At 70.3% G+C, this 111,718-nt stretch carries 117 protein-coding genes, 1 tRNA gene, 1 pseudogene and 2 riboswitches (2 of these 121 running past the window's edge); of the genes and pseudogenes, 71 read left to right on the top strand and 48 right to left on the bottom strand.

The annotated features are described in order from the left end of the window. The 6 genes from AW273_RS01175 to AW273_RS01150 form a co-directional block, all read right to left on the bottom strand. Positions 1-622, bottom strand: the start of a protein-coding gene (locus AW273_RS01175; protein ID WP_083949421.1) for a DUF2079 domain-containing protein. 812 nt of this gene lie to the left of the window's left edge; only the first 622 of its 1,434 coding nucleotides appear in the window; the start codon lies at positions 620-622; its stop codon lies off the left edge, out of view. Then, positions 622-2,283 (bottom strand): glycosyltransferase, encoded by a 1,662-nt coding sequence (locus AW273_RS01170; RefSeq protein ID WP_063909799.1) that lies wholly within the window; start codon positions 2,281-2,283, stop codon positions 622-624. Before AW273_RS01170 ends, AW273_RS01175 begins: the two co-directional genes overlap by 1 nt. Then, entirely contained in the window at positions 2,280-4,106 is a 1,827-nt protein-coding gene (locus tag AW273_RS01165) for a glycosyltransferase family 2 protein (protein WP_157555507.1), read from the bottom strand. The genes AW273_RS01170 and AW273_RS01165 overlap by 4 nt, the downstream gene beginning before the upstream one ends. After that, positions 4,103-5,629: a glycosyltransferase family 2 protein gene (locus AW273_RS01160; protein ID WP_062344303.1), complete on the bottom strand. Its 1,527-nt coding sequence runs from the start codon at positions 5,627-5,629 to the stop codon at positions 4,103-4,105. Before AW273_RS01160 ends, AW273_RS01165 begins: the two co-directional genes overlap by 4 nt. After that, a complete protein-coding gene (locus AW273_RS01155) occupies positions 5,626-6,090 on the bottom strand; it encodes a hypothetical protein (RefSeq protein ID WP_062344301.1) in 465 nt (154 codons plus the stop codon). The genes AW273_RS01160 and AW273_RS01155 overlap by 4 nt, the downstream gene beginning before the upstream one ends. Before the next feature lie 105 nt (positions 6,091-6,195). Beyond that, positions 6,196-7,653, bottom strand: a complete 1,458-nt coding sequence (locus AW273_RS01150; RefSeq protein WP_062344299.1) for a glycosyltransferase family 2 protein — start codon at positions 7,651-7,653, stop codon at positions 6,196-6,198. 218 nt (positions 7,654-7,871) lie between these two features. Between AW273_RS01150 and thrC the strand changes: the two genes are divergently transcribed. The 5 genes from thrC (at position 7,872) to AW273_RS01125 (ending at position 14,466) form a co-directional block, all read left to right on the top strand. Then, entirely contained in the window at positions 7,872-8,915 is a 1,044-nt protein-coding gene (gene thrC / locus AW273_RS01145; protein ID WP_062344297.1) for a threonine synthase, read from the top strand. A gap of 20 nt (positions 8,916-8,935) precedes the next feature. Then, positions 8,936-9,832, top strand: a complete 897-nt coding sequence (thrB, locus tag AW273_RS01140; protein ID WP_157555506.1) for a homoserine kinase — start codon at positions 8,936-8,938, stop codon at positions 9,830-9,832. Positions 9,833-10,230: 398 nt separating this feature from the next. Continuing rightward, positions 10,231-12,204: a transcription termination factor Rho gene (gene rho / locus AW273_RS01135; protein ID WP_062344295.1), complete on the top strand. Its 1,974-nt coding sequence runs from the start codon at positions 10,231-10,233 to the stop codon at positions 12,202-12,204. Between the two features lie 329 nt (positions 12,205-12,533). Further along, on the top strand, positions 12,534-13,817 hold the full coding sequence (locus AW273_RS01130) for a sensor histidine kinase (RefSeq protein WP_062344293.1): 1,284 nt from the start codon (positions 12,534-12,536) through the stop codon (positions 13,815-13,817). A gap of 4 nt (positions 13,818-13,821) precedes the next feature. Further along, positions 13,822-14,466, top strand: a complete 645-nt coding sequence (locus tag AW273_RS01125) for a response regulator transcription factor (protein WP_062344291.1) — start codon at positions 13,822-13,824, stop codon at positions 14,464-14,466. A gap of 224 nt (positions 14,467-14,690) precedes the next feature. Here AW273_RS01125 and AW273_RS01120 read toward each other — a convergent pair whose 3' ends face one another. Beyond that, positions 14,691-15,785: a hypothetical protein gene (locus AW273_RS01120; RefSeq protein ID WP_062344289.1), complete on the bottom strand. Its 1,095-nt coding sequence runs from the start codon at positions 15,783-15,785 to the stop codon at positions 14,691-14,693. Between the two features lie 141 nt (positions 15,786-15,926). Beyond that, a complete protein-coding gene (locus AW273_RS01115; protein ID WP_157555505.1) occupies positions 15,927-17,072 on the bottom strand; it encodes a hypothetical protein in 1,146 nt (381 codons plus the stop codon). 273 nt (positions 17,073-17,345) lie between these two features. Here AW273_RS01115 and rpmE point away from each other — a divergent pair, with 273 nt between their 5' ends. From rpmE to AW273_RS01025, 18 genes are all read left to right on the top strand, one after another. Next, positions 17,346-17,564 carry a 50S ribosomal protein L31 gene (rpmE, locus tag AW273_RS01110; RefSeq protein ID WP_062344285.1) on the top strand — a complete coding sequence of 73 codons (219 nt, stop codon included), beginning with the start codon at positions 17,346-17,348 and terminating at the stop codon, positions 17,562-17,564. Positions 17,565-17,674: 110 nt separating this feature from the next. Next, positions 17,675-18,724, top strand: a complete 1,050-nt coding sequence (gene prfA, locus AW273_RS01105) for a peptide chain release factor 1 (RefSeq protein WP_030451007.1) — start codon at positions 17,675-17,677, stop codon at positions 18,722-18,724. A gap of 4 nt (positions 18,725-18,728) precedes the next feature. After that, positions 18,729-19,583: a peptide chain release factor N(5)-glutamine methyltransferase gene (prmC, locus tag AW273_RS01100; protein WP_062344283.1), complete on the top strand. Its 855-nt coding sequence runs from the start codon at positions 18,729-18,731 to the stop codon at positions 19,581-19,583. A gap of 13 nt (positions 19,584-19,596) precedes the next feature. Beyond that, positions 19,597-20,244 (top strand): L-threonylcarbamoyladenylate synthase, encoded by a 648-nt coding sequence (locus AW273_RS01095; RefSeq protein ID WP_062344280.1) that lies wholly within the window; start codon positions 19,597-19,599, stop codon positions 20,242-20,244. Positions 20,245-20,331: 87 nt separating this feature from the next. Then, a complete protein-coding gene (locus AW273_RS01090; RefSeq protein ID WP_062344278.1) occupies positions 20,332-22,986 on the top strand; it encodes a hypothetical protein in 2,655 nt (884 codons plus the stop codon). 9 nt (positions 22,987-22,995) lie between these two features. Continuing rightward, positions 22,996-23,382, top strand: coding sequence for a hypothetical protein (locus AW273_RS01085; RefSeq protein ID WP_062344276.1), 387 nt, complete (start codon positions 22,996-22,998; stop codon positions 23,380-23,382). Between the two features lie 82 nt (positions 23,383-23,464). Beyond that, a complete protein-coding gene (locus tag AW273_RS01080; RefSeq protein ID WP_062344274.1) occupies positions 23,465-24,628 on the top strand; it encodes a glycosyltransferase family 4 protein in 1,164 nt (387 codons plus the stop codon). Between the two features lie 119 nt (positions 24,629-24,747). Further along, entirely contained in the window at positions 24,748-25,167 is a 420-nt protein-coding gene (locus tag AW273_RS01075; RefSeq protein ID WP_062344273.1) for a Cg1360 family ATP-synthase-associated protein, read from the top strand. 51 nt (positions 25,168-25,218) lie between these two features. Then, the gene (locus AW273_RS01070) at positions 25,219-25,434 is read left to right on the top strand and encodes a hypothetical protein (protein ID WP_051759411.1); all 216 of its coding nucleotides are present in this window, start codon (positions 25,219-25,221) and stop codon (positions 25,432-25,434) included. A 61-nt stretch (positions 25,435-25,495) separates the two neighbouring features. Further along, positions 25,496-26,290, top strand: a complete 795-nt coding sequence (gene atpB / locus AW273_RS01065) for a F0F1 ATP synthase subunit A (RefSeq protein WP_062344272.1) — start codon at positions 25,496-25,498, stop codon at positions 26,288-26,290. Positions 26,291-26,358: 68 nt separating this feature from the next. Then, positions 26,359-26,589, top strand: coding sequence for an ATP synthase F0 subunit C (atpE, locus tag AW273_RS01060; RefSeq protein ID WP_062344271.1), 231 nt, complete (start codon positions 26,359-26,361; stop codon positions 26,587-26,589). A 32-nt stretch (positions 26,590-26,621) separates the two neighbouring features. Beyond that, on the top strand, positions 26,622-27,167 hold the full coding sequence (locus AW273_RS01055; RefSeq protein ID WP_062344270.1) for a F0F1 ATP synthase subunit B: 546 nt from the start codon (positions 26,622-26,624) through the stop codon (positions 27,165-27,167). Further along, positions 27,167-27,970 (top strand): F0F1 ATP synthase subunit delta, encoded by an 804-nt coding sequence (locus AW273_RS01050; RefSeq protein WP_062344269.1) that lies wholly within the window; start codon positions 27,167-27,169, stop codon positions 27,968-27,970. The genes AW273_RS01055 and AW273_RS01050 overlap by 1 nt, the downstream gene beginning before the upstream one ends. A gap of 22 nt (positions 27,971-27,992) precedes the next feature. After that, on the top strand, positions 27,993-29,642 hold the full coding sequence (gene atpA, locus AW273_RS01045; RefSeq protein WP_062344268.1) for a F0F1 ATP synthase subunit alpha: 1,650 nt from the start codon (positions 27,993-27,995) through the stop codon (positions 29,640-29,642). 3 nt (positions 29,643-29,645) lie between these two features. Continuing rightward, entirely contained in the window at positions 29,646-30,548 is a 903-nt protein-coding gene (locus AW273_RS01040; RefSeq protein ID WP_062344266.1) for a F0F1 ATP synthase subunit gamma, read from the top strand. A 1-nt stretch (position 30,549) separates the two neighbouring features. Further along, positions 30,550-31,989: a F0F1 ATP synthase subunit beta gene (gene atpD, locus AW273_RS01035; protein WP_062344258.1), complete on the top strand. Its 1,440-nt coding sequence runs from the start codon at positions 30,550-30,552 to the stop codon at positions 31,987-31,989. Positions 31,990-32,043: 54 nt separating this feature from the next. Beyond that, on the top strand, positions 32,044-32,445 hold the full coding sequence (locus AW273_RS01030; RefSeq protein WP_030450992.1) for a F0F1 ATP synthase subunit epsilon: 402 nt from the start codon (positions 32,044-32,046) through the stop codon (positions 32,443-32,445). Between the two features lie 21 nt (positions 32,446-32,466). After that, on the top strand, positions 32,467-32,844 hold the full coding sequence (locus tag AW273_RS01025) for a DUF2550 domain-containing protein (protein ID WP_062344257.1): 378 nt from the start codon (positions 32,467-32,469) through the stop codon (positions 32,842-32,844). Here the strand turns inward: AW273_RS01025 and AW273_RS01020 are convergent. Next, the gene (locus tag AW273_RS01020) at positions 32,841-33,431 is read right to left on the bottom strand and encodes a cob(I)yrinic acid a,c-diamide adenosyltransferase (protein WP_062344255.1); all 591 of its coding nucleotides are present in this window, start codon (positions 33,429-33,431) and stop codon (positions 32,841-32,843) included. The genes AW273_RS01025 and AW273_RS01020 overlap by 4 nt on opposite strands. Positions 33,432-33,544: 113 nt before the next feature. Between AW273_RS01020 and AW273_RS01015 the strand changes: the two genes are divergently transcribed. Genes AW273_RS01015 through AW273_RS01000 form a run of 4 tightly spaced genes read left to right on the top strand, consistent with a single transcriptional unit; the run spans position 33,545 to position 37,325 of the window. After that, positions 33,545-34,423, top strand: coding sequence for an ABC transporter ATP-binding protein (locus tag AW273_RS01015; protein ID WP_062344253.1), 879 nt, complete (start codon positions 33,545-33,547; stop codon positions 34,421-34,423). Further along, positions 34,420-35,529 (top strand): ABC transporter permease, encoded by a 1,110-nt coding sequence (locus AW273_RS01010; RefSeq protein ID WP_062344251.1) that lies wholly within the window; start codon positions 34,420-34,422, stop codon positions 35,527-35,529. The genes AW273_RS01015 and AW273_RS01010 overlap by 4 nt, the downstream gene beginning before the upstream one ends. Positions 35,530-35,550: 21 nt before the next feature. After that, positions 35,551-36,735, top strand: a complete 1,185-nt coding sequence (locus AW273_RS01005; protein WP_198167954.1) for a sensor histidine kinase — start codon at positions 35,551-35,553, stop codon at positions 36,733-36,735. Then, positions 36,732-37,325 carry a response regulator transcription factor gene (locus AW273_RS01000; protein WP_062344247.1) on the top strand — a complete coding sequence of 198 codons (594 nt, stop codon included), beginning with the start codon at positions 36,732-36,734 and terminating at the stop codon, positions 37,323-37,325. The genes AW273_RS01005 and AW273_RS01000 overlap by 4 nt, the downstream gene beginning before the upstream one ends. Before the next feature lie 164 nt (positions 37,326-37,489). Here the strand turns inward: AW273_RS01000 and AW273_RS00995 are convergent, their stop codons facing one another. The 5 genes from AW273_RS00995 to AW273_RS00975 form a co-directional block, all read right to left on the bottom strand. Further along, the gene (locus AW273_RS00995) at positions 37,490-38,095 is read right to left on the bottom strand and encodes a TetR/AcrR family transcriptional regulator (RefSeq protein ID WP_232327004.1); all 606 of its coding nucleotides are present in this window, start codon (positions 38,093-38,095) and stop codon (positions 37,490-37,492) included. A gap of 113 nt (positions 38,096-38,208) precedes the next feature. Beyond that, positions 38,209-38,826 carry a response regulator gene (locus AW273_RS00990; protein ID WP_062344243.1) on the bottom strand — a complete coding sequence of 206 codons (618 nt, stop codon included), beginning with the start codon at positions 38,824-38,826 and terminating at the stop codon, positions 38,209-38,211. Then, positions 38,823-40,019, bottom strand: coding sequence for a sensor histidine kinase (locus tag AW273_RS00985; RefSeq protein ID WP_062344241.1), 1,197 nt, complete (start codon positions 40,017-40,019; stop codon positions 38,823-38,825). The genes AW273_RS00990 and AW273_RS00985 overlap by 4 nt, the downstream gene beginning before the upstream one ends. 8 nt (positions 40,020-40,027) lie before the next feature. Continuing rightward, positions 40,028-40,825, bottom strand: a complete 798-nt coding sequence (locus AW273_RS00980) for an ABC transporter permease (protein ID WP_062344239.1) — start codon at positions 40,823-40,825, stop codon at positions 40,028-40,030. Beyond that, positions 40,822-41,652 carry an ABC transporter ATP-binding protein gene (locus tag AW273_RS00975; RefSeq protein WP_198167953.1) on the bottom strand — a complete coding sequence of 277 codons (831 nt, stop codon included), beginning with the start codon at positions 41,650-41,652 and terminating at the stop codon, positions 40,822-40,824. Before AW273_RS00975 ends, AW273_RS00980 begins: the two co-directional genes overlap by 4 nt. Positions 41,653-41,707: 55 nt before the next feature. Between AW273_RS00975 and AW273_RS00970 the strand changes: the two genes are divergently transcribed. Further along, positions 41,708-42,373, top strand: coding sequence for a maleylpyruvate isomerase family mycothiol-dependent enzyme (locus AW273_RS00970; protein WP_062344237.1), 666 nt, complete (start codon positions 41,708-41,710; stop codon positions 42,371-42,373). A gap of 6 nt (positions 42,374-42,379) precedes the next feature. Here AW273_RS00970 and nucS read toward each other — a convergent pair whose 3' ends face one another. Continuing rightward, on the bottom strand, positions 42,380-43,042 hold the full coding sequence (nucS, locus tag AW273_RS00965) for an endonuclease NucS (protein ID WP_062344235.1): 663 nt from the start codon (positions 43,040-43,042) through the stop codon (positions 42,380-42,382). A gap of 56 nt (positions 43,043-43,098) precedes the next feature. On the opposite strand from nucS, the gene AW273_RS00960 reads away from it, so the two are divergent. The 5 genes from AW273_RS00960 to AW273_RS00940 are packed head-to-tail and all read left to right on the top strand — an operon-like array spanning position 43,099 to position 46,428. Further along, complete coding sequence (locus tag AW273_RS00960) at positions 43,099-44,142, top strand: 3-hydroxyacyl-CoA dehydrogenase (protein ID WP_062344233.1); 1,044 nt, start codon at positions 43,099-43,101, stop codon at positions 44,140-44,142. 5 nt (positions 44,143-44,147) lie between these two features. After that, on the top strand, positions 44,148-44,441 hold the full coding sequence (locus tag AW273_RS00955) for an Rv1322 family protein (protein WP_062344231.1): 294 nt from the start codon (positions 44,148-44,150) through the stop codon (positions 44,439-44,441). Between the two features lie 16 nt (positions 44,442-44,457). Next, on the top strand, positions 44,458-45,165 hold the full coding sequence (locus AW273_RS00950; RefSeq protein WP_062344229.1) for an alpha/beta hydrolase: 708 nt from the start codon (positions 44,458-44,460) through the stop codon (positions 45,163-45,165). Between the two features lie 4 nt (positions 45,166-45,169). Continuing rightward, positions 45,170-45,931, top strand: coding sequence for an alpha/beta fold hydrolase (locus AW273_RS00945; RefSeq protein ID WP_062344227.1), 762 nt, complete (start codon positions 45,170-45,172; stop codon positions 45,929-45,931). Then, complete coding sequence (locus tag AW273_RS00940; RefSeq protein WP_062344224.1) at positions 45,928-46,428, top strand: hypothetical protein; 501 nt, start codon at positions 45,928-45,930, stop codon at positions 46,426-46,428. The genes AW273_RS00945 and AW273_RS00940 overlap by 4 nt, the downstream gene beginning before the upstream one ends. Here the strand turns inward: AW273_RS00940 and AW273_RS37725 are convergent. The 3 genes and pseudogenes from AW273_RS37725 to AW273_RS39255 all read right to left on the bottom strand — a co-directional run. Beyond that, positions 46,409-46,936, bottom strand: a complete 528-nt coding sequence (locus tag AW273_RS37725; RefSeq protein ID WP_062344222.1) for a GNAT family N-acetyltransferase — start codon at positions 46,934-46,936, stop codon at positions 46,409-46,411. The genes AW273_RS00940 and AW273_RS37725 overlap by 20 nt on opposite strands. Further along, entirely contained in the window at positions 46,933-47,946 is a 1,014-nt protein-coding gene (locus AW273_RS00930) for a hypothetical protein (protein WP_062344220.1), read from the bottom strand. Before AW273_RS00930 ends, AW273_RS37725 begins: the two co-directional genes overlap by 4 nt. 21 nt (positions 47,947-47,967) lie before the next feature. Beyond that, positions 47,968-48,138, bottom strand: a pseudogene (locus AW273_RS39255) (helix-turn-helix domain-containing protein); the annotation flags it as partial. Positions 48,139-48,332: 194 nt separating this feature from the next. Between AW273_RS39255 and AW273_RS00925 the strand changes: the two are divergent. Beyond that, a complete protein-coding gene (locus AW273_RS00925) occupies positions 48,333-48,728 on the top strand; it encodes an ATP-binding protein (protein ID WP_062344218.1) in 396 nt (131 codons plus the stop codon). A 211-nt stretch (positions 48,729-48,939) separates the two neighbouring features. Beyond that, a complete protein-coding gene (locus tag AW273_RS00920; RefSeq protein ID WP_062344216.1) occupies positions 48,940-49,887 on the top strand; it encodes a LuxR C-terminal-related transcriptional regulator in 948 nt (315 codons plus the stop codon). A gap of 225 nt (positions 49,888-50,112) precedes the next feature. On the opposite strand, the gene AW273_RS00915 is transcribed toward AW273_RS00920, so the two are convergent. Both AW273_RS00915 and mce read right to left on the bottom strand, forming a co-directional pair. Beyond that, positions 50,113-51,405 (bottom strand): DivIVA domain-containing protein, encoded by a 1,293-nt coding sequence (locus tag AW273_RS00915; RefSeq protein WP_030455553.1) that lies wholly within the window; start codon positions 51,403-51,405, stop codon positions 50,113-50,115. 189 nt (positions 51,406-51,594) lie between these two features. After that, positions 51,595-52,017: a methylmalonyl-CoA epimerase gene (mce, locus tag AW273_RS00910; protein WP_062344215.1), complete on the bottom strand. Its 423-nt coding sequence runs from the start codon at positions 52,015-52,017 to the stop codon at positions 51,595-51,597. An 82-nt stretch (positions 52,018-52,099) separates the two neighbouring features. Between mce and AW273_RS00905 the strand changes: the two genes are divergently transcribed. From AW273_RS00905 to AW273_RS00895, 3 genes are all read left to right on the top strand, one after another. Further along, positions 52,100-53,269 carry an acetyl-CoA C-acetyltransferase gene (locus AW273_RS00905; protein WP_062344213.1) on the top strand — a complete coding sequence of 390 codons (1,170 nt, stop codon included), beginning with the start codon at positions 52,100-52,102 and terminating at the stop codon, positions 53,267-53,269. Beyond that, entirely contained in the window at positions 53,266-54,192 is a 927-nt protein-coding gene (gene meaB, locus AW273_RS00900; RefSeq protein ID WP_062344212.1) for a methylmalonyl Co-A mutase-associated GTPase MeaB, read from the top strand. Before AW273_RS00905 ends, meaB begins: the two co-directional genes overlap by 4 nt. Before the next feature lie 65 nt (positions 54,193-54,257). Continuing rightward, positions 54,258-55,151 (top strand): sulfotransferase family protein, encoded by an 894-nt coding sequence (locus AW273_RS00895; protein WP_062344210.1) that lies wholly within the window; start codon positions 54,258-54,260, stop codon positions 55,149-55,151. Positions 55,152-55,191: 40 nt separating this feature from the next. Here the strand turns inward: AW273_RS00895 and AW273_RS00890 are convergent, their stop codons facing one another. Together AW273_RS00890 and AW273_RS00885 are read right to left on the bottom strand one after the other, a co-directional pair. Further along, complete coding sequence (locus tag AW273_RS00890) at positions 55,192-55,833, bottom strand: DUF4230 domain-containing protein (RefSeq protein WP_062344208.1); 642 nt, start codon at positions 55,831-55,833, stop codon at positions 55,192-55,194. Between the two features lie 73 nt (positions 55,834-55,906). Next, positions 55,907-57,184: a hypothetical protein gene (locus tag AW273_RS00885; protein WP_062344206.1), complete on the bottom strand. Its 1,278-nt coding sequence runs from the start codon at positions 57,182-57,184 to the stop codon at positions 55,907-55,909. 135 nt (positions 57,185-57,319) lie between these two features. Between AW273_RS00885 and AW273_RS00880 the strand changes: the two genes are divergently transcribed. Continuing rightward, entirely contained in the window at positions 57,320-57,841 is a 522-nt protein-coding gene (locus AW273_RS00880) for a MarR family transcriptional regulator (RefSeq protein ID WP_062344204.1), read from the top strand. 32 nt (positions 57,842-57,873) lie between these two features. On the opposite strand, the gene AW273_RS00875 is transcribed toward AW273_RS00880, so the two are convergent. Then, positions 57,874-59,610 carry a S8 family serine peptidase gene (locus AW273_RS00875; RefSeq protein ID WP_062344202.1) on the bottom strand — a complete coding sequence of 579 codons (1,737 nt, stop codon included), beginning with the start codon at positions 59,608-59,610 and terminating at the stop codon, positions 57,874-57,876. A 165-nt stretch (positions 59,611-59,775) separates the two neighbouring features. On the opposite strand from AW273_RS00875, the gene icmA reads away from it, so the two are divergent. The 3 genes from icmA (at position 59,776) to AW273_RS00860 (ending at position 64,010) form a co-directional block, all read left to right on the top strand. Continuing rightward, a complete protein-coding gene (gene icmA, locus AW273_RS00870; protein WP_062344200.1) occupies positions 59,776-61,437 on the top strand; it encodes a coenzyme B12-dependent isobutyryl-CoA mutase large subunit in 1,662 nt (553 codons plus the stop codon). A 160-nt stretch (positions 61,438-61,597) separates the two neighbouring features. Then, complete coding sequence (locus tag AW273_RS00865) at positions 61,598-62,530, top strand: tetratricopeptide repeat protein (RefSeq protein ID WP_062344198.1); 933 nt, start codon at positions 61,598-61,600, stop codon at positions 62,528-62,530. Between the two features lie 70 nt (positions 62,531-62,600). Next, positions 62,601-64,010 carry an NAD-dependent malic enzyme gene (locus tag AW273_RS00860; protein ID WP_062344196.1) on the top strand — a complete coding sequence of 470 codons (1,410 nt, stop codon included), beginning with the start codon at positions 62,601-62,603 and terminating at the stop codon, positions 64,008-64,010. Between the two features lie 54 nt (positions 64,011-64,064). On the opposite strand, the gene AW273_RS00855 is transcribed toward AW273_RS00860, so the two are convergent. After that, complete coding sequence (locus AW273_RS00855) at positions 64,065-65,096, bottom strand: hypothetical protein (protein ID WP_157555504.1); 1,032 nt, start codon at positions 65,094-65,096, stop codon at positions 64,065-64,067. Positions 65,097-65,218: 122 nt separating this feature from the next. Between AW273_RS00855 and AW273_RS00850 the strand changes: the two genes are divergently transcribed. After that, a complete protein-coding gene (locus AW273_RS00850; protein WP_030455566.1) occupies positions 65,219-65,797 on the top strand; it encodes a YqgE/AlgH family protein in 579 nt (192 codons plus the stop codon). Positions 65,798-65,961: 164 nt separating this feature from the next. Here AW273_RS00850 and AW273_RS00845 read toward each other — a convergent pair whose 3' ends face one another. Continuing rightward, a complete protein-coding gene (locus AW273_RS00845) occupies positions 65,962-66,567 on the bottom strand; it encodes a TetR/AcrR family transcriptional regulator (protein WP_062344191.1) in 606 nt (201 codons plus the stop codon). Positions 66,568-66,701: 134 nt separating this feature from the next. On the opposite strand from AW273_RS00845, the gene AW273_RS00840 reads away from it, so the two are divergent. The 5 genes from AW273_RS00840 to AW273_RS00820 all read left to right on the top strand — a co-directional run bounded on the left by AW273_RS00840 (position 66,702) and on the right by AW273_RS00820 (position 72,397). Then, on the top strand, positions 66,702-68,267 hold the full coding sequence (locus AW273_RS00840; RefSeq protein WP_062344189.1) for a DHA2 family efflux MFS transporter permease subunit: 1,566 nt from the start codon (positions 66,702-66,704) through the stop codon (positions 68,265-68,267). Between the two features lie 70 nt (positions 68,268-68,337). Beyond that, entirely contained in the window at positions 68,338-68,601 is a 264-nt protein-coding gene (locus tag AW273_RS00835; protein ID WP_030455569.1) for a DUF3039 domain-containing protein, read from the top strand. A gap of 81 nt (positions 68,602-68,682) precedes the next feature. Further along, entirely contained in the window at positions 68,683-69,690 is a 1,008-nt protein-coding gene (locus AW273_RS00830) for a zinc metalloprotease (protein ID WP_083949415.1), read from the top strand. 172 nt (positions 69,691-69,862) lie between these two features. Further along, positions 69,863-70,519: a hypothetical protein gene (locus AW273_RS00825; RefSeq protein ID WP_062344186.1), complete on the top strand. Its 657-nt coding sequence runs from the start codon at positions 69,863-69,865 to the stop codon at positions 70,517-70,519. Between the two features lie 129 nt (positions 70,520-70,648). Continuing rightward, a complete protein-coding gene (locus AW273_RS00820) occupies positions 70,649-72,397 on the top strand; it encodes a DEAD/DEAH box helicase (protein ID WP_083949414.1) in 1,749 nt (582 codons plus the stop codon). 188 nt (positions 72,398-72,585) lie between these two features. Here AW273_RS00820 and AW273_RS00815 read toward each other — a convergent pair whose 3' ends face one another. The 4 genes from AW273_RS00815 to AW273_RS00800 all read right to left on the bottom strand — a co-directional run bounded on the left by AW273_RS00815 (position 72,586) and on the right by AW273_RS00800 (position 76,124). Next, positions 72,586-73,380 carry an integrase gene (locus tag AW273_RS00815; protein WP_198167952.1) on the bottom strand — a complete coding sequence of 265 codons (795 nt, stop codon included), beginning with the start codon at positions 73,378-73,380 and terminating at the stop codon, positions 72,586-72,588. Between the two features lie 83 nt (positions 73,381-73,463). After that, positions 73,464-73,961, bottom strand: a complete 498-nt coding sequence (locus tag AW273_RS00810) for a hypothetical protein (RefSeq protein WP_157555503.1) — start codon at positions 73,959-73,961, stop codon at positions 73,464-73,466. Positions 73,962-74,200: 239 nt separating this feature from the next. Next, positions 74,201-74,785, bottom strand: a complete 585-nt coding sequence (locus AW273_RS00805; protein WP_062344182.1) for an isochorismatase family protein — start codon at positions 74,783-74,785, stop codon at positions 74,201-74,203. 61 nt (positions 74,786-74,846) lie between these two features. After that, on the bottom strand, positions 74,847-76,124 hold the full coding sequence (locus AW273_RS00800) for a nicotinate phosphoribosyltransferase (RefSeq protein ID WP_439648614.1): 1,278 nt from the start codon (positions 76,122-76,124) through the stop codon (positions 74,847-74,849). Between the two features lie 39 nt (positions 76,125-76,163). Here AW273_RS00800 and clpS point away from each other — a divergent pair, with 39 nt between their 5' ends. From clpS to AW273_RS00775, 5 genes are all read left to right on the top strand, one after another. Beyond that, positions 76,164-76,451, top strand: a complete 288-nt coding sequence (gene clpS, locus AW273_RS00795) for an ATP-dependent Clp protease adapter ClpS (protein ID WP_034385731.1) — start codon at positions 76,164-76,166, stop codon at positions 76,449-76,451. Beyond that, entirely contained in the window at positions 76,451-76,978 is a 528-nt protein-coding gene (locus tag AW273_RS00790) for a DUF2017 domain-containing protein (RefSeq protein ID WP_062344178.1), read from the top strand. Before clpS ends, AW273_RS00790 begins: the two co-directional genes overlap by 1 nt. Positions 76,979-76,988: 10 nt before the next feature. After that, the gene (locus tag AW273_RS00785; RefSeq protein WP_062344176.1) at positions 76,989-77,390 is read left to right on the top strand and encodes a M67 family metallopeptidase; all 402 of its coding nucleotides are present in this window, start codon (positions 76,989-76,991) and stop codon (positions 77,388-77,390) included. 134 nt (positions 77,391-77,524) lie between these two features. After that, a complete protein-coding gene (locus AW273_RS00780) occupies positions 77,525-77,797 on the top strand; it encodes a MoaD/ThiS family protein (protein WP_030455581.1) in 273 nt (90 codons plus the stop codon). 6 nt (positions 77,798-77,803) lie between these two features. Next, positions 77,804-78,751: a PLP-dependent cysteine synthase family protein gene (locus AW273_RS00775; RefSeq protein ID WP_062344174.1), complete on the top strand. Its 948-nt coding sequence runs from the start codon at positions 77,804-77,806 to the stop codon at positions 78,749-78,751. Positions 78,752-78,821: 70 nt separating this feature from the next. On the opposite strand, the gene AW273_RS00770 is transcribed toward AW273_RS00775, so the two are convergent. Continuing rightward, positions 78,822-80,498: a DUF3352 domain-containing protein gene (locus AW273_RS00770; RefSeq protein ID WP_062344172.1), complete on the bottom strand. Its 1,677-nt coding sequence runs from the start codon at positions 80,496-80,498 to the stop codon at positions 78,822-78,824. 82 nt (positions 80,499-80,580) lie between these two features. Continuing rightward, a complete protein-coding gene (locus AW273_RS00765; protein ID WP_157555502.1) occupies positions 80,581-80,913 on the bottom strand; it encodes a hypothetical protein in 333 nt (110 codons plus the stop codon). A gap of 83 nt (positions 80,914-80,996) precedes the next feature. On the opposite strand from AW273_RS00765, the gene AW273_RS00760 reads away from it, so the two are divergent. From AW273_RS00760 to AW273_RS00725, 8 genes are all read left to right on the top strand, one after another. After that, complete coding sequence (locus AW273_RS00760) at positions 80,997-81,794, top strand: thioesterase family protein (protein WP_369409021.1); 798 nt, start codon at positions 80,997-80,999, stop codon at positions 81,792-81,794. A gap of 55 nt (positions 81,795-81,849) precedes the next feature. After that, a complete protein-coding gene (gene murI / locus AW273_RS00755; RefSeq protein ID WP_232320494.1) occupies positions 81,850-82,671 on the top strand; it encodes a glutamate racemase in 822 nt (273 codons plus the stop codon). Continuing rightward, positions 82,668-83,420, top strand: coding sequence for an MBL fold metallo-hydrolase (locus AW273_RS00750; RefSeq protein ID WP_062344168.1), 753 nt, complete (start codon positions 82,668-82,670; stop codon positions 83,418-83,420). Before murI ends, AW273_RS00750 begins: the two co-directional genes overlap by 4 nt. A gap of 5 nt (positions 83,421-83,425) precedes the next feature. Beyond that, the gene (gene rph, locus AW273_RS00745; RefSeq protein ID WP_062344167.1) at positions 83,426-84,142 is read left to right on the top strand and encodes a ribonuclease PH; all 717 of its coding nucleotides are present in this window, start codon (positions 83,426-83,428) and stop codon (positions 84,140-84,142) included. Further along, the gene (gene rdgB / locus AW273_RS00740) at positions 84,139-84,747 is read left to right on the top strand and encodes an RdgB/HAM1 family non-canonical purine NTP pyrophosphatase (protein ID WP_062344165.1); all 609 of its coding nucleotides are present in this window, start codon (positions 84,139-84,141) and stop codon (positions 84,745-84,747) included. Before rph ends, rdgB begins: the two co-directional genes overlap by 4 nt. Before the next feature lie 46 nt (positions 84,748-84,793). Beyond that, positions 84,794-86,446, top strand: a complete 1,653-nt coding sequence (locus AW273_RS00735; RefSeq protein WP_083949413.1) for a molybdopterin-dependent oxidoreductase — start codon at positions 84,794-84,796, stop codon at positions 86,444-86,446. Positions 86,447-86,524: 78 nt separating this feature from the next. After that, positions 86,525-87,304, top strand: a complete 780-nt coding sequence (locus AW273_RS00730; RefSeq protein WP_062344160.1) for a toxin glutamine deamidase domain-containing protein — start codon at positions 86,525-86,527, stop codon at positions 87,302-87,304. After that, positions 87,301-87,564: an SUKH-4 family immunity protein gene (locus AW273_RS00725; protein WP_062344158.1), complete on the top strand. Its 264-nt coding sequence runs from the start codon at positions 87,301-87,303 to the stop codon at positions 87,562-87,564. The genes AW273_RS00730 and AW273_RS00725 overlap by 4 nt, the downstream gene beginning before the upstream one ends. Here the strand turns inward: AW273_RS00725 and AW273_RS00720 are convergent. The 4 genes from AW273_RS00720 to AW273_RS00705 form a co-directional block, all read right to left on the bottom strand. Then, on the bottom strand, positions 87,561-90,056 hold the full coding sequence (locus AW273_RS00720) for an ABC transporter permease (RefSeq protein WP_062344156.1): 2,496 nt from the start codon (positions 90,054-90,056) through the stop codon (positions 87,561-87,563). The genes AW273_RS00725 and AW273_RS00720 overlap by 4 nt on opposite strands. Positions 90,057-90,059: 3 nt before the next feature. Next, complete coding sequence (locus AW273_RS00715) at positions 90,060-90,803, bottom strand: ABC transporter ATP-binding protein (protein WP_157555501.1); 744 nt, start codon at positions 90,801-90,803, stop codon at positions 90,060-90,062. Between the two features lie 92 nt (positions 90,804-90,895). Next, a complete protein-coding gene (locus AW273_RS00710) occupies positions 90,896-91,573 on the bottom strand; it encodes a response regulator transcription factor (protein ID WP_062344153.1) in 678 nt (225 codons plus the stop codon). Further along, positions 91,570-92,751, bottom strand: coding sequence for a sensor histidine kinase (locus tag AW273_RS00705; RefSeq protein WP_062344151.1), 1,182 nt, complete (start codon positions 92,749-92,751; stop codon positions 91,570-91,572). Before AW273_RS00705 ends, AW273_RS00710 begins: the two co-directional genes overlap by 4 nt. A 722-nt stretch (positions 92,752-93,473) precedes the next feature. Here AW273_RS00705 and AW273_RS00700 point away from each other — a divergent pair. Then, positions 93,474-93,668 carry a hypothetical protein gene (locus AW273_RS00700; RefSeq protein ID WP_062344149.1) on the top strand — a complete coding sequence of 65 codons (195 nt, stop codon included), beginning with the start codon at positions 93,474-93,476 and terminating at the stop codon, positions 93,666-93,668. Between the two features lie 5 nt (positions 93,669-93,673). Here the strand turns inward: AW273_RS00700 and AW273_RS00695 are convergent, their stop codons facing one another. Further along, a complete protein-coding gene (locus tag AW273_RS00695) occupies positions 93,674-94,249 on the bottom strand; it encodes an NADPH-dependent FMN reductase (protein ID WP_062344147.1) in 576 nt (191 codons plus the stop codon). 89 nt (positions 94,250-94,338) lie between these two features. On the opposite strand from AW273_RS00695, the gene AW273_RS00690 reads away from it, so the two are divergent. Both AW273_RS00690 and AW273_RS00685 read left to right on the top strand, forming a co-directional pair. Continuing rightward, positions 94,339-94,815: a MarR family winged helix-turn-helix transcriptional regulator gene (locus tag AW273_RS00690; protein ID WP_062344145.1), complete on the top strand. Its 477-nt coding sequence runs from the start codon at positions 94,339-94,341 to the stop codon at positions 94,813-94,815. A gap of 35 nt (positions 94,816-94,850) precedes the next feature. Further along, on the top strand, positions 94,851-95,423 hold the full coding sequence (locus tag AW273_RS00685; protein ID WP_062344143.1) for a TetR/AcrR family transcriptional regulator: 573 nt from the start codon (positions 94,851-94,853) through the stop codon (positions 95,421-95,423). Here AW273_RS00685 and AW273_RS00680 read toward each other — a convergent pair. Then, complete coding sequence (locus AW273_RS00680; protein ID WP_062344141.1) at positions 95,411-96,100, bottom strand: SDR family oxidoreductase; 690 nt, start codon at positions 96,098-96,100, stop codon at positions 95,411-95,413. The genes AW273_RS00685 and AW273_RS00680 overlap by 13 nt on opposite strands. Positions 96,101-96,586: 486 nt before the next feature. Here AW273_RS00680 and AW273_RS00675 point away from each other — a divergent pair, with 486 nt between their 5' ends. From AW273_RS00675 to AW273_RS00665, 3 genes are read left to right on the top strand one after another with little or no spacing between them, the layout of a single operon-like run. After that, a complete protein-coding gene (locus tag AW273_RS00675) occupies positions 96,587-98,332 on the top strand; it encodes a hypothetical protein (protein WP_062344139.1) in 1,746 nt (581 codons plus the stop codon). 56 nt (positions 98,333-98,388) lie between these two features. Beyond that, on the top strand, positions 98,389-98,589 hold the full coding sequence (locus AW273_RS00670; protein ID WP_062345341.1) for an Arc family DNA-binding protein: 201 nt from the start codon (positions 98,389-98,391) through the stop codon (positions 98,587-98,589). Next, complete coding sequence (locus tag AW273_RS00665) at positions 98,586-98,990, top strand: type II toxin-antitoxin system death-on-curing family toxin (protein ID WP_062344137.1); 405 nt, start codon at positions 98,586-98,588, stop codon at positions 98,988-98,990. Before AW273_RS00670 ends, AW273_RS00665 begins: the two co-directional genes overlap by 4 nt. Before the next feature lie 290 nt (positions 98,991-99,280). On the opposite strand, the gene AW273_RS00660 is transcribed toward AW273_RS00665, so the two are convergent. Continuing rightward, positions 99,281-99,354, bottom strand: a tRNA-Leu gene (locus AW273_RS00660). Between the two features lie 37 nt (positions 99,355-99,391). Then, entirely contained in the window at positions 99,392-99,862 is a 471-nt protein-coding gene (bcp, locus tag AW273_RS00655; RefSeq protein ID WP_062344135.1) for a thioredoxin-dependent thiol peroxidase, read from the bottom strand. 117 nt (positions 99,863-99,979) lie between these two features. Here bcp and AW273_RS00650 point away from each other — a divergent pair, with 117 nt between their 5' ends. Then, the gene (locus AW273_RS00650) at positions 99,980-100,327 is read left to right on the top strand and encodes a DUF3618 domain-containing protein (protein ID WP_062344133.1); all 348 of its coding nucleotides are present in this window, start codon (positions 99,980-99,982) and stop codon (positions 100,325-100,327) included. 93 nt (positions 100,328-100,420) lie between these two features. Here AW273_RS00650 and AW273_RS00645 read toward each other — a convergent pair whose 3' ends face one another. Next, the gene (locus AW273_RS00645; RefSeq protein ID WP_062344131.1) at positions 100,421-101,578 is read right to left on the bottom strand and encodes an amino acid deaminase/aldolase; all 1,158 of its coding nucleotides are present in this window, start codon (positions 101,576-101,578) and stop codon (positions 100,421-100,423) included. A gap of 123 nt (positions 101,579-101,701) precedes the next feature. Between AW273_RS00645 and AW273_RS36860 the strand changes: the two genes are divergently transcribed. Beyond that, positions 101,702-102,289, top strand: a complete 588-nt coding sequence (locus AW273_RS36860) for a DUF6286 domain-containing protein (RefSeq protein WP_157555500.1) — start codon at positions 101,702-101,704, stop codon at positions 102,287-102,289. Then, positions 102,286-102,798 (top strand): hypothetical protein, encoded by a 513-nt coding sequence (locus AW273_RS00635; protein ID WP_157555499.1) that lies wholly within the window; start codon positions 102,286-102,288, stop codon positions 102,796-102,798. The genes AW273_RS36860 and AW273_RS00635 overlap by 4 nt, the downstream gene beginning before the upstream one ends. Here the strand turns inward: AW273_RS00635 and AW273_RS00630 are convergent. The 8 genes from AW273_RS00630 to AW273_RS00595 all read right to left on the bottom strand — a co-directional run bounded on the left by AW273_RS00630 (position 102,724) and on the right by AW273_RS00595 (position 111,433). Then, complete coding sequence (locus AW273_RS00630) at positions 102,724-104,145, bottom strand: hypothetical protein (protein WP_062344125.1); 1,422 nt, start codon at positions 104,143-104,145, stop codon at positions 102,724-102,726. The genes AW273_RS00635 and AW273_RS00630 overlap by 75 nt on opposite strands. Before the next feature lie 54 nt (positions 104,146-104,199). Further along, entirely contained in the window at positions 104,200-105,576 is a 1,377-nt protein-coding gene (locus tag AW273_RS00625) for an L-serine ammonia-lyase (protein ID WP_062344122.1), read from the bottom strand. A 10-nt stretch (positions 105,577-105,586) separates the two neighbouring features. Beyond that, the gene (gcvH, locus tag AW273_RS00620) at positions 105,587-105,976 is read right to left on the bottom strand and encodes a glycine cleavage system protein GcvH (protein ID WP_062344120.1); all 390 of its coding nucleotides are present in this window, start codon (positions 105,974-105,976) and stop codon (positions 105,587-105,589) included. Then, entirely contained in the window at positions 105,973-107,043 is a 1,071-nt protein-coding gene (gcvT, locus tag AW273_RS00615) for a glycine cleavage system aminomethyltransferase GcvT (RefSeq protein WP_062345338.1), read from the bottom strand. Before gcvT ends, gcvH begins: the two co-directional genes overlap by 4 nt. A gap of 33 nt (positions 107,044-107,076) precedes the next feature. Next, a riboswitch (glycine riboswitch) is annotated at positions 107,077-107,171 on the bottom strand. Continuing rightward, positions 107,172-107,269: riboswitch (glycine riboswitch) on the bottom strand. Between the two features lie 16 nt (positions 107,270-107,285). Then, on the bottom strand, positions 107,286-107,978 hold the full coding sequence (locus tag AW273_RS00610) for a gamma-glutamyl-gamma-aminobutyrate hydrolase family protein (RefSeq protein WP_083949410.1): 693 nt from the start codon (positions 107,976-107,978) through the stop codon (positions 107,286-107,288). 5 nt (positions 107,979-107,983) lie between these two features. After that, on the bottom strand, positions 107,984-108,748 hold the full coding sequence (locus tag AW273_RS00605) for a 3-oxoacyl-ACP reductase (RefSeq protein ID WP_062344116.1): 765 nt from the start codon (positions 108,746-108,748) through the stop codon (positions 107,984-107,986). 7 nt (positions 108,749-108,755) lie between these two features. Continuing rightward, positions 108,756-110,093 (bottom strand): aldehyde dehydrogenase family protein, encoded by a 1,338-nt coding sequence (locus AW273_RS00600; RefSeq protein WP_062344113.1) that lies wholly within the window; start codon positions 110,091-110,093, stop codon positions 108,756-108,758. Beyond that, positions 110,090-111,433 (bottom strand): glutamine synthetase family protein, encoded by a 1,344-nt coding sequence (locus AW273_RS00595; RefSeq protein WP_232327059.1) that lies wholly within the window; start codon positions 111,431-111,433, stop codon positions 110,090-110,092. The genes AW273_RS00600 and AW273_RS00595 overlap by 4 nt, the downstream gene beginning before the upstream one ends. Positions 111,434-111,472: 39 nt before the next feature. On the opposite strand from AW273_RS00595, the gene AW273_RS00590 reads away from it, so the two are divergent. Next, positions 111,473-111,718 carry the 5' end (the start) of a FadR/GntR family transcriptional regulator gene (locus AW273_RS00590; RefSeq protein ID WP_062344108.1) on the top strand. Its footprint extends 504 nt past the window's final position, so only the first 246 of its 750 coding nucleotides appear in the window; its start codon is at positions 111,473-111,475; the stop codon falls past the right edge of the window.

Here is a 111,718-nt window from a genome sequence, read left to right as displayed (position 1 = left end):
AGAGCCCGAACCCGGCGACGACCAGGCCCATGTCCTCTTTGGTGAGGAGCAGCAGGCCGCCCATGACCAGCGCGGTACGGTTCCGGCCGGCGTCGTGCCGCTCGACCATCCACGCGATCAGCGGCGGCGCGAACGCCACCTCGTGGAAGTCGAACTCGACGGCCTGGGCGACCGGCCAGCAGACGACGTACGCGACCGACACCAGATAGGCGGCGGCGGCGCCGAGGCGGCGGCGGGTGAACGACCACAGCGGCGGCACGGCCAGCGCGAACAGCACCCCCTGCGCGACGAGCAGCGACAACGGGCCGTCGTTGATCCAGTAGAGCGGCGCGAGCAGCGCCAGGATCGGCGACCAGTGGTCGCCCAGCAGCGAGAACCCCTCGTCGTGGAAGCCGTCGAGATACTCCTTGGTCACCGACTCGGGCAGCCGGAACTCCGAGTAGCCGCGCACGCCCTGGTCGAAGATGGCCAGGTCGAGCACCCCGGCCCGCATGCCGCGCAGCTCCAGGTAGCCGACGAGGCCGTATCCGGCGGCGGCGAGCAGGACGATCAGGGCGACCCAGGGGCCATGACCACGGGCGGCCGCCCGCACCGGGAGGCCGCGACTCAGCGTGAGGGTCATCAGCCCAGCAGCCGCCGGGCCTTGCGCAACGCCCGCTTGAACACCGTGCGCTCGCCGCGCCGTTGCAACCGCACCGTCTGCACCCGCCAGTTCTCTGCTTTCGCCTGCCAGCGCGCCGTGTCGGCGGTGCCCTTGGCGGCCTTCTTCTCCAGGGCGGCGACCTGCCGTTCCAGCGCGTGGACCCGCTTCTCCAGCCGCCCGGCGGCGATCTTACGGTCGATGGCCAGGGCCCGCCAGTGGGCCGCCTCGGTGTTCCGGCTCACGATGGGCGGCTTGACGCCGGTGTCGACCACGGAGAACCCCAGCTCCTCGCCGTCGAGCCATTCGGAGCCGTACAGCTCGTGGACGACGTCGTCGAACTCCTCGCCGTCCTTGATCACGTGGTGGACGCGGGCGACGGCGGACGTGCGTTCGAGCCGGGCGGTGACGATGCCCTCGTGCGTCTCGGTCAGGGCGATGTGCAGCAGCCCGAGGTCGGCCTTGTCGGCCTTCTCGATGAGGGTGACCAGGGTCTCCGCGCCGATCGCCCAGCCGGGCGGGCAGACCAGCCGGAACGGGGCGGGGGCCGAGGTCGGGCCCGGATCCTCGGCGAGACGGACCCGGCCGTCGTGCTGGTAGCCGCCCTTGATCAGCCGGGCGTCGAGCCTCGGGTCGTCGAAAGCGGAACGCCGGCCCTCGTGCAGTTCCGGCCAGTCGCCCACCAGGGTCACCCGCACGTCGGGCAGCGTGCTGACCAGCGCCGCGTCGGCCGTGCCGCGCACGTTCTCGTAGCTCGCGCCCCGGGTGTCGACGACCACGTCGACGTAGGGCACCAGCCACTGGCGGCCGCCCTCGGTGCGCAGGAACCGCCGGTAGGGGATGCGGTCGGCGACGAACGGCGCGTTGTAGCGCTTCACCTCGCTCTGCCGCCGCATCAGCGTCGACCGGCCCAGGTGCCAGGCAGGCGCGCCGAGTTCGGGCACGAACACCGCGCCCGCCTGGGTGAGCCGGTAGCCGAGGTCGGTGTCTTCAGCCAGCACGAGCGAGGTGTCGATGCCGCCGGCCTGCGTCCACAGGGCGTGGTGCTGGGAGACGCTGGCCCCGACGTGGAGTCGGTGCAGCAGCGGGCTGGGGGCCTTCCGGAGGCCGTCGTACTCGTCGACGAGCTTGTGCCACCAGGCGTGGCCCTCGCACTCCTCGAACAGCGTGCCCTCCCGCCCCTCGCGGACGGCCCGGCCGAGCTCGCCGACCGGCGGCAGGTCGGTCTCCGACGTGGTGAACCGGAGCGAGCCCAGAACGACCAGGTAGTCGGCCGCGTGGTGCCACCGCATGTGGGCGCTGACGTGGCCGCGCGAGGGCACCACGTCGGCGTCGAGCCGCAACACGACCTCGCCGGTGGCGTGGCCGAACCCGGTGCGGACCGCCCACGCGATGCCCCAGCCCTCGTTGGGCACCAGCCGCACCCCCGGCGGCACCGAGAGCGGCCCGCCGTCGTCGACGACGATCACCTCCATGAGGTGGGCCGGGTAGTCCTGCGCGGCCAGCGCGGCCAGCGTCAGGTCGAGTTTCGGCTGGCAGGCGCGGGCCGGGATGACGATCGACACGGTCTTGCCGGGTTGCCAGGAGCCGGGACCCGGCGGCACCAGCACGCCGTAGTCGTTGCGGGGCACGCGAGCCGTCATGACCTGCCTCCCGGGAGCTCCATCAGGGCGTTGGGCCGGAACCCGCGCCACTGCCGCTTGTTGCGCTTGAGGAAGGTGCCGATCGGCTCCCGCCAGGTGTGCTCGGTGGCCTTGCCCCGCCGCAGGATGTAGCCGAGGCCGTGACCTCGGTAGATGGTTCCTCCGGCGGCCTGGACCGCGTGCTGGAACTGGGTGTCGACCGATCGGGGCAGCGGGCGGAAGCCGCCCACCGCGTCGAAGGCCGAGCGGGTGGCCAGAATCGTCCCGCCGGCGATGAAGTTGGTCACCTGTTCGGTGATCTGCTGGTGGTGGACGGTCACGTCGATGGCCGCCAGATACACGAACTCCGGCGAGGTGCCCATCACGTCGGCGCCGCTGTAGGAGTGGGCGAGCAGCAGGTCGGCCAGGAAGTCGGGGCCGTACCAGTCGTCGTCGTCCATCTTCAGCAGCATCGACCCGGAGGCCCGTTCGGCGGCGGCGTTCAGCACCGACCCGAAGGCCTGGGCGTGCGGCGCCTGGTAGACGGTGAGCGGCCGGTCGAACTTCTCGATCGCCGCCGCGACGCCGGGGTGCTCGCGGGGCACGCCGTGCAGCGCCAGCACCACTTCGAGGTCGGCCTCGCGCTGCCGGCCGGCCTGTTCGAGCGCGAACGCCACCTGGTCGGGCCGCCGGGTGGCCAGCAGGATCGAGGTGGTCGGCAGATACGACCCGACCGCGCCGAGCCGCGCCCAGCGTTCCTTCACCCCGTGGTCGCGCAGCGCCCGCCGCCGCAGCCGGATGCTGTGCTCCTCGCGGGTCAGGTCGTCGTCGAGCACGCCTTCCGGGGCGTCGCCGAGCAGGGCGACCAGACCGGGGCCGAGCGCTCCCGCCCACGCCGGGACGTGGTCGCACACCAGCGGCACCCCGGCCGCGGCCAGCCCGGCCACCACCCTGACGGTGGTCAGCGGACCCGTGGTGCCAAGCGTGTGGCCGCGCCGCCAGTCGATCGTGACGCCGCGCAGCTTGCGGACCCGGTTGACGTCCATGACGGTCACCGCGCCCGACGCCGCGATCCGGGTGAGGACCGTGCCGTCGAGGCGGATCACCCAGGCGTCGTCGACGACGGTGAGCTCCCCGACCCCCTGCGTCGGCACGCTGACGAACCCGATCGGGTTGACCGACCGGTCGTCGACCGGCGGCATCAGCGCGGGATCGGTCAGCCCGGCCGCCAGCAGCTTCTCGCCGCCGGGACGCCCGATCTCCTCCCAGCTCGGCGACCCCGTCCGGTCGACGACCACGGCGTCGCCCGCCCAGGGGGCCGACGCGTCGGTCCGGACCACCAGGTCGCCCGCGGGCGCCCCGATGCGGATCGGCATCGGGCCCTCCGGGTCGGCGACGGCCGCGTTGGGGTCGCCCGGCCGCCAGTGGGCCGCGCCCGGACCGGCCAGCACCGGCACCGGCGAGGCGATGGCCTCCAGCCGGTTCCCGGCGAACGCGCGGGCCACGGCCGTGACCACCCGGCCCGAGGGCGTCGGGGCGTTGAAGGTGACGTCGACCTGCCAGCCGGCGCCCTTCTTGAACGTGCGGACCTCGGTCAGCGCCCGCCACCGGTGGGCGGGGGTGAGCGACGGGTTCGGCGCGGTGAACCAGTGAGGCGCCTCGGCGACCACCACCGACACCTTCGACGCCTTGGGCAGCGCCGACTGGAGGGTCATCGCCCGGCGCAGGTCGGTGGGGGTCTTGGCGAGCACCGTCACCTCGGCGAGCTCGACCTCCGGATCGAGGGTGAGCTCGCCGTCGAGGTCGCCCTCGCCCTCGTCGAAGCCGATCGTGTACGTCGTCATCGGCCCCTCCATCGCCGCTTGGCCGGCGGCTGGGCGGCGAGCTTCCCGGCCTCCGCCTTCCACCGTTCGGCCTCGGCCCGGTGCTTGCGCGCCTCCGCCTTGTGCTTCTCGGCCAGCGCCCGCCACGTCTGCGCGTCGCCCTTGACCGGCTCGGCCTCCGCCAGCGGGACGACGCCGAACTCGGCCCCGTCGACCCAGTGGGCGCCGAACAACTCGTCGACCACGTCGTCGGGGTCTTCGCCGGGGAACAGCCGGGCCCGGTTGTAGGCGGCCGTCCGCTCCAGCCGGGCCGTCGCCACGCCGTCGTGGGTCTCGGCGAGGGCGGCGCAGACCAGCCCGTAGCCGTGGGTCTCGGCGAGCTTGACCAGCCGGGCGACGCTGTCGGCGCCGAGCGCCCAGCCCGCCGGGAGGGTCAGCCGGTAGGGGGCCCGCACCACGCGGTTGACGCGGGGTTCGCCGGCGTAGAGGTTGCCGAGCAGCCGCAGGTCGAGCATCGGCTCGTCGAGCGAGGCCCGGCGGCCGGTGGGCAGCCGCTGCCAGGGGCCCTCGATGGTGACGGAGAGGTCGTGGATCGTCCCGGCCAGGGCGTTGTCGACGGTCCCCCTGGTCTCCTCGTAGGTGGTGGCGGCGACGACGACCTCGACGTACGGGACCGAGTAGATCCGCCGCGGATGGGTGCGCAACCAGCGGAGATCGGGGATGCGGTCGGCGAACAGGGTCCAGTTGTGCCGGTGCACCTCCTTCTCCCGGAGCATCACGGTCGACTTGCCGACGTGCCAGCTCAACGCCTCGGCGTCGGGGACGAACACGGCCCCGGCCTGGGTCAGCCGATAGCCGAGCTCGGTGTCCTCGCCCATGTTCATCGTCACGTCGACGCCGCCCGCCCGCGCCAGCATGGCCGCCCGCACCGAGGTGGTGGCGCCGGAGTGGAGCCGCGACGGGTTCGACCGCGCGTCGCGCAGGTGCCGCGTCTCGGCGAGCGTCTTCTCCAGCCACACGTGCGGGTGGACGTCCGCGCCGGTGAACAGGTCGGCCGCCCGTCCGGCGGAGACCTGGGCGTAGACCTCGCCGGGAGCGGGCTGCTCGGCGGAGACGAACGTGATCGTGCCGTGCACGACCACGTATTCGGCCAGGTGGTGCCAGCGCATGTGGGCCTCGACGTGCTCGCGGTCGAGCAGCATGTCGGCGTCGAGCCAGTGGATCACGTCGCCGGAGGCGGCCGAGGCCCCGGCCTGCCGGGCGGCGCCGCGCCCCCACGAACCGGCGGGCACCCGGACGATCCTGGTCCGGTGGGGCGCCAGCGGCGGGAGCGCCAGCGCGGGCGTGCTGCCGTCGTCGGCGACGACGACCTCGGTCAGGTCGGCCGGGTAACTCTGCGCCGCGAGCGCGGCGAGGGTGCGGTCAAGGGCGTCCTGACACTGGTAGGCCGGGATGACGACGCTGACGGACAGGCGTGGGGTCCAGGCGCCCAGCGGCGCCGGGCGCAGGGGGCTCCAGTCGTTGTGCCTGATCCGTGCCGTCAACGCTCGCCCGCATCGGTCCTCACCCGGGGCGGCGCCCCGGTGATGCGGCGGATCTCCTTGATTTCTGCCTCGACCTCGTTGCGCAGGAACATCGCGTTGACGCGGTCTTCGCCGAGGGCGGCCAGCACCGCGCGCAGGTCGTCGTCACGGCGGGCCGCTCCTTCGGCCAGCAGCCGGGAGGCGCCGGCCAGCTCACTGGAGACCGTGCCCAGCGTGCCGGTGACGCGGGCGAGGTCGGTCTCGAGCTTCTTCACCCGCGTGTCGATCCGCTGGGCCTTGCCGTCGAGCCGCCGCACGCTGAACAGCAGCAGCGCGAGCGCGGCCAGGCATCCTCCGGAGAGCACCAGCGACAGGGCGTCGGCCACGGGAAGCGCGCCCATCAGGACGAGGGCCGCGAGAGCGGCCAGGACGACCGTTCCGGCTGCCGCGCCGAGCATCGCCAGACGGCGGAGCGTGGGCATCTTTTGTCAGCCTCCGTGTCAACCGGGAATGGATCGGGATTCTATTGGAAGATCTCTCATGATTCGTTGGCGCGAATACCGAAATTTTGCCGTCGAATCGACATGTCATGACGTCAAACGGCGAAACAACCCTAGCCCTCGGCGCTTCTCCTGAGGCATGTCGGAGCCGGGATCGGGGCCCGGCCAGAAGAGCGCGGGGGCGGCCCGCCTGACCCCGTGTGTCTGGCGGATGACATCGTGTGGGGTTTCCCCAGGCCCGGCCAGCAACAGGGCGCGGGAAACCGCTTCGGTGCGTTCCATGACCGCCTCGGTCCCGGCCGGCGACTCGGTCACCAGCACGCCGAGCCGCCCGTCTGTCATCGTGCGTGTCATGCGCTCAAGGGTCTCGGCGGCGAGCGGCGCGTGCACCGATCCCCGGTAGCGGAACGGGACGGGGAAGGCCGTCGCCGGGGCCCGGTCGGCCAGGTGGACGCGTGGATCGCCGCGCATGCTCTCGCTGATCAGGCGCAACTCGAACTCCTGGCCCGCCATGGCCTCGCCGCGCCCCGCCCTGACCGACGACCAGGGGGCGGTGAGCAGCACCCGCACGTCGGCGATCGAGCCGGTCAGCGCCGACTCGACCGCGTCGCGGACCTCCCGCTCGCTCGCCTTCGACACGTCGAACACCACTTCCACGTACGGCGTGTGCCACGTACGCCCACGCTGTTTGCGCAGGTCGCGGCGGAGCGGGATGCGCTGCGCGTGGTAGGGCTCCACGGCCTTCACGGTGGCCGCCCGGTTGCGCTTCTGGGCCGGCACCCCCATGTGGACGGCCTTCGCCGACAGGTCGGGCACGAACACCGCGCCGCCCTGGGCCAGCCGGTAGGCGAACTCGGTGTCCTCGCCCCGGTGCACCTCGGCGTCGAGCCCGCCGACCGACTCCAGCAGGGCGCGGTGCAGCGACAGGGTCGGGCCGGTGACGACGTGGTAGGGGTTGCGGCTCTTCTTCATGCCGTCGAGCCGCAGGATGGTGCGCTCGGTGCTGCTCGGCGTGGCCTTCGACAGGTCGATCAGCTCGTCCAGCCGGTCGGCGGCCACCGCCTCGGCGACCTGCTCGGGGGTGAGCGGGGGAGGTTCGACGAAGACCTTGGCGCCGATCGTGACCAGATAGTCGGTCAGGTGGTGCCAGCGCAGCAGCCGTTCGAGGTGGTCGCGGTAGACGACCATGTCGGCGTCGAGCCGCTGCACGACCGTGCCCTCGGTGACGGCGATCCCGGCGTTCAGCGCGAAGGCGGGCCCCCAGCCGCCGGGCCCCGAGCGGATGACCCGGGTGTTCTCCGGCCGGATCTTCGGCAGCCGCAGCGGCGGCAGGCTCCCGTCGTCGACCACGACGACCTCGGTCAGATGGGCGGGATAGGTCTGCGCCGACAGGGCGGCCAGGGTGAGGTCGACGAGCGGCTGGTTGCCGTGGGCGGGGATGACCACGCTGACCGGGAGGTGCGGCGCCCAGTGACCGGCCTCCGGCGGCGACAGCGGCGAATAGTCGTTGTGGCGGATCCGGGGCCGGGCGGCGGTGCCCGTCACGATGCCTTCTCCTTCACGCGATCGCCGGTCTTCTGCGGAACGGTGATCGACAATAGTCAGCCTCCCTGGCAGATTCCTGAGAGCGTAATAGGCGGACAAATAGGGCTTGCTACCCCGCATTCGGCGGGTCGTCCCACCTGGCGGACGCCGAATCCCGGATCTCGAACGTTTGCCCGTAGACTCGGTGCCCGATAACGCAGGTGACATGGAGGATCCGCATGTCCAGGGTTTGGCGTGGACTCATCGAGGAATACCGCGACCGGCTTCCCGTGAGCGCGACGACGCCCGTGGTCACCCTTCTCGAAGGTGGCACCCCGCTGGTTCCGGCGCCGAAGGTCTCCGCGCTGGTCGGCTGCGACGTGTTCCTCAAGGTCGAGGGCCTCAATCCGACGGGCAGCTTCAAAGACCGCGGCATGACCGTGGCCATCAGCAAGGCCGTCGAAGAGGGCGCCCAGGCGGTCATCTGCGCCTCCACCGGCAACACCTCGGCCTCGGCGGCGGCCTACGCCGTGCGCGCCGGGCTGACCTGCGCCGTGCTCGTGCCGCGCGGCAAGATCGCGATGGGCAAGCTGGCCCAGGCGCTCGTCCACGGCGCGAAGCTGCTCCAGGTCGAGGGGTCGTTCGACGACTGTCTCGAAATGACCAAGAAGCTCGCCGAGAACTATCCGATCGCGCTGGTCAACTCGGTGAACCCGCACCGCCTCCAGGGCCAGAAGACGGCCGCCTTCGAGATCGTCGACGCCCTGGGCGCCGCGCCCGACGTCCACTGCATCCCGGTCGGCAACGCGGGCAACATCTCCGCCTACTGGATGGGCTACCAGGAATACGCCGCGAAGCCGCCGAAGATGTTCGGCTTCCAGGCCAGCGGTTCTGCGCCGATCGTCAACGGCGCGCCGGTCACCCACCCCCACACCATCGCCACCGCCATCCGCATCGGCAACCCGGCGTCGTGGAAGCTCGCCGAGGCGGCCCGCGACGAGTCGGGCGGCGTGATCCAGGCGGTCACCGACCGCCAGATCGCCGCCGCCTACAAGCTGCTGGCCCAGGGCGAGGGCGTGTTCGTCGAGCTCGCCTCGGCCGCCAGCGTGGCCGGCCTGCTCCAGGCCCACGAGCAGGGCCTGCTCCAGCCGGGCCAGCGGGTGGTCTGCACGGTCACCGGCAACGGACTGAAAGACCCCGACTGGGCCATCTCCGGCGCCCCGGCCCCGGTCACCATCCCGATCGACGCCTACGCGGCGGCGGCCGCACTCGAACTCGCCTGATTCATTTGCGGGAGCACCCTTTGACCGTTCTGGTGCGCACACCGGCGACCAGCGCCAACCTCGGCCCCGGATTCGACACCCTCGGCCTGGCCCTCGACCTTCACGACGAGGTGACGGCCTCGATCGGCGGTCACCAGACGGTCGTCGAGGTCGAAGGGGCGGGCGCCGGCGAGGTCGACACCGGCGAAGGGCATCTGATCGTGCGGACGATGCGCCGCACCTTCGACGAGATCGGCGTCGCGCAGCCCGAAGGGATCCGGCTGACCTGCGTCAACCGGATCCCCCACGCGCGCGGCCTGGGCTCGTCGTCGGCCGCGATCGTGGCCGGCGTCCTGGCCGCCCGCGCGCTGGCCGAACGCCTGTCGGGCGCCGTCTTCGACGACGACAAGACCCTCGCGCTGGCCACCGCCATCGAGGGCCACCCCGACAACGTCGCGCCCTGCCTGCGCGGCGGGCTGACCATCTCCTGGGACTCCGGGGTGCGCAGACTCACCCCTCACGCCGACATCCGGCCGGTGGTCCTGATACCCCCGTTCCGGTTGTCCACAGAAGAGGCGCGTGGGCTGCTCCCGGAGAAGGTCCCGCATTCCGACGCCGCCGCCAACGCGGGCCGGGCCGCGCTGCTCGTCGCCGCGCTGACCGCGCAGCCGGACACCTCGGTGCTGCTGGCGGCCACCGAAGATCGTCTCCACCAGAGATACCGCGCGCCCGCCATGCCGCAGACCGCCGATCTGGTAGAACGTCTGCGGTCGAAAGGGGTCCCCGCGGTCGTTTCGGGGGCGGGCCCCACGGTTCTTGCGTTTTCCACGCCGGATACGCAGGATTTGATCGAGCCCGAAGTGGGTATCGACTGGCAAATCCAGCCACTGAACGTCGACCCTTCCGGTGCGACCGTTCAGTTTCCCGAGACACGCTGATGCCTCTTCGACCTTCAGGGAATAGCTGTGTGCGCCGGTGATGTTAGGCTGATAGCCGCACCAGGTGCCCCCGTGTTGGGTGCGTGCTTGTCATTCGTACATCGCGGTTCCTCGCACAGCCGAAGCCGCCGTGGCGATTTCCCTGAACTCACCTCCTCCCTCCGCCGACGCGGCAGGGGGCGGCGCGTTCGGAGACATGCGCGTTCGAGCCACCTCGACATCTGGTCGGTCGTGGCATCCCAGGGGGTCTCCCCTGGAAGCCTGCCGCTCGTGATTCTCGGCACCCGGCTCGACCGCACGAGATCCACGAAGCCCGACCCGGTCTGTCCCGCCGGGTCGCATAACCGGGACGGCGGAATCAGACAGACCGGCGCCCGACCCCTGGGAAGGACCCTTAGTTGAGCGACACCACCGAACTCCTCGCCGACGCACCCGTCGGCGACGCCCCCACGACCGCGCGCCGTCGCCGCTCCGGCACCGGCCTGTCGGCCATGGTGCTCCCCGAACTGCAGGCGATGGCCTCCGGTCTCGGCATCAGCGGCACCGGCCGGATGCGGAAGAGCCAGCTCATCGCGGCCATCCAGGAGAAGCAGGGGGCGGCGGCGCAGCCCGCCGCGGAGAGCAAGCCCGAGCCCAAGAGCGAGCCCAAGGCGGAGGCCGCCCCGGCTGAGCGGCCCACCAGAACCCGCCGGGAACGTTCCTCCCGCGCCGCCGCCGCGGCGCCCGCCGAGGCCCCGGCCGAGGCTCCCGCAGAGCGTGTCGAATCGGCCCCGCCGGCATCCCTCGAGCCTACGGTGCAGACGACCCCGACCGTCGTGGAGCAGTCCGAGGCCCCGTCCGAAGGCCGTGAGCAGCGCGGCGACCGCCGCGAGCGTCGTGGCCGCGGGGAGCGCGGCGAGCGCCGTGAGCGCCCCGACCGCGGCGACCGAAGCGACCGCCAGGACCGCGGCGACCGTCAGGACCGCGGCGAGCGCGGCGACCGCCAGGAGCGCGGCGACCGCAACGAGCGTGGCGACCGTGGGGGCCGCAACGACCGCCAGGACACCCGCCAGGACACCCGCCAGGACCGCCAGCAGGACACCCGCCAGGACGGCCAGGGCCAGAACCAGGGCGGTCCGGGCCAGGGCGGCCCGCAGGACGACGACCCGCGCGGCCGTCGTGGCCGCTTCCGCGAGCGCAACCGCCGCGGCCGCGACCGTTTCGGCGACGCCAGCGAGCCCGTGGTCAGCGACGACGACGTCCTGATCCCGATCGCCGGCATCCTCGACATCCTCGACAACTACGCGTTCGTCCGCACCAGCGGCTACCTGCCCGGCGCCAACGACGTCTACGTCTCGCTGGCCCAGATCCGCCGCAACGGCCTGCGCAAGGGCGACGTCATCACCGGCGCCGTCCGCCAGCCGCGCGACGGCGAGCGCCGCGAGAAGTTCAACGCGCTGGTCCGCCTCGACACCGTCAACGGCATGGAGCCCGACCAGGCCCGCCAGCGCCCCGACTTCAACAAGCTCACCCCCCTCTACCCGCAGGAGCGCCTGCGGCTGGAGACCGAGCCCAACATCATGACCACGCGGATCATCGACCTGGTCAGCCCGATCGGCAAGGGCCAGCGCGGCCTGATCGTGTCGCCGCCGAAGGCCGGCAAGACGATGGTCCTCCAGGCCATCGCCAACGCGATCACCCGCAACAACCCCGAGTGCCACCTGATGGTCGTCCTCGTCGACGAGCGTCCGGAAGAGGTCACCGACATGCAGCGGTCGGTCAAGGGCGAGGTCATCCACTCGACCTTCGACCGCCCGGCCGAAGACCACACCACCGTCGCCGAGCTGGCCATCGAGCGCGCCAAGCGCCTCGTGGAGCTGGGCCACGACGTGGTCGTCCTGCTCGACTCGATCACCCGCCTGGGCCGCGCCTACAACCTGGCCGCCCCCGCGTCGGGCCGCATCCTGTCGGGTGGTGTCGACTCCACGGCCCTCTACCCGCCCAAGCGCTTCTTCGGCGCCGCCCGCAACATCGAGAACGGCGGCTCGCTGACGATCCTCGCGACGGCCCTGGTCGAGACCGGCTCGAAGATGGACGAGGTCATCTTCGAGGAGTTCAAGGGCACCGGCAACATGGAGCTCAAGCTCAACCGCTCCCTGGCCGACAAGCGCATCTTCCCCGCGGTCGACGTCGACGCGTCCGGCACCCGCAAGGAAGAGATCCTCATGGGCAAGGACGAACTCCAGGTCATCTGGAAGCTGCGCCGCGTGCTCCACGCGCTCGACATGCAGCAGGCCCTGGAGCTCCTCCTGGAGAAGATGAAGGAGACCAAGAGCAACGTCGAGTTCCTGATGCAGGTCCAGAAGACCACCGTCAGCAACGACCGCGACTAGAACCTGATCTAGAGCTCTCACGGCGATCTCCGCGATCGCCGGGCGAAAGACCCCGGGCGCCGTCCGGGGTCTTTTTCTTGCCTCCGTCACGGCTCTCGCCCACCCTGCCCCGCCCGCCGCCGCCGAATCCCGCCGTAACCGGCGCCGACCGGCCGCGCAGGGCCCGCACCGCGACGGCCGACACATACCCCGATCAGCAGTATTCGTCGAAGTCAGGACCGAACGGATCCGCTGCGGCCATCTCTGACATCAAGGGGCAAATCGGGGGGTTACCCCCACCCCGGTCGCTCCATACCCCCGGCAGCCTGCCCTTTGGCATCCTCGAACCCATGGAGCGAAGGTTGCGGGACAGGGTCCCCTTCGGCCCGTGGGGGCCTCTGGGCATCGCGGTCGACCCGGTCACGTGGAAGGCGGCGCCCTACTTCATCGTCGCCCCCGCCCTCGGCACCGCCTGTTTCGTCGGCCTGGGGCTGGCGTTGCCGCTCTCGCTGATCCTGGTCCTGATCTGGGTCGGTCTGCCCATGCTGGCGGTGCTGATCCTGCTGTGGCGGGCCGTCGCCTTCGCGGAGCGCCGGTTCGTGCGCTGGACGCTCGGCGTGCACATCCCCGATCCCTACCTGCCCCGCCCCGACGGCGGTCTCTACGCCCACCTCAGGTGGCTCTTCGTCGACCTGGCCACGTGGAAGGACCTCGGTTACGTCCTGCTGCTCTGCCCCCTGGGCCTGCTGGAGTTCTTCGTCGTCTTCGGCCTGTGGTCGCTGGGCCTGGAGCTCCTGGCCCTCCCGTTGCCGATCGTGCTGACCGACCGCACCATGACGGCCTGGTTCGCCGAGGTCTCGACCGTCCCGGAGGCCGTGCTGGTCATGCTGGTCGGCGTGGTCTCCCTGGTCGCGTCCCTGTACGCCCTCAGGGGCGCCGCACTGGCCCACGGCTGGGTGGCGAGGGCGCTCTTGGGCACCGATGACCGCAAGCTGCTCCTGGCCCGCAACGAGGATCTGAGGGCCAGCCGGGCCAGAGGCGTGAACGCCGCCGAGGCCGAACGCCGCCGCATCGAACGCGACCTCCACGACGGCGCGCAGCAGCGCCTCCTGTCGGTCGCCCTCGACCTGGGCCGCGCCCAGGCGAAGTTCGACGACGACCCCCACCAGGCCAAGATCCTGGTCGCGAGCGCCGCGGCGGGCGCGAAGGCGGCGATAGCCGAGCTCAGAGACCTGGCCAGGGGCATCTACCCGGCGATCCTCACCGACAGGGGCCTCGACGCCGCCCTGTCGTCCCTGGCCGCCCGCGCCCCCGTGCGGGTCGAGGTGACCGTCGAGATCACCGACCGTCCCCCGGCGGCCGTCGAGAGCATCGCCTACTTCGTCGTGGCCGAAGCCCTCACCAACATGGCCAGATACTCCGAAGCCACCGAGGCGAGCGTCAAAGTGAGCAGAGCGGCCGACCGGGTCGTCGTCGAGATCGCCGACAACGGCGTCGGGGGAGCCGTGGTCCGCCCGGGTGGAGGCCTCAACGGCCTGGCCGACCGGGCGGCCACCATCGACGGCGTGCTCACCGTCGACAGCCCGCCCGGCGGTCCCACCCTCATCAGGGCCGACTTGCCCTGCGTATGGTGACCGCATGCGTGTGGTGATCGCGGAAGACTCGGTGCTGCTGCGCGAGGGCCTGTCCCGGCTGCTGGCCGACGGCGGGATCGAGACCGTCGCCGCGGTGGGCGACGGCCCCTCGCTGGTGGAGGCGGTCGACGTACACGACCCCGACCTCGCCGTCGTCGACGTGCGCATGCCCCCCTCCCACACCGACGAGGGCCTGCGCGCCGCCCTGGAGATCAGGTCCAGGCGGCCGGGCTTCCCGATCCTGGTGTTGTCGCAGTACGTGGAGGAGCGCTACGCCACCGACCTGCTGGGAGCCGGCGCCCAGGCCGTCGGCTACCTGTTGAAGGAGCGGGTGGCCGAAGTGGCCGAGTTCCTCGACGCGGTCCGGAGGGTCGCCTCCGGCGGCGCGGTGATCGATCCTGACGTGGTCGTGCAACTCCTGGGCCGCCGCCGGCTCCCGCACGAACGCCTGACCGGCCGCGAGACCGAGGTCCTGGCGCTCATGGCCGAAGGCCGCTCGAACAGCGCCATCGCCAGCCGGCTGGTGGTGTCGGAGGGGGCGGTGGAGAAACACATCTCCAGCATCTTCCTGAAGCTCGCCCTCGATCCCGCGCCCGACGACCACCGGCGCGTTCTCGCGGTCCTGGCCTATCTCGGCCACCGGCCCTGAACATCTTCTTCTCCGTTACGGCTCCGCCCACCCCGGCACCGCCCGCCGCCGGTCTTCTCGCCGCATCCGGCGCCGCCCGGTCGCGCGTGGTGCGCCCAGAAACGGCGGACAAGTTTGGCGCGAAGCGGCAATAGGGACAGGCGTGAACGTGAGGGGAGGCACTGGAAAGGGGCGCCCCTTCCGGGACGCCCCTTTCGTGGAAGCCTTGGTTCAGCCGGAGAACGTCAGCGGACGTCGACCAGCTTGTACGGCGACAGCGACGAGTTGGTCGCGCTGGTGCTGGTCGCCTGGAGACGCCAGTAGCCGTCGTACTTGGGCTTGACGGTCTTGCTGTACTTGCCCGTCGAGTTGGCGCCCACGTAGCCGACGAACTTCCAGGTCTTGGTGCCCTTCTTCTTGAAGTAGAGCTTGAGGATCTTCTTGGACCACGCGCCCCACTTGCTGGTGCCGCGGTAGACCTTGCCGTAGATCTTGACCGTCTTGCCCTTCTTCACCTTCGCGGGCGAGACGGCGATCGTGATCTTCGACTTGGCCTTGGCCGCCGCCGAGGCGCCCTTGACCGAGAAGCCCTTGACGAAGCTGTAGGTCTTCGAGCCACGCGTGACGGTGACCTTGAGCTGCCAGGATCCCGCCGGGGACTGGTAGTCGAAGGAGGCCGAACCGTGGTAGCTGTCGTCGGCCTCAAGGCCGGTGGGCAGCGTGTAGTAGTCGCCCGAGGAGTGCTCGTAGCGGACGTTGGTGACCTTCTCGTCGCCGTACTTCTCGAGCTTGAAGTTGGTGAAGACGTCGACTTCTTCGTTCTTCTTCAGCACGACCGGGTCGGGGTCGACGTTCGCCGAGGTCACCCGGGTCGCCGTGGCGATGGTGATCTCGTTCCAGGCCAGATAGCTCGGCGCGGTGGTGACGCCGTTCTCGGTGTAGGCCAGGCGGTACTTCCACTTGCCCGGCTTGTCGGTCGACGAGACCGGGATGGAGGCGGCGACCTCAAGGCTGGTGGCCGGAGCGGGCGTCGCGCTGACGACGGGGATGTCGGCGGCGGTGCCGGCGTGGGCGCTGGCGTCGGTCTCGTCAGTCCTGAGGAACTGAACGTGTACCTTGCCCGGCTTGTCGGCGCCCTTCGCGTAGGGGTTGTTCACCTTCACCTTGAAGGGGATCTTGTCGCTACCCGACGGCGGGATGAACAGGTCGGTGAGACCGATGCCGGCCGCGTCGACCGATCCGTCAGCGGCGAAGGCGGGTGAGGCGGCGACGATCCCGCCGGTGGCGAAGAGCACCGCCCCCGTGGCGGCCGCAACCATGAGCCGCAGGCTCTTGCGCATGTAAGGCCCCTTACATGAGTGAGTATTGGGAGAAAATAGAGCTTGTGAGAATAACGTGACATGGGCCCACGTGTGCACACGTGGGCCCATTCGTGGCCTATACGGCTTGCGCCAGGGGTTGATGGCGCGAGCCGTACAGGATCAGCGAACGTCTACGAGCTTGTACGGCGAGTACGACGACTTCGTGGCCGAAGTCGAGGTCGCCGCCATCCGGTACCAGCCGTCGTACTTCGGCTTGACCGTCTTGCTGTACTTGCCGGAGTTGTTGGCACCGACGTAGCCGACGAACTTCCAGCTCTTGGTGCCCTTCTTCTTGAAGTACAGCTTGAGGATCTTCTTCTTCCACGGGCCCCACGACTTAACGCCGCGGTAGACCTTGCCGTAGACCTTGATGTACTTGCCCTTCTTCACCTTCGTCGGCGAGATGGACATCGTGATCTTCGACTTGGCCTTCGACGCCGGGGCGGAGGTCTTGCTGACCTTGAAGCCCTTGGTGAAGGCGTAGGTCTTCGTGCCGCGCGTGATCGTGAACTTGATCTGCCAGTCACCGGCCGGAGCGTCGGTGCCCATGGTCACGAAGTTGTAGTAGCTCTTGTCGTCACCCTCGAGCGAGGTGCCGAGCGAGTAGTACTCGCCGCTCGACGGGTGCAGCGCGCGGACCTGCTTGAGCGTCTCGCCGCCGAACTTCTCGATCGTCGCGCTGAAGCCGACGTCGGTCGCGCCCTTGAGCACGACGGGGTTCGGGTCGATGCCGACGTTGGAGACCCGCGTGGCCGCCGTGACCGCGAAGGTCTTCACGTCCTGCCAGGTGTCCGGCGCGGCCGTCGCGGTGGGCGACGGAGTCCCGGCGGCCGGAAGGAGTTCCGGCGAGATCTGCAGCCTCCACCGGTCCCCCGGCTTGTCGTTGTTCTGGACGGTGAAGCTGCCGGTGATCCTCTTCGCGCCGCTACCGGGGTCGGTGGTCACCTTCGCCAACTGCGTGACCGTGGCGGCGCGCCAGTTCACCGTCACGCCGTTGCCGGGGTTGTAGTCCGGGGTGACGCGGGCCCAGATCTTGTACTTGGGGTACCAGGAGTTGTCGGGGGCTTTCCCGTGATAGGCGTCTGCCAGATCGAACGAGAACGACATGGTGTCCTGGGAGACCGGCGGGATGAACGTGTCGTTGACGACACTGTTCGTCACCCCGACGGGCTCGGCTGAAGCGGGGGAGGCGGCGATGGCCACACCGCTGGCGAAGAGTGCCACCCCGCTGGCGCCTGCAATGAGCAGTCGCAGGCCTTTCCTCATCGAATCCCCTAACTAAGGTAATTTTGAGGGAAAAGCTCGGGTTTGAGCAGGGCGAGCCTAGTGGGGCCCCTGTGACCAGTCCACACGCGCGGTGACCTTCTCACGGACTTCCCAGGCATCGTTCAGCGACGGCCCCGGGAATGCGTGATGGCCTGGGAGGGTTCTCCGATCTGGCACACTGGTAGCCGAACCGTTGCGGTTCCGGTTCCCGCCCCCCTGGTCTCCAGGTTGACAGAGGCGATCCGGCGACCGCGCCCCGGAGAGGAAACAGGTATGAAGCCCGACATCCACCCCACCTACGTCGTCACCAATGTGACGTGTTCGTGCGGTAACACGTTCACCACGCGCAGCACCGCCAAGAACGGCGCGATCCACGCCGACGTCTGCTCGGCGTGCCACCCCTTCTACACGGGCAAGCAGAAGATCCTCGACACGGGCGGCCGCGTGGCGCGCTTCGAGGCCCGGTTCGGCAAGAAGGCCGCGGGCAAGTAGCTCCTTCCCAGACGCCGGCTCGGAACCGTCCTCCTCGCAGGGGGCGCGCCCGGGTCGGCGTTCGTGGTGAATAGGGCCTACTCGATTCGACCAGCAGGAGGGGACGCGCGGTGAACCTCGACGAGCTCATCAGCGAATACGCAGATCTCGAACTGAAGCTCGCTGACCCGGCCGTGCACGCCGACCAGGCGAAGGCCAGGCAGTTCGGGAAGCGTTACGCCCAGCTCACGCCGATCGTCGGCACCTACCGCGAGCTCGGCCAGGTGCGCGACGACATCAAGGCGGCCCGCGAACTCGCCGGCGAAGACCCCTCGTTCGCCGAGGAGGCGGCCGAGCTGGAGGCCCGCGTCCCCGCGCTGGAGGAGCGGCTGCGCCACCTGCTGGTGCCCCGCGACCCCAACGACGACAAAGACATCATCATGGAGATCAAGGCCGGCGAAGGCGGCCAGGAGTCCATGTTGTTCGCCGGCGACCTGCTCCGCATGTACCTGCGCTACGCGGAACGCGTCGGCTACAAGACCGAGATCATCGACGCGCAACACTCCGACCTGGGCGGCTACAAAGACGTCACGGTCGCCATCAAGGGCCGCGAAGGCGCCTGGGGGCGGCTCAAGTTCGAGGGCGGCGTCCACCGGGTGCAGCGGGTGCCGGCGACCGAGTCGCAGGGGCGCATCCACACCTCGGCCGCCGGGGTGCTCGTCTACCCCGAGGCCGAAGAGGTCGACGTACAGATCGACCCCAACGACCTGCGGATCGACGTCTACCGCTCCAGCGGTCCCGGTGGCCAGAGCGTCAACACGACCGACTCGGCGGTGCGCATCACCCACATCCCGACGGGCGTCGTGGTGTCGTGCCAGAACGAGAAGAGCCAGCTCCAGAACAAGGAGTCGGCGATGCGCATCCTCAGGGCCCGGCTGCAGGCCATCGCCGAGGAAGAGGCCAACGCCGCCGCGATGGCCGAGCGCAAGTCGCAGGTCCGCACGGTGGACCGGTCCGAGCGGGTGCGCACCTACAACTACCCGGAGAACCGCATCTCCGACCACCGGGTCGGGTTCAAGGCCTACAACCTCGACCAGGTGCTCGACGGCGACCTCGACGCGGTGATCCAGGCCCTGCTCGACGCCGAGCTCGCGGAGAAGCTCGCCGCCGCCGCCACCTGAGCCCATGACCTTCCTCCTGGACGAGATAGCGCTGGCCACCGCCCGGCTCGCCGAGGCAGGTGTCCCGTCGCCGCGCGCCGACGCCGAGGAGATCGCCGCGTTCGTCCACGGCGTGACCCGCGGCACCCTCCACACGGTGAAGGACTCCGAGTTCGACGCCCTCTTCTGGGAGGGCGTCTCCAGGAGGGAGTCGCGCGAGCCGCTGCAGCACATCACCGGCCGCGCCTTCTTCCGCTACCTGTCACTTGAGGTCGGCCCCGGGGTGTTCATCCCCCGGCCGGAGACCGAGGTCGTGGTCGGCTGGGCCATCGACCGCCTCAACGAGATGGACGTCGCCTCGCCGATCGTGGTCGACCTCGGCACCGGATCTGGCGCGATCGCGTTGTCGATCGCCCAGGAGGTCGCGCTCGCGCAGGTGCACGCCGTGGAGATCGACCCGGCGGCCTACCGCTGGGCCAAGCGCAACATCCTCGAACACGGCCAGGGCCGGACCACCCTCCACCCGGAGGACCTGACCGACTGCCTGCCCGAGCTCGAAGGCCAGGTCGACCTGGTCATCAGCAACCCGCCCTACATCCCGCCGGGGGCGGTGCCCCGCGACCCCGAGGTGCGCGACTACGATCCTCGCCGTGCCCTCTACGGCTCGGGCGACGACGGCCTGGGAGAGGTCCGGGCGGTCGAAGCCACGGCCCGGCGCCTCCTGCGGCCCGGCGGCCTGGTCGCGGTGGAGCACGCCGACGAGCAGGGCAACGCGGTCTACTGGCTGTTCCCTGAGAGCAACGGCTGGCGCGACGCCCGCCTGCGTCAGGATCTGACCGGCCGCGACCGCTTCGTGACGGCCAAGTTCGGCCTGGAGTGACAAGGGAGATCACATGACCCGCCGATACCTCTGTTCCAACCCCGGCGAGCGCGAGTCGGGCCTCATCGACGCCGCGTCGGTCATCAGAGCCGGCGACCTGATCGTCCTCCCGACCGACACCGTCTACGGCATCGGCGCCGACGCCTTCACCCCCTCGGCCGTCCGGGCCCTGCTGACGGCGAAGGGCCGCGGCCCCGACATGCCGGTTCCCGTCCTCGTCGGCACCGTCCGGGCCGCCGGGGCGCTCGTCGAGTCGCTCGGCACCCACGGCCAGGACCTCATCGACGCCTTCTGGCCGGGCCCGCTGACCCTCGTCTTCAAGGCCAACCGCTCGCTCAAGTGGGACCTCGGCGAGACCAAGGGCACCGTGGCCCTCCGCATGCCGCTCCACCAGGTGGCCCTCGACCTGCTCAAGGAGACCGGCCCGATGGCCGTCTCCAGCGCCAACCGCTCGGGCAACCCGCCGGCCACCACGGCGGCCGAGGCGGAGGAGCAGCTCGGACAGTCGGTGGCCGTCTACCTCGACGCCGGGCCGTGCAACGACAACACCCCGTCGACCATCCTCGACCTGACCACCTCGGTGCCCCGGGTGCTGCGCAAGGGCGGCGTTCCGGTCGACAAGCTCCGGGGTGTCGTGGGCTACCTCGCGACCGAGGAGTAGATCCATACCGTCTGGCTATCGCACCGGGTCACCGGGGGCGTGGCGGCCTAGCGTGAGTCGAGGTTTTCGACCCCGGGAGGCTGGCGCATGCCCAAGATCGATGGGATGGACCCCAAACTGGTCCGCGATCTCCTGGCCGAGCTGCGACGCGCGGCCAAGGAGATGGAGACCATCGAGGCCAAGGCGACCACCACGGTCCGCAACGCGGGCGTGCCCGCCGCGGTGACCTACCGCCCGTCGGCGGTGGCCGACGCCATCGCCGAAATGGACAAGGACGTCACCGCCCGCCTGGCCCTCCTGGAGAAGCGGGAACGCGAACCGGGCACCCGGCCCAACCCGACGACGTCCGGCGACGCCAACCCCGTCCCCAAGCCGGCCACGGGCGACTCCGAACCGCCGAAGAAGCCGGCGGGGGAGACCGAACCGCCCAAGCAGCCGTCCGGCGACGCAGAACCGCCGAAGAAGCCGACGGGCGAGACGGAACCCCCGAAGAAGGGCGACACCGAGACCACGCCCCCGAAGAAGGGCGACACGGAGACCGCACCTCCGAAGAAGGGCGACACCGAGACGGCCGCTCCCGGCAGGAGTGACGACGGTAACCCGCCGCCCAAGAAGAGCGAGGGCGAGACCCCGCCTCCGAAGGGCGAGACGCCTCCTCCGAAGGAGGAGCCGATCGACACGCCGAAGAAAGACCATCCCGACGACATCGACCAGACGCAGGGCCGGGTCGTGCTCAACGTCGACGGGACGAAGGTGGTCTCCTACCCGCTCAACCAGGACCTCGAAGTGGTCCGCCCGATCGACGACGCCGCCCAACCCGCCGGTACGCAGCCCTCCGGCGGCCCTCAGCCCGACGGCAGGCCGGGCTACGTCGAACCGCTGGAGCCCACGGTCAAACACCCCGTCCCCCAGCCCGGCCTCGACCCGGGCGACCCCATGGGCCCCTATGTGGGCACGGCGGCCGACAACGTGACCGAAGACCCCTTCCTCAAGAACAACCCCACCGCCGCCCAGCCCGCCCCCCAGCAGGGCCTGGCCCCCGGTGACCCGATGGGCGCGTATGTGGGCACGGCGGCCGACAACGTGACCGAAGACCCTTATCTCAAGGGCAACCCCGTGACGCCGCCCGCGCCGCAGCCGGGTCTGGCCCCGGGTGACCCGATGGGCGCGTATGTGGGCACGGCCGCCGACAACGTGACCGAAGACCCCTTCCTCAAGGGCAACCCCGTTACCCAGCCGCCGCCCCAGCCGGGACTGGCACCGGGTGATCCCAACGGCGCGTATGTGGGCACCGCCGCCGACAACGTCACGGAAGACCCGTTCCTGTCCTCCGCCCCCCAATTGCCGGCCGACACGACGCTGGTGAGCGGTGACGCCGTCGACCCGAAGGCCCTGGCCGCCGCCCAGCCCGGCGACGTGCTGTCCGCCCCGGCCAACCCGATCTCCGACCAGGCGCTCGGCACGCTCATCGGCAACGACTCGCAGATCGGCCCGCAGGGCATGCCTTCGGTCACCGACGGAAGCGGGTCGGCGTCGGGCGCGGGTGGCAACCCGTCCGCGGCGAACGACGGCGGCTCCCAGCAGACGCCTCCCGGGGGCGACTCCGGCAATTCGCACAGCGGTGCCGTGTCCGGCCCGCAGGGCGGGAACGACGGCGGCTCCCAGCAGACCGGCGACACGCCCGCCGATGGCGATGCGTCCGGCCCGCAGGGCGGAAAGGACGGTCAGTGCGGTCCGCAGGGCGGTAACAATCCGGCGGCGAATGGTTCGACCACTGGGCAGGCAGGATTCACGACCGGTCCGACCATGGCCCACTACGGCCCGGCGGGCCTGTCGGCCGACGGCCACTACGGCGCGGCGGGCCAGACCGGGCCCGCTGATCAACCCTCCACGGGTCACGCTGGATCCGCAGGCCAGCCCGGTTCCACAGGGCACACCGGCTCCGCAGGCCAGACCGGCCCCGCCGACCAGCCCGGCTCCACCGGTCATGCCGGGTCCGCAGGCCCGGCCGCACCCACCGGTCAGCCCGAGATCGACCCCAAGAAGCTCGCCGCCGAGCAGCCCGGTGACGTCCTGTCCGCCCCCGCCAACCCGATCTCCGACCAAGCCCTCGGCGCGCTGCTGAACATCGACTCCCAGATCGGGCCGCAGGAGATGCCGTCCGTGACCGGTGACGGCGCGGTCGGCGGGCCCGGTCACGGCCCTGCTGGAAATGGTTCAGACCATTCCGCGTCAGGCCCGGCCGCCGCCCAGACCACGTCGGCGAGCCACGCCGGTGGCGACGTCGACCCGAGGAGGCCGGCCGCCGAACAGCCCGGCGACGTCCTGTGGGCTCCGGCCGAACCCGTCTCCGACCAGGCACTTCGCGCTTTGCTCGGGTTCGACGACCAGATCGGCGCCCAGGACACCCCGTCCATGGGTTCCGGTTCGGAGGGCGGTCCCGCGGGAGGCGGGGCCGGTGACGGCGCCGGTCCGGCGCAGGGGACCTCGGGGAATGGTCCAGACCAATCCGATCCCCGGCGGCTGGCCGCCGAGCAGCCCGGCGATGTCCTCTCCGCCCCGGCGAAACCGGTCTCCGACGCGGCGATCGTCGCGCTGATGGACATCCACGCACAGATCGAGCCGGTCGACATGCCGAGTGTCTCCGTGCCGGCGGGGGAGTGGGGCACGGGCGAATGGGTGCCCGAGGACATCGAGCCCGACGGCCCCGCCGGTTCCGTCGCCCCCGGTCAGCCCGCGTAAGGAGATCCGATGAGTTATCTCGACCCGCCCGCGCCCCGGCCGCTGCAGCCGGGGGAGACCCCGCCCGCCGCGAACGGGACCGACCTGCTGGTTCCGGGCGGCCAGGCGACGACCTGGGTGTTCAACCCCGAATACCAGCGCCTGGTCGATCTGTGGTTCCAGGTCATGCCGCTGATGGAGAAGATCTCGACGTTGCTCGACCGGCCCTACACGCTGGCGCGCAGCGCCGACACCTGGGACGCCCCCGTCGCCAAACGGTACGTCGAGCAGATCTCCGAATGGCGCACCCGCCTCGGGCTCTACCGGCAGGCCGTGCTCACCTCGATCAGCGACGAGGCCGCCGACACCCCCCGGTGGGTGCCGAGCAAGGCCGGCGCGCCGCACGCCTACTCGTAAAGCTGCGCTAGCGTCGTCGCAAAGAGATGGTGTGAATATTTCGCCCGTCTCAACTGGTCCGTTGATCCGGGAAACTGGTGCCGTGCGCGAATACTTCTTCGTGGGCCTTGTCACTGCCGTTGTCACCTACCTGCTGGTGCCTCCGGTCCGGGCCTTCGCGCTGCGCATCGGCGCCGCTCCCGAGGTCAGGGAGCGCGATGTGCACAAGGTGCCGACGCCCCGGCTTGGCGGCCTGGCCATGTTCGGCGGCATGGCCGCCGGGCTGCTGGCCGCCTCCCACCTGCCGTGGGTGGGCAGTGCCCTCTATCTCGAACAGTCGGGTCAGACCACGCCCGCGCTGCTCGCCGCCGGTGGGCTGATCGTGGTGACCGGCTTCCTCGACGACTGGCTGGGCATGGACGCCCTGGTCAAGCTGGGCGGGCAGGTCGCCGCCGGCGGCCTGCTGGTCTACTACGGGGTGTCGCTGCGGTCGCTGCCGCTGCCCGAGAGCATGGGCGGCAACGTCTTCCTCGACTCGAACCTGCAGGCCGTGATGACGATCCTGGTCGTGGTGGTCGCCATCAACGCGGTCAACTTCGTCGACGGGCTCGACGGCCTGGCGGCCGGCATCGTCGGCATCGCCGCCATGGCCACATTGGTCTACTCCATGGTGTTGTCGCAGGACCAGCAGCAGACCCGCATCAACCTGACGGCCGTGGTCGCCGCCCTGCTCGTCGGCATGTGCCTGGGGTTCCTGCCCCACAACTTCAATCCGGCCAAGATCTTCATGGGCGACACCGGCTCGATGCTGATCGGGCTGGTCCTGGCCACCTCGCTGGTGACCATCACCTCGTCGGTGCCGACGACCGCGCTCGACGTCAACCGGTTCGCGCTGGTGCTGCCGCTGCTGCCGCTCGCGGTGGTCGTGTTGCCGCTGACCGACCTGATCATGGCGGTGATCCGGCGTACGAGCGAAGGTCTGTCGCCGTTCGCGCCCGACCGGGGGCACCTGCACCACCGGCTGCTCGACATCGGCCACTCCCACCGGCGGAGCGTCCTGATCATGTACGCGTGGACGTTCATCTTCGCGTTCACGATCGTGGGCCTGTCGCTCGAAGGGGTGCCGCTGATCCTGTTCCCGCTGATCAGCGTCGTCGCCATCGCGGTTCTGCTGGTGCTCTCGCGGCCGAAGGGGCGCAAGGGGGCACATGCCGCCGACCGGCCGGACAACCCGCCGGCGAACCATCCCCGAGCGACAATCGGATGAATTCGCCGCGAAAAGCCAGGTAAAGCCCGTGACGCGGAGCTTGTGATAGCTTTCACTAACAGCAACCCATAGCCTGGGCGAAGCAAACGCTCGGTTGACAACATGTTCTGGAGTCGTCCATGCAGGCCAACGACGTGCGTGTTCTCAAGGGCGCCGCCGTGCCAACGGTGGCGGTCGGGGTGATCGCGGCCATCGTGTCGGCGATCTTCGCCGGATTCACGGGCGCGCTCGGCGCCGTCATCGCGCTGGGCCTGGTGGCCGTCTTCTTCACGGTCGGGCTCATCGTGGTCACCTGGGCGGGCCGGATCTCGCCGATGGCCATGTTCGCTTCGGCCGTTTTGAGCTATCTCGTCAAGGTGATCGCTATCATGATCACACTCAGGGCATTCGAGACGACCACCGTCTTCGACCCCAAGGCATTCGCTTGGAGTGTGATCGTCCTCACCGTGGTGTGGACGTTCGGCGAGATGCGCGGCTTCATGAAGCTGAAGCTCCTGTACGTCGAACCAGACTCCAAAGTTCCCGGTCAGGGCAACTGATGGGGTCCGATATGACTAGTCCTTGCGGTCCCTGCTATCGTCGTGCCCGCGATGAGCGAGAAGCAGCGCAGGCCCGAGGACGACGGCCGCGACTTCGCCGACGCCGCCTGGTCAGTACCCAGCTATCTGCTGTCGGGAATGCTGCTTTGGGGTGGCCTCGGCTGGTTGCTGAGCCATTGGACGGGCGTGCACGCGTTCATCCCCATAGGTGTGGTTATCGGGGTAGGGCTGGCCTGCTGGCTCGTCTACCTCAAGCACGGCCGCTGAACGCGCCCGCACAAGCTCTGATTCTTCCAATGATGGTCCACGACGTTGAAGGGAACGCCGCGTGACTACGCTGACGCTCCTCGCCGCTGACGGAGAATTCCAGGCTCCCGGGCCGGAGATCTTCAATTTCCCGCCGCTTTACTCCGGAGCGCCCGTCTGGCTCACCAAGCCGGTACTGCTCGCGGTGATCGGCGCCCTGATCATCTGCGTGCTCGCCTGGACCGCTTTCGCCAAGCCGAAGCTGGTGCCGCGGGGCATCCAGAACATCGGTGAATACGGCTACACGTTCGTCCGCGACCAGTGTGCCCGCCCGTTCCTGGGCAAGGACGCCGAGCGCTGGATGCCGCTGCTCCTCTCGCTGTTCCTGCTGATCCTGCTGTGGAACTTCTTCGGTGTGATCCCGGTGCTGCAGCTCCCGGTGAACTCCCACATCGCCTACCCGATCATCTTCGCGGTGACGATCTACGTCATCAAGGTCTACCTGGGCATCAAGCACCAGGGCGGGATCGGCTACTTCAAGAACATGATGTTCCCGCCCGGCCTGCCGAAGGGCGTCTACGTCCTGATGGCGCCGCTGGAGCTGATCTCGAACCTCGTTCTCGCGCCGTTCACCCACGCGGTCCGACTGTTCGCCAACATGTTCGCCGGCCACCTCATCCTGGCCTTCTTCGCGAGCGTCGGCTTCCACTTCCTCTTCGAGCAGCTCACCCCGCTCGGTGCGCCGCTCGGCGTGGTCGGCTTCCTCATGACGACGCTGATGACCGGCTTCGAGATCTTCATCCAGTTCCTGCAGGCGTTCCTCTTCACGATGCTGGCCGCGATGTACATCGGCGGCTCGCTGCACGCGGACCACTGAACCACCCACTGACGTGACCAGACCGGTGAGTAAGAAGGCTCACCGGCCGACCAGTAAAGGAAACCGCAATGAGCGTTCTCGCTGAAGTCACCGGCAACATCGGCGCGATCGGTTACGGCCTCGCGGCGATCGGCCCCGGTATCGGCGTGGGCATCATCTTCGGCCAGGGTGTGCAGGCCATCGCCCGCCAGCCCGAGGCCTACGGCCTCATCCGTCAGAACATGCTCCTCGGCTTCGTTCTGACCGAGGCCCTCGCCCTGATCGGTCTTGTCGCGCCGTTCATCTACCCGACCTCCTGACGCGTTATCCCATCTGACGGAAGGCTGCGCCCATGACTCTGGCAGCTACAGTTCTGGCGGCGGAGGAGAACAACCCGCTTCTCCCCCACACCTACGAGCTGGTCGTCGGCGGTCTCGCGTTCCTGCTCGTCTTCCTCGTCGTCGGTAAGATCCTCACCCCGCGCATCCAGAAGACTCTGGCTGAGCGCACCGAGGCGATCGAAGGCGGGATCCAGAAGGCGGAGAACGCCCAGGCCGAGGCCCAGGCCGTACTCCAGCAGTACCGCGACCAGCTCAACGAAGCCCGCCAGGAGGCCGCGCGCCTCCGGGAAGAAGCTCGTGAGCAGGGCGCGCAGATCAAGGCCGAGCTCCGCGAGGAGGCCCAGGCCGAGGCCCGGCGCATCGTCGAGGCCGCCCACGCCCAGATCGAGGCCGACAAGGCGCAGGCGCTCGCGCAACTGCGTTCCGAGATCGGCCGCCTGTCGACCGACCTCGCCGGCCGCATCGTCGGCGAGTCGCTGGAGGACGAGGCCCGCCAGCGCCGTGTCGTCGACCGGTTCCTGGAGGAGCTTGAGGGCTCCGGCACGGCGGTCCGCTGATGCAGGGCCTGAGCAGGACCTCTCTGGTCGACGTCGAGGAGCGTTTCAACAGCGTGGCCGGGTCGGCCGACCTGGGCACGCTGGCCGATGAGCTCTTCGCGGTCGCCTCGCTTTTCGACCGGGAGCCCGGCCTGCGCCGCTCGCTCTCCGACCCGTCGCGTCCGGCCGAGCAGAAGGCGCAGACCATCCGCGCGCTGCTTGAGGGCAAGGTCTCGACGGCGGCGCTGGAGACGACGGTGGCCGCGGTCGAGGCCAAGTGGTCGCGCTCCGGTGACCTCGCCGACGCCGTGGAGCGGCTCGGCGTGATCGCCGCCGCGAGCGAGGCCGAAGGGTCCGGCCGTCTCGACGACGTCGAAGACGAGCTGTTCCGGTTCGGCCGCATCCTCGCCGCCAACCCCGACCTGCGCCGCGCGCTGGCCGACCCGGCCGCCACCGGCAAGGAGTCGCTCCTGGCCGACCTGCTCGGGGCCAAGGTCGCGCCGACCACCCTGCGTCTCGTCTCCCAGGTCGCCGCACACCCGCGCGGACGTAGCCTGGAACGAGGCCTGGAGGAGTTCGGCCGCCTCGTCGCCCTTCAGCGGCAGCGACTGGTGGCGGTCGTCACCAGCGCGGTGCTGCTGTCCGACGCGCAGAAGCAGCGGCTGGCGAACTGGCTGCGGGCCACTTACGGCCGAGACGTCCACCTGAATGTCGAGGTGGACCCGAAGGTGCTCGGTGGGTTCTCGATCAAGATCGGGGACGAGATCATCGACACCACCATCGCCGCACGTATTGAAGAAGTCCGCCGCCGGTTGGCCGGCTAGGCGAATAGGGAGACAGGAAGAGATGGCGGAGCTGACGATCCGGCCGGACGAGATCCGGGACGCGCTTGAGCGCTTCGTCCAGGCGTACGAGCCGGAAGGCGCGGCACGTGAGGAGATCGGGACCGTCGTCGACTGTGGCGACGGTATCGCCCATGTCTCCGGCCTTCCCTCGACGATGGCGAACGAGCTGCTCGAGTTCGAGGACGGCACGCGTGGCCTGGCACTGAACCTGGACGTCCGGGAGATCGGTGTCGTTATTCTGGGCGACTTCAGCAAGATCGAGGAGGGCCAGTCGGTGCGCCGCACCGGTCAGGTCCTCTCGGTGCCGGTGGGCGACGGCTTCATGGGCCGCGTTGTCGACCCGCTGGGCAACCCCCTCGACGGCAAGGGCGCGATCGAGGCCGAGGGCCGTCGTGCCCTTGAGACCCAGGCGCCGTCCGTGGTTCAGCGGCAGCCGGTGAAGCAGCCGCTGCAGACCGGCCTCAAGGCGATCGACGCCATGACGCCGATCGGCCGTGGCCAGCGCCAGCTGATCATCGGTGACCGTGGCACGGGCAAGACGGCCATCGCGGTCGACACGATCCTCAACCAGAAGGAGAACTGGCTCTCCGGCGACCCCGACAAGCAGGTCCGCTGCGTCTACGTCGCCGTCGGCCAGAAGGGTTCGACGATCGCCCAGGTGAAGGGCCGCCTCGAAGAGGCCGGCGCGATGGAGTACACCACCATCGTGGCCGCTCCGGCGTCCGACGCCGCGGGCTTCAAGTACCTCGCCCCCTACACCGGTTCGGCCATCGGCCAGCACTGGATGTACCAGGGCAAGCACGTCCTCATCATCTTCGACGACCTGACCAAGCAGGCCGACGCCTACCGCGCCGTGTCGCTGCTGCTGCGTCGTCCGCCGGGCCGTGAGGCGTTCCCCGGTGACGTCTTCTACTTGCACTCGCGTCTGCTGGAGCGCTGCGCCAAGCTCTCGGCCGACATGGGCGGCGGGTCGATGACCGGTCTGCCGATCATCGAGACCAAGGGCAACGACGTCTCGGCGTTCATCCCGACCAACGTCATCTCCATCACCGACGGCCAGTGCTTCCTGGAGACCGACCTGTTCAACGCCGGCGTCCGCCCGGCGATCAACGTCGGTGTCTCGGTCTCCCGAGTCGGTGGCTCGGCGCAGATCAAGGCGATGCGCAAGGTGGCCGGCACGCTCCGTCTGTCCCTGTCGCAGTACCGCGACCTGGAGGCGTTCGCCGCCTTCGCGTCCGACCTCGACGCGGCCTCCCGCGCCCAGCTTGAGCGCGGCGCCCGCCTCGTCGAACTGCTCAAGCAGCCGCAGTTCTCCCCGTTCCCGGCCGAGAAGCAGGTCGTCTCGGTGTGGGCGGGCACCTCCGGCGAGCTCGACGAGGTTCCTCTTGAGGACATCCGCCGCTTCGAGTCGGAGTTCCTCGACTACGTCGGCAGCACCCAGAAGGGCGTCTTCGACGGCATCCGCGAGAGCGGTGAGCTCACCGACGACACCGTCACCGTGCTGAAGGACTCGATCACCGAGTTCAAGAAGGGCTTCACCACCTCGTCCGGCGACCTGCTGGTCAAGGACGAGCCGGTGGCCCCGCTCGGCGCCGACGAGGTCGGTCAGGAGAAGATCGTCAAGCACGTCCGGAAGCCTGAGGTGAAGTAGCCGATGGGCGCCCAGCTCAGACTGCTGCGGCGGCGGATCAAGTCGGTCAAGTCCACGGCGAAGATCACCCGCGCGCAGGAGCTCATCGCCTCGTCGCGCATCGTCAAGGCGCAGCAGCGCATGCAGGCGGCCGTGCCCTACGAGCGGGAGATCACCCGCGCCGTCACCGGCGTCGTCAGCAACACCTCCTCCGTCGACCACCCGCTCACGGTGGCCAAGGAGAATCCGGCCCGCGCCGGCGTGCTGATCATCACCAGTGACAGCGGCTTCTGCGGCGGCTTCAACGCCAACCTGCTGCGCGAGGCCGAGGCCCTGCGCGGCCTGCTGGAGTCACGCGGCATCCAGGTCACGCCCTTCGTCTCCGGACGCAAGGGCGTGGGCTGGCACGCCTTCCGCCATCGCGAGATGGGCGGTCAGTGGGTGGGCTTCTCCCGTCGTCCGTCGTACAGCGACGCCAAGGAGATCGCCGACGCGCTGATCGAGTCGTTCAAGGCCGAAGGCGGGATCGACGAGATCCACATCGTCTCGACCGAGTTCGTCTCGATGCTGACGCAGAACGTGGTGGTGAACCGCATCCTGCCGCTGGAGGTCGTCGAGACGACCGAGGCGCCCAAGGACGGCCCGCTGCCCTACTTCGAGTTCGAGCCGTCGGCCGCCGCCGTGCTCGACTCGCTGCTGCCGCGCTACGTGGAGTCGCGCATCTTCTCCGCGCTGCTGCAGTCGGCCGCCTCCGAAGAGGCCAGCCGGCGCCGCGCGATGAAGTCCGCGACCGACAACGCCAACGAGCTCATCCGGGTCTTCACCCAGCAGATGAACCAGGTTCGCCAGGCGGAGATCACCCAGGAAATCAGCGAGATCGTCGGTGGCGCCAACGCGCTGGCCGACGCCGCCGCGGGGAAAGAGTGAAATGACCGCACAGACTGTTGAGACCGGCGTGGGCCGTGTCGCCCGTGTCACCGGTCCCGTCGTCGACGTGGAGTTCCCCGTCGAGGCGATGCCGGACATCTACAACGCCCTGAACGTCGACGTAACCCTTGAGGTCGAGGGCGAGTCGCAGTCCAAGACCCTGACCCTGGAGGTCGCCCAGCACCTGGGCGACAACCTGGTCCGGGCCATCTCCATGCAGCCCACCGACGGCTTGGTCCGCGGCGCGGCGGTGTCCGACTCCGGCGCGCCGATCTCGGTGCCGGTCGGCGACGTCGTCAAGGGCCACGTGTGGAACGCCCTCGGCGAGTCGCTCGACGTGCCGACGGCCTCCCTGAAGGTCAGCGAGAAGTGGGGCATCCACCGCCCGTCTCCCGCCTTCGACCAGCTTGAGTCGCGCACCGAGATGCTGCCCACCGGCATCAAGGTCATCGACCTCCTCACCCCTTACGTGAAGGGTGGGAAGATCGGCCTGTTCGGCGGCGCGGGCGTGGGCAAGACGGTTCTGATCCAGGAGATGATCCGTCGAGTCGCGCTGAAGTTCTCGGGCACCTCGTGCTTCGCGGGCGTCGGCGAGCGCACCCGTGAGGGCAACGACCTCTGGCTCGAAATGGAGGAGGCCGGCGTCCTCAAGGACACCGCCCTCGTCTTCGGCCAGATGGACGAGCCCCCGGGCACCCGTCTGCGCGTGGCGCTGTCGGCGCTGACGATGGCGGAGTACTTCCGCGACGTGCAGAAGCAGGACGTGCTGCTCTTCATCGACAACATCTTCCGCTTCACCCAGGCCGGTTCCGAGGTCTCCACGCTGCTCGGCCGTATGCCCTCCGCGGTGGGTTACCAGCCGACGCTGGCCGACGAGATGGGTGTGCTCCAGGAGCGCATCACCTCGACGCGCGGTCACTCGATCACCTCGATGCAGGCGATCTACGTGCCCGCCGACGACATCACCGACCCGGCCCCGCACAACGCGTTCGCCCACCTCGACGCTCAGACGGTGCTGTCCCGTCCGATCTCCGAGAAGGGCATCTACCCGGCGGTCGACCCGCTCGACTCCACCTCCCGCATCCTCGACCCGACCGTGGTCGGCGAGGAGCACTACGCGGTGGCCCAGGAGACCAAGCGGATCCTGCAGAAGTACAAGGAACTGCAGGACATCATCGCGATCCTGGGCATCGACGAGCTCTCCGAAGAGGACAAGGTCACCGTTCAGCGGGCCCGCCGCATCGAGCGTTTCCTGTCCCACCCGATGTACGCCGCCGAGGCGTTCACCGGTCAGCCGGGCGAGTTCGTCCCGCTGGACGAGACCATCGCCTCCTTCAAGGGCCTGTGCGCGGGTGAGTACGACCACCTGCCCGAGCAGGCGTTCTTCATGGTCGGCGGCATCGAGCAGGCCATCGCCAAGGCGAAGGAACTGACCCGCTAATCATGCGGCGCCGGCGCGGCCTTCTGGCCGCGCCGGTGTTCTTGGAGGGAAGAGATGGCAAAGCTGCAGGTGGGCGTGGTCTCACCGGAGCGTGAGATCTGGTCTGGCGAAGCCGACATGGTGATTGCCAAGACCGTCGAGGGCGAGATCGGTATTATGCCGAATCACGCGCCCGTTATCGGCGTCCTCGTCGAGGGTGGCGTGCTTCGCGTGAAGCGTGACGGCAACGCCGACCTGGTCGCGGCCGTGCACGGAGGCTTCATCTCGGTCGCCGCCAACGAAGTGTCCGTCCTCGCCGAAGCGGCCGAGCTCGGTTCCGAGGTCGACGTGGCGGCGGCCAAGGACGCTCTCCAGCGGGCCCAGGCCGCGATCGAGTCCAGCCAGGACGACGCGGACGCCCAGCTGGAGGCCAAGCGCAACGCGGCCCGCCTCCGGGCGGCCGGCGAAGAGGTCTGAGTTTCAGAAGGAGGGGCAGCGGTGGAGCTACTCATAGGGTTGGCTCTGCTCGCTGCCCTGTTCTGCGTTCGTGTCGTCGCCCTGGCCTCTCGCCGGGGGACGGTCGTCTGTTGTGTACGAACCGGCTCCCGGAAATGGCAGAGCGGAGTAGCCCGCTACGCCGGAGGAGAACTCCACTGGGTGCCTTTCGCCGGAATCCGTCTGAGGCCGCGCCACGCGATTGCGAGGCGCGGCCTCGTCGTTTCCCGCCGCCGCCCCCTTGAGACGGGCGAGGGCCCGGAGGGCTACTGGACGGTGGAGGCCGGCGCGGTGAGCCTGGCCATGAGCGAGGACGCGCTGACGGGCTTCCTGGCCTGGCTTGAGTCAGCCCCCCCGAGCGCCCACCTCGACGCCGTCTAGCGGGTGCCGCCCGGCTTCCACAGGATCTCGTTGCCGTCCGACGACACCCGGCACAGGATGAACAGCAGGTCGCTCAGCCGGTTCAGGTAGGTCGCCGTCAGCGGGTTCATGTCGTCGTGGACCTCCAAGGCCGCCCAGGTCGTGCGTTCGGCCCGCCGGACGGCCGTGCGGGCCACGTGCAGCAGCGCGGTTCCGGGGGAGCCTCCCGGCAGGATGAACGACCGCAGCGGCTTGAGCCGGGCGTTGAACTGGTCGCACTGCGATTCGAGCCACTCCACGTAGGAGGCCTCGACGCGGAGCGGGGGGAACTCGGGGTCGGGCACGACCGGTGTGCACAGGTCGGCCCCCACGTCGAACATCTCGTTCTGCACGCGCAGCAGCACCGCCCCGATCTCCTCCGGCGGGTTGCCCATGGCCAGGGCGACGCCGATGGCCGCGTTGGCCTCCTCCACGTCCGCGTAGGCGGCCAGCCTGGGGTCGGTCTTGGCGGTGCGGGACATGTCGCCGAGGGCGGTGGTGCCGTCGTCGCCGGTCTTCGTGTAGATCTTCGACAGCACGACCGGCTGGTCGTTGTGGTCACGCGTCATGCGGCCAAGCGTAGCCATGTGGCAAATGTCATCCCGATCGGCTGCGGAATCCCCGGCGGACCGCTGATTTCCACGTCTACGCGTCACGGGCGGGCAAAGCCAGGATTGGTGCCATGTTGGAGATCAGGGGTTTGCGCAAGACATTCGGGGCCGGCAAGGTCGCCCTCGACGGGGTGAGCTTCGCGGTCCCCGCCGGGCAGATGTTCGGCTTCGTGGGCGCCAACGGGGCCGGCAAGACGACGACGATGCGCATCGTCATGGGCGTCCTGCAGGCCGACGAGGGCGAGGTGATCTGGAACGGGCGTGCGCTGACGTTCGCCGAGCGGCGGACCTTCGGCTACATGCCGGAGGAGCGCGGGCTCTACCAGAAGATGCGGGTCGGGGAGCAGATCGACTACTTCGGGCGGCTGCACGGGCTCGGCGCCGGGGCGGTCGGCAAGGCGCGTGACGCGCTCATCGGGCGGCTCGGGCTGACCGAGCGGGTCAACGACACCGTCGAGTCGCTCTCGCTCGGCAACCAGCAGCGGGTGCAGCTCGCCGTGGCCCTCATCCACGACCCCGAGCTGCTCATCCTCGACGAGCCGTTCTCGGGGCTCGACCCGATCGCGGTCGACGTGCTGGCCGAGGTGCTGCACGAGCGGGCGCGCGGCGGCGTGCCGGTCATCTTCTCCAGCCACCAGCTCGAACTGGTCGAGCGGCTCTGCGACGCCGTCGGGATCGTCTCGGCCGGGCGCATGGTGGCGAGCGGGACGGTCGAGGAGCTGCGCGACGCCGAGGGGCGGCGGCTGCGGGTGGTCGTCCGCGACCCCAAGTCCGGCTGGGCCGACGGGCTGCCGGGTGAGCTGAGCAAGGACGGCGACCGCGACGTGCTGACGGTCGTCGGCGGCGACGACCAGGCCGTGCTCCGCAGGGCCGTCGAGGCGGGGCACGTCGAGTCCTTCGGCGTCGAGCGGCCCACGCTGGTCGAGATCTTCAGGGAGGCAGTGGCATGAGCGGTCTGTTGATGGTGGCCGGGCGGGAGATCCGCACCCAGGTCAGGACGCGGGCGTTCGTCATCAGCCTGCTCGTCTCGGCGTTGCTGACCGGCGGCATCGCGTTCGCGCCGAAGTGGTTCGACGGGCCCGACGAGTACAACCTCGGGCGAGTGGGCGGTCAGGAGCTGGCCATCCAGGCGCTCGCCCCCGACGCCAAGATCACGTGGAAGACCTACCCCGACGAGGGGGCCGCCACGACGGCGGTGCTCGACGGCGACGTCGACGTCGCGGTCGTCGACTCCAAGCGGGTGCTCACCAACGGCGAGATCGACGACGAGCTCGGGCTGCTTCTGCAGAGCGCCAACCGCGAGGCGCAGATCGGCGCCGCGGGCGTGACCGTGACGCCCCTGGAGATGCGGTCGGTCGGGGCCGACACCCGCTACGAGTCGGCGCGGCAGGGCATCGCGACCGTGGTGGTGCTGCTCCTGTTCTTCATGATCATGAGCTCGGTCATGGTGGTCGCCATGGGCGTCGTCGAGGAGAAGGGCAGCCGGATCGTCGAGATCCTGCTCATCTCGATCCGGCCCTGGCAACTGCTCGGCGGCAAGATCTTCGGGCTCGGCGTCGTCGGGTTCATCAACCTCACGGCGGTGGTGGCCGCCGGGCTCGTCGGGGCGTATCTGTCCGGGTTCGCCACCGACTTCCCGCCCGGCATGGCCGGCATCGTGGTGAGCGCCGTGGCCTGGTGGATCCTCGGCTACGCCTTCTTCGCCGCCCTCGCCGGGTCGCTCGCCTCGCTGGTGTCGCGGCAGGAGGAGGTCGGCAACGTGCTGCAGCCGATGATGCTGCTGTTCCTGATCTCGTACGGGGTGTCGTTCTTCGCCTCCGCCAGCCCCGACCACCCGGTGGCCGAGATCCTCTCGTTCGTGCCGCCGTTCTCCTCGATGATCATGCCGGTTCGGGTGGCCGCCTCGGAGGTGGCGGTCTGGGAGGTGCTGCTGTCGGGCGGCTTGATGGTCGTCGCGGTGGCGGCGACGCTGATGGTGGGCGGGCGTGTCTACGAGCGCGCGGTGCTGCGTACCGGCAGGCGGTTGAAGGTCTCCGAGGTTCTCCGCACGAAGTGACCACCTAAGATGGGGCAGGCGATGATGGACAAATCGATCAAAAGAGTCCGACGTGTCGTCCGCTGGACGCTCAACACGACTCTTGGGCTGGTCTGGTTCGTCATCGGGCTCGGCCTGCTCGCCGAGCAGGAGTCCGGGCCGGTCGACTGGTGGCGGCTCGGCCCCGCGCTGGCCCTCGTCGTGGTCTTCAGCGTCCTGTTCCTCCGCGTCACCCAGGCCATCCTCGATCGGCGCTACGCCCGGCGTGAGCTGGTGGCGGGCGCCGGGATCGCGGTGGCGGTGGCGGTCCTCGGCACCGGCGCCCCGACCTCGTGGTCGTTCGTCTCCTTCGCCTGGTTGTCGGTCGCCTCGATCGGGGTGCGGGCACGCACCGCCTGGATCCTGGCGCTCTCCACGCTGGCGGTGATGGCGCCGCTCAACACCTACCGGACGCTCGAGTTCACGGGCGAGACCGACCCGGCGACCCGGGCGGGCATCCTCGTCGGCTCCCTCCTCTACACCGCCCTGTTGTGCGGGACGCTGCCCTGGGCCAACCGCCTGTGGGTGTGGATCTGGCGCATCGCCGAGGAGGCCCACGAGGGCCGTGAGGCGCAGGCCCGCCTGGCGGTCGCCGAGGAGCGCCTGCGGTTCGCCCGCGACCTCCACGACCTGGTCGGGCACCAGCTCTCGGCCATCGCGGTCAAGAGCGAACTGGCCGTCCGGCTCGGCGGCGACACCCCGGCGAGCGCCGAGATGGCCGAGGTGCGCGGCCTGGCCCGCACCGCCCTGCGGGAGCTGCGCGAGGCGGTCAAGGGATACCGCCAGCTCGACCTGGCCGCCGAACTCGCCAGCGTGCGCGGGGTGCTGGAGGCGGCCGGCATCACCTGCGACCTCAAGCTGCCCTACCGCGAGGCCCCCGGCGACACCGCCCCGGTGTTCGCCTGGGTGGTCCGCGAGGCCGTCACCAACGTGCTCCGCCACAGCACGGCCACCACCTGCGAGATCACTCTGCGGCTCACGCCGGGGGAGACGATCCTTGAGGTGCGCAACAACGGCGTCCAGAAGGACGCCGTCAAGAACGGCGAGGGCAGCGGGCTGGCCGGGCTGGCCGAACGGCTCGGCGCGGTCGGCGGGAAGCTGACGGCCGAGCCCGACAGGAAGGGCGGCTTCGTCCTGCGGGCGGCCGCGCCGACGGCGAAGGAACCCGTGCTGGCGGGCCGGTCGTGATCAGAGTCCTGCTGGCCGACGATCAGCACCTCATCAGGCAGGCCATCGCCACCCTGCTCGACCTGGAGCCCGACATCACCGTCGTGGTCCAGGTCGGCCGGGGCGACCTGGTGGGGCCCGCCGTGGCCGAGCACACGCCCGACGTGCTCGTGCTCGACGTCGAGATGCCCGGCATGGACGGCCTGAGCGTCGCCGAGTCGATGCCCGGCCAGGCGATGCTGATCCTCACCAGCTTCGGCCGCCCCGGCTACCTGCGCCGCGCGCTGGCGGCGGGGGTGCGCGGCTTCGTCCCGAAGGACGCCTCCGCCGAGGAACTGGCCGCCGCCATCCGGAAGGTGCACGCCGGCGGCCGTTACCTCGATCCCGAGATGGCCGCCTCGGCCATGATGGCCGGCGAGTCGCCGCTGACCGACCGTGAACGCGACGCGCTGGCGCTGGCCGCCTCGGGGGCGTCGGTGAGTGAGATCGCCACGTCGCTGCACCTCAGCGAGGGCACCGTGCGCAACTACCTGTCCAACGCGATCGCCAAGCTGGGCGCGGTCAACCGGATCGGGGCGATCCGGACGGCTCAGGACATGGGCTGGATCTGACGGGTCGTTCCGGGCCCGTGACGGCTTTCTGTGTCATGGTGTGACTACGGAACGTGATCTCGTTTCGCCCGCTCCGGGGCGCCGGTCCCGGTGTTCACATATTTGCGGCCCCTGGCCCCCGCGCGGATCCGTCCGCGTGCGGGCCAGGGTCCGCGGACACCCGGTCAGTTCTGGAACGACCGCCGGAACACGTGGACGGCGGTGGCGACCAGCAGGTCCTTCTCCGGCCGGTCGTCCGAGAGGACCCACTCGATGAGCAGTTCCGTGAGCGCCCCTATCAAGGCCAGCGCCAGCAGGTGGAGCTCGGCGGGCAGCTCTTCCTGCAGCCCCTTGAGCGAGCTCTCGATCATGTGGGTGAACCCGGCGACCGCCTTCTGCCGCGACCCCGACAACACGTCGCCGGCCCGGCGCACCTCTAAGTGCATGATGCGGGCCCGCCGGACGTCGAGCGTCACGTAGCGCACGTACTCGGTGATCCCGGCGACGATGCGCCCCTCCAGGGTGGGCGGGGCGGTCTCGATGGCGGCCCCGACCGCGGTCAGGGTGTCGTCGACACAGCGTTCGTAGACGGCCCGCATCAGCTCCTCGCGGCCCGAGAAGCACTCGTAGAACGCCCGGTTGGAGATGTGCGCGGTCGAGCAGAGCCGCTCGATCGTCGTCGCGTGGAAGCCGGGATTGGCGAACAGGCCGTAGGCGGCGTTGATGAGCCGCTCCCGGCGGTCGGCGACCCGTTCGGCCGCCGACATCCCCCGATATTCTCGTCCCGTCACCGTTTCACCTCGCCGTCCCGGCCCCCCAGAAGCCACCATTATGGACGCAAGATCTTTTTAACGGAAGTATCGGGAAATTAGCTTCTTTTATGCAAGTTGGTTATCGGATGTCACTAAAGCAGACCCCGGTTGAGCGCGGTGGTGACGGCGGCGGTGCGGTCGGAGACCCCCAGCTTGCCGAACACCCGCAGCAGGTGGGTCTTCACGGTGGTCTCGCTGATGAACAACTCCCGCCCGATCTCGGCGTTGGTCAGCCCCCGCGCCACCAAAGACAGTACCTCGGTCTCCCGGGGTGACAGCGACTCGATTACGGGCGCCCTCATTCGCGTCACCAGCCTGGTCGCCACGCTGGGGGAGAGCACCGTCTCGCCGCGGGCGGCGGCCTTGATCGCGCCCAGCAGGTCGGCGCGCGAGGTGTCCTTCAGCAGATAACCGGCCGCGCCCGCCTCGACGGCCCGCACGATGTCCTGGTCGGTCTCGTACGTGGTCAGCACGATGACCCGGGTGGACGGCTGCCCGGCGAGGATCCGGCTGGTCGCGCCCACGCCGTCGCCGCCGGGCATGCGCAGGTCCATCAGCACGACGTCGGGCGTGAGGTCGCGGGCCCGCACCACGGCCTCGTCGCCCGAGCCGGCCTCGCCGACCACGGTGATGCCTTCGTGGCCGTCGATCATTCCGCGCAGGCCCTCGCGGACCACCGGGTGATCGTCCACGATCATGAGCCGGATCATCTGTCTCCCATCGGCAGCGTCACGTGGACCGAGGCCCCTTCTCCGGGCGCGCTCACGAGGTCGAGGCGGCCGCCCTGCTGTTCGATTCTGGCCCGCATCCCGCGCAGCCCGAACCCGCTGCCGGCCCCGGGATCGAAGCCGGCCCCGTCGTCCGCGACGGTCAAAGTGACGTCATTACGGCCATAGCCGAGCGTCACCCCGACCGAGGTGGCCCCGGCGTGCTTGCGGATGTTGGCCAGCGCCTCCTGGGCGGTCCTGATCAGCACCACCTCGCTGCTCGGCGGCAGCTTGCGCGACTCGCCCTCGACGGTGTGCGACACCGCGACGCCGATCTCCTCCGACAGCCGCAGCGAGAGCCGCCGCAGCGCGTCGTCGAGGGTGGAGCCGTCGAGCGGCGCCGGGCTGAGCGCCGCGACCAGCGCGCGGGCCTCGGCCAGGTTCTCCCGGGCCGTCTGTACGGCCAGCGCGAGGTGCCGCGCCGGATCGCGCCCGGCCTGCGCGGCCTGGATGAGCATGATGATGCTGGTGAACCCCTGGGCGATCGTGTCGTGGATCTCCCCGGCCAGCCGCTCGCGCTCGGCCAGCACGCCCTTCTCGACGGAGAGCCGCGCCACCTCGGCCTCGCTCTCCTCAAGCTGCCGGATCAGGTCGGCGCGCTCGGCGCTCTGGCGGATGATCCGGGTGATCCACGGCCCGAACACCAGCGAGAACGTGACCGCGATCAGGGTGGTCCCGCCGAACCGCACCAGGTCGGCGATCTGGAGGTCGCTCTGCCGGAGGAACCAGATCACCGGCGCCACGTTGAGCAGGACCACCGCCCCGACCGCCAGCCGCCCGCTGAGCAGCATGAACACCTGCGGGCAGAGGGCGAACAGCCCGAACGACGAGTTCGGCACGATCAGCGTCGCCGGGATGAACCCCAGGCAGAGCAGGCCCACGTAGAGCATCGCCTGGGGACTGTTCTCCCGGTCGGTGATGATCAGCTTGCGGCCCATGAGCAGGTAGGCCGCCGCGCAGCAGAGCATCAGGCCGACGGTGACGGCCCGGCCCTGGGTGGAGGAGTCCTCGTCGTACAGGACGAAGAGGAGGGCCGTCGTCCAGGCCAGGCCGAAGAGGATCTCCCAGCCCCGGAAGGACTCCCAGGCGTTGGTCTCCTCGGGGAAGGCGGCCCGCACCTCGGGCCGCCTGCCCATGAACGCCCTCAGCCTTCGCCTCGGTTGGTCCACCGGAACGTCGCCAGGCAGAGCACCAGCCCGCCCACCAGCCACAACCCCAGCACCAGCGCCACCTTCGGCAGCTCGTAGGACCCCGTCAGCTCCAGCGCCGCCCCCGCGTCGCCCAGGAACACCGAGCGCAGGCCCTGGCACATCCACTTCAGAGGGAAGATCGCCGCGACGTCGTTCAGCCATGAGGGAAGCTCCGTGAAGGGGATGTAGACACCGGAGATGAACTGGAGCAGCACGTAGGGCATGGAGACCACCGCGGCGGCGCTCTTGGCGTTGCGCGGCAGGCTGCTGACCGCGATTCCCAGGAGGGCCGCGCCGGCCAGGCCGAGCGTGAGCACCCAGACCAGTGTCGCCCACCGGCCCGGGTCGGTGGGGAGTTCGAGGTCGAACAGGAGCACCGCGACCGCCAGCAGCAGCGCCACCTCGATCACGGCGAGCACCAGCGAGCTGACCAGCTTCCCGACGAAGTAGGCCGCGCGCGGCATCGGCGTGCCCGCCAGGCGCTTCAGCGTGCCGTCGTCCCGGTCGATGGCGATGCCGATCGCGAGGTTCTGGAACGCCACGCCCATCACGCCGGCGCCGATCAGGCCGGCCGAGTAGAGCTGGGCGACCGTGATGCCGGTGCCCTCCAGGTCGCCCTCGAAGATCGAGCCGAACAGGACCAGCAGGATGATCGGGAAGGAGAAGGTGAAGATGACGGCGTCGCGCTGGCGGAAGAAGAGCTTGGTCTCCAGCGACGCGCGGGCGAATCCGATGTTCAGGGTGGCGGTCATTCTGCGTCCCCGATCAGGTCCAGGTAGATGTCTTCGAGGGAGGGCCGCACGATCTGCAGGCCGGGGATCTCGCCGTCGTACTTCTCGGCGAGGGTGCGCACCAGCGCGGTGGGGGTGTCGGTCTCGGCGTAGCCGTCGGCCCAGGTGACGCGGGCGCTTGCGGTGGCGCGTCCGCCCAGCGTGTGCGGGGTGCCCTCGGCGACGATGCGTCCCTTCGCGATGACCGCCACCCGGTCGGCGAGCGCCTCGGCCTCGTCGAGGTAGTGGGTGGTCAGCACGATCGTGGTGCCCTCGGCGGCCAGCGACCTGATGAGGTCCCAGAACTGCCGGCGGGCCTCCGGGTCGAAGCCGGTCGTGGGCTCGTCGAGGAAGACCAGTTCGGGGCGGCCGACGATGCCCAGGGCGACGTCGACCCTCCTGCGCTGGCCGCCGGAGAGCTGGCGGATGCGGGCCCCGGCCTTCTCGCTCAGCCCGACCGTGGCGATGACCTCGTCAGGGTCCTTGCTGTTCGGGTAGTAGCGGGCGAAGTGGCGGACCGTCTCACGGACGGTGAGCTCGGCGGCGTCGTTGGCGGTCTGCAGCACGATGCCGACCCTGGCCCGCCACGCGCTCGTCGCCTGGCCCGGGTCGACGCCGAGCACGGACACCTCGCCGGCGTCGCGCTTGCGGTAGCCCTCGAGGATCTCCACCGTGGTGGACTTCCCGGCGCCGTTGGGGCCGAGGATGGCGAACACCTCGCCGGTGCGTATGTCGAGGTCCAGGCCCCCGACGGCGTGGACCTCACCGTAGCGCTTGGTCAGGCCGCGAACGTGGATCGCTGTCGTCATGGGTAAAGCTTCGCCAAACCCGTCGGCCGCGGGGACCTCCGGCCGGTCGACCGGGATGTCCTCCGAACGGAGGACATCTAGGGTGGCGGGCGTGAAGACGTCGGAGACATGGCCGCTCGTGCACGCCGAACGGGCCGCCCTGGCCGGTCACCTCGCCGCGCTGGACGACGCCCAATGGGCGACCCCCTCCCTGTGCGCCGGCCTGACCGTACGGGAGGTGCTCGCCCACCTCACCGCCGGGGCGAGCCTCGGCCCCCTCCGCTGGATGGCGGGGGTGCTCCGCAAGCGGTTCGACTTCGACGCGATGGTCTCCTACCGGCTGGCGCAGCAGCTCGGGGCCTCGCCGCAGGAGACCCTCGACCGGTTCCGCCGCGTGGTGACCAGCACGGTCAAGGCGCCGATCCCGGTGGAGGCGGTGCTGGGGGAGGCGATCGTGCACGGCGCGGACATCCGGCGCCCGCTGGGCATCGGCCACGACAGCCCGATGGCGACGCTGACCCTGGTGGCCGGCTACTACGCGGGCAGCGACATGGTCGTCGAGGCCAGAGGCCGCATCAGCGGCCTGCGGCTGCGGGCGACCGACGGCGAGTTCGCCATCGGCTCAGGCCCGCTCGTCACCGGGCCGACCCTGGCGCTGATCATGGCGATGACCGGGCGTGCGGCCTTCCTCGACGACCTCGACGGGCCCGGCGTCGCGACGCTCCGCGAACGGTCGGCCTGACGCCCGTCAGAAGAGCGTCGGGTTCTCGGGCTCGATGCCGCGCAGGCCGTCGTAGTCGAGGGTCACGCAGTCGATGCCCCGGTCCATGGCCAGCACCTTGGCCTGGGGCTTGATCTCCTGGGCGGCGAAGACGCCGCGTACCGGCGCGAGCAGGGGGTCGCGGTTGAGCAGTTCGAGGTAGCGGGTGAGCTGCTCGACGCCGTCGATCTCGCCCCGGCGCTTGATCTCGACGGCGACCGTCGCGCCGCTCTGGTCGCGGCAGAGGATGTCGACCGGGCCGATCGCGGTCATGTATTCACGCCGGACCAGTGTGTAGCCCGCGCCCAGGGTGGTGATGTGCTCGGCCAGGAGCTCCTGGAGGTGGGCCTCCACTCCGTCTTTCTGCAGGCCGGGGTCGACGCCGAGCTCGTGCTTGGAGTCGTGCATGATCTCGTCCATCGTGAGGATCAGCTTCTCGCCGGTCTTGTTGTGGGTGACCGTCCAGGTGGCCTCGTCCTCCCGGATCTTGCAAGGAGGGTTCATCCAGTTCAGGGGCTTGAAGGCGCGGTCGTCGCAGTGGATCGACACGCTGCCGTCGGCCTTGATGAGGATGAGCCTGGGCGCCATCGGCAGGTGTGCCGTCAACCGTCCCACGTAATCCACGCTGCATCGCGCGATGACCAGCCGCATGCCCGAACCTTACCGGCGAAAGCGGCTCTGGGAGACTCGGAGCCGGAGGTGGTCTCGTGGAGACGGTTGGGGTTGCCGGGCTCGGCACGATGGGGGCGGGCATCGCCGAGGTCTTCGCCCGCGCGGGGCTCGCGGTCGTCGGCGTGGAGACCGACGAGGCGGCGCTGAGGCGCGGGCGTGCTCACCTGGAGAACTCGACCGGCAGGGCGGTCTCACGCGGCAGGCTCTCGCCCGAGGAGCAGCAGGCGATCCTCGGCCGGGTGACCCTGGCGACCGACCGCGCGGCCTTCGCGGAGGCCGACCTGGTCGTCGAGGCCGTGCCCGAGCTCATGGAGCTCAAGCTGCCCCTGTTCGCCGACCTCGACCGGGTCTGCAAGCCGTCGGCGATCCTCGCCACCAACACCTCGTCGCTGCCGGTCACCGAGATTGCGCTCGCGACGGACCGGCCGTCGCGTGTGGTGGGCATGCACTTCTTCAACCCGGCGCCGGTCATGCAGCTCGTCGAGGTCGTCGGCACGGCCCGCAGCACCGTCACCGGCGAGGTCGCCGACCTCGCCCGCAGGGTCGGCAAACGCCCGGTGGTCGTCGGCGACAGGCCCGGTTTCGTGGTCAACCGGCTGCTCCTCGGCTACCTCAACCACGCCTGCCTGCTGCTCGACCAGGGGGTGGCCTCCAAGGAGGCGATCGACACCGCGATGGTCGTCCAGGCGGGGTTGCCGATGGGCCCGTTCGCACTGCTCGATCTGATCGGGCTCGACACCGCTTACGAGATCTGCGGCGTGCTGCACCGCGACAGCGGCGACCCCCGGCACGAACCGTCACGGACGCTGAGGAACCTCGTCGAGCGAGGACGCCTCGGCCGGAAGACGGGCGGCGGCTTCTACGACGGGAAGCCGGGAACGGAGGAGGGGTTCGACGCCATGGTGCTGCTGCGGCCCTACCTGGTCGACGCCATCGAGATGTTCCGCAGTGGTTATGCCTCCCAGGACGACATCGACGAGGCCATGAAGCTGGGCTGCGGATATCGGTCGGGGCCGTTCGAGACCGTCGCCGCGCTCCGGACGCGCTCGCTCGACGATTTCCCCGAGCTGGAAGAATAGGACGTATGAGCCCCCGCCGTGCCCGCCGCGCCGACGAGTCCCCCAAAGGGCCGATCCGCCCCGCCGGGGTCGACCGCGTCGAAGAGGCGGCCGACGGCGACTGGGTGGTCCGCACGGTCACCGGCGGTTCCGCCGACCGGCCCTACCGGTGCCCGGGATGCGACCAGTCGATCCGTCCGGGCGTCCCCCACATCGTGAGCTGGCCCCACTGGGCCGGTGGCGAGGAGGAGCGCCGCCACTGGCACACCGCCTGCTGGCGCAACCGCCTCAACCGCGGCCCCGGCCGCACCCGCTACTGAAGAGGAGACGACGACAGTGGAGATCCGGGCGTCGACGGTGCTGCCGGCCCGCCGCACCGACATCGAGTTGCAGACCGCCGACGAACTGACCCTGGTCGGTGAGCTGGCGCTGCCCGAGACCGCGCCACCGGTCGCCACGCTGATCTGTCTCCACCCGCTGCCGACCCACGGCGGCATGATGGACAGCCACGTGCTGCGCAAGGCGTCGTTCCGGCTGCCCGCCCTGGCCGACGTCGCGGTGCTGCGGTTCAACACCCGGGGCACCTCCTCCGAGCGCGGCGCCTCCCAGGGCGCGTTCGAAGACGGCGTCGGGGAGCGGCTCGACGTCGCCGCCGCGCTGGAGTTCGCCGAGTTCAACGACCTGCCCCGGCCGTGGCTGCTCGGCTGGTCGTTCGGCACCGAACTCGCGCTGCGGTGGGGCCGCGACCCGCTGGTCGAGGGCGCGATCCTGCTGTCGCCGCCGCTCAAGCGGGCCACCGACGCCGACCTCGACGCCTGGGCCGAGTTCGGCCGGCCGCTGGTCGCCCTGGTGCCCGAGTTCGACGACTACCTGCGCCCCGCCGAGGCGGCCGACCGCTTCAAGCGGGTGCCGCAGGCCGAGGTCGTCGGCGTCGACGGCGCCAAGCACCTGTGGGTGGGGGAGCCGTACGTCCGGATCGTCCTGAACCACATCGTCGAGAGGCTGAACCCGGCGGCGGCGCCCCTCGCCACCGAAGTACCGTGACGACGTGAGGTTGAATACCCGGACGGCCGGCACCGGCCTCCCCCTCGTGCTGCTGCACGCCTTCCCGCTGTCGTCGGCGATGTGGCTGGCCCAACGCGGCGGCCTCGCCGCCGGGTGCCACGTCGTCACGCCCGACCTGCGCGGCTTCGGCGGCTCACCGCTCGGCGACGACGAACCGTCGGTCGACGCCATGGCCGACGACGTGGCCGAGCTCCTCGACACCCTCGGCCTGGACCAGGCCGTGGTCGGCGGCCTGTCCATGGGCGGCTACGTGACGATGGCCCTGGCCCGGCGTCACCCCGGGCGGTTGTCGGGGGTGATCCTGGCCAACACCAAGGCCTCACCCGACACGCCCGAGGCCGCCGCCAACCGCGAGACGGTCGCCCAGCGGCTCCTCGACGGCGGCGACCTCCTCGACACGGTGCCCAACCTGCTCGGCCCGACGTCGCTGGAGCGCCGCGGCATGGTCGTCGGCCGCGTGCGCGGCCTGGTCGGCTCGGCCCCCGCACGGGCGGCGGCCTGGGCCCAGCGCGCGATGGCCGCCCGCCCCGACTCCTTCGACACCCTGCGCGGCCTGAACGTGCCGGCCCTGGTCATCGCGGGCGACGAAGACAAGATCACCCCCACCGGCGACGCCGAGGCCATGGCGAAGGCCCTCCCCGACGCCCGCCTGGTCGTGATCGGCCGCGCCGGCCACCTGTCGGCCATCGAGACCCCGGAGACCTTCAACCGCGCGGTGGCGGGCTTCCTGGCCGAGTTGTCGTGAAGCTCGGCTCCTTCCTCGCCGGAGTGGCCGTCGGCGGTCTGTGCGTCGGCGCGACGGCGGTCCTGCGGCCGTTCCAGGTTCAGGAGGTCATGGCGACCTACGTCATCGACGGCCGCGACCAACGGCGCCTGGCGGGAATCGCCGACCACGTCTTCCGCGGCCGGGTGGTCGCCAAGCAGGGCCAGACCATGGACGACATCCCGGTGACGTTGTGGACGGTCGAGGTGCTCGGCGACTACAAGGGCGACCTTCCGGCCACGGTCACCGTCGGTCAGATGGGCGGTTACGAACCCGTCTCCAACACCCTGAGACTCGCCGAGGACGACGCCCTGCTCACCATCGGACAGGAGTACGTCCTCGCCGTGAAACGCGCCGACGGCCACTACCTGATCGCCACGCCCCACGGCGACGTCGCGGTCGAGCCCGGCACCACCGTCGACGCCCACTGGAAGAGGATGGTCGCCGAGCAGATCCCCTTCACCGTGCCAGGACCATGACGTCGGCGAGCATCGTGTCGGGGGCCGGGCGGCAGGTGCCCGTCACTTTCCAGCCCCAGTGTTCGTATATGTCGTGGGCGGCCGCCTCGGGCAGCGACAACAAGGTCGCATAAGGCTCCGTGCGTCCTTCGAGCAGTTCGGCGAGGAGGCGTCGGCCGATTCCCCGGCCGCGATATTCCGTGCGCAGATTCAGTTCGATCACCGCGAATTTGTCGGCCGCGACGACTTCGGGCGGGCCGGGTGTCGTGTCGCCGCCCCACCAGCGGCCGGCCGGCATGGTGAAACCGAACGCGAATCCCGCGAGCGTTTCTCCGTCTTCGACCGCGACGAGCGTGAATCCGGGCCGGTCGAGCTGGTCTCCGGTTCGTTCGCGATAGCGGTCGGGGTGGTAAAGGGGGCCCGAGTTGTACGGGGGTTCGGCCCTGATGAGGGTGTAGACGGCGGTGTAGTCGTCGTCGATGACGACGGCCGCGTCGGGGCCGGTCAGGTGGGTGAAGATGACGTTCACGAGATGCCTCCGCGTAAGCCGGCGATCCGGTCGCGGAAGGAGTGCAGTGCCTCGTGTCCGGCCGGCGCCTGATCCGCGACCATAGTGGCCAGTTGCCCCACATAGTGGGAATATCCGGCAGATTGGGCGGCGGTCATCGCCTGCTCCGCGTACGCCAGCCCGGCCACGACCTCGCCGTCGTGCACGGCCGACATGGCTTCGTGCAGCCGGATCTGGGCGACCGGTCTGATCGCGCCCGGAGGGTAGGCCGCGACGGCCTCCGCCTGGGCGGCGGCGGCGCCGGGATGCCCGGCCAGGGTGTAGACGAGGGAGCGGCTGTGCAGCAGGCGGGTGACCGGCCAGCCCTCGGCCGAGGCGGCGTCGCCGGTCACGCCGGCGGGCAGCCGGTCGAAGACCCGGGCCTGCTCGTCGAGGTCGGCGTAGGCCGAGGTGAGGTCGCCCAGCAGCACCTTCGCGTGTGCCCGTGCGCCCAGGGCGCGGGCCCGCGCCACCGACGGCCGGTCTCCGGCGAGGGCCTCTCCGGCGCGCGAGAGCACCAGGGTGAGGGGCCTCTTCTCGTAGAGGGCCTGGATGGCCTCCTGCGCCACGACGGACGCCCGCATGTCGTCGCCGGCCGCGACGGCGGCGCGGCGGGCGGCGGCCCACCAGTGCCGCGACTCGTGCTCCCGGCCGGCCGAGCCGAGCGCGTAGGCCAGCAGGTAGAGCAGCCGGGTGCGCACCCGGGCCCAGGCGGGCGCGTCGCCCTTGACGTGGGTGAGCGCGGTCTCCAGCGCCAGGACGTCGGCCGACAGACGCCCTATTCCGTCGGTGGCCGGGTGGGCGCCGACGCCGTGGGCGTGTTCCCACGCCACCTCTTCCCAGAACCCCAGGTCGGGGCCGCCCAGACGGCGTTCGACCAGCATCCGGATGCGTTCCAGCCCGTCGGTCGCCGGAAGGGCCCCGGACGCGCCCCCCAGCACGATTCCGATCAGGCCGAGCGCCTCTCGTCGTTCCGTCGGACCCACCTCCATGTCGTGCAGCCTGATAAGTTCACCGCCGGCTCCCAATGCGGCATCCAATGCCGACACCACTGCCGAACTCGGGATGTTCTTCCCGAATTCGAGCGCGGAAATGTAACTGGGAGAACAGTTGGCCCGGCGGGCGAGGCCACGAATGGAGAGGCCACCTCTCAGGCGGCGAAGCGCCTCCCCGAATGACTCCATAGTGCGCACGGCTCCCTGCCCTCAGGGGGGAACGCTGTCCTGTCCTTGACCGGACACGACTGGACAGCCGGTGAATGGACGCTGACTCCGAGTGTAGAGATGCTTACGCTCAGGAATATGGCAAGCGGCGGAATGTAATTCTCGAGGTAAATGTCGTAATACGAGGCTTACGATCGGGCGGGTGGTATGCGCACATGGCACTCGAAGTCGCGACGCGATACGAACTGTTCCCCGCGCATCCGAGGTCGGCCGCCCTGGCCCGCGACCGTGTCGGCGCCCTGCTCGCCCGATGGGGCCTCGGCGATCTGGCGGGCGCGGCCGAACTGGTCACGGCGGAACTGATCTCCAACGCGGTGAAGGTGAGCGCGCCCGACGGCCAGGTCGGCCTGAGCGTCTACCGGTCCGGCGGCGCGGTCGTCGTGGAGGTCTGGGACGCCGAGCGCCTGCCGCCGCGGCTGCTCGACCCGGGCCCCGACGACATCGGCGGCCGGGGCCTCATGCTGGTCGGGGTGCTGACCCGGCAATGGGGCTATCGCCGGCCCGTCACGGGCGGCAAGGTCGTCTACGCGGTGGTCGACGCGCCGATGTGAAATTGTCCGGCGAGAAAGTGATGAGGCCTCATGTCCGCCGCCAAAAAGAACGGCCGGCGCCTCCCTCAACGCCGGCCGAACCTGTCTTCCTCCCTCTAGGACCGGCGCGACCGGTCTGAAGACGATTCAACGATGACGCGAATTCCGCATGGATTGCGCGATTTGTGGTGGCCGGTACCGGTCAGTGACCGGAATCTGCCAAGGTTGTCCCATGTGGGAAGCCATCGGCCTGAGCTCCCTCGAAGAGCGCCTCTACCGGCTCCTCCTGCGTGATCCCAAGATCACGCCGGATGAGGCGGCGCGGCGCCTGGAGTCCTCCGCGGAGACCGTCGGGGCCGCGCTGGCGCGCCTGCAGGAGACCGGCCTCATGGAGTCCGACCCCCTTTCCGGGTTCCGCCCCGCCGACCCCCGCATGGCCATCGGGTCGGCGATCAGACGCCGCCGGGCCGAGCTCGACCGGCTCGCCGTCGAGGCCGAGGAACTGGCCACCGACTTCCAGGAGGGCCTGCTGCGGGCCGACCCCGGGCGGGTCATCGAGGTCGTCGAAGGGGCCGCCGCCGCCGGCCGCAAGGTCGCCGAACTGCTCGCCCAGGCGCAGGAGGAGATCCTCGCCATCGACACCCCGCCCTACGCCACCAGCGGCACGTCCATCGCCGCCGAGTCGGCCGCGCTGGCCAGGGGCGTGCGGGTGCGGGCGCTCTACTCCTCGCTGGTGCTCGACATCCCCAAGAAGCTCGACGAGATCCGCCAGGTGACCGCCGTGGGGGAGCAGGCCCGGATCCTGGCCGAGGTCCCCATCAAGCTCATCCTGGTCGACCGCTCCACCGCCCTGCTGCCGCTCACCGACCGGGAGGAAGGTGTCCGGTTCACCTCGGTCGTGGTCGGACGCAGCGCCCTCACCAACGCCCTCGTCGCCCTCTTCGAGACCCTGTGGCGCGAGGCCTCCCCGGTGTGGGGCAACGGCACGGGCGCGATCGACGGCGTCGACCAGCAGATCCTCGAACTCCTCGCCGTCGGCATGAAGGACGAGGCGATCCTGCGCCAGCTGGGCATGTCCGAACGCACCCTGCGCCGCCGCATCGCCACCCTGCTGAGCAGGCTGGGCGCGACCGGCCGCTTCCAGGCGGGGGTGCAGGCCGCGCGCAAGGGCTGGATCTGATCTCTCCGTTACGGCTCCGCCCGGCCGGCGCCGCCCGCCGCCCGTGGTGCGCGCCGCACCGGCGCCGACCGGCCGCGCCGGTGGCATGCCGCCGACGACGATCGCCCGGCCACCCGAGCGGGCCCTGTCGGGGCTCAGGTCGTACCCGACAGAAAGGCCCGGCGGGAAATCCGCCGGGCCCTTCTCATGTCCTGCAGCCGTTCGCCCCGAATCGATGCCGAGTGGTTACTCCTGCCACCACTCCGCGTCGTCGTCGGCCTTGGCGGCAACGGGCTCGGCCGGCTTCGGCACGGGCTTGTGCTCGACCGGCGGGGCCGCCGACAGGGCGGGCTTGACCGGGGCGGCCACGACGGGCGCGGGCTCCGGCTCCATGCCCGGCAGCGCGGCGCCGCCGAGGAGCTGGCGGAGCTGGGCGAGGTGGCTGGTGATGCTGTCGCGCTGCCGGGTCAGCTCGTCGACCTGGCGCTGCATCGCGGTGCGGGTGCGCTCGGCCTCGTTCTTCGCGTCGGTCGTGATCGACTCGGCGCTGGTCTTGGCCTCGGCGACGAGCTGGTCGGCGTTCTTGCGCGCGTTGGCGAGGAGCTGCTTGGCGTGGGTGTCGGCCTCGCGCCGGGTCTGCTCGGCCTGCTGGGTGGCCTTGGTGGCGCGCTGCTCGGCGGTGGCCGCCCGCTGCTCGGCCTCGGCGACCAGCTTCTGGGTGTTGGCCTGCGCGGTGGCGTGGCGCTCGGCCTCCTGGCGCTCGGCCTCCTCGCGGCGGCTGGCGAGCTGGATCTCGAACTCGGCTTCGTCCTGGGCGCGCTTGGCCTCGGACTCCTCGAGCACCCGCTGGGCCTGGGCGCGCATCTCGTCGGCCTGGCGCTTGGCGGTGGTGAGGATCTCGTCGCGCTCGCGCTTGGTGCTGGCGCGGAGCTGGGCGACCTCACGCTCGGTGGTGGTGCGCAGCTTGGCGATCTCGCGCTCGGCGTCGGCGCGCTTCTCGGCGACCTCGTGGTCGGCGGTGGCGCGCTGCTTGGCGACCTCACGCTCGGTCGTGTTGGTCAGCTCGTCGGCCTCACGCTTGGCCGTGCCCCGGATCTCCTCGGCGTCGCGCTCGGCGGCCGTGCGCATCTCGTCGGCCTCACGCGTCGCGAGCGCCCGCTTCTCGGCGGCCTCGTTCTCGGCGGCGGCCCGGGTGTCGGCGGCGTCGACCTTGGCGGCGGCCTTGATCTCGTTGGCCTCCGACCGTGCCGCCTGCACCAGTTCGGTGGCCTGCTCTTCAGCGAGACGAAGGAGCTGCTCGATGCGGGCGCCGAGGCCCGAGTAGGTCGGACGCTCCTGCTCCTGCAACTGACGCTGCGAGTCGGACAACTCGCGCTGGAGCGAGCCGACCTGCTCGCGCGCCTGCCGCAAATCGGTGTCGAGCTGCTTCAAGTGGTCGTGGACCTGGTGCCGGTCATAGCCACGAAGCACCACGTCGAATTCCCGGGAGGGGGCGTCTTCGAAGAAATTGTTGAGCTGGGCATCGATGTCGGACTGCATGAGGCTCGATCCTGGGTTGTCGAGACGGCTACACGGGCCGGACGGGGGGTTTGGGACATCCGAGGCGAGGAGCCCAATAGGGTGGGATCCACGTCCGGTGGAAGGCCAGCGTACTCCGAGCGTGCGCCGTTGGAGGCCTCCACGGACTTTCTGCGCGACTTGTTACGTATGAACCTTTCTTACGTTCCATTACTGCCTCGGAGCCTCGACCAGCTCTGTCAGCACTCCTCCCACATCCTTGGGGTGAAGAAACGCGATTGAGGCACCCATAGAGCCGTGACGTGGACGTTCGTCAATCAACCTGACACCTTTTGCGGCGATTTCCGCCATTGCCTTGCTGACGTCTTCCACTCCGTAACCGATGTGGTGCACACCCTCGCCGCGCTTGGCCAGGAACTTGCCGACGGCCGTCTCGGGGCTCAGGGGTTCCAGCAGTTGCACATAGCTCGTCCCGCCCTCGCCGTCGGCCACGTGGAGCATGGCCTCGCGGACCCCCTGCGACTCGTTGACCTCGCGACTCACGACGACGAGGCCGAAGGTCGACTCGTAGAACCCGATCTTCTCCTCAAGGTTGTGACACGCGATCCCCACATGGTCGATGCGCAGAAACATTGGCCCGCCCTCCTTGACTATCCGCTGAACGCTGCTGGGTATGGTGACACCGTCGCCCCCATATCGCGTAGGAGGCCCTCCAATGTCCGGTTCCGTCATCGTCGCCGGAGCTCGCACGCCGATCGGCCGCTTGCTCGGCGCCCTCTCCGGTCTGTCCGCCGTCGAACTCGGCGGCGTCGCCATCAAGGCCGCACTTCAGCGGGCCGGTGTCGCCCCTTCCGACGTACAGTACGTGATCATGGGGCAGGTCCTCCAGGCAGGCGCGGGGCAGCTTCCGTCGCGTCAGGCCGCGGTGAAGGCCGGCATCCCGATGAGCGTGCCGTCGCTCACGATCAACAAGGTCTGCCTGTCGGGCCTCGACGCGATCGCCCTGGCCGACCAGCTCATCCGGGCGGGGGAGTTTGACATCGTCGTCGCCGGCGGCATGGAATCGATGTCCAACGCGCCGCACCTCATGCCGGGCCTGCGCAAGGGCGTCAAGTACGGCACCGCCGAAGTGCTCGACTCGATGGCCTTCGACGGCCTCACCGACGCCTACGACCAGGTCGCGATGGGCGAGTCGACCGAGCGCCACAACGCCCGGCTCAAGATCTCCCGCGAGGACCAGGACGCCTTCGCCGCCCGGTCCCACCAGCTCGCCGCCGCGGCCGTCAAGAACGGCGTCTTCGACGACGAGATCGTCGCCGTCCCGCTGAAGAACGAGGAGTTCACCGCCGACGAGGGGGTGCGCCCCGACACCACGGCCGAGAAGCTGGCGAGGCTGCGGCCCGCCTTCACCAAGGACGGCACCATCACCGCCGGTTCGGCCTCGCAGATCTCCGACGGCGCCTGCGCGGTCGTCGTCATGTCGAAGGCCAAGGCCGAGGAACTGGGCCTGACCTGGCTGGCCGAGATCGGCGCCCACGGCAACGTCGCGGGCCCCGACAACTCGCTCCAGTCGCAGCCGGCCAACGCCATCGCGCAGGCCCTGGCCAAGCAGGACCTCACCGCCGCCGACCTCGACCTCGTCGAGATCAACGAGGCGTTCGCCCAGGTCGTGCTGCAGTCGGCCAAAGACCTCGGCATCTCCCTCGACAAGGTGAACGTGAACGGCGGCGGCATCGCGCTCGGCCACCCGATCGGCGCCTCGGGCGCCCGGATCGTGCTGGCCCTGGCCCACGAGCTGCGCCGCCGGGGCGGCGGCCTCGGGGCGGCGGGCCTGTGCGGCGGCGGCGGCCAGGGCGACGCCCTGATCATCCGCGTCCCCGCGTGAACGACCTCGTCGAGAAGGTGCGCGCCGGCAACGTCCGCGCCGTCGCGCGCCTGATCTCGCTGGTCGAGAGCGGCTCCGACGCCGAGTTGCGGGAGGCGGCGAAGCTGCTGAGGGCGCCGGGCCGGGCCCGCGTCGTCGGCCTGACCGGCTCGCCCGGTGTCGGCAAGTCGACCTCGACGGCCGCGCTGGTCAAGGCGCTGCGCGCACGCGGCGACCGGGTGGGCGTGCTGGCCGTCGACCCGTCGTCGCCCTTCACCGGCGGCGCGCTGCTCGGCGACCGGGTGCGCATGCAGGACCACGCGCTCGACGACGGCGTCTACATCAGGTCGATGGCGACGCGCGGCCACCTGGGCGGCCTGTCGTGGGCGGTGCCGCAGGCGCTGCGGGTGCTCGACGCGGCCGGGTTCGACGTCGTCCTCGTCGAGACCGTGGGGGTCGGGCAGGCGGAGGTCGACGTCCGGGCCCTCGCCGACACCACGATCGTGCTGCTGGCCCCCGGCATGGGCGACGGGGTGCAGGCCGCCAAGGCGGGCATCCTGGAGATCGCCGACGTGTTCGTGGTCAACAAGGCCGACCGCGACGGCGCCCAGTCGACGGTGCGCGACCTGCGCAACATGATCTCGCTCGGCGGCGGCGCCTGGCGGCCCCCGGTGGTGCCGACGGTGGCCGTCCGCGAAGAGGGAATCGGCGACCTTCTGAAAGCGCTCGACGACCACGCGCGTCATCTGAGTGAAACCGGAGAAGGAAGGGCCAGACGCCTCGCGCGGGCGCGCGACGAAATCACCGCGGCGGCACTGCGCGCATTGCGGGACAGATTCGGCGATCCGGCCAGTGACCTGCGGCTATATCGCCTCGCACAAGACGTGTTGGACGGCCTCGCCGACCCTTATACTGCGGCTGACGATTTGATTGCGGAGCTTTGACGGTCTTCGAAGTTTCCCAGTCGAAGTTAACCCTCGATTAACTTGGTGTCCCTACGTTGCCAGCCATGAAGTGGAAGCAAGTGGTCAATACGACCCTTGAGGGCGTGACCGGGTACACGATCCAGCGCCAGAAGTTGCCCACCCGGCCGGCTCCGCCGCCGAAGCCGATGGGGCCTCCGATGCCGCCGCGGCTTGAGGACGACGTCGCGCGGCCCCCCGCCGATCTGGAGTCAGACCGGTTGTTGCGCGCGCCGGTGTTCATCCTGTCGCCGCCCCGCTCGGGGTCGACCCTGCTGCGGTCGATGATGAACAGCCACTCCCAGTTGCACTCGCCCATCGAGACCCACTTCCGGCGCATCTCGACCAACCTGAACACCGACCCGGTCCGCCAGGCGGTCGTGGCGCTCGGCCACAACCAGAGTGACGTCGAGCATCTGCTGTGGGACCGGCTGCTGCACCGGGAGCTGGTCCGCTCGGGCAAGCCGACCCTGGTGGAGAAGACCCCCAGCAACGTGTTCGCGTGGAAGCGCCTGTCGATCTGCTGGCCCGACGCGCGGTTCGTCTTCCTGTTGCGCCACCCGCTCTCGATCGCCCGTTCGTGGCACGAGGCCGACCCGGTCAAGCGGCCGATGCACGAGGCGGTGCGCCACACCTTCCAGTACATGAAGTACCTGGAGGAGGCCCGCCACCGGCTGCCCGGTCATGAGATCACCTACGAGAACCTGACCGCCGACCCCGAGAACGAGCTGCGGGCGTTGTGCGCCACGCTGCGCATCCCGTTCGAAGAGGGCATGCTCGACTACGGCCGCCACAACAAGCCGACCGACTTCACCAAGGGCATCGGCGACTGGCGCGACAAGATCCAGTCGGGCCGGGTGCAGCCGGGCCGCGAGCTGCCGGCCCCGGAAGAGGTGCCCGAGATGCTCCGCGACGTCGCCCAGAAGTGGGGCTACCTCTAGCGGGCTGGCGAGGCCTCCGGGCCGGAGGCCTCGCCACCCCTTATGGCTGGGGACCGTATTTCACCGTGACGTCGGTGAAGCCGAGAGCCTTGAGCATGCCCTCGATGGCCGCCTTGGTGTTCTGGTCGGCGCGGTTGCGCAGGTCGCTGGCCGCCGCGGCCTCGGTGATCTTCTTCTCGGCCAGCAGGTAGAGCTCCTGCTGGTCGGGCGGGTTCGACGACAGGAAGTCCTGGGCGCGGTCGATGAGGCCGCGTTCCTGCGCGTAGACGTAGGAGCGGCTGTTGTCGAGGCTGGGCTTCTCCAGCGCGGCGTGCGGCAGGGTCACGGTCACCGACTTGCGGTCTTCCGAGACCGTAATCGCCTCACCGGTGAGGCCGCCGAACTCGACGTAGGCGTCGACCGTGCCGGCGCCGACGAAGAGGGTGCGGGTGCCCTTGACGGCGTCGGGCAGGAAGGCGGCGTCCTTCTCCAGGTCGACGATGACCTGGAAGCTGCCGGTTGCCGCCTGGTAGCGGCTCATGTTCTGGATCGACTGGAGCAGCGCGGGCTGGCTGCGGTCGATGCTCTGCTCCCCGAACGGGTCGAGCCACGTCCAGGCCAGCCGGCCGCCCACCACGAGGAGCAGCGCGACGAACAACAACCCGGCGAGCCAGCGCCAGGCGCGGCGGGGGCCGCGCCTCACGGGGGCCGGGTGAGCGAGCGGTGCGCGAGTCTGTCCGGTCACGGTGGGACATCTTCCCGCAAAGCCCGCCGTTTCACCTCGCCTGCGGGCCAGACATCACCGTCGGGCTCGGCACGGGATGGGTGTACGCCGACGCGCCGAAGTGGGCGGCCTGCAGGCGGCAGTTGGCGAAGTCGGCGTAGTACATGCGCAGCCACTCGCGGCGCTGCTGCTCGGTGAGCACCGCGAACCAGGCCGAGGCCGTCTGGTGTTCGGGGTAGTCGCCCGGCGGGAGCGGTTCGCCGCGCAGCCAGGCCAGCACGATCTCGCGGTAACCGGCCGACCGCTGCGCCGGGCACGGCCGGGACAGGCGTTCGACGAACTCGCGGGCCGCCCGGTCGGCGTAGCCGGTGTCGAGGTCGTCGACGTGGATCGGGACCACCCCGCCCTGGAGCGTCTCGCCGGTCTTGCGGGAGTGTTGCTCGACCCGGTTGAAGGCCGCCGGGGTGCCGCTCAGCCGCGCCGCGATGCCGGTGAAGGTGGTGCCCAGTTCGGGCAGGCCCTCTTTCATGCCGGGATGGACGCACACCGTGATCGGCCAGTCCTGGCACGAGTAGGCCACCTGACCCAGGTGGGGACGGTGGTCGGCGACCAGCCTGGCCACCCCGACCCCGGCCGTCAGCACCGCCGCCATCGCCGCCGCCAGCGCGACCGAACGGCGGGTCACCACGGCCGTCCAGCCCATGAGCAGGGCCAGGCTGACGCCCAGCAGCCAGAGTGTCTGGTCGACGAACGCGGTGGTGCTCAGGCCCTCGAACAGGTCGTAGGGCTCCCGGGTGCCCGGCGCGAGCCGGTCGGCCCAGGTGGTGCGGGCGGAGATCCAGGTGAAGACCGCATAGACGGTGAACCCGGCGAGCATCGGCGTGATCGGGTAGGGGATCAGCCAGCCGATGATCCAGCCGAGGACGACGTAGAGGACCAGGCCCGCCGCGCCCATGGCCAGGCCGCTGGGCAGCAGCCTCCCCGCCTGCTCGTCGGCGACGGCCCGCAGCGAGAGCACCATCACGGTCGCCCCGAACGAGCCGGTCACGACCGCGAGGATCGCCAGCGGGGCCTTCAGCACCCGCCACGAGTCGGGGCGGTTCTTCGACCGGCGTTTGCGCACCGCCACCCAGGCCGCGAACGCGCACGCCACCGGGCCGGTCAGCCGGACCGAGCCGATCACCGCGATCACGATGTTGTCCCAGGCCATCACCCCGGGGATGAGCACCGTCCAGGCCGCCACCAGACCGAGGGCGAGCAGCACGGTGACCGTCACGACCGCGCTCTGCTTCAGCTCCTCGCGTGACACGCCCTTGTGCTCACGCCCCATGTAGGACCCCCCGTCGAACCCCGATAACCATAACGGAGCGTAATGTTTGGGGGGGTGGTTCTTCTGGTCAAGGACTGAGTTTGGTCACGGTCCGTGAAGTCCCAAACCGGACTATCGCCGCGCTACGGTAGGCGCGTGCCCCTCAACCTGCCGTTCGACCCCATCGAGCGGGCCGCCGAGACCTGGCGAGAGCGGTTCGGTCCGTCGTCCGCCATGGCCGCGGTCACCTCGATCATGAGAGCCCACCAGATCCTGATCGCGCAACTGGACGCGCTGCTCAAGCCCTATGACTTGACCTTCGCCCGCTACGAGGCGCTGGTGCTGCTCACCTTCAGCCGGACCGGCGCGCTGCCGCTGTCGAAGATCGGCGAGCGGCTCATGGTCCACCCGACGAGCGTGACCAACACGGTCGACCGTCTTGAGAAGGCGGGCCTGGTCCGGCGCATGCGCAACCCCAACGACGGGCGGGGCGTGCTGGCCGAGATCACCGGCGCTGGGCGCGAGGCGGTGCGCGGGGCCACGGCCGACCTGATGGGGGCCGACTTCGGTCTCGGCATGTACGACGACACGGCGCTCAAGGAGATGTTCGACAACCTGCGCACCCTCCGGGTCTCGGCGGGCGACTTCACCGACGGCGAGGGGCCCGCCCCGCGGTAGCGGAACGGGCCCCTGCCTGACGGCCGGCGGACTTAGTGGCCCACGGCCTTGAGCGCGTTCACGATGCCGGAACCGTAGAAGCCGTTCCGGAGGGTGTTGCCCTCACAGGTGTGCGTCACGGTCACGGTGTTACCCGCCGGCAGGTGCCGGGTGTAGGTGTAGCTGCCGCCGGGCGGGCACGGGGTCTTGACCGCGCTCGCCTTGAGGCGGGCCTCCACCACGTCGGGGTCGAGGCCGAAGCCGCCGCCCCACTGCGGGCGGCCGTACTTGCTGACGATCAGGGCGGCGACGCCGGCGGCGCGCGGCGAGGCCATCGAGGTGCCCTGGAGGTACTGGTAGTAGGCGCAGGTCGAGCCCTTGCAGTCGCGCACCACGTAGTCGACCGTCGGGACGCCGTTCTCGTCGATCTCCTCGTTGGCGCGGGCCAGCGACTCGGGGTAGGCCGACAGGGTCGCCCTGGTGACGTCACGGGTGTTGCCCGGCGTGTCGTAGGTGTCGCCGCCGGGGGCCGCGACGTCGATGTACCCGTTGCCGAAGCTGGAGTAGTACGACTTGCGCTTGCTGATGCCCGTCGAGGCCACGGAGATGACGTGCTCGCCCTCGCCCGGCATGGAGACGCAGCTCGGCGGGATCGTCCGCTCGTAGGCCGCCTCGCCCGGCTCGCTGGCGAAGTCGGGGCTGCCCGAGTCGACGTTGGTCTTGGTGTAGTCGATCGCCTCGTTGCCGGCCGCGCCCACCAGGGTGACGCCCTTGCGGTGCGCGTAGTTCAGCGCCCGCTGGGTGGCCTTGATGATGGTCGCCTGCTCCGCCTGCGCGGCGGGGGAGTCGGCCGGGTTGTCGACGCAGTTGAAGAGCCACGGGTCGATGTAGTAGCTCATGTTGACGACGTCGACGCCGATGTCGCCGGCGTAGGTGAGGGCGTCGACCGAGGGCTGGAGGAAGAAGTAGCCCGAGTCCTGGCCGGCCCGGATGTTGACGATCGTGACGTTCGGGGCCACGCCCGCGATGCCCAGCTTGTTCAGCGGCGAGGCGATCGACGAGGCGACGTGGGTGCCGTGGCCGTCCTCGTCGACGTTCGCGGGGTCGTTGCACGACTGGTCGGGCTCGTCCTCACACGGACCGTCGACCGGGTCGCCGTTGGCGTCGACCGGGATGTCGACGGTGAAGTTGCGGCTCAGCCGGTTGCTGAAGTTGGGCGCGATGTCGGGGTGGGTGCCGTCGACGCCGGTGTCGAGGATGCCGACGAGGACCCGCTTGTCGCCGGTCTCGTACTTGTGCGCCTCGTTGGCCTTCATCTGGTCGAGGTCCCACTGGGCCTCGTCGAGGGGCTCGGCGGAGGGCTTCTTGCCCCACTTCTTGTTGATCTGGCCGCCGTGGTTGCGGCCTTCCTTCTCGACGGCGCGCGACTCGACGGCCTTCTTGAGCGCGGACTTGGCGCGCGCGTTGACCGCGGGGGCATGGCCGATCACCCGGTTGTGGGCGACCCCCTCGATCAGCGGGCTGGCCGTGACGGCGGCCGCGAAACCGGCGTTCGTGGTGCTGACCGTGGCGACGCCGACGGCGGTGTTGACCTTCACGATGGAGCCGCCGGCCGCCTGGACGGCCTTCTGGGCCTCGGCGGTGTCGGCGCCTTCCTTGTAAAGGACGACGTACTCACTAGCGGTCTCGGCCGCGACGGCGGGCACCTGGGCCTGCGCCGTCGTGGCGGGCGCCGTCAGCGCCGCCGCGGTTAACACCACAGCGGACGCGATGACGATGCTGCGCTTCACTGCCACCTCCCTGTAGGCAGATTGGGACGCAGCTCATATTTGGCGATGTCAGCGCGCAGTCATAGGTCTGTGGAATTTCGCTACCAATGTGTGACATTGAGGTGTTGATCTATCTAACTGTGGCGATAACTAATAGGACGTCCTAGTATCTGGGCGGGAGGTCACATGGACGAGATCAACTCCGGCCGGGCGCGGTGGCAGGCGAGATTCGACGCGGCGCCGAAACGCGACCGCGAATTCCGCACCCTGTCGGGGCTGCCCGTCGACCCGGTCTACGGGCCGACGGCCCCCGATCCCCGCTTCGGGCGCATCGGCTGGCCGGGCGAGTTCCCCTTCACCCGCGGCCTCCACCCGACCGGCTACCGGGGACGCCCCTGGACGATCCGCCAGTTCGCCGGCTTCGGCAACGCCCGGCAGACCAACGAGCGCTACAAGATGATCCTCGGCGCGGGCGGCGGCGGCCTGTCGGTCGCCTTCGACATGCCGACCCTGATGGGCCGCGACTCCGACGACGCCCGCTCGCTCGGCGAGGTCGGCCACTGCGGCGTGGCGATCGACAGCGCCCTCGACATGGACCTGCTGTTCGACGGCATCCCCCTGGGCGAGGTCACCACGTCGATGACCATCAGCGGCCCGGCGGTGCCGATCTTCTGCATGTACGTCGTCGCGGCCGAACGCCGGGGAGTGCCCGCCCGCGCCCTCAACGGCACCCTGCAGACCGACATCTTCAAGGAGTACATCGCGCAGAAGGAGTGGTTGTTCGCCCCCGAACCCCACCTGCGCCTCATCGGCGACCTGATGGAGTACTGCGCCGCCGAGATCCCCGCCTACAAGCCCCTCTCGGTCTCCGGCTACCACATCCGCGAGGCCGGGTCGACGGCCGCGCAGGAGCTGGCCTTCACCCTCGCCGACGGGTTCGGCTACGTCGAACTGGGCCTGTCGCGCGGGCTCGACGTCGACGTGTTCGCCCCCGGCCTGTCGTTCTTCTTCGACGCCCACATCGACTTCTTCGAGGAGATCGCCAAGTTCCGGGCCGCGCGCCGGATCTGGGCCCGCTGGATGCGCGACGTCTACGGCGCGAAGTCGGAGAAGGCCCAGTGGTTGCGCTTCCACACCCAGACGGCCGGGGTGTCGCTGACCGCGCAGCAGCCCGACAACAACATCGTCCGGACCGCCGTCGAGGCGCTGGCGGCCGTGCTCGGCGGCACCCAGTCGCTCCACACCAACGCGCTCGACGAGGTGCTCGCCCTGCCGTCGGCCAAGGCCGCCGAGATCGCCCTGCGCACCCAGCAGGTGATCATGGAGGAGACCGAGGTCGTCAACGTGGCCGACCCCCTCGGCGGCTCCTGGTACGTCGAGGCGCTCACCGACCGCCTGGAGGAGGAGGCCGAGGCGATCTTCGCGAAGATCCGCGCGATGGGCCCCGACGGCACGATGACCGGCGGGATCCTGCGGGGCATCGAAGACGGGTGGTTCATGTCGGAGATCGCCGAGGCGGCCTTCGACTACCAGCGGAAGCTGGAGAAGGGCGAGAAGAAGATCGTCGGGGTGAACTGCCACACCGCCACGACCGAGGAGCCGCTGGAGATCCTGCGGATCAGCCACGAGGTCGAGAAGGAGCAGAACCGGGTGCTCGCCGCCCGCCGGGCCGCCCGCGACCAGGCCGCCGTCGACGCCTCTCTGCGTGCGCTCGTCGAGGTCGCGCGGGGGACCGGGAACATGGTTCCGGCCATGCTCGAATGCGCCCGCCGCGAGGCCACTCTCGGCGAGATCTGCGACGTGCTCCGCGACGAGTGGGGCACCTACACCGAACCGCCCCGCTTCTGATCTCCCCGCCGTGACGGCGGGGACCTAGAGCGGCCCCTGGCGTCACGGACGGCGGGTGGCCGGGGCGGCGCGAGGGGCCGGGGCGGGCGGAGCCGTAACGGAGAACGGGTTTTCCGGGGTGCGGAGTGGGAGCCCTCGCCGATGCGGCAGGATTGGCCTTATGGCAGCGGACTTCTCTCGACCCGGATCGCTCTACGGCGCCATCGACCTCGGCGCCCGTAAGCAGGCCCTCGACGCGCAGGCGCGGCGGGAGGCCGCCGCGCAGAACCCGGCCGCCCCCGGCGCGGCGCCCGAGATCATCGACGCTACGGCCGCGACCTTCACGACCGAGGTCGTGGAACGGTCGATGGGGGTGCCGATCGTCGTCGAGGCGACGGTGCCGCGGGCCGCCCAGGTGCAGGAGTTCAGCAGCGCGATCGAGAAGCTCGCCGGCGAGGCCAAGGGCGCCTGGCTGCTGGCCAGGGTCGACGTCGAGGCCAACCCCGAGCTGGCCCAGGCACTGCGCATGCGCGCCATCCCCACCGTCTACCTGGCCTTCCAGGGGCAGCTCATGCCGCTGTTCGAGGGACCGCTGCCCGAGCCGCAGCTCCGCCAGGCCATCGCCCAGGTCTTCGAGCAGCTCGGCGTCGCGCTGCCGCCCCCCGGCGAAGACGACGAGGCCACCCCGCAGGAACCGGCCGTCGACCCCGACCTGCTCGCCGCCGACATGGCCATCGAAGACGGCGACCTCGACGCCGCCTCCCAGGCCTTCCAGCGGCTGCTCGCCCGCCAGCCCGGCAACGAAGAGGCCAAGATCGGCCTGGCCGGGGTCGGCCTGCTCAGCCGCACCCTCGACCTCGACCCCGCCGATGTGCTGAAGCGGGCCGCCGCCGCGCCCGCCGACGTGGCGCTGCAACTCCAGGCCGCCGACGTCGAACTGCTCGGCGGTCAGGTCGACGCCGCCTTCGACCGGCTCATCGCGGTGGTCCGCCGGACCGCCGGCGACGACCGCGACAAGGCCCGTGTCCACCTCCTGAGCCTGTTCGAGACCCTGCCCGCCGACGACCCCTCGGTGGCCAGGGCACGCCGCGGCCTCGCCTCCGCGCTCTTCTGAACCGGGCATATCACCTGCTGGATGGTGGCACGATTGGACGCACACCCAATGCGCAAAGGAGCGGATTGACGTGGCTACCGTGCCCAGCGTGTCCTATTCGATCACCGTCCGTCTGGAAGTGCCCGCAGGGGGCAAGGCGGTGAGCCAGCTCACCCATGCGGTCGAGAACGCCGGCGGCGTCGTCACCGCCCTCGACGTGACCAACGCCGGGCATGAGAAGCTGCGCATCGACGTGACCTGCGCCGCCCGTGACACCGACCACGCCCAGGCGATCGTCGACCGCCTGGGCGAGGTCGAAGACGTGGCGATCCACAAGGTCTCCGACCGCACCTTCCTGATGCACCTCGGCGGCAAGATCGAGATGAAGTCGAAGGTGCCGCTGCGCAACCGCGACGAACTCTCGATGGCCTACACGCCGGGTGTCGCCCGGGTGTCGATGGCGATCGCGCGCAACCCCGAAGACGCCCGCCGCCTGACGATCAAACGCAACTCGGTGGCGGTCGTCACCGACGGCTCCGCCGTCCTCGGCCTCGGCAACATCGGCCCCGCCGCCGCCCTCCCCGTGATGGAGGGCAAGGCGGCCCTGTTCAAGCGCTTCGCCGGCATCGACGCGTGGCCGATCTGCCTCGACACCCAGGACGCCGACCAGATCGTCGAGATCGTCCGGGCCATCTCGCCCGGCTTCGGCGGCATCAACCTCGAAGACATCTCGGCGCCCCGCTGCTTCGAGATCGAGCGCCGGCTGCGCGAACTCGTCGACATCCCCGTCTTCCACGACGACCAGCACGGCACCGCGATCGTCGTGCTGGCCGCGCTCACCAACGCGCTTCGGGTCGTGAAGAAGGAACTGCCCGACGTCCGCATCACCCTGGCCGGCGCCGGCGCGGCCGGTACCGCCGTGTTGCGCCTGCTGCTCGCCGCCGGGGCCAGGAACGTCATCGTGTGCGACTACCTCGGCGCCGTCCACCGGGGCCGCGACGACCTCGACGAGTCGCTGCGCTGGATCGCCGAGCACACCAACGCCGAAGGCTACAGCGACGACCTGCGCGGCGCCGTCAAGGGCGCCGACGTGTTCATCGGCGTCTCCGCCCCCGGCATCCTGACCGGCGACGACATCGCGACGATGAACTCCGACGCGGTCGTGTTCGCCCTGGCCAACCCCGAGCCCGAGGTCTCCCCCGACGACGCCCGCGAACACGCGGCGGTCGTGGCGACCGGCCGGTCCGACTACCCCAACCAGATCAACAACGTGCTGGCCTTCCCGGGCGTCTTCCGCGGCCTGCTCGACGCCCAGGCCAACGGCGTCACCCAGGAGATGCTCCTGGCCGCGGCCCGCGCCCTGGCGGCCGTGGTCTCGCCGGAGGAACTCGGCCCCAACTACATCGTGCCCAGTGTGTTCCACCCCGACGTGGCGGGCGCGGTCGCCGCGGCGGTCCGGGAATCGGCGGGCGGCAAGGCCCGTGGCTTCACCGAGGCATAGGCCCGGTACGACTGATCCGGCCCGGCCTGGGTTTCCAGGCCGGGCCGTCCCGGTCTAGCGAGGGGTCACCGGGAAGGTCCGGCGGGGCCAGACACGGGCCAGCCACCAGAAGACGCCGCCCACGATGACCAGGCCGCCCGCCGTGGCGACCTTGCCCCACAGGTCGGCGGGCGGGCCGGTGTAGGGGAGCACGTCGGCGTCGTGCACGCGGTCGCGGTTCCACCAGCCGATGTTCTCGGCCTCGCGCTCGCCCCAGCCGCCGTGATCGGGGCCGTGGTCGTCGTCGCGGTCCCACCAGCCGCCGTGGTGGTCGCCGTGGCGATGGTGGTCGTCGCGGTCCCACCAGTTGTCGGGGTGGTGATGGTGGTCGCGGTCCCACCAGTTGTGCTCCTCGCGGTTCCACCAGCCGCCGTGACCCCAGTCGCCCCGGTCCCGGTCCCGGTCCCACCAGCCGCCGTGGCCGTGGTCGCCGTGGTGGTCCTTGTGGTCGTGGTCCCATTTGCCGAAGTCGAAGAGGCCGCGGTGGCGTTCGCCGCCTTCGCCGTGGTCGCTCTGGTCTTTGTGGTCCTGGTCCCATTTGCCGAAGTCGAAGAGGCCGCGGTGGCGCTCGCCGCCCTCGCCGTGGTCGCTCTGGTGGTCGTCGCGGTCCTGGCTCCACTTGCCGAAGTCGAAGATGCCGTGGTGCACGTCTTCGGGGCCCTGCCGGTCTTCCTTCTGGACGCCGGCCACCCGCGTCGTGGTGGCGGGCCTGCAGGCGTCGACCCAGCGTTCGGAGACCTGTTCGCCGTCGCCGTGGACCTTGAGGCGGGTGCTGCGGGTGATCCGCACCGACTCCTCGACGGTCTCGCCGGCCGCCGACCGGCCGCGGGCGATGACGTCGTCGTCGCGGTAGAGGGTGAACTCGTGGGCGTCGGGACCCGGGTTGGTGATGCTGACCAGCACCTCGCCGGAGTCGCAGTCGATCTTCTCGTACTTCACCTGGAGAGGAGGCGGGGCCGCGGCCGCCTGGCCGGGCAGCAGCAATGCCGCCGCCATCGGTGCGGCGAGCAGCGCGAACGCCCTGCGTGCCGGTGTCGTCTGTCCCACGGGTCCCCCTCGGCCAAGATCCTTCTGGTACGGAGAGTTCCCATGTCCCTCAATTTCGTAACTCAGAGTAACGGTGTGGGGTGACGTGCACGAATCGGCCTTCCTGCCGCATGATGGTGGGTATGGCGGAGTCGATCTACGTCGGTGGGCTGCTGGTGGCGACGCCACTGCTCGACGACCCGAACTTCCGGCGTAGTGTCGTGCTCATCCTGGAGCACGACGAAGACGGCGGCACGCTCGGTGTGGTGATCAACAGGCCCAGCGACATCAGCGTCACGTCGGTACTCCCCACCTGGGATCCTCTGGTGACCGGCCCGTCGGTCCTGTTCGAGGGCGGCCCCGTACAGACCGACAGCGCCCTGGCCCTCGCCGTCGTCATGAGCGGCGCCGAACCCCTCGGCTGGCGCCGCCTCCACACCGGCCGCCGGGGCGTCTCCCGCCTGGGCACCGTCGACCTCGACGCGCCCCCCGAGATCCTGGCGGGCGAGATATCCCAGATGCGGATCTTCGCCGGCTACGCCGGCTGGACGCAGGGACAACTGGCGGGCGAGGTCGCCCAGGGCGCCTGGTACATCGTCGACTCCGAACCGGGCGACACCTTCCACCCCGACCCGTCGTCCCTGTGGCGGACGGTCCTCAGAAGGCAACCGGGCGAACTGGCCTTCGTGGCCAGCTATCCCGACGACCCCTCCCAGAACTGACCGCCGAGCTCGCTCCGCGGCGTTCCGAGCCTGGTGATGTGCGGTGCCGAGCGTGTCGAAGCAGTGCCTGGGCCGAGGGTGGCCCGCCCGCCCCGGGCCGACGCATCATCGCTCACCGGACCGACGTTTCCGGGGTGTCCGCCGGGCCCTGGGGAAAGCCGGCGTCAGTGGTCCCAGCCGGCCACCATCAGCTCGTCGACCAGGGCGAAGGTGTCTTCCAGGCGCCTGCTCATGCCGTCGATGTCGCTCAGCTCCTCGACGGTGCAGTTCTCGAAGCCGACCCTGATCGTGCTGGTGAACGTCGCCGTCACGAACTGGCTGCGCAGGTCGTCGGCCCCCCGTCGCCTGGACACCTCTTCCAGGATCCGCTGTTCGTTGGCCATCATCAGGCGCATCTGGCCCGCGAAGATGGTCGGGGTCGCCTCCACCACCTGCCTGGCCTTGAGGAAACGCTGCTTGTCCTCCGGTTCGCCGTCGCGCAGGAGCGCCACCGCGCCGCGCATGGCCTGGGCGAGTGCCGTAAAGGGGGACTCGGTTCCGGGACGGTCGTGGAGCTCCGATAGAAATACGTCCTGCGCGTCGGTGGCGGGGGCCAGCGCCACGTCCTCCTTCGAGCCGAAGTAGCGGAAGAACGTACGGGGCGACACGTCGACCGCCGCCGCGATCTGGTCGATCGTCGTCGACTCGTAGCCCTGCTCCAGGAACAGGTCGAGGGCCGCGTCGATGAGCGCGACGCGTGTCTTGAGCTTCTTGCGCTCACGCAGACCCACCCCTGTCACCTCCTCGAAACATTCAGTTCACCGTCTGCCAGTTGTCAGGATATGTCAGATAAAACACTTTGTCATCTGTCATGGACTGACATAATCTACGTCGCGTTGACTTTCTATCCGGGGGAGAACCCGTTATGTCACAGACCACCGCCCTGCCGAAGGAGGCGCAAGGCGAAGCCGGCCCAGCTCGGCCGTGGCTGACCCTGCTGGCCGTCTCGCTCGGCGTGATCATGGTGATGCTCGACGGCACCGTCGTCGCCATCGCCAACCCGGTCATCGGGGCCGAACTCCAGGCCTCGCTCGCCGACCTCCAGTGGGTCACCAGCGGATATCTGCTGGCCCTGGCGGTCTTCCTCATCACCGCCGGCAAGCTCGGTGACATCTTCGGGCACAAGCGGGTGTTCCTGATCGGCGTCGTCGGCTTCGCGCTGACCTCGCTGGCGATCGGCCTCACCTCGTCGATCGGCCCCCTGATCGCCTTCCGCGTGCTCCAGGGTCTCTTCGGCGCGCTGCTCCAGCCCGCCGCGCTGGCGCTGCTGCGCATGGCCTTCCCCGGCGACCGCCTGAACATGGCGATGGGCGCCTGGGGCGGCATCATCGGCCTGTCGTCGGCGGCCGGCCCGATCGTGGGCGGCCTGCTGGTCGAGCACGTGAGCTGGCAGTCGGTGTTCTTCATCAACGTGCCGGTCGGCGTCATCGCCCTGGCGGTCGGCTGGTGGGCGCTGAGCGAGAGCAAGGCCAAGTACCTCTCGAAGGTCGACTGGCTGGGCGTCGTGCTGCTGTCGATCATGATGTTCTCGCTGGTCTGGGCGATCATCAAGGCCCCTGAGTGGGGTTGGGGCGACACCGGCACGCTGGTCTCCCTCGCCGTCGCCGTCGTGTTCCTCGCCGCGTTCCTCTGGTGGCAGACCCGGGTCTCCCAGCCGCTGCTGCCGCTGGGCCTGTTCCGCAACGCGTCGTTCTCGGTCGGCACGACGCTGATGATCCTCACCGCGTTCTCGATGTTCGGCGCGATGTTCTTCCTGACCTTCTTCTTCCAGGGCGTGCACGGGTTGTCACCGCTGGAGTCGGGGCTGCGCATGTTGCCGATGAGCGCCGGCATGATCGTCGCCTCGCCGCTGGCCGGGTTCCTGATCGGCAAGCTCGGACCGCGGATCATGATCTCGGGCGGCATGCTCATCACGGCCGTCGCGATGTTCCTGATGTCGCGCCTGTCGATCGAGGCGACGTTCGTCGACAGCGCCATCCCGTTCGTGCTGCTGGCCTTCGGCCTGTCGCCGGTCTTCGTCGGCGCCACCGAGATCATCGTCGGCAACGCCCCCGAGGAGCTGTCGGGCGTCGCGGGCGGCCTCCAGCAGTCGGCCATGCAGGTCGGCGGCGCGCTGGGCACCGCGATCCTCGGCGCGATCGTCGCGGCGAAGGTCTCGTCGGTGTACGAGGGCTACCTCGGCCCCGTCGCCCAGTCGTTCCCCCCGGAGCAGCTCGCGGGCCTCAAGGACGCCGCCTCCTACGGCGCCGCCCCCACCGGCCTGCCCGAGCAGATCGCCGGCGCGGTCACCAACGCCTCGCACCTGTCGTTCATGGACGGCCTCCACCTCGGCTTCGAGGTCAGCGCCGGCGTGGCGGTCTTCGCGGCGGTCATCGCCCTGCTCGTGAGGGCGGGCCGCAAGACCGAGGGCGCCGCGGTGCACATCGGCTGAGAAACCCCCAAACGGTGGCTCCCATCCCTTTTTGGGGTGGGGGCCGCCTGAGTTTGTAGACTCGGTTTCCGTGAGCAGTACGAAGATTCTTCCCGACCAGAAGACCGAGGTCGTCCCGCGCACGTCCCACGGCGGCGACGGCGACCACGAGCGGTTCAGCCACTACGCCGACCGGAACAAGGTCACCGAGAGCTACATCACGGGTGCGCCGGTCCGGGCGATCTGCGGCAAGGTGTGGGTGCCCAGCCGCGACCCGAAGAAGTATCCCGTCTGCCCCGAATGCAAGGAGATCTACGAGGGTCTCCCCAAGGGTGAGTCGGGCGACGACAAGTGACGGGTGTCACTCCACCTTGATCGACTCCGATGCGGCTAGCGTTCGAACTCTGGTCCGGACCGGTCGCATCGGGGGAATCGAATGGCCCGGCGTCTTCTCGCCGTCTCTTTGGCATGCCTTTTTTCGCTGACGGCCCCACCCGCCGAGGGGGCCGATCACCGGCACGCGCATGACCACGACTGCCCCTCGCCCGAGCGCGCCTCCGGCCGCGCCGAGCCCCGGCCGCTGACCGCCACCGAGTTCGCCCAGATGAACGCGGCCCTGCGCAATCACCCCGGGCCGATCCCCGCGACGGTGACCGTGCCGCTGTGGATCCACGTGCTCACCGACGGCCAGACCGGCGCGCCCGACGCGGCCGTCCGCGAGCAGGTGACCGTGCTCAACCGGGCCTACGCCGGCGGCTACGGCGGCGCCGACACGGGTGTGCGGTTCGCGTTGCGCGGCATCACCCGCACCGACAACCGCGACTGGTTCCGCAACCCGCTCGGCCTGGAAGACCCCATGAAGTCCAGCCTGCGCAGGGGCGGCTCGGAGACCCTCAACCTGTACGTCTCCCAGCTCAGCGAACTCGTGCTGGGCTACGCGACCTATCCCAACTGGTACGCCGGCAACCCCGGCCAGGACGGCGTGGTGATCGACTGGCGCACCCTGCCCGGTGGGGCGCTGCGCAACTTCAACTTCGGCTTCACCGGCGTGCACGAGATCGGCCACTGGCTGGGCCTCGTCCACACCTTCGAGAACGGCTGCTCCGAACCGGGCGACTCCGTCGACGACACCCCGTTCCAGGCCACGCCGACCGAGGGTTGCCCCGAGAAGCGCGACTCGTGCACGGCGCCCGGCGAGGACCCCATCCACAACTTCATGGACTACGCCCACGACCGCTGCATGAACCAGTTCACCGCCGGGCAGGGCCTGCGGATGCGGCAGGCGTGGGCGACCTACCGAGGCGGCCTCGCGGGGGCCCAGTCGCGCTCGACCATGGTCTCCGGGCTGCTCGGCACCCAGGCGGGCCAGGCGCCGATCGCGCCCCCTCGGCCCTACACGACGGGGATGGCGACCTCGTTGTTCCTGCCGCGCGGGCGGGGCTGAGCCGTCGCGGCGGCCCTCCCGCGGGGCCGGTGAGCGCCGGACGCGGCGCGGATCGGCGGCGGCGGGCGGGGCCGGGGTGGGCGGAGCCGTAACGGAACGAACGCCTTTCCCCCGATAGCGAAAACGTGATCTTTATTGACGGCTGGGGCTCCGGCGTGACTGACTTGGCGGCATGGACGAGCGGAGGGTCTGGCCGCCCACCGAGCACGCCGACGATCTGCCTCCTTCGGCCCGCTGGTACGGCACGCCCGCTCCACCGCCGCGCCGCATCCCGCGCCGGCTGCGCCGCCTCCTGCTGATCGCGGCCGTGTCCCTGGGCGCCGGTGCGGTCATCGGGGGCATCGTGTTGTTCGTGGTCGGCCGCCCCGCGGCGCCGGTCGAGACGGTGCTGGTCACCGACACGCTGGCCGGGCTCACCTATCCGATCCCGCCCGGCTGGCACGAGGGCGCGCTCGCGCCGGTCACCGGGTTCACCTCGGTCGCAGTCAACGACGACCGCGCGACGGTGATGGCGCGGCCGGGGGAGAAGCTCGACGCGGGCGATCCGCGTCCCGCGCTGCTCAAACTGGCCGAGACCTACTCGCGGTTGCTGCTGCACGGCGACACGGTCGACGTCGTCGAAGACAAGAAGGTCGCGATCGGCGGGCGCACCGGCCACACCCGCGCGGTGCGGGCCGAATACCGCGACGTGGTGAACCAGCCGGCCTTCCTGCGGGTCACCGTGCTCACGGCCGAAGAGGGCCGCAGCGTCGTCCTGCTGGGTCTCGCGCACCCCGACGACCCCGCCTCGCGGCGCGAGATAGACACGATCATGACGAGCGCGCGATAGCACTTACCAGGGACGATGGCGAGGATCTCGCGGCCTCGGCACGTCTTGTCGGTGGGTCCGGCTAGTCTGTGGCCACGTGAGGGGAACCGATAGATACGGCAATGTCCGAGTGACCTGCGGGAGGCGCGCGTGAGCACGTCGGCCGCGTCCCACCTGTCGCCGTCATATCCCGACCGCGCCGCGTGGGGCACCGCCCCGAAGCTGCGCGCGTGGCAGCAGGAGGCGTTCGACCTCTACTTCACCCGCGAGCCACGCGACTTCCTGACGGTCGCGACCCCGGGCGCCGGTAAGACCACCTACGCGCTGCGCATCGCGAGCGAACTGCTGAGCCGGGGCGTCATCAAGGCCGTGACGATCGTCACGCCGACCGAACACCTCAAGCGCCAGTGGGCCGACGCGGCGGGCCGGGTCGGCATCGGCATCGACCCCGAGTTCAAGAACAGCCAGGGCGCCACCTCGCGCGACTACACGGGCGTCGCGGTGACCTACGCCCAGGTCGCGATGCACCCCGCGCTCCACCGCGCCCGCACCGAGGCCCGCAAGACGCTCGTCATCTTCGACGAGATCCACCACGCGGGCGACGCGAAGTCGTGGGGCGACGGCGTGCGCGAGGCGTTCGAGCCGGCCACCCGCCGCCTGCAACTGACCGGCACACCGTTCCGCTCCGACGACAACCCGATCCCGTTCGTCGGCTACACCGAAGACGCCGAGGGCGCGCTGCGCAGCGTCTCCGACTACAGCTACGGCTACGGGCCCGCGCTGGCCGACGGCGTCGTGCGGCCGGTCATCTTCCTCGCCTACAGCGGCGAGATGAAGTGGCGCACCCGCGCAGGCGACGAGATCACCGCCACACTCGGCACCCCGCTGACCAAAGACCAGCTCGGCCAGGCCTGGCGGGCCGCCCTCGACCCGAAGGGCGACTGGATCCGCCAGGTCATCCAGGCCGCCGACCGCCGCCTCACCGAGGTGCGCCGGGGCATGCCCGACGCGGGCGGCCTCATCATCGCCACCGACCACGAGACGGCCCGCGCCTACGCCAAACACCTGCGCGCGGTGACGGGCGAGGGCGCGACGGTCGTGTTGTCCGACGACCCCGGGGCGTCCGCCAAAATCAAGGAGTTCAGCGCGTCGCAGCAGCGCTGGCTCGTCGCGGTCCGCATGGTGTCCGAAGGCGTCGACATCCCGCGGCTGGCCGTCGGCATCTACGCCACCAGCATCTCCACGCCGCTGTTCTTCGCGCAGGCCATCGGGCGTTTCGTGCGCATGCGCAAACGCGGCGAGACGGCGTCGGTGTTCGTCCCGTCGGTGCCGCTGCTGCTCAGCTTCGCCGCCGAGATGGAGGCCGAGCGCGACCACGTCCTCAACCGCAAACGCGACGAAGACGGCCTCGACGACCTGCTCCTGGAGCAGGCCCAGCGCGAGCAGAAACAGCCCGACACACTCGGCGACGAACTGCCCTTCCAGACGCTGGAAGCCTCGGCGACCTTCGACCGGGTTCTCTACGACGGCGGAGAGTTCGGCACGGCCGCCGCGGCCGGTTCCCCCGAAGAAGAAGACTTCCTCGGGCTGCCCGGTCTCCTGGAGCCCGAACAGGTGGCCTCGCTGCTGCGCAAGCGGCAGGCCGACCAGCAGGCGGCCGCCAAGAAGAAGCCGAAGGCCGGGCCGCCGGAGCTGGCCCCCCACGAGCAGATCGCCGAACTGCGCAAGGAGCTCAACGGCCTGGTCGGCGCGTGGAACCACCGGACCGGTCAGCCCCACGGGGTCATCCACGCGGAGCTGCGGCGGTCGTGCGGCGGGCCCGCCATCGCGCAGGCGACGGCCGACCAGATCCGGGAACGCATCGCGATGATCCGGAAATGGGCGGCCGCGCGTAAATGACCCCGAGCCAGGGGAGATCCACGCCGCGGGCTGATCGTCTACGAGCCGTCGTTCTACGAGAAGGCGGTGGCTCACCGGCGGGGGAAGTGGCACGCGCAGCGGGCAGAGGGGGCCGAGACGGTTCTCCTGCTTCGGTCCCTCTGCTCACCGGGCTGCTGCCACCACCGATGTGGTCGAGGGCGGCGCGCTCAGGGGTCGCCGAGGTCGGTGCAGTAGGCGATGGTGGCGTCGTCCGGTCTTGTCCGGTGGCGTGCTTCCGCCTGCCGGACTCGGTCGATGACCGCTGAAGGCCCCTTGGACGCCAACGCGGCGAGGGTCTGCGGCCAGTCGGCGAGACCGAATGGGTGCACGATCCGGCCGGCGCCGTTGCTGAGCAGGGCGGCGGCGGACAGTTCCGTGATGGGGTGGTGTGCGGTGACCGCTTCGTCCGCCGCGCGCGGATCGTCCTTGGCGACCCAGAAGCCGCCCGGCTGATTCCGGTGCGCGCGCAGTTCACCGAGGATGCGGTTGTAGTCGTCGCTCCCTGGTGTGGTGGCCGCCAGCTTGGCTTCGTAGGTGCGGCCGATGGTCGGCTCGCGAAGGTCGGTGGTCACGATCGGCGGGCCGCCGGGCCGGTCGAGGGCGACGACCGCGTCACCCAGAACCAGGTGGTCGAGGACGCCGCCCGACACCCGCACGATGGCCACGGCCGCCGACGGGCTGATGGGGTTCGTCACGTCGCAGGTGTGCCGGTGCACGTCCGTCACCCGCGTGATGGCGTCGGCGAGGAGAGCGGGCAGGCTCGAACGCGGCGTGAGTGACAGCAGGGCGAGGAGGTTGCCGCCCAGCGTGTGGGCATACCAGGCCACTCCGTGCCGGCACGTCGGCTCGGCGCCGGGGATGCCGGCGCCGTCGACCAGGACCGCCGCCGTGGGGACGGCTCCGGTGAAGTCCTCGTTCACGCGGCCGGGTCGTGCCGCGGCGCTCGCCATCGTCACCTTCACGCCACGGTCGCCCTCTCCTTGATGAGAGCGCCGACGCTAACAGTGGTGGCGCGCACCACGTCATGAAGCCCCGACCGGTAAGGCTAGCCGTGGGTGATCGTAGGGATGCGTTTGCCGTTGCGGCCGTCGACCGCGATCCAGTGGTGCCGGGCCAGTCTGCGGGCGACGTCGACGAACGCCGTGCGGCCGTCGATGTTGACCGGGACCACCGACGCCCGGTGGTTTCCGACCAGGGCGCCCTCGTGCACCCACACCCGCAGGCGGTTGCCCTTCTCGCCCAGGACGACCGCCGCCGTGTCGCATTCGCCGACCACGGCGGGCCACAGGATGGTGACGTGGGTGCGGGACAGGCGTACCTCGTCCGGGTGCGGCAGCCGGACCGGACAGGGGGTCTCGGTCGGCGACGGAACCGGGCGGGGAGGCATGACCGCCGCCACGGGCGGCGGCGCGGGGCTGTGCCCGGTGGTGGCGATGAGGATCGTCGCGCCTTCGAGGGCGAGGATCGTCGCGACGGCGCCGAGGCGGTTGCGGAGCGGCTGACCGATCCCGAACAGCAGCCAGACGCAGACAGGCGTCAGCACCAACCACGACACACCAAGAGCAAGAGCAAACATGACCAGCCGCCGACCTAGAGGATATGACGCTAGGTAAGCGTATCCCTACGTTCAGCAATGGCAACTCGAAGCGGAGAACGCCGTCTGCCGTGCTGCCGAGTGCGCAGATCGTCGTTCGATATGCCGAAATTTCGGGCGGCCTCGCCGTCCGCGCCGTCCGCGCCGTCCGCGCCGTCCGCGCCGTCCGAAGCCGACCTCGGTGGGTGTCAGTCCTCGGGGTCGTCCGCCACGATCGGGTGGCCCGTCAGTTCGACCCCCGCCGCCGCCATCTCGGTCATCGCCGCCTCCGTCGTGACCGGCAGCACGCCCGCCGTCAGATCGAGCAGCACCCGCACGTCGAACCCCTGCGCCCGCGCGTCGATCGCCGTGGCCCGTACGCAGTGATCGGTCGCGATCCCGACCACGTCGACCCGGGACACCCCCCGCGACCGCAACCAGGAGGCCAGCTCCACCCCGTCGGAGGAGTGACCCTCGAACCCGCTGTAGGCCGCCGCGTGGGCGCCCTTGCTGAAGATCTCCTCGATGGGCTCGGTGTCGAGGTTCTGGTGGAACTCGGCCCCGGTGGTCCCCACGACGCAGTGGGCCGGCCAGGTCGTCACGTAGTCGGGGGCGGGGGCGAAGTGGGTTCCGGGGTCGACGTGGTAGTCGCGGGTCGCCACGACATGGTCGTAGTCGCCCCGGGCGACGTGCACGCTGATGGCCGCGGCCACGCCCGCGCCGCCGGTCACGGGCAGGCTGCCGCCCTCGCAGAAGTCGTTCTGCACGTCGACGATCACAAGCGCGGTGGTCATACGTCCCAATCTAGGAGATCGCGGGAGACCGGCGTCGTCCTCATGCGCCGCTCTCCCGCGATCAGGAGAAGATACTAGGCACAGCCGGGTCGCCGGGCGAGAGGCTATGGGCGATTTGCGGCAATTCGCGCATCGACTCGTGATGCCTGGCGCGGGCGGCGTCCAGGGGCTCGCGGCCGACGATCTCGCCGCCGACGACCAGCGGGGCCAGCAGCGGGCGGCCGAGGGAGTCGTCGGGGCGGTTGGAGATGATCTCCTCGATGGCGACCCCGTCGTGCAGGGAACGGTAGGCCCACTTGCGGCCGCCCCGGCTGGGCTTGCCCACCGAGGTCTTGGCGACCGGCCTCATGGTCCCGGTCGAGTCCTCGCGGTCGACCAGCTTGTAGACCAGGTTCGCCGTCGGCGCCCCCGAGCCCGTCACCAGCTTCGTGCCCACGCCGTAGCCGTCGACGGGTGCCACGGCCAGGGCGGCGATGGCGTGTTCGTCGAGGTCGCCGGTCACCACGATCCGGGTGCGGTCGGCGCCGAGGGAGTCGAGCTGGCGCCTGACCTCGATGGCGACCACGCCCAGGTCGCCGGAGTCGATCCGGACCGCCCCCAGGTCGCCGCCGGCCAGCTTCACGGCGGTCCGCACGGCCTCCTCCACCGAATAGGTGTCGACGAGCAGGGTCGTCGAGGACCCGAGGGCCTCGAGCTGGGCGCGGAAGGCGGCCTCCTCCGAGTCGTGGAGCAGGGTGAAGGCGTGGGCGCTGGTGCCGGCCGTGGGGATGCCGTACTCCAGGCCCGCCTGGAGGTTGGAGGTGGTCGCGAAGCCGCACAGGTAGGCGGCGCGGGCGGCGGCGACGGCCGCCCTCTCGTGGGTGCGGCGGGAGCCCATCTCGATCAGCGGGCGTCCCTGGGCCGCGCGGGTCATGCGGGAGGCGGCCGAGGCGATGGCGCAGTCGTGGTTCAGGATCGACAGGATCACCGTCTCCAGGACCACCGCCTCGGCGAAGGTGCCTTCGACGACCATGATCGGGGAGCCCGGGAAGTAGGTCTCACCTTCGCGATAGCCGTACACATTCCCGGAGAAACGGAAGTCGGCGAGGAAGGACAGGGTCGGCGGATCGACGACACGTTCGAGAAAAGTCAGCTCCGGCTCGCCGAAGCGGAATGCCTCTATGGCGGAAATCACCCGGTCTGTACCTGCGACGACGCCGTAGCGGCGGCCTGCGGGCAGGCGGCGGGCGAAGACCTCGAACACCGCGCGGCGGTGGGCGGTGCCGCCGGCCAGCGCCGCCCGCAACATGGTCAACTCATACATGTCTGTTAGCAAGGCCGAGCTCATGGACGTTTGCACGAGTCGAGAGTACGACCGCGGTGAGGCAGGATTGGGGATGTGGGTAGCACCGCTCCGATCGAGGTTGAGCGTCCGAAAGCTGACGTTCGCCCAGATTTGCCGTGGGTGACCATCGTCTGGAATGACCCGGTCAACCTCATGTCCTATGTGACCTATGTCTTCCAGAGCGTCTTCGGCTACGCCCGGGAGAAGGCCGAGAAGCTCATGCTCGACGTCCACCACAAGGGCAGGGCCGTCGTGTCGAGCGGCACCCGGGAGGAGATGGAGCGCGACGTCCAGACTCTCCACTCCTACGGCCTCTGGGCCACGCTGCAGAAGGACGGCTGATGGGCCACGGCTTCACGTCGACGCGCGAGGGCGTGTCGGCCCACCTCGACCCGGCCGAGGCCGGCGTGCTCCGGTCGCTGGTGGCCTCGATGGTGCTCGACGTGGTCGAGCCGGGGGAGACCGGCGACGACCCGCTGGAGCGGGCGCTGCGCATCGGGCCCGCCACCGAGCCGACCGACCCGGTGCTGGCCCGCCTGTTCCCCTCGGCCTACGCCGACGACGACGCCGCCTCCGCCGAGTTCCGCCGCTACACCGAGGGCGACCTGCGCGACGCCAAGCGGGCCGACGCGCTCACGCTGATCGAGACCGCCGCGGCCGGCCGGGTGACCTTGACCACCGAAGAGGCCCAGGCCTGGTTGCGCGCCCTCAACGACCTCCGGCTGGTGCTGGGTGTACGCCTGGAGGTCACCGAGGAGATCCGCGAGGAGATGGCCGAGATGGGCGACGACGACCCCCGCTACCCGGCCTTCGTCACCTACGAATGGCTGACCTACCTGCAGGACACCCTCGTCCAGGCCCTTTGGTAGGTTCGCGACCATGCTGACGATCTCGCGCGAACTGGTCGACCGGATCATCGCCCACGCCACGGCCGACCATCCCGACGAGGCCTGCGGCGTCATCGCCGGACGGGGCGGGGTGCCCGAGCGGTTCGTCCCGATGGAGAACGCCGAGCGGTCCCCCACGTTCTACCGGTTCGACTCGATGGAGCAGTTCCGCGTCTGGCGTGAGATGGACGACAACGACGAAGAGCCCGTCGTGATCTACCACTCCCACACGGCCACCGAGGCCTACCCCTCGCGCACCGACGTGTCCTACGCTTCGGAGCCCCATGCCCACTACGTCCTCTACTCCACCGCGCTCGCCCAGTTCCGGTCGTTCCGGATCGTCGACGGCGTGATCGAGGAGGAGGACGTAAAGATCCTGGAACCGGGCGTTTAAAATGGACGACATGTCCCTGGGCGTGCAACCGTACCTCTTCGCGCACTCTCCTTCCGTCGTGGTCTACGACTGTCATTGACGTTCACATTTCCCCGTACACCACAGACCTGAAGACAAAGAAGAGAGAACGAGACATGGCCATCGAGGTCCGCATCCCGACCATCCTGCGCACCTACACCGACGGCGCCAAGGCCGTCGACGCCTCCGGCGCCACGATCGAAGAGCTGATCGGCGACCTGGAGGCCCGTCACCCGGGGATCAAGGCCCGGCTGGTCGAGAACGACAAGCTCCGCCGGTTCGTGAACGTCTACCTCAACGACGAGGACGTCCGGTTCCTCGGCGGGCTCGGCACCCCCGTCTCCGACGGCGACACGGTCACCGTGCTGCCCGCCGTCGCCGGTGGCTGATCACCCATGCGCTTCGACTCGCTGATCGAGTCGGTCGGCCGCACCCCGCTCGTCGGGCTGCCCCGCCTCTCGCCGTCGGCCGACGTGCGGATCTGGGCCAAGCTCGAAGACCGCAACCCGACCGGCTCGATCAAAGACCGGCCCGCTCTCTGGATGATCGAGCAGGCCGAGAAGGACGGGGTGCTCACCCCCGGCTGCACGATCCTCGAACCGACCTCCGGCAACACCGGCATCTCGCTGGCGATGTCGGCCCGGCTCAAGGGCTACAAGCTGATCTGCGTCATGCCCGAGAACACCTCCGAGGAGCGCCGCCAGCTCCTCCGCATGTACGGCGCCGAGATCATCTCGTCGCCCGCGGCGGGCGGCTCCAACGAGGCGGTCCGGGTGGCCAAGGGCCTGGCGGCCGAACACCCCGACTGGATCATGCTCTACCAGTACGGCAACCCGGCCAACTGGCGGTCCCACTACGAGTCGACCGGTCCCGAGATCCTCGACGACCTCCCGACGGTCACCCACTTCGTCGCGGGCCTGGGCACCACCGGCACCCTCATGGGCGTCGGGCGTTACCTGCGGGAGCACAAGCCCGACGTCAGGATCGTGGCCGCCGAGCCCCGCTACGGCGAGCTCGTCTACGGCCTGCGCAACGTCGACGAAGGGTTCATCCCGGAGATCTACGACGAGTCGGTGCTGACCACCCGCTACTCGGTGACCTCGGCCGACGCCCTGAAACGCACGCGCGAGCTGCTGGCCACCGAGGGCATCTTCGCCGGCATCTCCACCGGCTGCGCCCTCCACGCCGCCATCGGCATGGCGGGCAAGGCCGTGAAGGAGGGGGAGCGGGCCGACATCGTGTTCGTGGTCGCCGACGGCGGCTGGAAATATCTGTCGACCGGCGCCTACGAGGGCACCCTCGACGAGGCGGAAGACCGCCTCGAAGGGCAACTCTGGGCCTGAGCCCCGACGACCCGACGAACGGAGAAGGACCCCGCCTCCCTGAGAGTTGAGGCGGGGTCCTTCCCGTAGGTCAATTGAACAGCACGCGCAGGGAGAAGTTCGCGTCGCTCCCCGAAGTTCCGCCGCTCATGCCCACCGCGCGGAGCACCTGGAGGTTGGCCTTGTCATCCTCCGACATGCCCTGGAGGTAGAGGTTCTCGATCTTGTCGAGGTCGACGAACAGTCCGAACCCGGCCGAGTCGGCGTTCGGGACCGCGGTCTGGAAGGTCTCGCTGTCGGCCAGCGTGCCGCCCGCGGCGAGCTTGTTCGCGTAGTCCTGGTTGGTGGCCACGACCAGCTTGCCCTCGCCGGGGGCCTTGGCGAGCTGGAGCGGCTGACCGGCGACGGCGAGCGCCTGCTCGACCTTGGTGAGCACCTCGCCGGCCTTGGCCGGGTCGGTGGCCAGCACGGCGCCGGCGTTCGGCATGTTGCCGTCGAGGCCCTGCGAGTCGATCGCGAGGGTGATGCTGTCGCCGAGCAGGGTGGCCAGGTCGTCGGGCAGGGTCAGGCCGAACTGCTGCTGGGCCTGGGTGACGAACTGGCTGAACTGGGCGCCGCCGCCGGTGCCCTCCACCGACTTCACGATCTGGTCCCAGCCGCTCTTGACGCCCTCGCCGAGGCCCGAGATGGCCAGCGCCCCGGCGGTGGTGTCGGGCAGTTCGCCCAGCTTCACCGGGCTGGTCTGCACGGTGATCGGGCTCTTGACGCCGCGGGTGATGGCGGCGAGTTCCGCGTACGAGCCGTCGAACCGCAGCGCCCCCGCGAAGCGGCCGTTCTTGAGCTGGTCGGTCAGGGCCGGGTCGGCGACCTGGGCGCCGCCCATCGCGGCGAGCCGGCCGAGGTCGCCCCAGAAGGACAACACGCCGGGCTCGCCGAGGGCCTCCATGTCGGCGGTGAAGTTCGCCGACTCGGCCAGGGTGGGGCCGGTGGCGTACTTGTCGGCCTCCTCCTGGGTGGTGGAGACGATGGCGTAGTCGCCGCGGATGGCCACGCCGGTCTTGGTGTCGGAGCCGGCGTCGAGCTTGGCGATGCCGGCGCGGGCCGCGTTGGCGTCCTTCACCTGGATCGCGAGGGCGAAGCCGGGCTGGCCGGCGTCCTTGCCGGGCATGACGGCGAAGCCGATGCGGTCGCCGAGCCAGGGCTCGATGTCGGCCGCGTAGTCGATGTCCTTGAAGTTCTCGTTGTCCGACGAGATGGCCTTGAAGAAGGCCTCACGCGGGTCGTCGCCCGAGAAGGCGTCCTGGGTGACGGTGAACTTGCGGGCGATGCTGAACAGGGCCAGCTTCTGGTTGGCGGCCGGGTCGAGGTCGATCCGGGCGTAGGCGAGGGCGCCGGCCGGGAGCGCCTCGGAGGGCTGCGCGCCGCCGCCGCTCAGGGCGGAGAAGGCCCACACCCCGCCGCCGCCGACGAGGCCGACGACCACCGCGACGATCACCGCGATGATGGCGCCCTTGGGGCCGCGCTTCTGGACGGGGGCGTGCACCACGGGGGGCAGGTCGTAACCCAGTTCCTCGGGCTGGCGCCACTGGCCCTGCTGAGGGGGCTGCTGGGGGGCGTACATCTGCTGGGTGCCGCCGAAGTCGATCCGGGTCGGCTCTACGTGCGGCTGCGGCTGCGGCTGCTGCTGCGGCGTGCGGTAGTTGATGGTCCGGTCCGGGTCTCCGCCGCTGATGTCGAAGGGGAAACCGGGGGGGTTCTCGGCAGGCATGGGTCAACTCGCAAAGTGGGGTGATCTCCGACGAGTCTGAAAGTATGCCGTGTCGGTAGCGAATCGCTTGCAGCATCCTTGACTATTGGCGCTTAAGGACATCTTTCGCCTCTTTGAGGTGCACCTCCCCCGTGTCGCTGGTTTCCACCAGATCCCAGGGGACGACCAGGCTGCGGGCGTACAGGAGCCGGGTGAGTTGCTGCAGCGTGCCGTTGACACGGCCGTTGGCGTCGCGGTGCACGCCGAGCAGGAACTGCGCCCGGGTGGCCGACACGACCAGCCCGGCGGTCTCGGGTTCGACGCCCTTCTTGAACGGGTTGCGGCTGCCGGAGACCATGCGCACGTCGACCACGTGGCCCACCCAGACCCCGCGCACGTCCCAAACGCACTGACCGATCAGTTCCCGTCCCGTCATGGCCGGTGAATGCCCGGATCTCCCTGTACGGACGGCTATGGACCAGTCAAGATACAGTGTTCCAGAACAACATTCGGGAGGGTGTGTTGAGCGGTTTCGGGGAGGCGACCCGGGCGGTCCGGGTCGGCGAGGGCGTCTACGACGTGTGCCTCGACGAGGGCTACTCGATCGGCGGCCCGCTGAACGGCGGATATCTGATGGCGGTGCTGCTGCGGGCGGCGGTCGACGACTCCCCGCACGAGCACCCGGTCTCGACCGGCGCCCAGTTCCTGCGGGCCGGGCGGCCCGGCCCGGCGCGGGTGCTGGTCGAACAGGTGAAGACCGGCAAGACGACGACGATCAGCCGCGCCTCGCTCGTCGGCGCCGACGGCCCGATCCTGGAGACCCTGGTCACCACGGCGACCCTCGACCCGCTGGCCGAGCCCGTCTACACCGGCGAGCCGTCGCACGTGATGCCGCCGCCCGAGGCCTGCCTGCCGCTGCCCGAGCCGAAGCCCGAGTCGAACATGCACCTCAACGGCCGGCTGGAGTTGCTGTTCGACCCGCCGACCGTCGGCTGGCTGACCGGCGAGCCGACCGGCCGTCCCGAGTCGCGCGCCTACTTCCGCCTGCGGCACGGCCAGGAGCCCGACCCGTTCGTGCTGGCCCTGGCGGTCGACGCGCTGCCCCCGGTGGTCTTCAGCGCGGGCCTGCGCGGCTGGGCCCCGACGGTCGAGCTCACCTGGCACCTGCGTGCGCTGCCGGCCCCGGGCTGGCTCACCGTCCTCGCCTCCGGGCGGATGGTCGGCGACGGCTGGTTCGACGAGGACGCCGAGGTGTGGGACTCCACCGGACGCCTCGTCGCGCAGTCCCGGCAGCTCGCGAGGGTGGGACGCGGCTGAAGAGTGTGCTCGGTGTCACGGGGACGCGCCGCAAGATCGGCCATAAGCTGACTCCGTGGTGGAGAGTTATGGTCAGGGGTCCATCGGGATCTTCGACAGCGGTTTCGGGGGGCTGACCGTAGCCCGCGCGATCATCGACCAGTTGCCCAACGAACCGGTCTTCTACGTCGCCGACACGGCCCGCCAGCCCTACGGCCCCAAGCGCATCGCCGAGGTCCGGTCCTACGCCCTCGAACTGCTCGACCATCTGGTGTCCCACGACGTCAAGATGCTCGTGATCGCGTGCAACACGGCCAGCGCGGCGGTGCTGCGCGACGCCCGTGAGCGCTACCGGGTGCCGGTCGTCGAGGTCATCCAGCCGGCCACCCGGCGGGCGGCCTCGGCCACCCGCAACGGGAAGGTCGGGGTGATCGGCACCCAGGCCACCATCGCGTCGATGGCCTACCAGGACGCCTTCGCCGCGGCTCCGCACGTCGAACTGGTCGGGGTCGCCGCCCCCCGCCTGGTCGAGTTCGTCGAGCGCGGCGAGACCGAGAGCGAGGCCGTCATCGAGGCGGTGCGCGAATACCTGACGCCCATCCTCGACGCCGGCTGCGACACCCTCATCCTCGGGTGCACCCACTACCCGCTGCTGCTCGGCGCGATCTCCTACGTCGCCGGCGACGGCGTCACGCTCGTGTCGAGCGCCGAGGAGACCGCCAAAGACGTCTTCCGGGTGCTGCGCGACCGGGGCCTGGTGCGGGCCTCGGGCGTGCCCGCCCACCGGTTCGGCACGACCGGCGACACCCTGCTGTTCGAGACCCTCGGGCGGCGGTTCCTCGGGCCGGAGATCCAAGCGGTCGAACTGGCCGCGCCCGTGTTCGGAGGCACAGCGTGAAACTGACCGTCGTCGGCTGCTCCGGCAGCTTCCCCGGCCCCCAGAGCCCGTCGTCGTGTTATCTGTACGAGGCCGAGGGCTTCCGGATGCTCGTCGACTTCGGCAACGGCTCCCTGGGCGCGCTGCAGCGTCACGTCAGCCCGTTCGAGATCGACGCGATCTGCCTGTCCCACCTGCACGCCGACCACTGCCTCGACATGTGCGGCTACCACGTCGTCCGCAGCTACGGCCCGGGCGCCCCCCACCCCAAGGTCCCCGTGTACGCCCCCTCGATGGCCCCCGCGCGCCTGAACGCCGCCTACGGCATGCCGCAGGAGCCCACGATGGAGACCGCCTTCGACTTCACCGCCCTGTCGCCGGGCACGTTCGAGATCGGCCCCTTCCAGGTCACCGCGGCCCTGGTCAACCACCCCGTGGAGACCTACGGCCTGCGCGTCGCCCACGGCGGCCGCTCGGTCACCTACTCGGCCGACACCGGCGAGTGCGACGCCCTCGTGGGCCTGGCCGGCGACACCGACGTGCTGCTCTGCGAGGCCTCGTTCCTCGACGAACCCGGCAATCCGCCCGACCTCCACCTGACCGGCCGCCAGGCGGCCGAGCACGCCGCCAAGGCCGGAGCGGGCAAGCTGGTCCTCACCCACCTGGTGCCCTGGCACGACGACGCGCGCGTACGCGCCGACGCCGACCGGGGCGGCTATTCGGGCGAGATCGAGTTGGCCCGATCCGGTGCGGTCTATGACCTAGGGTGAGGCCCATGGCTCGCACTGATGGACGTTCGCCCGACCAGCTCCGGCCGGTGACGATCACGCGGAACTGGCTCGCCCACGCCGAGGGGTCGGTCCTGGTCGAATTCGGCGGCACGAAGGTGCTGTGCGCCGCCTCCGTCGAGAGCGGGGTGCCGCGCTGGCGCAAGGGCAGCGGCCTCGGCTGGGTCACCGCCGAATACGCCATGCTGCCGCGCGCCACCAACACCCGCGGTGAGCGTGAGTCGGTGCGCGGCAAGATCGGCGGCCGGACCCACGAGATCTCCCGCCTGATCGGCCGGTCCCTGCGGGCCTGCGTCGACTACAAGGCGCTCGGCGAGAACTCGATCGTGCTCGACTGCGACGTGCTCCAGGCCGACGGCGGCACCCGCACCGCCGCGATCACCGGCGCCTACGTCGCGCTGGCCGACGCGATCGCCTGGATGCGCAAGAAGCGCATGTGCCCCGGCGACCCGCTGGTCGACTCGGTCGCCGCCGTCTCCGTCGGCATCGTCGGCACCACCCCGCTGCTCGACCTCTGCTACGTCGAAGACGTCAAGGCCGAGACCGACATGAACGTCGTGATGACCGGCAAGGGCGCGTTCGTCGAGGTGCAGGGCACCGCCGAGGGTGCGCCGTTCGACCGGGCGACCCTCGACGAACTGCTCGACCTGGCCACCCTCGGCTGCGCCGAGCTGACCGACATCCAGAAGGCCGCGCTCGCATGACCAAGCTGCTGCTCGCCACCCGCAACCAGGGCAAGATCGTCGAACTGCGGCGCATCCTCGAAGAGGCCGCGCTGCCGATCGAGCTCGTCGGCCTGGAGGCCTTCCCCGAGATCGGCGACGTCGCCGAGACCGGCCTCACCTTCGCCGAGAACGCCCTGCTCAAGGCCCACACCGTGGCCCGGCAGAGCGGCCTGCCCTGCGTCGCCGACGACTCGGGCCTGTGCGTCGACGCCCTCAACGGCATGCCCGGCATCTTCTCGGCCCGCTGGTCGGGCGGCCACGGCGACGACAAGGCCAACCTCGACCTGCTGCTGGCCCAGCTCAACGACGTGCCCGACGACCGCCGCCAGGCCCACTTCGCCTGCGTGGCCGCCCTCGCCCTGCCCTCGGGCGAGGAGCGGGTGGTCGAAGGGGTCATGCACGGCCACGTGATCCGGGCTCCCCGGGGCACCATGGGGTTCGGCTACGACCCGATCTTCGTCGCCGACGGCGAGACCCGCACGACCGCCGAGATGTCTCCCGCCGAGAAGGACGCGATCTCCCACCGCGGCATCTCGATGCGGGCGATGGTGCCGGTCCTGGCCGAGGTGTTCTCGGTTTCGTAAGAACTTGGGGCTCCCATGACAGAAGGGCGTTCGTAGGATCGAGGTCGTGACACCTCGCAACCCCGCGCCCGTCTGGGCCGCGGCCCTCGCCGGGCTGACCGCCGCGGCCGTGGCGGTCGGCGTCGGCCAGCTCGCGGCCGGCGTCATCGGCGGCGGCTCCTCACCCGTCGTGGCGGTCGGCGGCGCGGCCGTCGACCTGTCGCCGGCCTGGCTCAAGAACTGGGCCATCGCGACGTTCGGCGAGAACGACAAGGTCGTCCTCATCGGCGGCATCTTCGTGGTGATCGCCCTGCTGGCCGCCGGTTTCGGGGTGCTGGCCCGCATCAGGGTCGGCTACGGCCGCCTGGCCCTGCTGGTGTTCGGCGTGCTCGGCGCCTGGGCGGCGGCCACCCGCCCCGACGCGGGCATGCTCGACGTGCTGCCCTCGCTGCTCGCGGCGTGGGCCGGCGCGGCCACCCTGTCGGCGCTCTTCCGGCGGCTCGAACCGGCCGCCGATGAGCGGGACGCCGCCGTCTCCGGCCATGAGCCGGAGGACGACGCCCGAGAAGGGGCCGGAGACGAGGCCGCCCCGGACGCGCCGCCCTTCCGGCTTGAGCAGCCGCCGGTCATGCTGGCCGGTGACCGTCTCAGGACCATCGACCGGCGCAGGTTGTTCACCGGGATCGCCACGGGCGCCGGGGTCGCCGCGGTCACCGGAGCCGCCGGGGTGTGGCTCGGCGGCCGGAACGACGTCGCCGCCGAGCGGGCGCAGGTCGCGGCCGAGTTGCCGAAACCGGCCAAGCCGCTGCCGCCGCTGCCCGCCGGGGCCGACTTCAAGATCCCGAACCTGTCGCCGTTCGTCACCCCCAACCACGACTTCTACCGGGTCGACACCGCCCTCGCCCTGCCCAGCGTCGACTCGAACACGTGGTCGCTGAAGATCCACGGCATGGTCGACCGGCCCATCGAGCTCAGCTTCGCCGAACTGCTGAAACGCCCCATCGTCGAGGCCGACGTCACGCTCGCGTGCGTCTCCAACCCGGTCGGCGGCCCCTACGTCGGCAACGCCCGCTGGCTCGGCGTGGCCATGGCCGGGGTGCTGCGCGAGGCCGGGATCAAGGCCGGCGCCGACATGCTGCTGTCGACCAGCGCCGACGGCTGGACCGCCGGCACCCCGGTCGAGGTCGTCATGGACGGCCGCGACGCCCTGTTCGCCTTCGCCATGAACGGCGAGCCGCTCCCGGTCGCCCACGGCTTCCCGGTCCGGCAGGTCGTGCCGGGCCTCTACGGCTACGTCTCGGCCACCAAGTGGGTCGTCGACGTCAACGTGACCCGGTTCGACCAGGAGAGGGCGTACTGGACCGACCGGGGCTGGGACGCCAAGGGCCCCATCAAGACCCAGTCGCGCATCGACACCCCGCGCAACAAGACCAAACCGGGCCGGAACGTCGTCGCCGGGGTCGCCTGGGCGCAGACCAAGGGCATCGCGAAGGTCGAGGTCAGGGTCGACGACGGGCCGTGGCAGGTGGCGAGGCTGGCCGAGGTGCCGGGCCTGGACACCTGGCGGCAGTGGACGATCGAGGTCGACCTCACCAGCGGCCTGCACACGCTGTCGTGCCGGGCCACCGACGAGACCGGCGAGACGCAGACCAGCCACGGAGCCCCGCCGGAGCCGAACGGCGCGACCGGCTACCACCGGGTTCTCATCGAGACCACCTAGACGGCAGGATTCGGGAAAGCCGGTTGCTCACCGGAGTCGCCCCCTTACGATCGGTCACATCGAAGGGGGAAGGGGTCGATGGCCGAGCGTCAGTCCCGGTGGCGGTTGCCGACCGGCGTCTACAATCCCGTCGTCACCGGCGACGGGCGCCGGTGGCGTGACTACGAGAAGGCCGCCGAGACCCCCGCGCCGTCCCTCGATCCGTGGCCGTCCCAGTCGCCGTCCCGGTTGCCGCCGACGGGCGACGACTGGTTCGACCGGGCGACCCGGCCGCGCCCGCTGGAGGAGTCGCGGCCCTATGGGGTGCCGGGCGGGCTGGCGAGACCCGACCCGCAGGCACAACGAGATCTCGCCGAGGCGTTGAGCTGCCGGTTCCCCGATCCGCGCGGCACCTGGATCCGGCTGATCAACGCCGAAGGGCCGACCGACGATCCGTTCCGGTCGACCAACGCCATCGACTGCGCCCTGTCGGTCATGTCGTCGTGGCACGGCGAACCCGTCGTGGCGGCGGCCCGGCAGCCCGAATACGACCGGGTCGGCAAGCCCGTCCTCTCGGGGGAGGCGGGCGGGGTGGCCAGGGCCGAGCAGTGGCTCGGCCATCGCTTCGAGTACGTCGGGCAGGGCCGCCGCGCCTACGGGGTGGTGGCCGGGCGGTTGCGGTCGGCCGGGCACGGCGCCGCGACCGTGCTCATCACGCGCTGGCCCCAGGGGGGCAGCCACGCGTGGAACGCCGTGAACTCAATGGGGGAGGTGCTGTGGATCGACGCACAGCGGGGACACATGGCCATCGAGCCGCCGTACGAGAACGTGACGGGGGTCTTCTGCGTGGTCCTCGACCGCGCGGGTCAGCGGGTGTGAGCCCGGAGACCGCCCGCGCGCTGGCCGAGGAGTGGTTCAACGGGGGGCGGGCCCGGTCCGCCGACGTCGCCGTCTACGCCTTCGACGACGGGTTCGTGGCCTGGGTGAGAGACGACGAGCCGGAGGACCCGAGCGTCCTGCCGGCGACCGTGGGGGGCGGCTGCATCGTCATCGACCGGCGCACCGGCGAGCTGGCCGTCCGCCCCCTGCTGGGGCCGGAGTTCGTGGCCGAGCAGTGGCCCGACCACGTGCCCCGTTAACTCGACGCCAGCGACCCCACGATGGAGGCGTTGGCCGCCCGGCGCGCGGGCAGCACCGCCGCCAGCACCCCGGCCAGCGCCGACAGCACCAGATAGAGCAGTACCTGCCCGACCGGCACGACGAAGACGGTCTCGTTCGGGATCGTCTGCAGCGCCGCCCACCCGAAGGCGACGCCGATGACGACGCCGACCATCGCCCCGACCAGGCCCAGCACCAGCGCCTCGATCGAGAGCATGCCGCGCAGTTGCGGCCGGGTGAGGCCGAGGGCGCGCAGCAGCGCCGACTCGCGGGTGCGTTCGTGCACCGACAACGACAGGGTGTTGGCGATGCCGAGCAGCGAGATCAGGATCGCCAGGCCGAGCAGCGCGGCGAAGATCGTGAACATCATGTCGAAGGCGTCGTCGAACTCGCCGCGGACCTCGGCGGCGCTGGAGAGCTGCGCGGTCGGGTAGGCGAGCAGCGCCGACTCGACGGCCCGGCGGGAGGCGTCGACGGCGGCGGGGTCCTTGGCCTTGACGTAGACGCGGGCCGGGCCGATCTTGCCGTAGTACTTCTCGAAGTCGGCCACGGTGACCGTGTAGGGCATGGCCTCGTTGAGACTGCCGTCGGCGATCAGGGCCACCACCTTGAGGTCGACCTTCCCGGCCTCGGCGGTGTCGAGGGGGACGGTGTCGCCGACCCGTGCACCCAGGTCCTTGGCCTGGTTCTCGGACAACGCGACGGTGCCGGGGCCGAGGGCGGCGATCGAGCCGGAGAGGACCTCCGGCCGGAAGGCCGCGCCGTCGGGGAGGCTGCCGACGAAGGCGCCTCCGTGGTCGGTCTGCCGGAGTTCGGCGACCAGCCCGACCTCCGGCAACGCGCGCAGCGTGGCGGGCACCTCGGCGGGCAGGAGGGGCGTGGCGTCCTGGCGGCCGTACTGCGCGGTGATCATGAAGTCGACGGGGAACTGCTCGTCGAGGCTGCTGACGACCGTCTCGCGGGTGCTGGCGGTGATCACCGAGATGAGGGTCATCAGGGTGACGCCGATGGTCAGCGCGACCGTCGTGGTGGCGGCCCGCTTCGGGTTGCGGCGGGAGTTGTCGACGGCCAGCCGTCCGGGCACGCCGAAGACCTTGCGCGGCACCCACCCGGCGAACGCGCCGAGCGGGCGCATCAGCACCGGCCCGACCACGATCACGCCGAGGAAGAACACCGCGCCGCCGCCCATCGCGGTCAGCAGCCCGGCGTCGCCGCCGAGCCCCCAGATCGCCACGCCGGTCAGCGCGAGGCCGCCCGCCAGCAGCAGCCCGGCGATGAGCGACCGGGCCAGCCCGGCGCGGAACGTCTGCTCCTCGACCTGGCTGCGCAGCGCCGCGATCGGCGCCACCCGGGTCGCCCCGCGGGCCGGCAGCACCGCCGCGACCACGGTCACCAGCAGCCCGACGACCAGCCCGGACACGATCGTGCGCGGCGTCAGCGCGAGGCTCGCGCCGGCCGGGACGGGCGTGTCGAAGCGCCCCATCACGTTCAGGGCCAGCGCCCCCAGCCCGAGCCCGGCCAGCAGCCCCAGCGCCGAGGAGATCAGCCCGACGACCACCGACTCCAGCAGGATCGACCGGAACACCTGCCCGCGCGTCGCCCCGATGCAGCGCAGCAGCGCCATCTCCCGGGTCCGCTGCGCGACCAGGATGTTGAACGTGTTGTAGATGACCAGCGCCGCCACGAACATCGCCACGCACCCGAACAGCAGCAGCACGAGCATCAGGTAGTCGAGCTGCACGTTGCCGTCGAGGGCCAGCTTCTCGGCCAGTTCCTCGCCGGTCCTGATCGTGTACGTCTGCCCGAGCGCCTCCGACACGGTCTTCTTGAGCGTCTCGGGGGAGACCCCGGCCGCGGCGGCCAGGTCGACCTCGTGGTAGCCCTTCTCGCCGGTCATCTCCAGCGCGGTGGCGGTGTCGAACCCGACCGCCCCGGTGAAGGCGAGGTTCTGGTCGACGCCCACGTCGATGATGCCGACCAGGGAGAACTGGCGGCGTTTCTCGGCGAGGTCGAGCACGGTGACGGTGTCGCCGACCTCGAACTGCCGCGTGCGCGCGGTGTTCTCGTCGAGCACCGCCTCGCCGGGCCCGGCCGGGGCGTGGCCGCTGACGTAGTTCGTCCGGTCGAGCGGCCCGGCGACGACGGAGATGCCGCTCGTCGCGGTCGACCCGGCGGCCCGGCCCGACTTGTCGAGCAGCGGCGCGGTGCCCCGCACGAGCCCCTGCGCGCCGGCCACACCGGGCAGGGTCCGGAGCTTCGCCAGCACCTGTTCCGGGATGTCCTCGTCCTTCGGGGTGACCGCGACGGCGACCTTGCCGGCGTCGGCGGTGAAGAGCTGGCGGAAGCCCTGCTCGATGGTGTCGGTCAGCACGAACGTGCCCGCGATGAAGCCGACGCCGAGGGTGATGGCCAGCGAGGTCAGCAGCAGCCGGAGCCGGTGTGCCACCAGCCCGGCCAGCGTGGTGCGCAACACGGCTCAGGCCTCCAGCTTCAGCAGCATGTCGTGGACGCTCTGCGGGGTCGGCTGGGTCACTTCGCTGACCAGCAGCCCGTCGCGGAGGAACACCACGCGGTCGGCGTAGGAGGCGGCCGCCGGGTCGTGGGTGACCATCACGATCGTCTGGCCGAGTTCGCGTACCGACCGGCGCAGGAACGACAGGACCTCGGCGCCGCTGCGGGAGTCGAGGTTGCCGGTGGGCTCGTCGGCGAAGATCACCTGGGGCTTGCTGATGAGGGCGCGGGCCACCGCCACACGCTGCTGCTGGCCGCCGGAGAGCTGGCTCGGCCGGTGGGAGAGGCGGTCGCGCAACCCCACGGTCTCGACCACGCGGTCCATGAGAACCTGGTCGGCCTGCCGCCCGGCGATCTCCAGCGGCAGGCGGATGTTCTGCTCCGCCGTCAGGGTGGGCAACAGGTTGAAGGCCTGGAACACGAACCCGATGCGCTCACGGCGCAGCAGCGTGAGCTGCTTGTCGGACAAGGTCGTGATGTCGGCGTCGCCGATGTGCACATGGCCCGAGCTGACCGTGTCGAGCCCGGCCAGGCAGTGCATCAGGGTGGACTTGCCCGACCCCGACGGCCCCATGATCGCCGTGAACGCCCCAGTGGCGAAGCTCACGTCGATGCCGCGCAGCGCGTGGACGGCGGCGTCGCCCTGGCCGTAGATCTTGCTGAGCCCCCGTGCCACCACGGCGGCGCGGACGTCGGTAGTCATCGTCATGGTCGTCAACGCTATTGACGCGCCCATGACTTCTCTTCGGTCGCCCGGACGGCCTTCGCCTGGTTCTGCGGTCGCCTCCGGGGCCTCTGTTGCTACCGGGGAGGTAGCCGGGGGTCAGACTTTCGGCCGACCATCCCGGTCTCGTACGCGTAGACCACCACCTGCGCCCGGTCGCGCAGCTCCAGCTTGGCCAGGATCCGCCCCAGGTGGGTCTTCACGGTGGCCTCGGCGAGGGTGAGCCGGGTGGCGATCTCGGCGTTGGACAACCCCCGCGCCACGTGGACGAGGACCTCCCGCTCCCGGGCGGTCAGGCTGTCGGGCTCCGGGGCCGTGGGCGCCTCGGGCAGGTAGGCGGAGACGAGGTCGAGCAGCCGACGCGTGGTCGACGGCGCGACCACGGCGTCGCCGTCGTGCACCGACCTGATCGCGCTCAGCAGGTCGGCCGGCGGCACGTCCTTCAGCAGGAAGCCCGACGCGCCCGACCGGATCGCCGCGAAGGCGTATTCGTCGAGGTCGAACGTGGTGAGGATGAGGACCTTGGGCGGGTTCGGCGACGAGGTGATCAGCCGGGTGGCCTCGACCCCGTCCATGCGCGGCATCCGCACGTCCATCAGCACGACGTCGGCGGCCAGGCCGCCCCTGACCAGTTCCACGGCGGCGGCGCCGTCGCCGGCCTCGCCCGCCACCTCGATGTCGGGCTGCGCGCCCAGAACCATGCGGAACCCGGCCCTGACCAGTTCCTGGTCGTCGACCAGGATGACCCGGATCATCGCGGGCCCCCCGCCGGGATGCGCGCCACCACGAGGAAGCCGCCGCCGGGCCTGGGGGCGGCGTGGACGTCGCCGCCGTACATGGAGACCCGTTCGCGCATGCCGATGAGGCCGTGGCCGCCCTCGCCCGTGGCCGAGGCGGCGCCCCGGCCGTCGTCGGCGATCCGCAACAGCACGTCGCGGGGGCCGTAGACGACCTGGACCGTGGCCTTCACCCCGGGACCGCCGTGTTTGAGGGTGTTGGTCAGCGCCTCCTGGACGATCCGGTAGATCACCAGTTGTAGTCCTTCCGCGAGATGATCGGGTGTGCCCTCCACCTGGACGTCCACCGGCAGCCCGGACGCGCGCACCTGACGTACGAGCTCGTCGAGCTGGCCGAGCCCCGGCTGGGGCGCGTACTCCTCCGACCGCGCCCCGTCGTCGCGCAGCACGCCGACCAGCCGCCGCATCTCGGCGAGCGCCTGCCGGCCGGTCGCCGAGATCGCCTCGACGGCCCGTTTGGCCTGGTCGGGGTCGCTGTCGATGGCGAACCCGGCCCCGTCGGCCTGGACCACGATGACGCTGACGTTGTGGGCGACGACGTCGTGCAGCTCCCGCGCGATCCGGGCGCGCTCGGCGGCGGTGGCGATGAGCGCCTGCTGGTCGCGCTCCCTCTCGGCGCGTTCGGCCCGTTCGACCAGGTTCTCCACGAAACGCCGCCGCATGTTGACGTAGATGCCGCCGATCCAGACGGCGACCACGAACACCGAGGCGTTCAGGAAGATCTCCAGGTCGAGCTCGCCCCAGTCGCTCAGCACCATGCCGGTCCCGAGCTCGGCGACGGCCCCCGCGGCCACGGCCCACGGCAACGAGCACGACGCCGCGACGGTGAACATCGCCACCAGCACGGCGAGGTTGGCCGGGATCGCCGCGACGTCGCCGAGCCACTGGACGAGGCTGACGCCCGAGACGAGGGCCATCACCGTGAGCGGGAAACGCCGCCGCCAGAACAGCGGCCCGACCAGCAGCGCCGAGAGGCCGAGCACCCCCCAGGTCCCGATGCCCGGACCTCCGGTGATGTCGAGCCCGGCGCCGATGTCGGGCGCGCTCAGCAGGCAGTACAGCACCAGCGGCGTCACCAGCAGCGTGTCGATCCACGCGGGGTGCCGCCGCTTGAGGGCGCGTAGCTTGCCGAGCACGCCTCAAGAGTACGTATGCGCAGTTCCCGGCACGGTCCGCCTAGCGGCGGATTCGGCTCTACGACCCAGGTCGCAGACCGGGCGCCGCTTACGCGCCTCTTACGGGGAGCCGGGCAGTATGTATCTCGGGAGCTGCATCCTTGGGGTGTTAAAGGGAGAAACGATTCGCGATGACGGATCACGACGCCGGGCCGCGCGGTACTGACGACACGAACATCACGCCGCGCGACCCGGCCGACTCCCCCACCAGGGAGATCCCGACAGTGGGAATCGGCGCCTTCGGCGCGAGCTCTCACGGCACGGCCTCTTCCCCGGATCCGGCTCGTGCGGGCGCCTTCGGCGCAGGCCCCGCGGACACGGACTCCTCTGCGACCGGTGCTGCCGGCGCAGGCCCGGCCGGCACGGATTCCACCAGATCAGACCCGCCCGGCGCGGGTTCCGCCGCCCCGACCGGCGACGCCGGCACCGGGGCCCTCGGCGCGAGCCCTTCCGGCGTCGATTCCTCTGGTGCGGGTTCTCCTGGTGCGGGTTCCCCTGGGGCCGGTGCGCCCCGTTCGGGCAGCTTCGCCTCGCCCCCGCCGCCCCGTTATCGCTTCGGCGGCCCCGCCGCCGCGAAGAAGACGCCCGCCGGATACGCCTTCGGACCCGGCGGGGCCGGATGGGACGCCCCTGGATGGCGTACCGTCTCCGCTTCCGAACCGGCCCCCCGTCGCCGGTTCGGTGTGGTCGCCCTGCTCGCCGCGGGGCTGGTGGGCGTCATCGTCGGCGCCCTTCTCGTGGTCGCGGTCGACCGGCCCTGGCGGGATGAGCGGCCGAGGTTCGGGGTGGTCGTCGACCAGCCCGGTCCGCGGCAGAACCTCCCCCGGTACTGCGAGCGGACCGACACCGGTTTCCGCTGCGAGTTCCCCCGCTCGTAAGCCGCTCAGGCGGCCACGCCCGCGCGCACCTGACGCAGGGCCCCCGCCCACGACTCAAGCTGGTCGAAGAGGGTGTCGGCCGAGGCGTCGTGGATCTGCGACGGCTGGAAGTGCGTGAAGTTCTCGAAGTCGTGGAACAGCGAGAACGACACCTGCTGCCGCACGTGGGCGACCTGGAGTTCGCTGAGCATCGCGCGCAGGTGCTCGATGGCGCGGGCGCCGCCGAGAGAGCCGTACGAGACGAAGCCGGCCGCCTTGTTGTTCCACTCCTTGTAGAGGTAGTCGATGGCGTTCTTCAGGACGCCCGAGGTCGAGTGGTTGTACTCCGGCGTGACGAAGACGAACCCGTCGTAGGAGTCGATGGTGGCCGCCCACGCCTTGGTGTGGTCGCCGGAGTAGTTGCCGAAGCTCGGCGGGTAGGCCTCGTCGAGGTGGGGGAGCGGGTGGTCGGCCAGGTCGACGAGCTCGTAGTCGGCGCCGGTGCGGTCCTTGGCCCGGGTCATGACCCAGTCGGCCACCGCCTTGCCGTTGCGACCGGGACGGGTGCTGCCCAGGATCACCGCGATCTTCAGCTTGCTCATCTCGTACTCCTCAGAAGTTGAAGTTTCAACGAGATGAGAGACTAGACGGCAATGACATGAACGTTCAAGTCATAGCCTAGACTGTGAGCATGACCACAACAGACGGGGTGCGCTGGTTGAGCAGTGACGAGCTGGCGGCCTGGCGGTCGTTCAGCCTCATGCTGGCCCGGTTGCCCGCCGCCCTGGAGGAGCAGCTCCAGCGCGACGGCGGGCTCAACTTCGTCGAATACCACGTGCTGGCCGGTCTTTCCGACGCCCCCGACCGGACCATGCGCATGAGCGGCCTGGCCGTGCTGGTCAACTCGGAGTTGTCGCGGCTGTCGCACCTGATGCGGCGGCTGGAGAAGCGCGGCCTGGTCAGGCGCGAGCCCGACCCGGGTGACGGCCGGTTCACCAACGCCATCCTGACCGACGAGGGGTACGCCCATCTCGTGAAACTGGCGCCGGGCCACGTCGCGACGGTGCGGAAGCTCGTGATCGACGCCCTCGACGAGAATCGGCTGGCCTCCCTGCATCGGTGTTCCGAGGACATCCTGGGAGCCATCGACGCGTGCGACGCGGAGTAAACCCATCTGTTTCCCCACGAGTTAGACTTGGCCCCATGGCAGAGACGATCCCCTCCGACGACGTACGCGACCGCGTGCTCACCAGTGCCCGCCGGCTCTTCAATGGCCGGGGCGTCAACGTGACCGGCGTCGACCTGCTGTCGGAGACGGCCGGAGTCTCCAAGCGCAGCCTCTACCAGCGCTTCCGCACCAAGGACGAGCTGATCGAGGCCTATCTGGCCGAGGAGATGAGCTGCGTCCTGACCGACCTGCTGCCGCCCGCCGACGCGGGCCTGGCGCCGGCCGAGCGCATCATGGCGGTGTTCGCCACGGCCCGCCGCCACTCGGAGGTCGACGACTATCCGGGCTGCCCCGTCCTGAACACGGCGGCCGAGATCCGCGACCCCGCGCATCCGGTGCGGGTGGCGGCGGTGGCGTACAAGAAGAGGATGCAGGCCCACTTCGAGGCGGAGGCCCGGCTGGCCGGGGCCGCCGACCCCGGCCAACTGGGCGAACAACTGATGATGCTGTTCGACGGCGCGATGACCTACGCGTCGGTCCGCAAGGAGCCCATGCCCGGGAGCCTGCTGACCGCCGTGCGGACCCTGCTCGACGCTCAGCTTCCGTAGAGCGCGCTCGGGTCGAGTGACAGTGCCGCTTTGACCTGCTTGGACGTCCCGTCGACGAGCACCTCCATGGCGCCCTTCTCGACCCCGTCGAAGGCCTCGCGGGCGACCTCCTCCGGCGACACCTTCTCGTCGGTCACGCCGGCGGTCATGTCGGTGTCGACCCACCCGACGTGGAGGCTGGTCACGCCGACCTTGGGGGCCAGTTCGAGGCGCAGTCCGTTGGCCAGCATCCAGGAGGCGGCCTTCGTGGCCGCGTAGGGGGCGGTGCCCGGGATGACGGCCCAGGAGAGCGCCGAGTTGACGATCAGCAGGTGACCCTCGCGCTCGGTCAGCGTGGGCGCGAAGGCGCGGCTGACCTGGAGGGGCCCGTAGTAGTTGACCTCCATCTCGCGGCGGATGGTCTCGATGTCGTCGCCGACGATCGACGTGCTGATCGCGACCCCGGCGTTGTTGACGACGATGTCGACGTCGGTGAGCCGCCCCGCGAGCTCGGCGATCTGGGCGGGGTCGGTGATGTCGAGCCGTACGGGCACGGCGCCGGGCGTGGTGACGGCCTCGGGGTTACGCGCGGCGGCGTAGACCCGGCGCGCCCCGCGCGCCAGCGCCTCTTCGACGAAGGACTTCCCGATGCCCCGGTTGGCACCGGTGACCAGCACGGTCGCGTCTTGGATCTTCATGGGAACCTCCGGTAAACAGGTCTGTTTCCAGCAGCGTAAACCGATCGGTTTACCGGGGGCAAATCGTGGTGGCCGGGTGCCGGCGAGCAGCCGGAGACGGGAGGACCCGGTCTCGACGCCCAGGAGATTGAATCGGGCCGGCCCGGGGGTTTCATGGGGCCGCCTTCTCCGGCTTTCCGCTTTCGGGCGACACCTCGTATCGGAATGTGCCGGGACGGTCGATCGTATTTCGCCGGGCTAATGACGGATATTGACGGTGAATGGGCCGTATTGGCAATAGAGGTCCGTGTCATTCCGTGGTCCCGGACCGCGTCGGAATGTTCGCATCTGGCGCGACCTCGGCGTTCTGGCCGGCCTCGCCGCTCGCCGCCTCGTCACCGCCAGGAGATCGCTGAGGCACGATTGTGTGTTCGCCGGTTCATTCATGCCCCGCTAAGATCGCGTCCCATGCTTTTATGGCGGATTTTCAGAATTGCAGTAGTAGGCGTGGTTCTGGCGCTGGTGGCCGTGGGCGCGGTGTTCAGCGACGACGTGCTCTGGGTGGGCGCCGAATGGTCGTACCCGGGTCTTCTGGAGTTCTACGCACCTGACGGTCTCGACGCCACGACGAGGGTGGTGCTCATCGTGGCCGCCCTGGTGAAGGCCCAGTTGTTGTGGCTGATCCTCCGCCCGCCCGCGCCGGGACCGCTCGACCGCCGGGAGAGGGCGCTGCGGTGGCTGCTGTATCTGGCGGTGGCGTACGACCTCGTGTTGTGGTTCCCGCTGGGACTGCTCCCCGACATGGTCGACCTGGTGTTCTGCCTTGTGTTGTGGAGCGCCGTCTACGTCCTCTACCTGCTCGTCATCCGCTGGCGGTCCCGTGTGTTGCGCGCGGCGGCCGGAGCGATGTTCGCGGTCATGGTGGCCGGGATGGTCAACGAGGTGCTCGACGAACTCGACCTCCTCGAACTCGGACCGGGCATCGTCATCGGATGGGGCCTGATGGTGTGCGGACTGGTGGAGACCGTCCTCACGCTCGTCGGGCAACATCGCGACGGCCGGTGGAGCCGGGGCACGCTGACCTTCGGCTGGTTGTCGTTGAGCACCTACGTGCTGGTGTTTCCGCTCCAGTTCCTCTCCGGAGGCTTCGCGAGCGACAGCCTGGTTCTGACGATCTTCATGGACGCGATGGCGCTCGTCCACGTCGTCTGGCTCGCGGCGACCGCTCGTGAGATGCCCTCCGGCGGCCTTCCCGCGGAGCCGCTCCCGCCCGCGCGGCGGCGGCTGGTCCGCGTCGCGGTGGCGGCCGTGGCCGTGTTGCCGGTCGTCGCGTTGATCCAGCCGGAGTCCGCTCCGCGCACCACCTTCAGCGGCTGGTCGATCGGCTGCGACGAATTCCGGCAGTTCGGCGACCTGAAGCCCGAGGAACGCGACGACGCGTTCCTGTGCCGGGCCCGGGACCAGATGGGCGGAGTCCCGCCCATGTTCCCCGACAGCACCTCTGACCAGCAGATCCTCGCCTACGGCCGGGAATTGTGCCGGGCGAGGGACCGGGAGGCCCAGGTGGCGCTGCTGAAGGAGGCGGGAAGTGAGCGGGCCTCGTGGGGCGTCGACGCGTGGGACCTCGTCTACGTCTGCCCGGAGATCATCGGCGCGACCCAGCCCGAGCTGCTGCGCTCGTCCGAGGAGGTGGAGGCGGCGAACAAGGCCTACATCGCCGAGATGAACGCGAACTGCCGCGACCCGTGGCCCCGGACGAAGGGCGTCGTCCAGGCCACGGCCAACTACTCCTTGTTCGCCGACGGCGACTACGGCTATTTCGTCCTCGACCCGAAGGACGAAAGGGGCGAGACACTGGCCGAGCAGGCGATCGACCGGCTCTACAAGGACGACGCGCAGGTCGGGGCGGCCGGCAGTTCGGTGCTCGTCGGCCACATTGACGACGTCATCGACCTGTGCCTCACCGTGAAGGCCTTCCGCGCCGCGCCCCCACTGCGGCTGGCCGGCTGGGACCAGGTCACCGAGGTGCCGATCACCACCCCGACCGGCCACCTCACCGTGCCGGAGGCGGACGGCGGAGACGTGGGCGCGAACGCCCCGATGCCGAATCTGGCCATCGAGGGTAAGGGCCGCTACCGGCTCCGCGTCTACGTGCGGCTCGCCGACGCAGGCGAGGAACACCTGGTCGTGGTCTTCCCGGGCACGTCGAAGAAGCGACTCAGGCTGAAGTCGTGGAAGTACGACAGTGAGTGAGAGCCGCCCTGCGGGTGACACCGCTGTTCGGTACCGCCGACAGGTACCATCATCGGATGGAACTTCGACTGCGACTGCCCGATGAGGTCCACGGCCGGCTGCGAGCCGTGGCCGAGGAGGACGGCAACAGCCTGAACACCGAGATCGTGATCGCGATCGAGGAGCACCTGGCCCGCCGTCAGACGAGCGCGGTGCGGGGCATCGCCCGTAAGGTCGCCCAGCGCGACGCGGAGCTGCTGCGCCGCCTGTCGCAGTGACGGTCTACCTGACCACGACCGACGTCCTCGCCATCGCCGAGGAGATCCTGCCTTCGGTGGGCATACGTGACGGTGGTCTCCTGCACGCGGCGGTTCTGCGCCCGCAGACCAGCGTCTTCGGCCAGGACGCGTATACGGACTTGTGGACGAAGGCCGCAGCCCTGATGCAGAGCGTGATCATCGGTCACCCTCTGGTCGACGGCAACAAACGTTTGGGCTGGACCTGCGCCGTCGTCTTCCTGGAATTGAACGGCGAGATCCTCGTCGGCACGGACGCCGACGCCGCCGAGAACGTGGTCATCGCCGTCACCACCGGCGAACTCGACGACGTGACCGAGATCGCCAAAAGGCTGAGAGCCCTGGACGGCGGCCCAGACTTCCGGCAGCACAGTAGAGGGTGATCGGGGAAACGCGGAGGGTCAGCTCATCTCCGGGCGACAGGAAGCACCATGACCCGCTTCGAACCGAGCGAAGCGAGGCCGTCCAGGGAGCGCGAGGGGCGGAGCCCTTCGCCGGAGCGCAGCGACCCGGAGCGAACGCGACGCAGGGCCGCGAAGCGGCCGGGGGGAGCGCGAGGGGGCGAAGCCCTCTCGTATCGGGGGGTTCGGGGGGTCGTCCCCCCGGGTGAGGCGAGACACGGCTCGTGAAAGCCGCCCCGAAGGGGCGTCGACCACGAGCCGTTCCGAGCGAGTGGGGTTGGCGGGACTCGAACCCGCGCTGGCATGATCCTAAGTCATGTGCCTCTGCCAATTGGGCTACAACCCCGCTGGGCGGAAGTGATCCTACCTCCCGCCGTCAACCTTCAGGAAACCCTGAGTTCCTTGAGCAGTCGTGCCACGTGCCCGGTCGCGCGGACGTTGTAGAAGGCCTTCTCGATCTTCCCGTCGGGGTCGATCACGAAGGTCGACCTGATCACGCCCATGATGGTCTTGCCGTAGTTCTGCTTCTCGCCGTAGACGCCGTAGGCCTTGTGGACGTCGAGGTTCTCGTCGGACAGCAGCGGGAAGGTCAGCGCGTCGCGCTCGGCGAACTGGCGGAGCTTGGCGGGTTTGTCTTTGGAGACGCCGAGGACGGTGACGCCCTTGCCGGTGAGCGCGGCCAGGTTGTCGCGGAAGTCGCAGGCCTGCTTGGTGCAGCCTGGAGTCATCGCCGCTGGGTAGAAGTAAAGGACGACTCGCCTGCCGTGGAGTGAGTCGAGCGACACTCCGTCGCCGTCGGCGCTGGTCAGGGTGAAGCCGGGGGCGGCGTCGCCGGGTTCGAGTCGCTGGGTCATGTCGCCTCCGTTGCGGTGTGTCTCGACGCGAACAAACTACCGGTTCGGCCGCTGCGGGATGCGCGGCCCGCACCTGGCAGACTTGATCGAACACACCCTGTGACAGGAGGCGACCCCATGGCCGAGCCAGATCCGGACACGCTTGAGCGGCGCATAGAGCGCACTCGCGCCGAACTGGCCAAGACGGTCGACGCCATCGCCGACCGGGTGAGCCCCAAGAAGGTCGCCGGTCGTAGTGTGGCCAAGGTGAAGTCCCAGGTCAAGGCGCAGACCGAGCAGGTCGTGTCGACTCTGGGAGACATGGTCGGGCAGGCTCAGAGCCCCAACGGCCACCGTCCGGCGGCCGACGAGCCGTGGGACGACGACTATCCGGCCTCCCCCATCGCGCCGGTGCTGATCGGGCTGGGCGCGGTGGTCGCCGTCGGGGCCATCATCATGATCGTTCGGCGTCGCCGGAGGCGTTAGGCGCGGGCCGGGCGCGGCCGGTCGCCGCCGCCCGCGCGGAGCGCCGGAGGCGGCGGGCGGGCCGGCCCGGCGGAGCCGTAACGGAAGAGGTTCTCAGAGAAAAGTCTGGCCTTCGCCCCGGTAGGTCGGGGCCGTGGCCGTCACCCGGTCTCCCTCGATCAGGTGCAGGGTGTCGAAGCGTTCGCAGAGTTCGCCCGCCTTCGCGTGGCGGAACCACACCCGGTCGCCGACCTTGAGCCCGTCGGCGGCGCGGCCGTGGAGCGGGGTCTGCACCTCGCCGCCGCCCTCGTCGCCGTTGTGGCGCAGGCCTTCCGGCAGGTAGGGGACGGCGGCGCGGCCGGGGCCCGCGCCCGAGGCGGGGTAGCCGCCGCCGAGGACGGTCACGACGCCGGGGGCGGGGCGGCGGACGACCGGGAGGGCGAAGAGGGCCGCGGGGCGGCCGGTGAAGTTGCTGTATCGGTCGAACAGGGTCGGGTGGTAGAAGCCCGATCCGGCGGCCACCTCGGTGATCGCGGATTCCCGTGCGGTCGTCTCGATGCTGCCGGTGCCGCCGCCGTTGACGAACTCCAGGTCGCTCACCTGGCGCACCGCCTCGACGACGGCGGCCCGCCGGACGGCCAGCTCCCGGCGCGAGCGGCGCTGGACGAGGCGGACCGCCATCCCGTAGGGGCCGGGGATGCGGTCGCCGAGGCCGGCGATCTGCGATTCGTAGGCCATCAGGCCGACCAGGCGCAGCGACGGGTTCCGGCCGATGAGCCGGGCCGTCTCGGCGGCCTGCTCGGGGGTGCGGACGGGCGAGCGCAGCGCCCCGGCGCGGAAGCGGCCCACGACGTAGCCGGCGTCGATGTCGAGGCAGACCCGGATCGGATGGCGGCCGGTCAGCAGGGGGAACTGCTCGGGGGAGTCGACCATGAGGGTGATCTCGCGGCTGAGGCGCTCGTCGGCGGCGAGGGCGGCGACGGCGGCGCGGTCGGTGGTCGGGTAGGCGACCAGGATGTCGCGGAAGCCGGAGGAGGCCAGCCAGAGGGCCTCGGGCAGCGTGAACGCCATGATTCCCTGATAACCGGGTAGGTCGAGGACGCGGCGGAGCACCTCGCGGGAGCGGATCGACTTCGACGCGACCCTGATCGGGGTGCCGGCGGCCCGTTCGGTCATCGACCGGGCGTTGGCGGCCATCGCGTCGAGGTCGACGACGGCCAGCGGGGGGTCGAGATGGGCCGTGGCCCGGTCGTATCGCTGCCGGTCGCTCATGGGCAGCACTCTAGCCTTTTGTGAGCATGTTTCATATTTGCCCGGCAAAACCTGTCACAAGATCGAGTCATCCGGGCCCGGCGGGCTGATCGCGGCCCTCCGGGCGTGTATCCCTGGGTGACCATGAGCGCGGTAGACGAGATCCGGACGACCAAGGACCGCCGCCGGGCCCGCCGCCGCACGGCCATGCGCGCCCTGCGGCCGGGACGGACCCCGGCGGGCGCGGGCGTCGCGGGCGCCCTGGTGGTGCTGGGCACGGCGCTGGTGGGCGAGATGGTGTGCGCGTTCGCCGGATGGCCGACGGGCTGGTCGGGGCTGCCCGGCGTGCTCGGCCTGGCCTGGGGCGAGCCGCTGGTGGCGCTGACCGGGTCGCTGATGGTGGTGACCGGGACCGCGCTGCTGCTGCTGGCGATGATCCCGGGCCGTCCCCGCCTGGTGCCCCTGGAGGTGTCCGACGACGGGCTCGTCCTGGGGCTGAGCCGGGTGGGGCTGAAGCGCACGCTGGTCGCCGTGGCGATGACCGTCTCGGGGGTGGACCTGGCCTTCGTGCGGCTGCGCCGGGGGCAGATCGAGGTGACCGTGCTGACCAGGGGGAACCGGACCGGCGGGCTGCTCAAGGAGGTCGGCGCGGTCGTCGGCGACCGGCTGGAGGGGCTGGGCGTGCACGGCCGTCACGAGGTTGTCGTCCGGTTGCGCCGGAAGAGCTCATGAGGAGTGTCGGAATGCAGGTGCCGGAGAAGATGCGCGCCCCCTACGGTGACCGTCTCGGGCTGGCGGTCGTGGGCGTCGTGCTGGTGACCGGCGGGAACTACGTCCTGTTCGCGTCCGACGCGCGGGCCGACTACAAGATCGGGGAGCTGGCCGCGTTCACCGCCCATCCGTGGGCCCGGTCGATCGCCGCGGCGCTGGTCGTGCTGCTGGTGTTCGTCGCCGCCCGCTGGCTGGTGTGCTCGCTGGGGCTGGGGCAGGAGGGGGTGCGGCACGGCTACGGCACCGCGACGCTGGCCATCGCGCTCAAGGACCTGCCCGGAGTCGACAAGATCAGTGTCCGGGCCGTGGGGGAGGAGAAGCTCCGGATCTCGGTACGCTGCCTCCCCGGCGCCCCGCTCGACGAGGTCGTCTCCCGGATCGACACCGAGGCGGTGTCACGCGTGCGCGGCGCGGCGGGCCGGGACCCGCTCTTTCCCGTCCTGGTCACGGTGCACGTTCGCCGAGGTTGACCGCCACCCCACCGCGCAGGCCGCCGCCAGGCAGGCGAGGGGGACGACCGGGACGACGTACCGGTGGTCGAACGCGGCGACCAGCGGGGGCAGCAGCAAGAGGGTGAGCGCGAACCCGAGCGGCAGCAGGGTCGCCACCCGGAACCGGATGATCATCACCAGGAAGGTGCCGACGAAGATCGCCCCGAGCAGGGGGCCGCGCAGGTAGACGTGCCGCTGGTAGGCGCGCGTCCACGACGCGAACGGCTCGACGACCTGGGTGTCGGCGCGGGAGCCCTGATATTGCGTCATCAGTTCCGGGGCCGACCGCCCGGCCGAGGCGAGCTTGTCGGTGAGCGGCTTCACGTACTCGGGGAACACGTAGGCGCTCTGGGTGCCGGGTGAGGGATAGACCACCCGATCCCAGCGGAACGCCCACATCGCGTCGCCGAGGCCCGTCATCAGGAAGTCGAGCGGCTGGCTGCGCAGGGCCAGCATCGAGAACTCCGAGGCCATCTCGTCGCGCTGCTTGCCGGTCTTCATGATCGGCGAATGCGGATCCCAGATGTAGGCGGGGGCGGCCAGCCGTGGGCCGATGTCGGGGCACAGGACCTTCAGGTCCTCCGGCGGGTTCATCCGGCCGCAGTCGGCGAAGGTCATCGTGCGCGACCACAACCACACGCTGCTGCTGCCCAGGCCGTAACTCCCGTAGGCTGCGTTGTACCAGAAGGCGTATCCGGCCACCGCGACCCCCGCCGCGCCGACCCCGGCCAGCACCGGCCGCCAGCCCGCCCGCGCGATCAGCAGCCACACCGCCGCCACCCCGATCAGCGGCAGGCCGAGCGTGCGGGTCATCGCCGAGAACGCCAGCAGCAGGAACGCGGTGACGACCACGAGCGGGCTCCGCGGGTTCAGCAGGAGCAGCGTCACGGCCGCCACCACGAGGAAGGTGAACAGCAGGTCGGCCATCACGAGGTGTTCGAGCTGGAGCTGGTACGCGTCCAGCAGCACCGGCGCCGTCGCCAGGGCGGCGGCCCAGGCCGGCAGGAAGGTGCGCCTGCGCAGGACGGCGTACACGCAGACCGCGATGCCGAGCCCGAGCAGGTGCTGCACGGTGATGAGGGCGACGACCGAGCGGAACGGCGCGAGGAACAACGAGTAGCCGGACGGCCGCGACTCCAGCGGACGCAGGTCCAGGGCCGAGCTCAGGTAGGAGAACGAGTCGGCCCAGAACCACAGGGCAGGACGGTAACCGAGGCTGGCGATGACCCGGATCACAATCCCCGACATCAGGAGGCCGAGGAAGAGCCAGTGCGTCCGGACGAATTTGCCTGCGGGAATGATGTCCACCGCCTTTCCGGTGGACATTTCAGCACTGTCGGGGTTTCACCGCCAGTCCCAATGGGAACACCCAGGACTTTCTCAGCACTCGATGACGTTCACCGCGAGCCCGCCGCGGCTGGTCTCCTTGTACTTGGCGTGCATGTCCCGGCCGGTGTCGCGCATCGTCTTGATCGCCTTGTCGAGCGACACGAAGTGCCTCCCGTCGCCGCGCAGCGCGATGCGGGCCGCCGCGATGGCCTTCACCGACGCGACCGCGTTGCGCTCGATGCACGGGATCTGCACCAGCCCGCCGATCGGGTCGCAGGTCAGCCCCAGGTTGTGCTCGATGCCGATCTCGGCCGCGTTCTCCACCTGTTCGGGCGTGCCGCCCAGCACCTCGGTCAGCCCGGCCGCCGCCATCGAGCAGGCCGAACCGACCTCGCCCTGGCAGCCGACCTCCGCGCCCGAGATGGAGGCGTTCTCCTTGAACAAAACCCCGACCGCGCCCGCCGTGAGCAGGAACCGCACCACCGCGTCGTCGTCGGCGCCCGGGATGAACCGGGTGTAGTAGGACAACACCGCCGGCACGATCCCGGCCGCGCCGTTCGTCGGCGCGGTCACGATGCGCCCGCCCGCCGCGTTCTCCTCGTTGACGGCCAGCGCGAACAGCGTCACCCAGTCCATCGCCTGGAGCGGGTCGCCGTCGGCCGGTTCGCTCTGGAGGCGGCGCTGCAACTGGTGGGCCCGGCGTTTCACCTTCAGCCCGCCCGGCAGCACGCCCTCACGCGACGACCCGCGCCGGACGCACTCGTCCATGACCCGCCACAGGTGCAGCAGCTCCGACTTGATCTCGTCCTCGGTACGGCCGAAGGCCCGCTCGTTGGCCATCATCAGCCCCGAGATCGACAGCCCCGTCTCGGCGCACCGCGCGAGCAGCTCACCCGCCGTCGTGAACGGATGGGGGAGCGGGGTGTCGTCGGGCTTGATGCGGTCGGCGCCGGTGGCGTTCTCGTCGACGACGAACCCGCCGCCGACCGAGTAGTAGACCTTCTCCCGCAGCACGTCGCCGCTGTCGCCCCAGGCGGTGAACCGCATGCCGTTGGGGTGGTGGGGCAACGAGATCTTCCGTTCGAACACCAGGTCGTCGCCGACCACGAACGGGACCGAACGCCGCCCCATCAGCGACACCGTGCCCGCCGCTCGCATCGCGGCCAGCTTGCCGTCGACCGCGTCGACGTCGACGAGCTCGGGCTTCTCCCCGGACAGGCCCAGCAGCACGGCCTTGTCGCTGCCGTGGCCCTTGCCGGTCAGGCCGAGGGAGCCGTAGAGGACGACCCGCACCTTCACGGTCTTCTCCAGCAGACCGTCGCGGAGCAGGCCGCGCGCGAACTTGTGCGCGGCCGCCATCGGGCCGCCCGTGTGTGAACTGGACGGCCCGATGCCCACCTTGAACAGGTCGAAGACGCTGATCGCCATGGGCCGACGATCAGCTGTCGCCGGAGATCAGGGCGGTGTACTCCTCGGCGGTGAGCAGGTCGTCGGGGGTGCCGGTGACGCGCACCTGGAACAACCAGCCCTCGCCGTAGGGGTCGCTGTTCACCAGCGAGGGGTCGTCGACGACGGCCGAGTTGACCGCCGTGACCTCGCCGCCCACCGGCGCGTAGATGTCGCTGACCGACTTGGTCGACTCGACCTCGCCCACCGCGTCGCCCACCTCGATGCTCGCCCCGACCTCCGGCGGCTGGACGTACACGACGTCGCCGAGCTGCTCGGACGCGTAGGCGGTGATTCCCACCGTGACGGTCAGACCGTCATCGAGCCCGGCCACCCACTCGTGCTCCTTGGTGTAGCTGAGCTCGTCGGGAATGCTGCTCACTTCTTCCTCCTGTAGAAAGGCAGGTCAACGACGTCGACCGGTTCGTGGGAGCCGCGGATGTCCACGGCGGCGGGGGTTGCGGTCACATAGGCCATCGCGATCGGACGGCCGATCGACGGCGACGGGGCGCCGCTGGTGACCTCGCCGACCACGGCGCCGTCGGCGTCGACGACGGCGAAGCCGTGGCGGGGCACACGGCGGCCCTTCATCACCAGGCCGACCAGGCGCCTGCCCGGCTCCAGGCCGTCGAGCGCGGCGCGGCCGACGAAGTCGCCCTGCTTGTCGAAGCGCACGACTCTGCCGAGCCCGGCGTCCATGGGCGTGGTGGCCGCAGTGAGCTCGTTGCCGTACAGCGGCATGCCGGCCTCCAGCCGCAGGGTGTCGCGGGCGCTCAGCCCGGCGGGCACCAGGCCCTCGGCGGCGCCCGCTTCCATGAGCGCGCCCCACAACTTCACCGCGTCGCCGGCCGCGACGAACAACTCGAAGCCGTCTTCGCCGGTGTAGCCGGTGCGGGCGATCAGCGCGTCGACGCCCGCGACCGTGCCCGGCAGGCCGGTGTAGTACTTGAGGTTCACCAGGTCGGCGTCGGTGAGCTTGGCCACGATCTCCGGGGAGCGCGGACCCTGGACGGCCAGCAGCGCGTAGGAGTCGGAGCGGTCGTCGACCACGGCGTCGTGGTTCTTCGCGCGGTCGGTGAGCTCCCGGGCCACGCGGAGGTAGTTGGAGGCGTTGGCGCAGACCATGAACTCCTCCGGCGCGAGCCGGTAGACGATCAGGTCGTCGACGATGCCGCCGTCGGCGTCGCACATCATCGTGTAGCGGGCCCGGCCCGGCTCCAGGCCGCCCAGGTTGCCGACCAGCGCGTAGTCGAGCGCGTCGGCGGCGCCCGCGCCGGTCACGTGGATCTCGCCCATGTGGGACAGGTCGAACAGCCCCGCGGCGGTGCGGACGGCGGTGTGCTCGGCCGACTCACTGCCGTAGCGCAGCGGCATCAGCCAGCCCGCGAAGTCGGTCAGGGTCGCGCCGAGGCTCTTGTGCACCTCGTGCAGCGGGGTCGGTCGGGACATGAAGCGCACCTCGAATAAGGTCGGATGTCAGCATCCTCCCCCTCTGTCATGGGTGCCTGAGAGCTTCGCCCGAGTTTTGCCGGACTTTCACCTTCGGCGAGGCCACCGGCCTGCTTTCCAGAGGACACCTCGCCCGCACGGTCCTTTGCCTTGAGAGGTTCGCGGGGAGGGCTTGCTCCTTCAGGGACCCTGGCCGGCTGCCAGGGCGCTCTCCCGCACGGGATCAATGGTGTGCGGTCAGCCTATCTGCCCCGTATGGCCGGGCGAAACCCGGCGCGGGTGACGAACGACCCGAACACCGGCGCCTCCTCGTCGGCCTCCGGATGCCACTGGACCGCCCAGACCGTGTCGTCGAGCATGACCGCCTCGATCGTGCCGTCGTCGGCGCGCGCGATCGTTTCGAGTCCTGTCCCCAGCCGGTCGACGGCCTGGTGGTGGTAGTGGGCCGGGGAGATCAGGTCGGTGCCGTAGAGCCGGCGCAGCGGCCCTTCGAGACGTACCGGAACCCTGCCGTAGACCCCCGGCGCGGGGGAGTGACGGTCGGTGCCGCACACGTCGGGCAGGTGCTGGACCAGGGTGCCGCCCAGCGCCACGTTGAGCACCTGGAGGCCGCGGCAGATGCCCAGCAGCGGTATCCGGGCCTGGAGCGCGGCCTTGACCAGGGAGAACTCCGCGTCGTCGCGGAAGTGCCGGATATATCCCGTCTTGGGGTGTGGAACGCTGCCATAACGGCCGGGGTCGATGTCGCCGCCCCCGGCCACGATCAGGCCGTCGAGACGGCCGACGAGCTCGCCCGGGTCACCGGCGGGCGGCAGGATCACCGGCTGCCCGCCGGCCCGTTCGACGTGCCTCACGTAGTCCCACGGCAACAGGGCCGCGGGGGTGTGCCAGACCGTGAAACGCGCGGGTTCGGCGTAACACGTGATGCCGATCACCGGTCTCACAGCGGTGTCACGTACGCCCCGGAGATGCCGCCGTCGACGAGGAACTCGGCGGCGGTGATGAACGACGCGTCGTCGGAGGCCAGGAACGCCACGGCGGCGGCGATCTCCTCGGCCCGTGCGAACCGGCCGAGCGGCACGTGCACCAGACGGCGCTGCGCCCGCTCGGGGTCCTTGGCGAACAACTCCCGCAGCAGCGGCGTGTCGACCGGGCCGGGGCACAACGCGTTGACCCTGATGCCCTCGCGCGCGAACTGCACGCCCAGCTCGCGGGTCATCGCCAGCACGCCGCCCTTGGACGCGGTGTAGGAGATCTGCGACGTCGCCGACCCCATGACCGCCACGAACGAGGCGGTGTTGATGATCGACCCCTTGCCCTGCCGCCGCATGTAGGGAATGGCGTGCTTGCAGCACAGGTAGACGCTGGTCAGGTTGACCTCCTGCACCCGCCGCCAGGCGTCGAGGCCGGTGGTCAGGATCGAGTCGTCGTCGGCGGGGGAGATCCCGGCGTTGTTGAACGCGATGTCGACGCTGCCGAACTCGTTCTGGGCGGTCTCGAACAGCCGGACGACGTCGTCCTCCTGAGCCACGTCGGCCCGGACGAACAGGCCGCCGACCTCCTCGGCGGCGCGCCGCCCGGCCTCCTCGTCGAGGTCGGCGAGGACGAGCCGCGCGCCCTCCTCGGCGAACCTGCGCGCGGTCGCCAGCCCGATTCCCCCGGCGGCGCCGGTGATGACGGCGACCCGGTCCTGCAACCGTTGCATGTGCTTCCTACTCCGTTGCGATGAAGACGTTCTTGGTCTCGGTGAAGGCGGCGAGCGCGTCGGGGCCAAGTTCACGGCCCAGGCCCGACTGCTTGAAGCCGCCGAAGGGCGTCCAGTAGCGGACCGACGAGTGGGAGTTGACGCTGAGGTTGCCCGCCTCGACCCCGCGCGCGACCCGGAACGCCCGGCCGACGTCGCGGGTCCAGATGGAGCCCGACAGGCCGTAGGGGGTGTCGTTGGCCATCCGGACCGCGTCGTGCTCGTCGTCGAAGGCGACCACCGACACGACCGGGCCGAAGACCTCTTCGCGGTACGCCGGGTCGTCGTCGCCGGTGAGGATCGTCGGCGGGAACCAGTAGCCGGGGCCCTCGGGGCAACTGCCCTGGAAATAGGGCTCGTGCACATATGAGGTGACCCGGGCCAGATGTTCGGCGCTGACCAGCGGGCCCATCTGGGTGTCTTCGGCCGTGGGGTCGCCCGTCCTGATCGCCTTCACCGCCTCGGTGAGCCGGGCGAGGAACTCGTCGTGGACGGAACGCTCCACCAGGATGCGCGATCGGGCGCAGCAGTCCTGGCCGCTGTTGTCGAAGACGGCCATCGGGGCGCTTCGAGCAGCCTTGTCGAGATCCGAGTCGGCGAAGACGATGTTCGCGGACTTGCCGCCCAGCTCCAGCGTCACCCGTTTGACCTGCCGCGCGGCCTGCGCCGCGATCAGCTTGCCGACCTCGGTCGACCCGGTGAACACGATCTTGGCGACGTTGGGGTGCTCGACCAGCCGGGCGCCCGCGACCTCCCCCGCGCCGGGCACGACCTGGAGCACCCCCTCGGGGAGGCCGGCCGCCAGAGCCAGCTCGGCCAGTCTCAGCGCGGTCATCGGGGTCCACTCGGCGGGCTTCACGATGACGGTGTTGCCCGCCGCGAGCGCCGGGGCCGCGCCCCACATCATGATCACCATCGGGAAGTTCCACGGCACGATGACCCCGACCACGCCCAGCGGCTCCTGGAAGGTGAGGTCGACGCCGCCGGGCACCGGGATCTGCCTGCCGTGGTTGCGCTCGGGCGCCCCCGCGTAGAAGTTCAGCACGTCACGGACGTTGCCGGCCTCCCAGCGGGCGTTGCCCACGGTGTGCCCGGCGTTCGCGATCTCCAGCCGCGCGAGCTCCTCGGCGTGCTGCTCGACCAGGGCGGCGAAGGCCCGCAGCAGGCGGGCCCGTTCGCCGGGGGCGACCTCTCTCCAGGTCCGGTACGCCCTTCGCGCCCGCTCGACCGCCCGGTCGACTTCGGCGGGATCGGCCAGCTCGACGTCGGCCAGGACCTGCTCCGTGGCCGGGTTGATGATCTTCACAGCCGTTCGAACCCCCGATAGAGCTCCCAGTCGGTGACCGCCGCGTCGAAGGCGGCCAGCTCGACCCGGGCGTTGTTCGCGTAGTGGTCGACGACCTCGTCGCCGAAGGCGTCCCTGGCGAGCGTAGAGCCCTCGAAGACCGCCAGCGCGTCACGCAGCGTCGAGGGGACCGTGTCGGCGCCCGAGGCGTAGGCGTTGCCGGTGAAGGCGTCTTCCAGCGGGAGTTCGTCGTCGATGCCCGCGAGGCCCGCCGCGATGAGGGCCGAGACGGCCAGGTAGGGGTTGACGTCGCCGCCCGGGACCCGGTTCTCGATGCGGAGCGAGCCGCCGTGGCCGACCAGGCGGAGCGAGCAGGTGCGGTTGTCGACGCCCCACTTGACGGCCGTCGGGGCGAAGGAGCCGGCCACGAAGCGCTTGTAGGAGTTGATGTTGGGGGCGTACAGGAGGGTGAACTCGCGCATCGCCCTGAGCTGACCGGCGATGAAGTGCTCGCCGGTCTTCGACAGGCCGTGGGGGCCGTCGCCGGCCATCACCGGGGTGCCGTCGGCGTCTCTCAGCGAGATGTGGACGTGGCAGGAGTTGCCCTCGCGCTGGTTCGGCTTGGCCATGAACGTGAGGGACATGCCCTCCTCGGCCGCGATCTCCTTGGCCCCGTTCTTGTAGACGGAGTGGTTGTCGCAGGTGGTGAGGGCGTCGGCGTACTTGAAAGCGATCTCATGTTGACCAAGGTTGCATTCGCCCTTGGCCGACTCCACGTACAGGCCGGCGCCCTCCATGCTGAGACGGATGCGGCGCAGCAGCGGTTCCACCCGGGCCGTGCCGAGCAGGGAGTAGTCGACGTTGTAGAGGTTCCCGGGGACGAGATCGCGGTAGCCCGACCGCCAGGCGTCCTCGTAGCTGGTGCGGTAGACGCAGAACTCCAGTTCGGTGCCGACGAAGGCGGTCCAGCCGCGTTCGGCCAGCCGGGCGGTCTGCCGTCTGAGGATCTGGCGGGGGCTCGGGACGACGTCGGAGCCGTCCTCCCAGACCAGGTCGGCCAGCAGCAGGGCGGTGCCCTCCTGCCACGGGACCCGTCTCAGGGTGGCCAGGTCGGGCTTCATGACGAAGTCGCCGTAGCCGTGCTCCCACGACGACATCGCGTATCCGCCGACCGTGTTCATCTCCACGTCGACGGCCAGCAGGTAGTTGCAGCCCTCGGCGGCGTGGTGCAGGACCTCGTCGAGGAAGTGCCGCGCCGACAGGCGTTTGCCCTGCAACCGGCCCTGCATGTCCGTCACGGCGAGCAGGACGGTGTCGATCCGGCCCGCCTGCACCTCTGCCCGTAGTTCGTCGACCGTCAGCACACCGCGCCTCACCTTCTACGGTATGAAAAAATACCAATGAGGAGCCCAACTGGGGAGGGTGGGGTGAAAGAAACACAACTCGGATCTTTGTTGCGCCCGGTCCGGGCCGGGAACGCGTTCGAGGAGACCGTCGAACGGCTGCTCCAGGCCGTCAAACTGGGTGTCGTCCCCCACGGGGAGCGGCTGCCGTCCGAGCGTGATCTCGCCGTCCACCTGGGCATCAGCCGCGTCACCCTGCGCGAGGCGATCCGGTCGTTGCAGGAGGCCGGCTACCTCGACGTG

Source organism: Herbidospora yilanensis (genome assembly GCF_001570565.1).
In the GTDB taxonomy this organism is placed as follows: Bacteria; Actinomycetota; Actinomycetes; order Streptosporangiales; family Streptosporangiaceae; genus Herbidospora; species Herbidospora yilanensis.
The sequence above is the reverse complement of the archived record's forward strand: the minus strand, read 5'-3'. Positions and strand labels throughout refer to the sequence as shown.

What these genes read in the sequence shown, in the direction of transcription:
- AW273_RS01170 (WP_063909799.1), bottom strand. Translation starts at nt 2,283, where the DNA reads ATGACGGCTCGCGTGCCCCGCAACGACTACGGCGTGCTGGTGCCGCCG.
- AW273_RS01165 (WP_157555507.1), bottom strand. Translation starts at nt 4,106, where the DNA reads ATGACGACGTACACGATCGGCTTCGACGAGGGCGAGGGCGACCTCGAC.
- AW273_RS01155 (WP_062344301.1), bottom strand. Translation starts at nt 6,090, where the DNA reads ATGCCCACGCTCCGCCGTCTGGCGATGCTCGGCGCGGCAGCCGGAACG.
- thrC (WP_062344297.1), top strand. Translation starts at nt 7,872, where the DNA reads ATGTCCAGGGTTTGGCGTGGACTCATCGAGGAATACCGCGACCGGCTT.
- AW273_RS01130 (WP_062344293.1), top strand. Translation starts at nt 12,534, where the DNA reads ATGGAGCGAAGGTTGCGGGACAGGGTCCCCTTCGGCCCGTGGGGGCCT.
- AW273_RS01125 (WP_062344291.1), top strand. Translation starts at nt 13,822, where the DNA reads ATGCGTGTGGTGATCGCGGAAGACTCGGTGCTGCTGCGCGAGGGCCTG.
- AW273_RS01120 (WP_062344289.1), bottom strand. Translation starts at nt 15,785, where the DNA reads ATGCGCAAGAGCCTGCGGCTCATGGTTGCGGCCGCCACGGGGGCGGTG.
- AW273_RS01115 (WP_157555505.1), bottom strand. Translation starts at nt 17,072, where the DNA reads ATGAGGAAAGGCCTGCGACTGCTCATTGCAGGCGCCAGCGGGGTGGCA.
- rpmE (WP_062344285.1), top strand. Translation starts at nt 17,346, where the DNA reads ATGAAGCCCGACATCCACCCCACCTACGTCGTCACCAATGTGACGTGT.
- prmC (WP_062344283.1), top strand. Translation starts at nt 18,729, where the DNA reads ATGACCTTCCTCCTGGACGAGATAGCGCTGGCCACCGCCCGGCTCGCC.
- AW273_RS01095 (WP_062344280.1), top strand. Translation starts at nt 19,597, where the DNA reads ATGACCCGCCGATACCTCTGTTCCAACCCCGGCGAGCGCGAGTCGGGC.
- AW273_RS01090 (WP_062344278.1), top strand. Translation starts at nt 20,332, where the DNA reads ATGCCCAAGATCGATGGGATGGACCCCAAACTGGTCCGCGATCTCCTG.
- AW273_RS01085 (WP_062344276.1), top strand. Translation starts at nt 22,996, where the DNA reads ATGAGTTATCTCGACCCGCCCGCGCCCCGGCCGCTGCAGCCGGGGGAG.
- AW273_RS01075 (WP_062344273.1), top strand. Translation starts at nt 24,748, where the DNA reads ATGCAGGCCAACGACGTGCGTGTTCTCAAGGGCGCCGCCGTGCCAACG.
- AW273_RS01070 (WP_051759411.1), top strand. Translation starts at nt 25,219, where the DNA reads ATGAGCGAGAAGCAGCGCAGGCCCGAGGACGACGGCCGCGACTTCGCC.
- atpE (WP_062344271.1), top strand. Translation starts at nt 26,359, where the DNA reads ATGAGCGTTCTCGCTGAAGTCACCGGCAACATCGGCGCGATCGGTTAC.
- AW273_RS01055 (WP_062344270.1), top strand. Translation starts at nt 26,622, where the DNA reads ATGACTCTGGCAGCTACAGTTCTGGCGGCGGAGGAGAACAACCCGCTT.
- AW273_RS01050 (WP_062344269.1), top strand. Translation starts at nt 27,167, where the DNA reads ATGCAGGGCCTGAGCAGGACCTCTCTGGTCGACGTCGAGGAGCGTTTC.
- atpA (WP_062344268.1), top strand. Translation starts at nt 27,993, where the DNA reads ATGGCGGAGCTGACGATCCGGCCGGACGAGATCCGGGACGCGCTTGAG.
- AW273_RS01040 (WP_062344266.1), top strand. Translation starts at nt 29,646, where the DNA reads ATGGGCGCCCAGCTCAGACTGCTGCGGCGGCGGATCAAGTCGGTCAAG.
- atpD (WP_062344258.1), top strand. Translation starts at nt 30,550, where the DNA reads ATGACCGCACAGACTGTTGAGACCGGCGTGGGCCGTGTCGCCCGTGTC.
- AW273_RS01030 (WP_030450992.1), top strand. Translation starts at nt 32,044, where the DNA reads ATGGCAAAGCTGCAGGTGGGCGTGGTCTCACCGGAGCGTGAGATCTGG.
- AW273_RS01020 (WP_062344255.1), bottom strand. Translation starts at nt 33,431, where the DNA reads ATGACGCGTGACCACAACGACCAGCCGGTCGTGCTGTCGAAGATCTAC.
- AW273_RS01015 (WP_062344253.1), top strand. Translation starts at nt 33,545, where the DNA reads ATGTTGGAGATCAGGGGTTTGCGCAAGACATTCGGGGCCGGCAAGGTC.
- AW273_RS01010 (WP_062344251.1), top strand. Translation starts at nt 34,420, where the DNA reads ATGAGCGGTCTGTTGATGGTGGCCGGGCGGGAGATCCGCACCCAGGTC.
- AW273_RS01005 (WP_198167954.1), top strand. Translation starts at nt 35,551, where the DNA reads ATGATGGACAAATCGATCAAAAGAGTCCGACGTGTCGTCCGCTGGACG.
- AW273_RS00990 (WP_062344243.1), bottom strand. Translation starts at nt 38,826, where the DNA reads ATGATCCGGCTCATGATCGTGGACGATCACCCGGTGGTCCGCGAGGGC.
- AW273_RS00985 (WP_062344241.1), bottom strand. Translation starts at nt 40,019, where the DNA reads ATGGGCAGGCGGCCCGAGGTGCGGGCCGCCTTCCCCGAGGAGACCAAC.
- AW273_RS00980 (WP_062344239.1), bottom strand. Translation starts at nt 40,825, where the DNA reads ATGACCGCCACCCTGAACATCGGATTCGCCCGCGCGTCGCTGGAGACC.
- AW273_RS00975 (WP_198167953.1), bottom strand. Translation starts at nt 41,652, where the DNA reads ATGACGACAGCGATCCACGTTCGCGGCCTGACCAAGCGCTACGGTGAG.
- AW273_RS00970 (WP_062344237.1), top strand. Translation starts at nt 41,708, where the DNA reads ATGTCCTCCGAACGGAGGACATCTAGGGTGGCGGGCGTGAAGACGTCG.
- nucS (WP_062344235.1), bottom strand. Translation starts at nt 43,042, where the DNA reads ATGCGGCTGGTCATCGCGCGATGCAGCGTGGATTACGTGGGACGGTTG.
- AW273_RS00955 (WP_062344231.1), top strand. Translation starts at nt 44,148, where the DNA reads ATGAGCCCCCGCCGTGCCCGCCGCGCCGACGAGTCCCCCAAAGGGCCG.
- AW273_RS00930 (WP_062344220.1), bottom strand. Translation starts at nt 47,946, where the DNA reads ATGGAGGTGGGTCCGACGGAACGACGAGAGGCGCTCGGCCTGATCGGA.
- AW273_RS00925 (WP_062344218.1), top strand. Translation starts at nt 48,333, where the DNA reads ATGGCACTCGAAGTCGCGACGCGATACGAACTGTTCCCCGCGCATCCG.
- AW273_RS00920 (WP_062344216.1), top strand. Translation starts at nt 48,940, where the DNA reads ATGTGGGAAGCCATCGGCCTGAGCTCCCTCGAAGAGCGCCTCTACCGG.
- AW273_RS00915 (WP_030455553.1), bottom strand. Translation starts at nt 51,405, where the DNA reads ATGCAGTCCGACATCGATGCCCAGCTCAACAATTTCTTCGAAGACGCC.
- mce (WP_062344215.1), bottom strand. Translation starts at nt 52,017, where the DNA reads ATGTTTCTGCGCATCGACCATGTGGGGATCGCGTGTCACAACCTTGAG.
- AW273_RS00905 (WP_062344213.1), top strand. Translation starts at nt 52,100, where the DNA reads ATGTCCGGTTCCGTCATCGTCGCCGGAGCTCGCACGCCGATCGGCCGC.
- AW273_RS00895 (WP_062344210.1), top strand. Translation starts at nt 54,258, where the DNA reads ATGAAGTGGAAGCAAGTGGTCAATACGACCCTTGAGGGCGTGACCGGG.
- AW273_RS00885 (WP_062344206.1), bottom strand. Translation starts at nt 57,184, where the DNA reads ATGGGGCGTGAGCACAAGGGCGTGTCACGCGAGGAGCTGAAGCAGAGC.
- icmA (WP_062344200.1), top strand. Translation starts at nt 59,776, where the DNA reads ATGGACGAGATCAACTCCGGCCGGGCGCGGTGGCAGGCGAGATTCGAC.
- AW273_RS00865 (WP_062344198.1), top strand. Translation starts at nt 61,598, where the DNA reads ATGGCAGCGGACTTCTCTCGACCCGGATCGCTCTACGGCGCCATCGAC.
- AW273_RS00850 (WP_030455566.1), top strand. Translation starts at nt 65,219, where the DNA reads ATGGCGGAGTCGATCTACGTCGGTGGGCTGCTGGTGGCGACGCCACTG.
- AW273_RS00840 (WP_062344189.1), top strand. Translation starts at nt 66,702, where the DNA reads ATGTCACAGACCACCGCCCTGCCGAAGGAGGCGCAAGGCGAAGCCGGC.
- AW273_RS00830 (WP_083949415.1), top strand. Translation starts at nt 68,683, where the DNA reads ATGGCCCGGCGTCTTCTCGCCGTCTCTTTGGCATGCCTTTTTTCGCTG.
- AW273_RS00825 (WP_062344186.1), top strand. Translation starts at nt 69,863, where the DNA reads ATGGACGAGCGGAGGGTCTGGCCGCCCACCGAGCACGCCGACGATCTG.
- AW273_RS00805 (WP_062344182.1), bottom strand. Translation starts at nt 74,785, where the DNA reads ATGACCACCGCGCTTGTGATCGTCGACGTGCAGAACGACTTCTGCGAG.
- AW273_RS00790 (WP_062344178.1), top strand. Translation starts at nt 76,451, where the DNA reads ATGGGCCACGGCTTCACGTCGACGCGCGAGGGCGTGTCGGCCCACCTC.
- AW273_RS00785 (WP_062344176.1), top strand. Translation starts at nt 76,989, where the DNA reads ATGCTGACGATCTCGCGCGAACTGGTCGACCGGATCATCGCCCACGCC.
- AW273_RS00780 (WP_030455581.1), top strand. Translation starts at nt 77,525, where the DNA reads ATGGCCATCGAGGTCCGCATCCCGACCATCCTGCGCACCTACACCGAC.
- AW273_RS00775 (WP_062344174.1), top strand. Translation starts at nt 77,804, where the DNA reads ATGCGCTTCGACTCGCTGATCGAGTCGGTCGGCCGCACCCCGCTCGTC.
- AW273_RS00770 (WP_062344172.1), bottom strand. Translation starts at nt 80,498, where the DNA reads ATGCCTGCCGAGAACCCCCCCGGTTTCCCCTTCGACATCAGCGGCGGA.
- AW273_RS00765 (WP_157555502.1), bottom strand. Translation starts at nt 80,913, where the DNA reads ATGACGGGACGGGAACTGATCGGTCAGTGCGTTTGGGACGTGCGCGGG.
- rph (WP_062344167.1), top strand. Translation starts at nt 83,426, where the DNA reads ATGGCTCGCACTGATGGACGTTCGCCCGACCAGCTCCGGCCGGTGACG.
- rdgB (WP_062344165.1), top strand. Translation starts at nt 84,139, where the DNA reads ATGACCAAGCTGCTGCTCGCCACCCGCAACCAGGGCAAGATCGTCGAA.
- AW273_RS00730 (WP_062344160.1), top strand. Translation starts at nt 86,525, where the DNA reads ATGGCCGAGCGTCAGTCCCGGTGGCGGTTGCCGACCGGCGTCTACAAT.
- AW273_RS00715 (WP_157555501.1), bottom strand. Translation starts at nt 90,803, where the DNA reads ATGACGATGACTACCGACGTCCGCGCCGCCGTGGTGGCACGGGGGCTC.
- AW273_RS00710 (WP_062344153.1), bottom strand. Translation starts at nt 91,573, where the DNA reads ATGATCCGGGTCATCCTGGTCGACGACCAGGAACTGGTCAGGGCCGGG.
- AW273_RS00695 (WP_062344147.1), bottom strand. Translation starts at nt 94,249, where the DNA reads ATGAGCAAGCTGAAGATCGCGGTGATCCTGGGCAGCACCCGTCCCGGT.
- AW273_RS00690 (WP_062344145.1), top strand. Translation starts at nt 94,339, where the DNA reads ATGACCACAACAGACGGGGTGCGCTGGTTGAGCAGTGACGAGCTGGCG.
- AW273_RS00685 (WP_062344143.1), top strand. Translation starts at nt 94,851, where the DNA reads ATGGCAGAGACGATCCCCTCCGACGACGTACGCGACCGCGTGCTCACC.
- AW273_RS00680 (WP_062344141.1), bottom strand. Translation starts at nt 96,100, where the DNA reads ATGAAGATCCAAGACGCGACCGTGCTGGTCACCGGTGCCAACCGGGGC.
- AW273_RS00670 (WP_062345341.1), top strand. Translation starts at nt 98,389, where the DNA reads ATGGAACTTCGACTGCGACTGCCCGATGAGGTCCACGGCCGGCTGCGA.
- bcp (WP_062344135.1), bottom strand. Translation starts at nt 99,862, where the DNA reads ATGACCCAGCGACTCGAACCCGGCGACGCCGCCCCCGGCTTCACCCTG.
- AW273_RS00650 (WP_062344133.1), top strand. Translation starts at nt 99,980, where the DNA reads ATGGCCGAGCCAGATCCGGACACGCTTGAGCGGCGCATAGAGCGCACT.
- AW273_RS00645 (WP_062344131.1), bottom strand. Translation starts at nt 101,578, where the DNA reads ATGAGCGACCGGCAGCGATACGACCGGGCCACGGCCCATCTCGACCCC.
- AW273_RS36860 (WP_157555500.1), top strand. Translation starts at nt 101,702, where the DNA reads ATGAGCGCGGTAGACGAGATCCGGACGACCAAGGACCGCCGCCGGGCC.
- AW273_RS00635 (WP_157555499.1), top strand. Translation starts at nt 102,286, where the DNA reads ATGAGGAGTGTCGGAATGCAGGTGCCGGAGAAGATGCGCGCCCCCTAC.
- AW273_RS00630 (WP_062344125.1), bottom strand. Translation starts at nt 104,145, where the DNA reads ATGTCCACCGGAAAGGCGGTGGACATCATTCCCGCAGGCAAATTCGTC.
- AW273_RS00625 (WP_062344122.1), bottom strand. Translation starts at nt 105,576, where the DNA reads ATGGCGATCAGCGTCTTCGACCTGTTCAAGGTGGGCATCGGGCCGTCC.
- gcvT (WP_062345338.1), bottom strand. Translation starts at nt 107,043, where the DNA reads ATGTCCCGACCGACCCCGCTGCACGAGGTGCACAAGAGCCTCGGCGCG.
- AW273_RS00605 (WP_062344116.1), bottom strand. Translation starts at nt 108,748, where the DNA reads ATGCAACGGTTGCAGGACCGGGTCGCCGTCATCACCGGCGCCGCCGGG.